Source organism: Rhizobium sp. LARHSG275 (genome assembly GCF_052871115.1).
Genome location: NZ_JBIXJN010000021.1, coordinates 1 through 114,488, shown reverse-complemented (window position 1 = coordinate 114,488; position 114,488 = coordinate 1). Strand labels below are relative to the sequence as shown.

General features: G+C 60.6%; 100 protein-coding genes and 2 pseudogenes (1 of these 102 running past the window's edge). 50 read left to right on the top strand and 52 right to left on the bottom strand.

Features of this window, described 5'->3' with window-relative positions; translation table 11 throughout:
- The 5 genes in view from ACIPSK_RS25910 to ACIPSK_RS25890 are tightly spaced (at most 5 nt apart) and all read right to left on the bottom strand, a layout consistent with a single transcriptional unit that may run on beyond the window.
- Positions 1-1,555: the 5' portion of a Na(+)/H(+) antiporter subunit D gene (locus tag ACIPSK_RS25910; protein ID WP_162117882.1), read on the bottom strand. The gene continues 206 nt to the left of window position 1, outside the view; 1,555 of the gene's 1,761 nt are visible here — the first part of the coding sequence; the start codon lies at positions 1,553-1,555; its stop codon lies beyond the left edge, outside the window.
- Positions 1,548-1,802: a hypothetical protein gene (locus ACIPSK_RS25905; RefSeq protein WP_062945019.1), complete on the bottom strand. Its 255-nt coding sequence runs from the start codon at positions 1,800-1,802 to the stop codon at positions 1,548-1,550. The genes ACIPSK_RS25910 and ACIPSK_RS25905 overlap by 8 nt, the downstream gene beginning before the upstream one ends.
- Positions 1,799-3,262 carry a monovalent cation/H+ antiporter subunit D family protein gene (locus ACIPSK_RS25900; protein WP_162117883.1) on the bottom strand — a complete coding sequence of 488 codons (1,464 nt, stop codon included), beginning with the start codon at positions 3,260-3,262 and terminating at the stop codon, positions 1,799-1,801. The genes ACIPSK_RS25905 and ACIPSK_RS25900 overlap by 4 nt, the downstream gene beginning before the upstream one ends.
- A 5-nt stretch (positions 3,263-3,267) precedes the next feature.
- Positions 3,268-3,570, bottom strand: coding sequence for an NADH-quinone oxidoreductase subunit NuoK (gene nuoK / locus ACIPSK_RS25895; RefSeq protein WP_162117957.1), 303 nt, complete (start codon positions 3,568-3,570; stop codon positions 3,268-3,270).
- Positions 3,570-4,070, bottom strand: coding sequence for an NADH-quinone oxidoreductase subunit J (locus ACIPSK_RS25890; protein ID WP_162117884.1), 501 nt, complete (start codon positions 4,068-4,070; stop codon positions 3,570-3,572). Before ACIPSK_RS25890 ends, nuoK begins: the two co-directional genes overlap by 1 nt.
- A gap of 523 nt (positions 4,071-4,593) precedes the next feature.
- Here ACIPSK_RS25890 and ACIPSK_RS25885 point away from each other — a divergent pair.
- Both ACIPSK_RS25885 and ACIPSK_RS25880 read left to right on the top strand, forming a co-directional pair.
- A complete protein-coding gene (locus tag ACIPSK_RS25885) occupies positions 4,594-5,397 on the top strand; it encodes an SDR family NAD(P)-dependent oxidoreductase (protein ID WP_162117885.1) in 804 nt (267 codons plus the stop codon).
- 17 nt (positions 5,398-5,414) lie between these two features.
- Positions 5,415-6,809, top strand: a complete 1,395-nt coding sequence (locus tag ACIPSK_RS25880; protein WP_162117886.1) for an FAD-dependent oxidoreductase — start codon at positions 5,415-5,417, stop codon at positions 6,807-6,809.
- A 41-nt stretch (positions 6,810-6,850) separates the two neighbouring features.
- Here ACIPSK_RS25880 and ACIPSK_RS25875 read toward each other — a convergent pair whose 3' ends face one another.
- The 3 genes from ACIPSK_RS25875 to ACIPSK_RS25865 are packed head-to-tail and all read right to left on the bottom strand — an operon-like array spanning position 6,851 to position 9,256.
- Complete coding sequence (locus tag ACIPSK_RS25875) at positions 6,851-7,186, bottom strand: hypothetical protein (protein WP_162117887.1); 336 nt, start codon at positions 7,184-7,186, stop codon at positions 6,851-6,853.
- A complete protein-coding gene (locus ACIPSK_RS25870) occupies positions 7,186-8,052 on the bottom strand; it encodes a DUF6772 family protein (protein WP_162117958.1) in 867 nt (288 codons plus the stop codon). The genes ACIPSK_RS25875 and ACIPSK_RS25870 overlap by 1 nt, the downstream gene beginning before the upstream one ends.
- A gap of 58 nt (positions 8,053-8,110) precedes the next feature.
- Positions 8,111-9,256 carry a mandelate racemase/muconate lactonizing enzyme family protein gene (locus ACIPSK_RS25865; RefSeq protein ID WP_446532979.1) on the bottom strand — a complete coding sequence of 382 codons (1,146 nt, stop codon included), beginning with the start codon at positions 9,254-9,256 and terminating at the stop codon, positions 8,111-8,113.
- Between the two features lie 161 nt (positions 9,257-9,417).
- Here ACIPSK_RS25865 and ACIPSK_RS25860 point away from each other — a divergent pair, with 161 nt between their 5' ends.
- The 6 genes from ACIPSK_RS25860 to ACIPSK_RS25835 all read left to right on the top strand — a co-directional run bounded on the left by ACIPSK_RS25860 (position 9,418) and on the right by ACIPSK_RS25835 (position 15,182).
- Positions 9,418-10,176 carry a FadR/GntR family transcriptional regulator gene (locus ACIPSK_RS25860; RefSeq protein ID WP_162117889.1) on the top strand — a complete coding sequence of 253 codons (759 nt, stop codon included), beginning with the start codon at positions 9,418-9,420 and terminating at the stop codon, positions 10,174-10,176.
- On the top strand, positions 10,173-10,964 hold the full coding sequence (locus tag ACIPSK_RS25855; protein WP_162117890.1) for an SDR family NAD(P)-dependent oxidoreductase: 792 nt from the start codon (positions 10,173-10,175) through the stop codon (positions 10,962-10,964). Before ACIPSK_RS25860 ends, ACIPSK_RS25855 begins: the two co-directional genes overlap by 4 nt.
- 133 nt (positions 10,965-11,097) lie before the next feature.
- Complete coding sequence (locus ACIPSK_RS25850) at positions 11,098-12,345, top strand: ABC transporter substrate-binding protein (protein ID WP_446532978.1); 1,248 nt, start codon at positions 11,098-11,100, stop codon at positions 12,343-12,345.
- Between the two features lie 11 nt (positions 12,346-12,356).
- Positions 12,357-13,280: a carbohydrate ABC transporter permease gene (locus ACIPSK_RS25845; RefSeq protein ID WP_162117892.1), complete on the top strand. Its 924-nt coding sequence runs from the start codon at positions 12,357-12,359 to the stop codon at positions 13,278-13,280.
- Positions 13,277-14,119 carry a carbohydrate ABC transporter permease gene (locus tag ACIPSK_RS25840; protein WP_017965927.1) on the top strand — a complete coding sequence of 281 codons (843 nt, stop codon included), beginning with the start codon at positions 13,277-13,279 and terminating at the stop codon, positions 14,117-14,119. The genes ACIPSK_RS25845 and ACIPSK_RS25840 overlap by 4 nt, the downstream gene beginning before the upstream one ends.
- 13 nt (positions 14,120-14,132) lie before the next feature.
- On the top strand, positions 14,133-15,182 hold the full coding sequence (locus ACIPSK_RS25835) for an ABC transporter ATP-binding protein (protein WP_162117893.1): 1,050 nt from the start codon (positions 14,133-14,135) through the stop codon (positions 15,180-15,182).
- A gap of 58 nt (positions 15,183-15,240) precedes the next feature.
- Here ACIPSK_RS25835 and ACIPSK_RS25830 read toward each other — a convergent pair whose 3' ends face one another.
- Positions 15,241-16,239 (bottom strand): ABC transporter permease, encoded by a 999-nt coding sequence (locus ACIPSK_RS25830; protein WP_017965925.1) that lies wholly within the window; start codon positions 16,237-16,239, stop codon positions 15,241-15,243.
- Positions 16,240-16,279: 40 nt separating this feature from the next.
- A complete protein-coding gene (locus ACIPSK_RS25825) occupies positions 16,280-17,020 on the bottom strand; it encodes an ATP-binding cassette domain-containing protein (protein ID WP_017965924.1) in 741 nt (246 codons plus the stop codon).
- 259 nt (positions 17,021-17,279) lie between these two features.
- Between ACIPSK_RS25825 and ACIPSK_RS25820 the strand changes: the two genes are divergently transcribed.
- The 3 genes from ACIPSK_RS25820 (at position 17,280) to ACIPSK_RS25810 (ending at position 20,271) form a co-directional block, all read left to right on the top strand.
- Positions 17,280-18,260 carry an NAD-dependent epimerase/dehydratase family protein gene (locus ACIPSK_RS25820; protein ID WP_170257915.1) on the top strand — a complete coding sequence of 327 codons (981 nt, stop codon included), beginning with the start codon at positions 17,280-17,282 and terminating at the stop codon, positions 18,258-18,260.
- 48 nt (positions 18,261-18,308) lie between these two features.
- Positions 18,309-19,295, top strand: coding sequence for a substrate-binding domain-containing protein (locus tag ACIPSK_RS25815; RefSeq protein ID WP_162117895.1), 987 nt, complete (start codon positions 18,309-18,311; stop codon positions 19,293-19,295).
- Between the two features lie 193 nt (positions 19,296-19,488).
- Entirely contained in the window at positions 19,489-20,271 is a 783-nt protein-coding gene (locus tag ACIPSK_RS25810) for a FadR/GntR family transcriptional regulator (RefSeq protein WP_162117896.1), read from the top strand.
- A 311-nt stretch (positions 20,272-20,582) separates the two neighbouring features.
- Here the strand turns inward: ACIPSK_RS25810 and ACIPSK_RS25805 are convergent, their stop codons facing one another.
- Positions 20,583-22,901 carry a membrane-bound PQQ-dependent dehydrogenase, glucose/quinate/shikimate family gene (locus ACIPSK_RS25805; protein WP_162117897.1) on the bottom strand — a complete coding sequence of 773 codons (2,319 nt, stop codon included), beginning with the start codon at positions 22,899-22,901 and terminating at the stop codon, positions 20,583-20,585.
- A gap of 253 nt (positions 22,902-23,154) precedes the next feature.
- Here ACIPSK_RS25805 and ACIPSK_RS25800 point away from each other — a divergent pair, with 253 nt between their 5' ends.
- The gene (locus ACIPSK_RS25800) at positions 23,155-24,264 is read left to right on the top strand and encodes an acyltransferase family protein (RefSeq protein ID WP_032985372.1); all 1,110 of its coding nucleotides are present in this window, start codon (positions 23,155-23,157) and stop codon (positions 24,262-24,264) included.
- A gap of 588 nt (positions 24,265-24,852) precedes the next feature.
- Positions 24,853-25,149 carry a hypothetical protein gene (locus tag ACIPSK_RS25795; RefSeq protein ID WP_162117898.1) on the top strand — a complete coding sequence of 99 codons (297 nt, stop codon included), beginning with the start codon at positions 24,853-24,855 and terminating at the stop codon, positions 25,147-25,149.
- A gap of 67 nt (positions 25,150-25,216) precedes the next feature.
- Here the strand turns inward: ACIPSK_RS25795 and ACIPSK_RS25790 are convergent, their stop codons facing one another.
- On the bottom strand, positions 25,217-25,873 hold the full coding sequence (locus ACIPSK_RS25790; protein WP_162117899.1) for a sugar transferase: 657 nt from the start codon (positions 25,871-25,873) through the stop codon (positions 25,217-25,219).
- Between the two features lie 451 nt (positions 25,874-26,324).
- On the opposite strand from ACIPSK_RS25790, the gene ACIPSK_RS25785 reads away from it, so the two are divergent.
- A complete protein-coding gene (locus tag ACIPSK_RS25785; RefSeq protein WP_170257917.1) occupies positions 26,325-27,077 on the top strand; it encodes a Crp/Fnr family transcriptional regulator in 753 nt (250 codons plus the stop codon).
- Between the two features lie 184 nt (positions 27,078-27,261).
- Here the strand turns inward: ACIPSK_RS25785 and ACIPSK_RS25780 are convergent, their stop codons facing one another.
- Both ACIPSK_RS25780 and ACIPSK_RS25775 read right to left on the bottom strand, forming a co-directional pair.
- Entirely contained in the window at positions 27,262-28,284 is a 1,023-nt protein-coding gene (locus ACIPSK_RS25780) for a glycosyltransferase family 2 protein (RefSeq protein WP_162117901.1), read from the bottom strand.
- A 132-nt stretch (positions 28,285-28,416) separates the two neighbouring features.
- A complete protein-coding gene (locus ACIPSK_RS25775) occupies positions 28,417-29,328 on the bottom strand; it encodes a glycosyltransferase family 8 protein (protein WP_162117902.1) in 912 nt (303 codons plus the stop codon).
- 307 nt (positions 29,329-29,635) lie between these two features.
- On the opposite strand from ACIPSK_RS25775, the gene ACIPSK_RS25770 reads away from it, so the two are divergent.
- On the top strand, positions 29,636-29,935 hold the full coding sequence (locus ACIPSK_RS25770; RefSeq protein WP_026154331.1) for a hypothetical protein: 300 nt from the start codon (positions 29,636-29,638) through the stop codon (positions 29,933-29,935).
- Positions 29,936-30,123: 188 nt separating this feature from the next.
- Here ACIPSK_RS25770 and ACIPSK_RS25765 read toward each other — a convergent pair whose 3' ends face one another.
- The 5 genes from ACIPSK_RS25765 to ACIPSK_RS25745 form a co-directional block, all read right to left on the bottom strand.
- The gene (locus ACIPSK_RS25765; protein ID WP_162117903.1) at positions 30,124-31,593 is read right to left on the bottom strand and encodes a hypothetical protein; all 1,470 of its coding nucleotides are present in this window, start codon (positions 31,591-31,593) and stop codon (positions 30,124-30,126) included.
- Between the two features lie 125 nt (positions 31,594-31,718).
- Positions 31,719-33,101, bottom strand: coding sequence for a polysaccharide biosynthesis/export family protein (locus ACIPSK_RS25760; RefSeq protein ID WP_162117904.1), 1,383 nt, complete (start codon positions 33,099-33,101; stop codon positions 31,719-31,721).
- Between the two features lie 5 nt (positions 33,102-33,106).
- Positions 33,107-34,129, bottom strand: a complete 1,023-nt coding sequence (locus tag ACIPSK_RS25755; RefSeq protein WP_210254200.1) for a glycosyltransferase family 2 protein — start codon at positions 34,127-34,129, stop codon at positions 33,107-33,109.
- Entirely contained in the window at positions 34,126-35,883 is a 1,758-nt protein-coding gene (locus ACIPSK_RS25750) for a polysaccharide biosynthesis tyrosine autokinase (RefSeq protein ID WP_162117906.1), read from the bottom strand. Before ACIPSK_RS25750 ends, ACIPSK_RS25755 begins: the two co-directional genes overlap by 4 nt.
- Positions 35,884-35,999: 116 nt before the next feature.
- Positions 36,000-36,701, bottom strand: a complete 702-nt coding sequence (locus ACIPSK_RS25745; protein WP_162117907.1) for a sugar transferase — start codon at positions 36,699-36,701, stop codon at positions 36,000-36,002.
- 473 nt (positions 36,702-37,174) lie between these two features.
- Here ACIPSK_RS25745 and ACIPSK_RS25740 point away from each other — a divergent pair, with 473 nt between their 5' ends.
- The 5 genes from ACIPSK_RS25740 to ACIPSK_RS25720 all read left to right on the top strand — a co-directional run bounded on the left by ACIPSK_RS25740 (position 37,175) and on the right by ACIPSK_RS25720 (position 42,937).
- Entirely contained in the window at positions 37,175-37,912 is a 738-nt protein-coding gene (locus tag ACIPSK_RS25740; protein WP_026154330.1) for a Crp/Fnr family transcriptional regulator, read from the top strand.
- On the top strand, positions 37,912-39,258 hold the full coding sequence (locus ACIPSK_RS25735; RefSeq protein ID WP_162117908.1) for a glycosyltransferase family 4 protein: 1,347 nt from the start codon (positions 37,912-37,914) through the stop codon (positions 39,256-39,258). Before ACIPSK_RS25740 ends, ACIPSK_RS25735 begins: the two co-directional genes overlap by 1 nt.
- Positions 39,255-40,499, top strand: a complete 1,245-nt coding sequence (locus ACIPSK_RS25730) for a glycosyltransferase family 4 protein (RefSeq protein WP_017965903.1) — start codon at positions 39,255-39,257, stop codon at positions 40,497-40,499. Before ACIPSK_RS25735 ends, ACIPSK_RS25730 begins: the two co-directional genes overlap by 4 nt.
- Before the next feature lie 78 nt (positions 40,500-40,577).
- Positions 40,578-42,059, top strand: coding sequence for a lipopolysaccharide biosynthesis protein (locus tag ACIPSK_RS25725; RefSeq protein WP_162117909.1), 1,482 nt, complete (start codon positions 40,578-40,580; stop codon positions 42,057-42,059).
- A gap of 50 nt (positions 42,060-42,109) precedes the next feature.
- Positions 42,110-42,937 (top strand): glycoside hydrolase family 16 protein, encoded by an 828-nt coding sequence (locus tag ACIPSK_RS25720; RefSeq protein WP_162117910.1) that lies wholly within the window; start codon positions 42,110-42,112, stop codon positions 42,935-42,937.
- Positions 42,938-42,964: 27 nt separating this feature from the next.
- Here ACIPSK_RS25720 and ACIPSK_RS25715 read toward each other — a convergent pair whose 3' ends face one another.
- The 6 genes from ACIPSK_RS25715 to ACIPSK_RS25690 all read right to left on the bottom strand — a co-directional run bounded on the left by ACIPSK_RS25715 (position 42,965) and on the right by ACIPSK_RS25690 (position 49,026).
- Positions 42,965-44,038 carry an ABC transporter ATP-binding protein gene (locus ACIPSK_RS25715; RefSeq protein ID WP_162117911.1) on the bottom strand — a complete coding sequence of 358 codons (1,074 nt, stop codon included), beginning with the start codon at positions 44,036-44,038 and terminating at the stop codon, positions 42,965-42,967.
- Positions 44,035-44,964, bottom strand: coding sequence for a PfkB family carbohydrate kinase (locus ACIPSK_RS25710; protein WP_162117912.1), 930 nt, complete (start codon positions 44,962-44,964; stop codon positions 44,035-44,037). The genes ACIPSK_RS25715 and ACIPSK_RS25710 overlap by 4 nt, the downstream gene beginning before the upstream one ends.
- A complete protein-coding gene (locus tag ACIPSK_RS25705) occupies positions 44,965-45,987 on the bottom strand; it encodes an SIS domain-containing protein (protein WP_162117913.1) in 1,023 nt (340 codons plus the stop codon).
- Complete coding sequence (locus ACIPSK_RS25700; RefSeq protein ID WP_162117914.1) at positions 45,984-46,829, bottom strand: carbohydrate ABC transporter permease; 846 nt, start codon at positions 46,827-46,829, stop codon at positions 45,984-45,986. Before ACIPSK_RS25700 ends, ACIPSK_RS25705 begins: the two co-directional genes overlap by 4 nt.
- A complete protein-coding gene (locus ACIPSK_RS25695) occupies positions 46,829-47,713 on the bottom strand; it encodes a carbohydrate ABC transporter permease (RefSeq protein WP_162117915.1) in 885 nt (294 codons plus the stop codon). The genes ACIPSK_RS25700 and ACIPSK_RS25695 overlap by 1 nt, the downstream gene beginning before the upstream one ends.
- Before the next feature lie 74 nt (positions 47,714-47,787).
- On the bottom strand, positions 47,788-49,026 hold the full coding sequence (locus ACIPSK_RS25690) for an extracellular solute-binding protein (RefSeq protein WP_162117916.1): 1,239 nt from the start codon (positions 49,024-49,026) through the stop codon (positions 47,788-47,790).
- Positions 49,027-49,249: 223 nt separating this feature from the next.
- Between ACIPSK_RS25690 and ACIPSK_RS25685 the strand changes: the two genes are divergently transcribed.
- From ACIPSK_RS25685 to ACIPSK_RS25665, 5 genes are all read left to right on the top strand, one after another.
- Positions 49,250-50,461 (top strand): ROK family transcriptional regulator, encoded by a 1,212-nt coding sequence (locus tag ACIPSK_RS25685; RefSeq protein ID WP_162117917.1) that lies wholly within the window; start codon positions 49,250-49,252, stop codon positions 50,459-50,461.
- Between the two features lie 356 nt (positions 50,462-50,817).
- Positions 50,818-52,173, top strand: coding sequence for an extracellular solute-binding protein (locus tag ACIPSK_RS25680; protein ID WP_162117918.1), 1,356 nt, complete (start codon positions 50,818-50,820; stop codon positions 52,171-52,173).
- Between the two features lie 217 nt (positions 52,174-52,390).
- Positions 52,391-53,275: a carbohydrate ABC transporter permease gene (locus ACIPSK_RS25675; protein WP_017965892.1), complete on the top strand. Its 885-nt coding sequence runs from the start codon at positions 52,391-52,393 to the stop codon at positions 53,273-53,275.
- A gap of 10 nt (positions 53,276-53,285) precedes the next feature.
- Positions 53,286-54,200, top strand: a complete 915-nt coding sequence (locus tag ACIPSK_RS25670; RefSeq protein ID WP_162117919.1) for an ABC transporter permease subunit — start codon at positions 53,286-53,288, stop codon at positions 54,198-54,200.
- A 12-nt stretch (positions 54,201-54,212) separates the two neighbouring features.
- Positions 54,213-55,322, top strand: coding sequence for a sn-glycerol-3-phosphate import ATP-binding protein UgpC (locus ACIPSK_RS25665; RefSeq protein WP_162117920.1), 1,110 nt, complete (start codon positions 54,213-54,215; stop codon positions 55,320-55,322).
- Between the two features lie 68 nt (positions 55,323-55,390).
- On the opposite strand, the gene ACIPSK_RS25660 is transcribed toward ACIPSK_RS25665, so the two are convergent.
- Complete coding sequence (locus tag ACIPSK_RS25660) at positions 55,391-55,864, bottom strand: cupin domain-containing protein (protein WP_017965889.1); 474 nt, start codon at positions 55,862-55,864, stop codon at positions 55,391-55,393.
- 131 nt (positions 55,865-55,995) lie between these two features.
- Between ACIPSK_RS25660 and ACIPSK_RS25655 the strand changes: the two genes are divergently transcribed.
- Positions 55,996-56,538, top strand: a complete 543-nt coding sequence (locus ACIPSK_RS25655) for a hypothetical protein (protein WP_017965888.1) — start codon at positions 55,996-55,998, stop codon at positions 56,536-56,538.
- A 4-nt stretch (positions 56,539-56,542) separates the two neighbouring features.
- Here ACIPSK_RS25655 and ACIPSK_RS25650 read toward each other — a convergent pair whose 3' ends face one another.
- From ACIPSK_RS25650 to ACIPSK_RS25615, 8 genes are all read right to left on the bottom strand, one after another.
- On the bottom strand, positions 56,543-58,645 hold the full coding sequence (locus ACIPSK_RS25650) for a beta-galactosidase (RefSeq protein WP_162117921.1): 2,103 nt from the start codon (positions 58,643-58,645) through the stop codon (positions 56,543-56,545).
- A 107-nt stretch (positions 58,646-58,752) separates the two neighbouring features.
- Positions 58,753-59,628: a 2-hydroxy-3-oxopropionate reductase gene (locus ACIPSK_RS25645; RefSeq protein ID WP_162117922.1), complete on the bottom strand. Its 876-nt coding sequence runs from the start codon at positions 59,626-59,628 to the stop codon at positions 58,753-58,755.
- Positions 59,625-60,419: a 2-oxo-tetronate isomerase gene (gene otnI, locus ACIPSK_RS25640; protein WP_162117923.1), complete on the bottom strand. Its 795-nt coding sequence runs from the start codon at positions 60,417-60,419 to the stop codon at positions 59,625-59,627. Before otnI ends, ACIPSK_RS25645 begins: the two co-directional genes overlap by 4 nt.
- 10 nt (positions 60,420-60,429) lie before the next feature.
- A complete protein-coding gene (locus ACIPSK_RS25635) occupies positions 60,430-62,157 on the bottom strand; it encodes an ABC transporter ATP-binding protein (protein ID WP_162117924.1) in 1,728 nt (575 codons plus the stop codon).
- 10 nt (positions 62,158-62,167) lie between these two features.
- Entirely contained in the window at positions 62,168-63,358 is a 1,191-nt protein-coding gene (locus tag ACIPSK_RS25630; RefSeq protein ID WP_003542448.1) for an ABC transporter permease, read from the bottom strand.
- 10 nt (positions 63,359-63,368) lie between these two features.
- A complete protein-coding gene (locus tag ACIPSK_RS25625; RefSeq protein ID WP_003542447.1) occupies positions 63,369-64,355 on the bottom strand; it encodes an ABC transporter permease in 987 nt (328 codons plus the stop codon).
- 104 nt (positions 64,356-64,459) lie between these two features.
- Positions 64,460-66,568, bottom strand: a complete 2,109-nt coding sequence (locus tag ACIPSK_RS25620) for a family 10 glycosylhydrolase (protein WP_162117925.1) — start codon at positions 66,566-66,568, stop codon at positions 64,460-64,462.
- Positions 66,569-66,655: 87 nt separating this feature from the next.
- A complete protein-coding gene (locus ACIPSK_RS25615; RefSeq protein ID WP_162117926.1) occupies positions 66,656-68,581 on the bottom strand; it encodes an ABC transporter substrate-binding protein in 1,926 nt (641 codons plus the stop codon).
- A 181-nt stretch (positions 68,582-68,762) separates the two neighbouring features.
- Between ACIPSK_RS25615 and ACIPSK_RS25610 the strand changes: the two genes are divergently transcribed.
- Positions 68,763-69,782 carry a substrate-binding domain-containing protein gene (locus tag ACIPSK_RS25610; RefSeq protein WP_162117927.1) on the top strand — a complete coding sequence of 340 codons (1,020 nt, stop codon included), beginning with the start codon at positions 68,763-68,765 and terminating at the stop codon, positions 69,780-69,782.
- On the opposite strand, the gene ACIPSK_RS25605 is transcribed toward ACIPSK_RS25610, so the two are convergent.
- Positions 69,779-70,549: a TIM barrel protein gene (locus ACIPSK_RS25605; RefSeq protein ID WP_162117928.1), complete on the bottom strand. Its 771-nt coding sequence runs from the start codon at positions 70,547-70,549 to the stop codon at positions 69,779-69,781. The two genes, ACIPSK_RS25610 and ACIPSK_RS25605, sit on opposite strands and share 4 nt — an antisense overlap.
- A 143-nt stretch (positions 70,550-70,692) precedes the next feature.
- Between ACIPSK_RS25605 and ACIPSK_RS25600 the strand changes: the two genes are divergently transcribed.
- Together ACIPSK_RS25600 and ACIPSK_RS25595 are read left to right on the top strand one after the other, a co-directional pair.
- Entirely contained in the window at positions 70,693-71,481 is a 789-nt protein-coding gene (locus ACIPSK_RS25600) for an SDR family NAD(P)-dependent oxidoreductase (RefSeq protein ID WP_003542436.1), read from the top strand.
- A gap of 176 nt (positions 71,482-71,657) precedes the next feature.
- Entirely contained in the window at positions 71,658-72,122 is a 465-nt protein-coding gene (locus ACIPSK_RS25595; RefSeq protein ID WP_003542434.1) for an RrF2 family transcriptional regulator, read from the top strand.
- 1 nt (position 72,123) lies between these two features.
- Here ACIPSK_RS25595 and ACIPSK_RS25590 read toward each other — a convergent pair whose 3' ends face one another.
- On the bottom strand, positions 72,124-73,251 hold the full coding sequence (locus tag ACIPSK_RS25590; RefSeq protein ID WP_162117929.1) for a monooxygenase: 1,128 nt from the start codon (positions 73,249-73,251) through the stop codon (positions 72,124-72,126).
- Positions 73,252-73,409: 158 nt separating this feature from the next.
- Here ACIPSK_RS25590 and ACIPSK_RS25585 point away from each other — a divergent pair, with 158 nt between their 5' ends.
- The gene (locus ACIPSK_RS25585; protein WP_170257943.1) at positions 73,410-74,186 is read left to right on the top strand and encodes a metallophosphoesterase family protein; all 777 of its coding nucleotides are present in this window, start codon (positions 73,410-73,412) and stop codon (positions 74,184-74,186) included.
- 29 nt (positions 74,187-74,215) lie between these two features.
- Here the strand turns inward: ACIPSK_RS25585 and ACIPSK_RS25580 are convergent, their stop codons facing one another.
- Positions 74,216-77,404, bottom strand: a complete 3,189-nt coding sequence (locus ACIPSK_RS25580) for an efflux RND transporter permease subunit (protein ID WP_162117930.1) — start codon at positions 77,402-77,404, stop codon at positions 74,216-74,218.
- Entirely contained in the window at positions 77,401-78,576 is a 1,176-nt protein-coding gene (locus ACIPSK_RS25575; RefSeq protein ID WP_017965872.1) for an efflux RND transporter periplasmic adaptor subunit, read from the bottom strand. The genes ACIPSK_RS25580 and ACIPSK_RS25575 overlap by 4 nt, the downstream gene beginning before the upstream one ends.
- 546 nt (positions 78,577-79,122) lie before the next feature.
- On the opposite strand from ACIPSK_RS25575, the gene ACIPSK_RS25570 reads away from it, so the two are divergent.
- The 3 genes from ACIPSK_RS25570 to ACIPSK_RS25560 are packed head-to-tail and all read left to right on the top strand — an operon-like array spanning position 79,123 to position 82,343.
- The gene (locus ACIPSK_RS25570) at positions 79,123-79,587 is read left to right on the top strand and encodes a MarR family winged helix-turn-helix transcriptional regulator (protein ID WP_003562008.1); all 465 of its coding nucleotides are present in this window, start codon (positions 79,123-79,125) and stop codon (positions 79,585-79,587) included.
- Entirely contained in the window at positions 79,580-80,809 is a 1,230-nt protein-coding gene (locus tag ACIPSK_RS25565) for an HlyD family secretion protein (protein WP_162117931.1), read from the top strand. The genes ACIPSK_RS25570 and ACIPSK_RS25565 overlap by 8 nt, the downstream gene beginning before the upstream one ends.
- Positions 80,802-82,343 carry a DHA2 family efflux MFS transporter permease subunit gene (locus ACIPSK_RS25560; RefSeq protein ID WP_017965870.1) on the top strand — a complete coding sequence of 514 codons (1,542 nt, stop codon included), beginning with the start codon at positions 80,802-80,804 and terminating at the stop codon, positions 82,341-82,343. Before ACIPSK_RS25565 ends, ACIPSK_RS25560 begins: the two co-directional genes overlap by 8 nt.
- 3 nt (positions 82,344-82,346) lie before the next feature.
- On the opposite strand, the gene ACIPSK_RS25555 is transcribed toward ACIPSK_RS25560, so the two are convergent.
- The 3 genes from ACIPSK_RS25555 to ACIPSK_RS25545 are packed head-to-tail and all read right to left on the bottom strand — an operon-like array spanning position 82,347 to position 84,278.
- Complete coding sequence (locus ACIPSK_RS25555; RefSeq protein ID WP_162117932.1) at positions 82,347-82,964, bottom strand: DNA-3-methyladenine glycosylase; 618 nt, start codon at positions 82,962-82,964, stop codon at positions 82,347-82,349.
- Between the two features lie 53 nt (positions 82,965-83,017).
- Positions 83,018-83,332 carry a hypothetical protein gene (locus tag ACIPSK_RS25550; protein WP_026154326.1) on the bottom strand — a complete coding sequence of 105 codons (315 nt, stop codon included), beginning with the start codon at positions 83,330-83,332 and terminating at the stop codon, positions 83,018-83,020.
- Between the two features lie 37 nt (positions 83,333-83,369).
- Positions 83,370-84,278: a LysR family transcriptional regulator gene (locus ACIPSK_RS25545; RefSeq protein ID WP_162117933.1), complete on the bottom strand. Its 909-nt coding sequence runs from the start codon at positions 84,276-84,278 to the stop codon at positions 83,370-83,372.
- Positions 84,279-84,399: 121 nt separating this feature from the next.
- Between ACIPSK_RS25545 and ACIPSK_RS25540 the strand changes: the two genes are divergently transcribed.
- Positions 84,400-85,140: an SDR family oxidoreductase gene (locus tag ACIPSK_RS25540; RefSeq protein ID WP_162117934.1), complete on the top strand. Its 741-nt coding sequence runs from the start codon at positions 84,400-84,402 to the stop codon at positions 85,138-85,140.
- A 337-nt stretch (positions 85,141-85,477) separates the two neighbouring features.
- On the opposite strand, the gene ACIPSK_RS25535 is transcribed toward ACIPSK_RS25540, so the two are convergent.
- Positions 85,478-86,389: a LysR family transcriptional regulator gene (locus ACIPSK_RS25535; protein ID WP_017965865.1), complete on the bottom strand. Its 912-nt coding sequence runs from the start codon at positions 86,387-86,389 to the stop codon at positions 85,478-85,480.
- A gap of 164 nt (positions 86,390-86,553) precedes the next feature.
- On the opposite strand from ACIPSK_RS25535, the gene ACIPSK_RS25530 reads away from it, so the two are divergent.
- From ACIPSK_RS25530 to ACIPSK_RS25505, 6 genes are all read left to right on the top strand, one after another.
- Complete coding sequence (locus tag ACIPSK_RS25530; RefSeq protein ID WP_162117935.1) at positions 86,554-87,366, top strand: alpha/beta hydrolase fold domain-containing protein; 813 nt, start codon at positions 86,554-86,556, stop codon at positions 87,364-87,366.
- Between the two features lie 46 nt (positions 87,367-87,412).
- Positions 87,413-88,603 carry an efflux RND transporter periplasmic adaptor subunit gene (locus tag ACIPSK_RS25525; protein ID WP_018495560.1) on the top strand — a complete coding sequence of 397 codons (1,191 nt, stop codon included), beginning with the start codon at positions 87,413-87,415 and terminating at the stop codon, positions 88,601-88,603.
- A gap of 120 nt (positions 88,604-88,723) precedes the next feature.
- Positions 88,724-91,924 (top strand): efflux RND transporter permease subunit, encoded by a 3,201-nt coding sequence (locus ACIPSK_RS25520; RefSeq protein ID WP_162117936.1) that lies wholly within the window; start codon positions 88,724-88,726, stop codon positions 91,922-91,924.
- A 214-nt stretch (positions 91,925-92,138) separates the two neighbouring features.
- Positions 92,139-93,050: an NAD(P)-dependent oxidoreductase gene (locus ACIPSK_RS25515; protein WP_162117937.1), complete on the top strand. Its 912-nt coding sequence runs from the start codon at positions 92,139-92,141 to the stop codon at positions 93,048-93,050.
- Positions 93,047-94,831, top strand: a complete 1,785-nt coding sequence (locus ACIPSK_RS25510) for a dihydroxy-acid dehydratase (protein WP_162117938.1) — start codon at positions 93,047-93,049, stop codon at positions 94,829-94,831. Before ACIPSK_RS25515 ends, ACIPSK_RS25510 begins: the two co-directional genes overlap by 4 nt.
- 131 nt (positions 94,832-94,962) lie before the next feature.
- The gene (locus ACIPSK_RS25505) at positions 94,963-96,780 is read left to right on the top strand and encodes a putative bifunctional diguanylate cyclase/phosphodiesterase (protein WP_162117939.1); all 1,818 of its coding nucleotides are present in this window, start codon (positions 94,963-94,965) and stop codon (positions 96,778-96,780) included.
- On the opposite strand, the gene ACIPSK_RS25500 is transcribed toward ACIPSK_RS25505, so the two are convergent.
- Positions 96,693-97,013 (bottom strand): hypothetical protein, encoded by a 321-nt coding sequence (locus ACIPSK_RS25500; protein WP_162117940.1) that lies wholly within the window; start codon positions 97,011-97,013, stop codon positions 96,693-96,695. The two genes, ACIPSK_RS25505 and ACIPSK_RS25500, sit on opposite strands and share 88 nt — an antisense overlap.
- A 144-nt stretch (positions 97,014-97,157) precedes the next feature.
- Here ACIPSK_RS25500 and ACIPSK_RS25495 point away from each other — a divergent pair, with 144 nt between their 5' ends.
- Positions 97,158-98,006 (top strand): GNAT family N-acetyltransferase, encoded by an 849-nt coding sequence (locus tag ACIPSK_RS25495; protein WP_162117941.1) that lies wholly within the window; start codon positions 97,158-97,160, stop codon positions 98,004-98,006.
- A gap of 3 nt (positions 98,007-98,009) precedes the next feature.
- Here ACIPSK_RS25495 and ACIPSK_RS25490 read toward each other — a convergent pair whose 3' ends face one another.
- Positions 98,010-98,927, bottom strand: coding sequence for a DMT family transporter (locus tag ACIPSK_RS25490; protein WP_017965856.1), 918 nt, complete (start codon positions 98,925-98,927; stop codon positions 98,010-98,012).
- A gap of 191 nt (positions 98,928-99,118) precedes the next feature.
- On the opposite strand from ACIPSK_RS25490, the gene ACIPSK_RS25485 reads away from it, so the two are divergent.
- Positions 99,119-100,417 carry an adenylosuccinate synthase gene (locus ACIPSK_RS25485; protein WP_162117942.1) on the top strand — a complete coding sequence of 433 codons (1,299 nt, stop codon included), beginning with the start codon at positions 99,119-99,121 and terminating at the stop codon, positions 100,415-100,417.
- Between the two features lie 60 nt (positions 100,418-100,477).
- A complete protein-coding gene (locus ACIPSK_RS25480) occupies positions 100,478-103,027 on the top strand; it encodes a hypothetical protein (RefSeq protein WP_162117943.1) in 2,550 nt (849 codons plus the stop codon).
- A gap of 79 nt (positions 103,028-103,106) precedes the next feature.
- On the opposite strand, the gene rpoH is transcribed toward ACIPSK_RS25480, so the two are convergent.
- Positions 103,107-104,015 carry an RNA polymerase sigma factor RpoH gene (gene rpoH / locus ACIPSK_RS25475; protein ID WP_017961766.1) on the bottom strand — a complete coding sequence of 303 codons (909 nt, stop codon included), beginning with the start codon at positions 104,013-104,015 and terminating at the stop codon, positions 103,107-103,109.
- A gap of 189 nt (positions 104,016-104,204) precedes the next feature.
- Complete coding sequence (locus ACIPSK_RS25470) at positions 104,205-105,230, bottom strand: RluA family pseudouridine synthase (protein ID WP_162117944.1); 1,026 nt, start codon at positions 105,228-105,230, stop codon at positions 104,205-104,207.
- Between the two features lie 41 nt (positions 105,231-105,271).
- Between ACIPSK_RS25470 and ACIPSK_RS25465 the strand changes: the two genes are divergently transcribed.
- The gene (locus tag ACIPSK_RS25465; RefSeq protein ID WP_162117945.1) at positions 105,272-105,658 is read left to right on the top strand and encodes a hypothetical protein; all 387 of its coding nucleotides are present in this window, start codon (positions 105,272-105,274) and stop codon (positions 105,656-105,658) included.
- A gap of 7 nt (positions 105,659-105,665) precedes the next feature.
- A complete protein-coding gene (locus tag ACIPSK_RS25460) occupies positions 105,666-106,490 on the top strand; it encodes a TrmH family RNA methyltransferase (RefSeq protein WP_162117946.1) in 825 nt (274 codons plus the stop codon).
- Positions 106,491-106,596: 106 nt separating this feature from the next.
- On the opposite strand, the gene ACIPSK_RS25455 is transcribed toward ACIPSK_RS25460, so the two are convergent.
- Together ACIPSK_RS25455 and ACIPSK_RS25450 are read right to left on the bottom strand one after the other, a co-directional pair.
- Positions 106,597-107,757, bottom strand: coding sequence for a hypothetical protein (locus ACIPSK_RS25455; RefSeq protein WP_162117947.1), 1,161 nt, complete (start codon positions 107,755-107,757; stop codon positions 106,597-106,599).
- A gap of 116 nt (positions 107,758-107,873) precedes the next feature.
- Complete coding sequence (locus ACIPSK_RS25450; RefSeq protein ID WP_017965850.1) at positions 107,874-108,461, bottom strand: DUF1134 domain-containing protein; 588 nt, start codon at positions 108,459-108,461, stop codon at positions 107,874-107,876.
- A gap of 194 nt (positions 108,462-108,655) precedes the next feature.
- Here ACIPSK_RS25450 and chpT point away from each other — a divergent pair, with 194 nt between their 5' ends.
- On the top strand, positions 108,656-109,303 hold the full coding sequence (gene chpT / locus ACIPSK_RS25445) for a histidine phosphotransferase ChpT (protein ID WP_026154325.1): 648 nt from the start codon (positions 108,656-108,658) through the stop codon (positions 109,301-109,303).
- A gap of 120 nt (positions 109,304-109,423) precedes the next feature.
- Complete coding sequence (locus ACIPSK_RS25440; RefSeq protein ID WP_003542364.1) at positions 109,424-109,786, top strand: response regulator; 363 nt, start codon at positions 109,424-109,426, stop codon at positions 109,784-109,786.
- Between the two features lie 234 nt (positions 109,787-110,020).
- On the opposite strand, the gene ctrA is transcribed toward ACIPSK_RS25440, so the two are convergent.
- Entirely contained in the window at positions 110,021-110,722 is a 702-nt protein-coding gene (gene ctrA, locus ACIPSK_RS25435; protein WP_003542362.1) for a response regulator transcription factor CtrA, read from the bottom strand.
- Positions 110,723-111,158: 436 nt separating this feature from the next.
- Here ctrA and ACIPSK_RS25430 point away from each other — a divergent pair, with 436 nt between their 5' ends.
- The gene (locus tag ACIPSK_RS25430) at positions 111,159-111,509 is read left to right on the top strand and encodes a flagellar export protein FliJ (RefSeq protein WP_162117948.1); all 351 of its coding nucleotides are present in this window, start codon (positions 111,159-111,161) and stop codon (positions 111,507-111,509) included.
- Between the two features lie 417 nt (positions 111,510-111,926).
- Here ACIPSK_RS25430 and ACIPSK_RS25425 read toward each other — a convergent pair whose 3' ends face one another.
- A complete protein-coding gene (locus tag ACIPSK_RS25425) occupies positions 111,927-112,205 on the bottom strand; it encodes a GNAT family N-acetyltransferase (protein ID WP_017965846.1) in 279 nt (92 codons plus the stop codon).
- A 54-nt stretch (positions 112,206-112,259) separates the two neighbouring features.
- Here ACIPSK_RS25425 and ACIPSK_RS25420 point away from each other — a divergent pair, with 54 nt between their 5' ends.
- Entirely contained in the window at positions 112,260-112,826 is a 567-nt protein-coding gene (locus ACIPSK_RS25420; RefSeq protein WP_210254201.1) for a paraquat-inducible protein A, read from the top strand.
- A gap of 23 nt (positions 112,827-112,849) precedes the next feature.
- On the opposite strand, the gene sciP is transcribed toward ACIPSK_RS25420, so the two are convergent.
- Positions 112,850-113,125 (bottom strand): CtrA inhibitor SciP, encoded by a 276-nt coding sequence (gene sciP / locus ACIPSK_RS25415; RefSeq protein WP_007533628.1) that lies wholly within the window; start codon positions 113,123-113,125, stop codon positions 112,850-112,852.
- A 399-nt stretch (positions 113,126-113,524) separates the two neighbouring features.
- Between sciP and ACIPSK_RS25410 the strand changes: the two are divergent.
- Positions 113,525-114,365 (top strand): annotated as a pseudogene (locus ACIPSK_RS25410) (response regulator transcription factor).
- Between the two features lie 6 nt (positions 114,366-114,371).
- On the opposite strand, the pseudogene ACIPSK_RS25405 reads toward ACIPSK_RS25410, so the two are convergent.
- Positions 114,372-114,488 (bottom strand): annotated as a pseudogene (locus ACIPSK_RS25405) (IS630 family transposase); the annotation flags it as partial.

Genomic DNA, 114,488 nt, shown 5'->3' with positions numbered 1-114,488 from the left:
GAACCGCGGTCTCGGACACGTCACTCACCGTCTTCTCGTAGCGCGCCAACGGTTTTCCGGCGATCCACATGAAGACCCGCGCGCCCTTGCGGTAGAACCAGTCGGTGTCGATGCTGATCGTGTTCTCGGGGTCGAGCGCCCTGAGGAATATGACAAAACCCAAGGCGGTGAACATCAGCACGCCAAGGCTCTCGGTGACATGGACGCCGGTGTAGGGCTCGAAGTCGACCGGATAGGGTAGAAGTGCGTAAAGCGGCTGAGGGACGACGCCGATTGCGATGCAGAGCACCGCCGCCATGCCCATCGCAACCAGCATGTTGCGGGGCGGCTCCCGCGCCTCCAGCTTCCGGTCCGCGCCGAAGAACATGTAATAGGGGAGCTTGAGACCGGTGTGGAGGAATGTCCCCGCCGACGCCATCGTCAGTGCCAACACCACCAGCGCGCGGTGATCCTGTCCGGCGGCGGCCACCACCATCGACTTGGTGACGAAGCCCGAGAAGAATGGAAATGCCGAAATCGCGAAAGCGCCAACCATGTAGAGCGCCACGGTCACCGGCATGGTCTTGTAGAGCCCACCAAGCTCGGTGAGCTTGCGCCGGCCGGTGACGTAAATCACCGCCCCGGTACCCATGAACAAGAGCGCCTTGTAGAGGATATGTGCGAAGGCATGACTAGTGGCCCCGTTCACCGCCATCTCGGTGCCGATGCCGACGCCTGCCACCATATAGCCCACCTGGCTAACGATGTGATAGGCCAGTAGCCGCCGGCAGTCGTTTTCCAGCACCGCGTAGACGACGCCGTAGAGGGCCATCGCGGTGCCGAGCCAAACGAGAAGTTCGGTTCCCGGAAACGCCCGCGCCAGCACATAGACGGCGGTCTTGGTGGTAAAGGCGCTCATGAACACCGCGCCGGTGACAGTCGCCTCCGGGTAAGCGTCAGTCAGCCAGGCGTTGAGCGGCGGCACAGCGGCGTTGAGCATGAACCCGGCAAGGATCAGGTAAGCGCCGACGCCCATCTCGCCTGCGATCGGGCCGAAGAGCAGCGAGCCAGTCGAGAGCCCGTGGAGAATGACGCCGCCAAGTAGGACAACGCCGCCAGTCATATGGACCATGAGATACCGGAACCCGGCGGCGATCGCCTGTCGGCCGCCTTGGGCGAAGACCAGGTAGGCAGAGGCAAACGCCATGCCTTCCCAGAACAGGTAGAGCGTCAGGTAGTCGCCTGCGAACACGACGCCGAGGGCGCTGCCGACGTAAACAAATGCAGCGACATGCTGGCCGGGGCGAGGCAAGTGCAGCGCATAGACCGTTCCGATCAGCGCCATGATGGTGAAAACGGTGGCGAAGACGATGCTCAGCTTGTCGACCTTGGCGATGAGGATTTCCTGCCCGATGAACTGCATCGCGCCGTAGCTTCCCGGTTGTATCGTCAGCACGGCGAGGATCGCCAGCGCCGGGATCAGCAGCAGATAGGCTTTGCGGATCGATCCGTTCAGGAAAGGGATCGGCAGGGCGCCGAGAATGAACAGCAGGGCGGGATGGACGAAGTCAGTCATAATAGTCCTCGCGCCGCATGAGCCCAGCCCGATGGCCGAGGAACTTGGAAACGAAAATCAGCAGCACACAGGATAAGAAGCCGTAGACGGCCGACCAGCCCGGCAGGCGGTCCCAGAGGTATTCGGCGTGTTCGCGGTGGACCAGAAAGTCGGCGATAACGGTCAGAACGAGCACCAGATAGAACAGCCGGCGGCGCTGGTTCGCATGTTCCTCGTCACCAAAGAAATCGACGACACGCTTGATCATCTGACAACTCCTTCCGCCAGGGCGAGGAAATAGCCGGGAAAGATGCCCATCGACACCGACAAGATGGCAGTCGCAACCAGCGGGATCGTCATCATCGGAATTTCACGGACCGTCGCCGGGCTCTCCTGCGCTTCCGTCCCGAAAAAGGCGGCATAGCTGACAGGCAGGAAATAAGCTGCGTTCAGGACTGAGCTCGCAAGAAGCACGACCAGGAACGTAATTTCGCCCGCCTCCACCGAGCCCCGCGCCAGATACCATTTGCTGACGAAACCCGCGGTCGGCGGCACCCCGATCATGCTCAGCGAGGCGACGAAAAAAGCACCCATCGTCCAAGGCAGCCTGCGGCCGATGCCGGCCATGTCGCTGATATTCCGCTTTCCCGACGCGCAAAAGATCGAGCCGGCGCAGAAGAAGAGGGTGATCTTCGAGAACGCATGAGCCGCAATATGGATGATGCCGCCGACCATCGCGACCGGCGACAACAGAACCGCGCCCAAAACGATATAGGAGAGTTGGCTGACCGTCGAATAGGCGAGCCTCGCCTTCAAGTCGTCCCGCGTCAGAGCACAGACGGACGCCATCAGGATCGTGAAGGAGACCAGATAGGCCGTGGCGATGCCCAGCCCCAGCCCGCTCACCAGCCCCGTGCCGAAAACGTGAAACACCACCCGCAGCACGCAGAACACGCCCATCTTGACCACGGCCACTGCATGCAGGAGCGCGCTGACCGGTGTCGGCGCCACCATCGCGGCAGGCAGCCAGGCGTGCATCGGCATTACCGCAGCCTTGGCGAAGCCGAAAAGGTAGCAGAAATAGACGACCGTCAGCAACGCGGCAGAAGCATCGCTCCCTGCCAGCAGTCCCCCCGATACAAAATCGAACGACCTCGCAATGTGGTAGGTCAGCGCCAGCGCGGCGAGAAGCAGGCTTTTCGACGCGCCCATCAAATAGACGAGGTACTTGCGGCTGCCCGCCCATCCCTGTTCATCCTCGTGGTGGTAAACAAGCGGATAGGTCACGAGGCTCAGCATCTCGTAGAAGATCACCAGCGTGAACAGATTGGCGGAAAAGGCGCCCCCGACGGCCGCCGCGAGGCTGGTGGCGAAGCAAGCGAAGAACCTCGTCTGCGCATGCTCGTTCAAGTGGCGCATGTAGCCGATGGAATAGATCGCCGCCACGATCCACAGGAGCGACGAGACGGTAGCGAATACCATGCCGAGCGCATCCACCCGGAAAGCGAAGTCTATCCCCGGCAAAATCTCGAACAGGCGCAAATCGACCGTCCCGCCCGCCAACACCGTGGGCGCCATCGAGGCGACAATCGCGAACATGCCGATTGCAGCGAGCGGCGAGACGATATCGCGGAGCTTCTCGCGGTTGTGCAGAAGGAGAACGGCAAGGGCCGCCAGGCCTGCTATGGCGACGGCAAGCAGCGGCCGGATCGATATCACCGGGTCCAAAGCCGCTATCCTTTCATCATGGTCACTTCGTCGACCTTGAGGGTGGATTTGTTCCTCACGAGGGCGACCAGGATACCGAGGGCGACGGCAACTTCCGCCGCAGTGATTGCGATGACGAAGATCGCGAAGATCTGCCCGCGGAAATCGCCGTGGTAACGCCCGAAAGCGATGAAATTGATGTTGACCGAGTTGAGCAGCAGCTCCAGCGACATCAGCACGACCAGGATATTGCGCCTGACCAGCACGCCCGCTGCTCCGATCACGAACAGGACCACTCCGAATAGAATGTACCACGAGAGCGGAATCATCATCCCTGCTCCTTCCGCGCCAGCACGATGGCGCCGACCAGGGCGGCCAGAAGGATGACGGACGCAGCTTCAAACGGCAGGAGATAGTCGGCGAAAAGTGTCGTGCTGAGCTGCCTGGTCTGATCGCCGCCGCTGATGGCAGCGGGCTCCGTGATCGAAAAGCGGTCGGTCCAGAGCACCAGCACAAGCATCTCGATCCCAAGCAGGATGAGCAGCACCATGGCTGGCAGGTTGCCGCCCGGCAAGAACCGCTGCAACACCGCTTCGCGTACATCGATCATCATGATCACGAACAGGAACAGGACCATGATCGCGCCGACATAGACGAAGATCTGGATGACTGCGAGCAACGGCGCCTCGAGCATAACGAAGATTGCCGAGATGTTGAGAAAACACGCCATCAGCGCCAATGCGCTGTGCACCGGATTTCGGGCCAAGACCACCGTCAGGGCCGTGATCACGGACACCGTAGCGAACAGAAGAAAGAACCCCTGATCCATCGACGCCGACCCTCCGACGCGAACTGCTACCCGGCGCGAGACGGCCGGATTTGAGATTGCGCCGCAAATTCCGATGCGTTCACAAACTGTGCCCTAATATCGGATTTTTCACAAGATTATTGTCATTGGCGGAGCAAACCAGGCCGGTCCGGATGTGGCGAAGGTCGCTTGCGAAACGCGCGCTTTCGATAGCGCCATACCGATTTATTGTTCCATGGGCAAATGGCTTGAGCCGGTCGGTACAGAGGTTTTGTGACGGCGTAGTGGTGGCGTGTACGACAAGAGAGATTTGACGTTAGAAATCGCTGCAGCGAGGCATTGGTTTCGCCATGACGGCATTGATCGCACCGATCAATGCCGCGCGATCAACGAGTTATTTCTCCGTCCTGCGTGTGGCCATGCGAAACTCCGCTTCCAGACAGCGTATCGCCCCCCACATTGCGCTTTACAACTATATTACATAGTTGCTACGTTGCTAGCGAGGGGAAGGCGAGCCTGCTGACTGGTTGTTGCGCTGCCCTTAATGAAGGAGGCTGCGACGATGTCTGGGACCTATGCCACTTTTTCCGACGATAGTTTTGCAGGCCGAAGCGTGCTTATCACGGGCGCAGCGAGCGGAATGGGTCTAGAAACTGCAAGGGCCTTCGCCAGCAAGGGCGCGGAAGTCGTCATGGCCGATCGTGATGAGGCGGGGCTGAAGCGCTATGGTGCGGAGCTGCGCAATGGCGGCGCGGCTGTTCACACCGTGACGGTGGATGTCAGCGATCAGGAGAGCATCGACAAGGCCTTCGCTTATTGCGACGCCAATCTCGTGCGTCTCGATAACGTCGTGACGTGTGCGGCGATCATCACAGCCAAGCGTATATTCGAGCAGGATCGGGCGCACTGGCACCGCGTGCTCGATGTCAATCTGCTCGGCACCTTCTTCGTCGTGCAGGGCGCGGTCAAGCGCATGCTCGACAACCCCGATGGCGGCAACATCGTCTGTATCGCCTCGGATGCCGGTGTGCATGGCGGCGGCGGGCTGATTGCCGATACCGCCTATGCGGCATCGAAGGCCGGGACCTTGTCGATGGTCAAGTCGGTGGCGCGGGAACTTGCGGGCAAGAAGATCCGCATCAACGCGCTGAACCCCGGGCCGACGGATTCCCCGATGCACTCCCATATCGACCAGTCGCTGAAGGACCGTATCGCCGGCAATCTGCCGATGCGGCGCATGGGGCGGCCGGAGGACATGGCGGCGGCAATCATGTTCCTGTGCTCGGATGCAGCCAGCTTTACCTACGGCGCCGCGCTCGATGTCGATGGCGGATCGATGTTCCGCTAGACCGGGGGGATACAGGCATGCAGCTGACAGCCCGCCGTTACGCCTATTCGGCTGATATTCCCGAACTCGATGATGTCGATGTGCTCGTCATCGGGGGCGGACCATCGGGATTATCGGCCGCGGTCGCGGCGGCACGTCTTGGCGTGCGGGTACGCCTTGTGGAGCGCTACGGCTTCCTCGGCGGCAACCTCACGGCGGGCCTCGTCGGCCCCTGCATGACCTCCTATTCGCTCGACGGCAGCCAGCAACTGATCCGCGGCATCTACGAAGAATTCGTTCAGCGGATGATGGCGCTCGGTGGCGCGCTGCATCCGAGTACGATCCCGGCAGGTTCGGCCTATTGCGGCTTCATCGTCTATGGCCACGACAAGGTGACGCCTTTCGAGCCTGAGGCGGCAAAGGTCGCGGCGCAGCGCATGTGCATCGAGGCGGGAGTGGAATTGTTGCTGCACACCATGGTCGTCGATGCCATCGTCGATGACCATGATGCGGACAATCCCCGGGTGGTCGGCGTTGTTTGCGCCGGCAAGGGCGGGTTGAGGAGCGCTCGTGCCAAGGTCGTCGTCGATTGCTCGGCCGACGGCGATGTCGCCCATTATGCCGGCGTCCATACCCGCCAGGGGCGGGAAAGCGACGGCCTTTCCCAGCCGCAGACACTGTTCTTCCGCGTGCAGAACGTCGATGACCGGGTGGTGAAGGATTACATCCGCGCACATCCGCAGGATTTTCGGCCATTCGCCTCGATCGTCGCCAAGGCGACGGCGGAGGGCCGCTTTCCCGCGCCTCGCCGCGGCATCGGTCTCTACAAGACCATGGAACCCGGCGTCTGGCGCATCAATACCGGCCGCGTGTTGCGCCGCAATGGGGCTGACGCCCTTGAGCTCTCGCTTGCCGAGGTCGAAGGCCGGGAGCAGACCGTGGCGTTGCTCGATTTCTTCCGCAACAACCTGCCCGGCTTCGAGCAGGTAGAACTGCGGGACACGGCAACCCAGATCGGCGTGCGGGAAACGCGACGGATCGATGGCGCCTACGAACTGACACTGCAAGATTTGCATTCCGGCCGCGCCTTCGAAGATGTCGTGGCGTTGTGCGGCTATCCGCTCGATATTCACGACCCCACAGGCTCGGGCGGGGGTACCGGTGGCGCAGGGCTTGATGCGGCGAATATCTACCAGATACCTTATCGGGTCATGCTGCCGCGCGTTCACGAGGGCCTGTTGGTGTCCGGCCGCGCGGTTTCGGCGACGCATGAGGCGCTCAGCGCCATTCGCGTCATGCCGCCCTGTTTTGCGCTCGGTCAGGCAGCCGGTGTTGCCGCGGCACTTTCGGTCGGTAACAGGGCCAGCCCGCGGCATGTCGACTACGCGGATTTGCGCAGGGAACTGCTGGCCCAGGGCGCCTATCTTGGCTGACGGAAGGAGAAAGCGGGAAGTTATACCCGCGTTTTCTCAAATCAAGCCTTCAGATGAAGGGTCACCAGCACGGTGCATTCAGCGCCATCGGCAAAGCGGGCCGCAACGCGCAGCCAATTGCCGAAGGCGTTGAGCCGGGCCACGGCAATGCCGTCCTGTTCGCCCGGCATGGCGAATTCCGTTCCTTCTCGAACCCAGTGCATGCCGTCAGGCGAGATCTCCACCCAACCCTTGGGTGCAGTGCCGACAGGAGGCTTCAATGCCCGAATAAAGAACACCGCTTGATGCGCCCAGCCGGCCTCATAGGGTTCGCTCGCGGCGTCACCGTTCCAGCGCTCATTGCGGGTTATCACCGCCGTGATGTTTTCGGGAAGCATCAAAAATCCCCTGAAATGCAGATGGAATCGACGTAGAGAAAGGCACGCTTGGCGACATCCGTCTCGGCGAACAGGCAGAAGTTCAGCATGCACCAGAGATTTTTCATCGCCGGAATCCGGATCGACTCGAAGCCGGAGACATCGAAATTCCGGTCGTTGCATTGCAAGCCGGTCGCCTTCATGGAGGCGAGGTCGAAATCGAAGCGCATATAGCTCCAGTTCACCTTCGTCGGGATCTCGTTGTAGCAGAGCCGTTGTTCACCATCCGGCAGGTCCAGCCAACCTTCGGGCGCAAGGTGATAGTGGCTTACGGTCTTGTCTTCCCGGCCGATGGCGGTGAAGGACGTGGTCTCACGTTTGTACTGCCATTTCTGCAGGTGCTTGCCATCGAGTGCATTGAGAAAGCGCAGATGCGGCATAACCCGCTCGCCGTCTCCGTCCCGATCGCCGCATTGCAGGTCGAACAGGAAGCCGATCGATCGCACGTCGGTTTCCGATAGCTTCAGTTCCGTCGCCTCCGGCTTGAACGTGAAGAAAATCTCGAAGCGGATCGACCCGCGCTTGCGGAAGGTATGGCGCTTGATCGCAACGTTCTGGGCACCGGGTTTTGCCTTTGTGGCGATCTTGAGCGCATAGGACGAATCCATGCCGCCGTGGGATCCTGCATCCCAATGCCCGAGAGTTGAGAGCATGGCGCTTGAGTGCTGGGCAAAGCCGGGCAGCATGACGTCGAGGCTGTCCTCGTAATTGCCGACCAACTGTGACCAGCCGCAATGCCCGCGCGAAAAATCGTCATAGGACAGGATGCGCGGCAGAGGATCGAAACGGCTGAGCGCCGGATCTGCGCGAAGCATGGCGAGCCTCATGGCTTCCATCATGTCGGCTGTGGAAGAGGGGGCTGATGTCGTCATTCTAGCGTTGACCTCACTGTATGCGGAGCCGTTTGACGGCGTCCCAATCGATTTCGATGCCGAGACCCGGCCGTGTCGGCACGTCGAGCTGGCCATTCTTCTGGCGCAGGCTGCCGGGCGCCAGATCGGCCAAGTCGCACTTGAAGGGGCTAAGATCGCACTCGCACTCTATCACCCGGAAATTCGGAAGGGCGGCCGCCAGATGCGTGCTGGCCGTCTCGCAGATAATGCCGGACATGCCGATATGCGGGGCGTAGCCCACATCGTGGAGGGCGGCATAGTCGGCCATGCGCCGTGTTTCGGATATGCCGCCGGCACGCGCGACGTCCGGCTGCAGGATTGAAAGAGTGCGGTTGGCGACGAGACGCTGCGCCTGATCGGCGGTAAAGTTGCTCTCTCCGGCTGCAAGCGGCACGTCGCAGCGTTTGCGAAGTTCTTCGTAGCCTTGCTCGTTTTCCGGCGCCAGCGGCTCCTCGAACCAGAAGTAGCCGTTGGCTGAAAGTGCCCTGCCGACCTCGATCGCCTGGTCCAGATCATAGGCCCAGTTGGCGTCGACACAGAGTTCGATATCGTCGCCGGCGCGTTTGCGCAGCCGTTCGATGCGCCGGCAGGCTTCCTTGACGGGATTGGCCATCTTGACTTTGATGCGCGGGAATCCCTCGCCGACATAGCGCTCCAGTTCCCGATCCGCCTCGGCATCGTCGACCCAGTTTACGGCGGCGGCATAGACCTCGATCGTTTCCCGGCCGATTCCGCCAAGCAGCTTGGCGATCGGCATGCCCGCGGCCTTGCCCATGATGTCCCACAGCGCAATGTCAACGCCTGCGATCGCCTCGATCAGCATACCGCCGGCGCGGCCTGACAGCGAGCGCCGCATGGATTGCCACAGCGCGCCGATATTGCATGCGTCCTGTCCGATCAGCCGTGGCTTTAAAGAGGTTACGATCAGTTCCGCATAGGCCTTGGGCGAAAACCGGGCCAGAACCTCACCGACGCCGACGATGCCGGCATCTGTGCGCACCTCGACGAGAACCATCGAGACGTCGTGATAGGTGCCCCAGGACGTGACGGTTGGTTTGGGCAGCGTCTGGCTGAGCGGATGGGCGATGACATCTGAAATGAGGATCGCCTGTCCGGTCGAACGTTGCACAGAATCCATCGGTTCTTTCGTTCCCAATGTTTTTGCTCGCTGCTCTTGGTTTTGCTCGCTGCTTTGGGGCGTGTCTGCTATTCCTAGCTAGATGTTGGCGACTTGGCAACTGATAAACCTAGTTGCTAAGTTGGAAACTGCGTGTTAGCTATATGAATATGAGGACCGAGATGACTGAGATTCCCGAAAGGAAGCCCGTTTTCACCGCCAAGCCGCCGAACCCTTCTCGGTTGGCGGACGGGGTGTCCGATGCGATTGCCGCCGCACTCTTTGACGGGCGCATTTCGCCTGGCGAGCCGTTGCCGCCCGAAGGGGAGATCGCCAGGGAGTTCGGCGTCTCGAAGCCTATCGCCCGCGAGGCGCTTCGCCAGCTCACGGCAGCCGGGCTGATCTTCACCCAGCAAGGCAAGGTCGCCCGCGCCAAGGCGCTGAGCGGCGACTCGATGGATAAAATCTACGGCTACGCGGTCCGCTCCAGTCTCAAGCGGCTGCGCGAAGCCAATGAGATGCGCCGCGTTGTCGAGACGGGAATTGCCCGGCTCGCCGCCGAGCGCCGCGATCCGGAAGGTCTGGGTATCATGCGGCAGGGCTTGACGGGCATGCTGGCTTCCGTGCAGGAGCCCTCCGGCTTTACTGCCGCCGACATCCTGTTTCACCTTGGCCTTGCCGTGACAACGGGTAATTACATGATCCGGGTGCACATGGAGAGCATGCGTTCCGTGCAGCGCGAGGTGTCGGAATTGTTTTCACGTCGCGCCAATCGCAGCGATGCTGACTGGCGGGCAACGATTGACCGGCATCAGGCGATCTATGACGCAATTGCAGCTGGCGATGCCGACCTCGCCGAGCAAAAAATCCGGGAGCATTTCGAAGCTGCCGACATTGCCTCGCTCGAGGTGGCCGACAAGCTGAAAGATGCCGAGCGATGAGCGCCGCGCGCTTCTCATTGAAAGGCCGGCGGGTGCTGGTAACCGGTGCCAGTTCCGGCATTGGCCGGGCTGTTGCGCTTGGCCTTGCGGAGCATGGAGCGGAACTGATCCTGCATCATTTCGGTAATGAAACGGGCGCGCGTGAGGTGGCCCGGGCGACCGGAGGGACGGCGCCGGTACTGGAAGCAGACTTCACCGACGGGCGTGCGACGCAGGCTTTTGCCGATGAAGTGCTCGGAACATACGGCCCGATCGACATCCTCATTGCCAATGCCGCCATCGAACATCGGCGGCCCTGGCAGGAGTTGGATGAGGCGCATGTCAGCGCCCATGTGGCATCGAATTTCTCGGCACTGCTGACGCTGACGGCAAAGCTGGTTCCGCCGATGGCCGAGCGGGGCTGGGGCAGGGTCGTCGCCACAGGCAGTATCATGGCGGTGCGACCGCGGGCGGAAACGGTTGTTTATGCATCGCTCAAGGCGGCGCAGTTGACTGCGATCAGGTCGATTGCGCGCGAAACCGGCCATCGCGGCGTCACGCTGAATGTGGTTTCGCCGGGTGCGATCGAGATCGAAGCCAATGCTGAGCGCTACGGCGACCCGGCGTTCCGCAAAGCGGTTACCGCCAAGATCCCTGTGGGCAGGCCGGGCCAGCCGCAGGACGTGGTGGGGGCGTTTGTTTTTTTGTGCAGCGATGCTGCCAGCTACATTACGGGCGCAAATATTCCGGTCGACGGAGGATGGTCGATCGGAGACGCGCCCGGGAGCCTTCCGCACGCTGACGGGTGAGCGTGCCTGCGGCAAGGTTTTCGAGATCATGCGGCGGAGCCATCCGCCGCAGCTTGCAGCCGAATTCCAGGCGAATGCCGTTTGCATTCAGTCGGTGAAGGCTGATTGCCGACGACCAAAAAGGGAGGAAACCATGAAGGCCGCATTAGCAGGTATCGCAGCATCCGCGTTGACATTGTGCATATCGACGTCCGCCGTCTTCGCGACCGATCTCCGCATGACGGTGTGGACCGGGAGCGAGGCTCATCTGAAGATGCTGAATGGCATTGCGGAGAGCTTCAAAGCCACGCATCCCGACGTGAACGTGAAGTTCGAGACCGTGCCGGTCAACGACTACACGCAGAAACTGACCTTCCAGATCGCCGGCGGCAATGCTCCCGACATAGCCTGGATGATGGAAGATGCCGCTCCGGCTTTCGAAAATGCCAATCTTCTGATGGACCTCGGCCCGACGCTCAAGGCGGCGGAAGGCTATGATTTCGACGATTTCTCGAAGCCGGCCATGGGCCTCTGGCAGAAGGACGAAACGGTCTACGGCATTCCGTTCTCCACCTCGCCTTTCATGATCTACTACAACAAGGACATGTTCGACAAAGCCGGGCTCGAAGATCCGCTGACGCTCGCCGCCAAGGGCGAATGGAACATGGACAAGTTCCAGGAAGTCTCCAAGAAGCTCGCGGAAGCCAATCCCGGCAAATGGGGCTTCGAGTTCAAGGATGGCGAAGGCTATGCCTCTCGTATGACCCATGCCCTTCTGCCGCCAATCCGCGCCTATGGCGGCGATATCTGGTCGAACAAGGAATGCGGCTTCGACAAGCCCGAAGCCGTCAAAGCGGTCAAGCAGCTGCATGACATGGTCTTCAAGGACAAGTCCATCGTTCCGCCAGGCGAACAGGGCGATTACTTCTCCGGCAATTCGGCGATGACGGTCAACCAGATTTCCCGTGCTTCGAAGATGGCGGAAGCCGGCTTCAAGTGGGGCATCGCACCGTTGCCCACCGGCCCAGGTGGCGAGTCACCCGTTATCGGCCAGGCCGGTCTTGTTGTGTTCGCCCAAGGCAAGAATACCGAAATCGCCGCGGAATTCGTGGCGCATATGACCAACAAGAAGAACGTCGCCACCATGGCGCAGTTCTTCCCGCCGGCCCGCAAGAGCGTTCTGCAGGCCGATGCATTCATCAACAGCAACAAGCTCGTGCCGCCCGAGATGATGAAGAATGTGGCTGCCGCGATAGAAAAGGGCCGGGTGGTCTCGGCTAACGAAAAAGCGCCCCAGATCCTTGCCGCCATGGCGCCTCGCGTCGATGCCCTGTGGAAGCCGGATGCCGATGTCGATGCCGCCATCAAGGGCATCTGCGCGGCAATCCAGCCGCTGCTTTGATCAGAACGAAGATGGCCGATACCGTTCACAACTCCATTCGAACCGGCCAAAAGACCTGGCTGACGTTGAAGATGAGAGAGATGACGGAGGCGTGGCTGTTCGTCAGCCCCACCTTCATCGGGTTCCTCATCTTCTTCCTCGGTCCGCTGTGCGCAGTGGTTTATTATTCAATGACCGAATGGAACCTGCTCAGCCAGCAGGCCACCTTCGTAGGCCTTGCCAATTTTCGGAATGCGCTCGTCGAAAACCCTGACTTTTGGCTTGTGGTACGCAATTCGGTTATTTTCGCAATCGGTCTCGTGCCGCTCAACATGGCGCTCGCGCTCGCTTTGGCGCTCGCCCTCTCCCGGCCGTTCTTCGGGGTCGTGTTCTTTCGCACGGTGTTTTTCGCTCCCGTCATCACCTCGGCCATCGCCTGGGCGATCGTCTGGAAATTTCTGCTGCAAGGAGAAGGCGGTTTCATCAACCAGGTGCTGGCGCTGGTCGGGATCACTGGTCCAAACTGGTTGCGTGAACCGAACTGGGCCATGGCGGCGGTCATCGTCACCCGCGTCATCAAGATGGTCGGCCTCAACATGATCCTCTACATTGCGGCGCTGCAGGCGATCCCGCGGGATTACGAAGAGGCAGCGCGCCTGGAGGGCGCCTCACGCCGGCAGATCTTCAGCATGATCACCTGGCCGTTGCTGGCGCCGACCACGCTCGTCATCATGGTCATCACGACGATCGGCTCTTTCAAGGTCTTCGATCACATATACCAGATGACCGGTGGCGGCCCGGAAAACGGCACACTGGTGCTTGCCTTCTATATCTACCAGCAGGGCTTCAAGTTCTTCAATGTCGGCTATGCCTCGGCGCTCGCGATGATCATGTTCGTGATGATCATGGCGCTGACCCTGGTGCAGGTGATGCTGCGGAGAAAGGGATCGGAGTGACCCAGCGCCAAATCCAGATCCTCTACCGCGCCTGCTGGACGATCGCGCTCCTGATCGCCGCCATACCTTTTGTTTTCCCATTCGTTTGGATGGTGTCTGCCGGCTTCAAGAGCGTGACCGAGATATTCGGCGCGCCGACGCTTGTTCCGCGCGTCTGGCGCTGGCAGAATTTCGTCGAAGTGTTCACATACCAGCCGTTCGCGCGGCAATATTTCAACTCGCTTTACATCGCGATCGTGGTGACGGCGCTCACCCTCGTCATCTCGTCCCTGGCCGGCTATGCGCTGGCGCGCATGCGGTTTGCCGGTGCGGGGCTGCTGATGCTCTTTCTGATCTCGGCGCTCATGGTGCCGGAGGAAGTGACGATCATTCCGAACTTCTTCCTGATGCGTTGGTTTGGTTTGGTGGATACTCACTGGCCGCTGATCCTGCTGCCCACCTTCGGCCCTCATGGGGTGATGGCAACGTTCCTGATGCGCCAATATTTCCTGGCCCTGCCCAAGGAGTTGGAAGAAGCCGGCAAGATGGACGGCCTCTCACGCTTCGGCGTTTGGTGGAAGATAGCGCTGCCGATGGCGCGTCCGGCCCTGGCTGCGGTTTCCATCATCACCTTTCTGTTCTCGTGGAACCTGTTCCTGGAGCCGCTGATCTTTCTGAGTTCGCTCGACATGTTCACGCTGCCTTTGGCCTTGTCGAACTTCAACGACAGCTACGGCTTGCCGCTGTGGAACCTGCAGCTTGCCGCTACCAGCCTTGCCGTGGTGCCGATCCTGATCGTCTATCTGATCGCCCAGCGGCAGATCATCGAAAGTTTTGCGCTATCAGGCGTGAAGGGATGAGGATTTTTCGTTCATGAGCAGTGTATCGCTTAAAGGCATCGAAAAACGCTTCGGCGCCGTCGAGGTCATCCGCGGCGTCGATCTCAGGATCAATCCGGGCGAGTTCGTCGTATTCGTCGGTCCGTCAGGCTGCGGTAAGTCCACCTTGCTGCGGCTGATTTCGGGGCTGGAATATCTCAGCGGCGGTGAACTTGCGATTGGCGGCCGGGTGGTCAACGAAGTGCCGGCTTCGAAACGCGGTGTTGCCATGGTCTTCCAATCCTATGCCCTCTATCCGCACCTGACCGTCCGGGACAATATGGGTTTCGGGCTGAAGGTCCGCAAAGTTCCGGCACAGGAGCGTCAGAAGCGTGTCGATGAAGCTAGCGCCACGCTGAAGCTCGAAGCATTGCTCGATCGCTACCCCCGCGAGCTTTCCGGCGGTCAGCGGCAGCGCGTTGCGATCGGCCGCGCCATCGTCGGAAATCCTGATGTCTTCCTGTTCGACGAACCGTTGTCGAACCTCGATGCTGAGTTGCGCGTGCACATGCGCTCTGAAATCGCCGCACTGCACAAGCGGCTCTCCACGACGATGATCTATGTAACGCACGATCAGATCGAAGCGATGACGCTCGCCGACAAGATCGTGGTTTTGCGCGACGGCCGCGTCGAGCAGGTCGGCTCCCCCCGGGACCTATACGAGCGGCCGGCAAATACCTTCGTGGCGCAATTCATCGGAAGCCCAAAAATGAATCTGCTCCCTGCAGATATCGCGCCTTTGCTGACAGGCGCAACGGCAATGGATGCCGCAGCCGAGACCATCGGGGTAAGGCCGGAGCATCTGAGCGTCGTGGAGCCTCGAGACGGGACGCTGCGCGGAACCGTCGGGCTTTGTGAATATACCGGGGCGGTAACGCTGCTCCACGTCAAACTGCCGGATGGGCACGATTGCCTCGTCCTGCACGACGGTCATGACATGAAGGCGGGAATCCAAATAGGACTCACCGCCGATGTCTCGAAGGTGCACTTTTTCAAGGGCAACGGGCAGACAACAAAGCGGGCTGAACAAGGCCGGACTGCTTGAACGTGCGGCCGCTCTTGGCGGGCGCGAACCGCAAAAGTCTATCAAGGACCGGATTCGCCTACTCGCCCTGTCGCAAGTTGCGAAGTCGGTCGAAAAGGACGGCGAGCACGATTGCCCCACCGATAAAGCATCCTTGCCAGAATGCGTTGATGCCGAGCAGGCCAAGACTGTTACGAATGACCTCGATGAGTGCGGCGCCGACCAAGGCTCCAAAAGCAGTGCCGACGCCGCCAGCCAGGTTGGCGCCGCCGATAACCGCGGCGGCAATGACCTGAAGCTCCATTCCGGCGCCGATGTTTGTGGTGACGGCGCCGAGCCAGCCGGTTTGAATGATGCCGGCAACCCCCGCCGAAAGGGCAGAAATCATATAGACGATGACCTTGATCCTCGGCACGGGAACACCTGTCAGTGTCGCGGCATGCTCATTGCCGCCGATGGCAAAGACATAGCGACCGAACTTGGTCCAGCGCAGCACGAAACCGGTAATGAGTGCCAGCACGATCATATAAAGCACTGGATTGGCGATGCCGAAAACCCAGGCGCCGCCACCCAGCGCCAGGAGCTTGTCGTGATCTGGCCCGAACTCAAAAACCACAGTGTTGTTGGATGCAACCATCGCAAGGCTGCGCGCAATCGACAACATGCCGAGCGTGACGACGAAAGGGGGGAAACCGAGATAGGCAATCAAGACGCCGTTGAAAGCTCCGACCAACAGAGCCGTACCGATTGAGGCGGCGATGCCGACTTCAATGCTGTATCCCGCATGCATGACGACCGCCAGCACCATGCTGCACAGGCAAAGCACGGAGCCAACGGACAAATCGATGCCGCCGGTGATGATGACCAGGGTCATGCCCAGCGCGATAATGGCGACGAAGGTGACGTTGCGGGTGATGTTGTAGATGTTCTTCGCCGTCGCAAAGGAGTCCGTTGCCATCGACAGAAAAATGCAGGCGAGAATGACGGCAATCAGCACCCAGAATGTCTGGCCGCTCATGATCGTCGCAAGCCAGCTCCGTTGCTTCTGTCCGATCGTTTGGTCAAGTGTAATCGCCATCGTCGACCTTCTTCCTTCTCGTTGCAACGGATAGCATCGATCACACCTGTTCGATGGCGCCGGTGATCAGTCCCGTCACTTCCTCCGGCGAACTTGCCGCAATCTGCTTATCGGCTACTTTTCTGCCTCGCCGCATCACGATCACGCGGTCGGCGACCGAAAAGACGTCGGGCATGCGGTGGCTGATCAGGACAACGACAATGCCCCGGTCCCGCAACTGGCGGATCAGATTCAGAACCTCAGCCACCTGGCGCACGGAAATGGCTGCTGTCGGCTCGTCCATCAATACGATTTTCGCTTCAGACAGCATCGTGCGGCCGATCGCTACCGCTTGCCGCTGGCCACCTGACATTTGCTTGACGAGGTCGCGCGCCCGCGTCTCGGATTTGAGTTCGCGAAATATCTCGCCGGCGCGCTTGTACATGCTCTTGTGGTCGAGGATGCGAAGAGGCCAAAGGCCGCGGCGCAGTTCTCGTCCGAGGAACACGTTCGCTGCCGCCGTCAGATTGTTGCAGAGCGCCAAATCCTGGTGAACGATCTCAATGCCATGCTGGCGTGCTTCCTTCGGCCGATGAAGCACGAGATCGGCGCCGTCCAGCCGCATGGTTCCATGGCTCGGCCGAAAGTTGCCGGCAATCATCTTCACCAGTGTGGACTTGCCAGCGCCGTTATCGCCCATGAGGCCGACCACTTGCCCCGCTTCGAGTGAAAACGAAACATCATTGACTGCCTGGATGGCGCCGAAATGTTTGGAAATATTGCTGAGTTCAAGAACCGCCACCAGCCTCCTCGCCTCCCAAAACCTGCGGGCCATCCATCGCTCCGAACCCTGCCTGTCTCCGACGCAAGGCTCAAGCGTGTCCGCTTCTCCAAAGTCCTCCCAGGAAAAGCGAATGGGAGCATTTACGCAAAACCCTGCGACAGCGTCAACTCATTGTCCCGGCCGTTGCCCCTATTGTCGCAAAAATCTGTTTTGTCAGACAAATATCATTTGACGAGAGTGGTGCCCGGATATTAGCTACTCATGGGGGAGAATGAGCATGCTGATCCTTGTTACCGGTGCGACGGGCAAGGTCGGGCGGCGCTTCATTGCTGGGCTGCTTGACGATCCGAGATTTTCCAAAGCCCGTATTCGTGCGCTTTGTCATAATCGTTTGTACGAGGCGACCGACCGTGTCGATGTCTTCCAAGGCTCGATCGCCGATCGCGATGTCGTGGTAGCGGCGCTGGATGACGTTACCCATGTCGTGCATCTCGCCACATGTAAGGAAACGCCTGAAGACATCATGGATGTCACGGTCAAAGGTCTCTTTTGGCTGCTCGAGGAGTTCCGTACGAGCGTCACCGCACGCCAGTTCATCCTGATTGGTGGTGATGCGGGTGTGGGACATTTCCACTATCGCCACGACGGCCCGATCACCGAGAACACCCGCCATTGTGCCTATCCGGGAAGCTATGCGCTCTCCAAAGTCCTGGAAGAGGTCATGCTGGAGCAGTTTGGCATTCAGTACGGCCTTAATGGCTGTTGTCTGCGCGCGCCCTGGATCATGGAAAAGGACGACTTCAAGTATTCGCTGTCTTTTGGAGACGACGTCTTTGGCGGTCCGGACTGGAAGACGCTCGTCCCTGAAGACGCGGCACGGCGCTATGCGGCGATGGGTACGGTGCCGCTGCTGCTCGATGCTGACAGTCGTCCGCTGAAACGCAACTTCGTGCATGTCGATGACCTTGTATCGGCAATACTGGCAGCGATCGATAACCCCCGGGCGGAGCGGCAACTCTTCAATATCTGCATGGATCGACCGGTCGACTATGCTGAAGTCGCCGCCTACCTCCTGCGTACCCGCAATCTCGGCTCAATCGACATACCAAGCCGCTTCCATTCCAATTGGATGGACAACAGCAAGGCGAAATACCTGCTGGATTGGCGGCCAGACTACGATCTCGAAATGCTTATCGACTCGGCATGGCAATACGAGCGCTCAAAGGAGGAGCCTCGCATCGTCTGGTATCCGGGTTGATTTCGTGTGGCGGGCACGCGGTGTCCGTCTGTTTCAAGGGAGGAAACTATGAGGAAGGCATTACTACTTACAGCCGCAGTTTTAGCACTGACCGCCGGGCAGGCCTTGGCCAAGAAGCAACTCGTCATTGTCGTCAAAGGCCTCGACAATCCGTTCTTCGAAGCAATCAATCAAGGTTGCCAGAAATGGAACAAGGAGAACCCCACGGCCGAATACGAATGCTTCTACACTGGTCCGGCATCGACATCCGATGAAGCCGGCGAAGCGCAGATCGTTCAGGATATGTTGGGCAAGGCAGACACGGCTGCAATCGCAATCTCGCCGTCAAATGCAAAGCTCATCGCCCAGACCCTGAAGACCGCCAATCCAACGGTTCCGGTGATGACGCTCGATGCCGATCTTGCCGCCGAGGATGCAGCCTTGCGCAAGACCTATCTTGGCACCGACAACTATCTGATGGGCGCCCGCATCGGCGAGTACATCAAGAAGGCCAAGCCGAAGGGCGGCAAGATCTGCACGATCGAAGGCAATCCGGGCGCAGACAATATTCTACGCCGCGCACAAGGGATGCGCGACACGCTCACTGGTCAGAAAGGATTGCCCGCGCTGAAAGGTGAGGGTGGCTGGACTGAGGTCGCGGGCTGCCCGGTGTTCACCAATGACGACGGTGCCAAGGGTGTTCAGGCAATGACCGATATTCTCGCGGCCAATCCCGGCATGGACGCGTTCGGCATTATGGGTGGCTGGCCGTTGTTCGGCGCACCGCAACCCTATCGCGACCTGTTCAAGCCAATGGCCGAGAAGATCGCCAGCAACGATTTCGTCATTGGTGCGGCCGACACGATCGGCGACGAGGTTGCCATTGCGAAGGAAGGCCTAGTGACTGCGCTCGTCGGCCAGCGGCCATTCGAGATGGGCTACAAAGCACCTTCGGTGATGATGGATCTGATTGCCGGCAAGCCGGTTAAAGATCCGGTCTTCACCGGGCTCGATGAGTGCACAAAGGATACAGTCGACACCTGCATTCAAAAGTAGGTTCACGGTTTGGCGCACCCGGTTGAAGGGTGCGCCGACTGTCCTCACGAGACGGATCGAGAGATCCGCAGGGTTGACGCGCCTTGAATTCCGCGCTTTGTGCCGGCGTCAATCGCAGGCGACTTCCTCGTTATTACGATTGTTTTGATCATACGTGCAGACAGTCGAAAGAATGCTGAGGCAGTAGAAATAAATGCCTGACAAAAAATCAGGAAGGCCAACGGCTGCGGTCGAGGTGGTGACGGTTGACCGCTCGATAACCACAAGGCGCCCAAATTCTCCTCGCATGACTGGGGCGAGCGTTCATGTGTCATTGGCCGGCGAGATCGGTCTGCGAATCGTGCGCGGGGACTATCCGCCGGGCACGATCCTGCCAAATGAGGCAAGATGGTCGGAAGTCTTTGACGTCAGCCGCTCGGCGGTGCGCGAAGCGATCAAGATGTTGATGGCCAAGGGCCTGCTTTCTTCCCGCCCGAAAATCGGCAGCTGGGTCGAACCTAGGGAACGTTGGAACCTGCTGGATCGAGATGTCTTGGGCTGGTATGCCGCATCTCCCGATCGCGAATCCTTTCTGAGAGCCGTGCAAGAACTCAGGCATATGATCGAGCCGGAAGCGACTGCGCTTGCTGCGGAGCGACGAACTGAGGAGCAGATGAACGCGATCAGTCAGGCCTTGCATGACATGGACCAGGCGACATCGCTCCAGCAGCGAACAGAATCCGATGCGCGATTTCACATCGCGATCTTGCGCGCCTCCGGAAATGATCTGTTGGTACCGCTCGGCGTATTGATCGAATCGGCGCTGAATCACCTCTTCGCCCATGTCACGCGGGAGGAAGACAACTTGCGATATGCGCTGAAACTTCACGAAAATATTGAGAAAAGCATTCGACTGCAGCGGCCGAACTTGGCGCGCAACGCAGTCCGCAAGGCGCTGGCAAATACCGACGACATCATAGCCCGGTGGTCACGATAGACGTTCGCATTCTGTCCGGTTGAGGAAGCGGTTGCCAGTCCCGCGTGCATATGCCGTCATAGCATGGGGTAGTCCGTGATATCGGTTCGACGGCTGTTGCCCTCAGTATTGAGCAAGATCTGGTATAGTAAATCATTACTTACGGGTTCCTTTCACGCAGCCGTTGAAGTCCTCGGGGTTTCGAATGGAAGGACGCGTCGGCGTCGTTCTATGGAAAAATCAGGATTGACCCGGAGCCCCCTAGCCAATCGACTCTGGTCGCCAGGCGTGAGATTCAGCCTGAGCGCAGCCGGTTCACTGGACTTGAGGGGTTAATCTCCGTTCTTTAGACAAAACGCCAGCACATAGTCGCCAACATCTTTCGAGTATGGCGCTCCACCAACCGATATCAGGACATATTGCTTGCCTGTTTTCGGCGAGACATAGGTCATAGGCGTCGCGCTCGAACCGACCGGGAGAGGATATTTCCAGAGTTCGGTACCGTTCTCGGCATCATAACCGCGGATATAATAGTCCTGGAAGCCAGCGAAGAAGACGATTCCACCGGCGGTCGCCGACGTGCCGGCGTAGCTCGGCAGGCCCATCTGCATGGGCAGCTTGGTTTTGATCTTGAACGGCCCGAGTTCTTCGGCTGTGCCGGCCGGAACCTGCCATGCGATCTTGCGCGTCTTCAGATCCACTGCGGTGACGGTGCCGAAGGGCGGTTGCGTGCAGGGAACGCGAAGCCTCGATGTCCACATCTCGGTGGCCATGGCGTAAGGCGTACCACGCTGGGGAGCGGAGGGGCCGTGCGCGGTTGTGGTCAGGGCAAAGTCGACGTATTCGGCGCGCGGAATGAGTGCAAAGAGACTGGGCACGCGAATGTCGTTCATGAAGACCCTGTTGTTCGGCAGGTCGACCGATACGCTTCCCCAATTGAGGCCGCCGAGATTTCCCGGCTGCTGGATCGCATACTGCGTGCCGATCGGGGTGAAATCGCCGTCGTAGCGCATCTTGCGGAATGCGATGCGGCATGCCAGCTGATCGAACATCGTCAGGCCCCAGGCGGTCTGCTCGGTCACGCGCTCCGCACCGATTGTCGGCATGCCGACGGAGTAGGGCTGCGTCGGGGACAGTTTCTCTTCCGGCGCGCCGCCTTGCTGCGGCACCGGTTTCTCCTGAACTTCGGCAAGCGGTGTGCCGGTTTGACGGTCGAGGAGAAAAAGCTGCCCGCGTTTGGTGGTCTGCAGCAGAGCGGGCACGGTGGCGCCATTGCCGTCGGGCAGATCGATCAGGAGGGGTTGGGCCGGCAGATCATAGTCCCAGATATCGTGATGCACGGTCTGGAATTTCCATTTCTCCCGACCCGTCGTTACATCGAGCGCCACCAATGTCGCGTTGTATTGATCGGCGAAACCAGGGCGATTGACGCCGTAATAATCCGGCGTGGTATTGCCGAGCGGTGCATAGATGAGGCCAAGCTTGTCGTCGAAAGCGGCCATCGTCCACATGTTGGGCGTGGCCCGCGTATAGGTCTGGCCGTCCGGCGGGAGCTTGGTGATCTCGGGGTTGCCGAGATCCCATGCCCATTCGAGCTCGCCGGTGACCACGTTGAACGCGCGGATAACGCCGGAGGGTTCGCCGACCTCCTGGTTGTCCGTGACCCAACCCCCGACGACGATCAGATTGCGGGCAATCAGCGGCGCCGATGTCTGGAAATAATAGCCTGACTTGACTTCGCCCATGCCCTGGGAAAGCTGGACGGTGCCATTGTCTCCGAAGTCCTTGCAGAGGGTGCCGGTCTTGCTATCGATTTCCAGGAGACGGGCATCGATCGTCGTCTGCACCAAACGCTCGTTACAGAGACCATCGGCTGACTGGGTCGCCTTTGGCATCTTGTAGTAACCGAGGCCGCGGCAGCGTTGCCAGTAAGGCGCCATCGCCTTGGGGTCAAAGGTCCAGCGGGGTTTGCCGGTATCTGCATCGAGCGCTGCGATCACGTCTGTCGGCGTGCAGGTGTAGACCGTATCGCCGATCTGCAGCGGGGTGTTCTGATCGGCGCCATCGCTTTTTCCGGTGCGATATGTCCAGGCAAGATCGAGCTTGGACACATTGCCGCGGTTGATCTGATCGAATGGCGAATAACGATCTCCTGCGGTGGTGCGGCCATAGGATGTCCAATCGGAGGGAGCGTTGTCGCCCTTGGCGGTCTTGTAGGCGGTGATGTCGGCGGAGGGGCGGATAATGCCGTGCGGCACAAAGCTCAGGCCGAAACCCGCGACGAACAGGATCGCCGTAACCGAGGCACCGCCATATAAGAGCTTCCGGTTGGCGGTCAGGGAAAGCGACGGAGCAAAGAGAAGCGCAAAGCTTGCCAGCGCGATGGGGGACATCAAGCGGGCAAAAAGCGCCCAAAAATTAAGACCCGACTCCCATAACGCCCAGGGAAGGGTGAGAATGGCGACAAGCAGGACGATGAGGCTGCCTGATATCTTCCGGCGCCACAGCAGAAATGCGCCAACCAGATAGGCAAGTCCGGTGATCGCGTAATAGGGCGAACCGCCGAGGAGCAGCAGCCAGGCGCCGCCTGCGATCAGCCCCAATCCGATAGAGGCGAGAACAAGACAAAACAGGGTGGCCAGAAATTTCATAGTCTCCTCATCCAATCCGCTGCCCGATCACCTGGATACCAACTCCGACCATCGCAGGGCACCTCGGGAGCACAGGGCCATGGGTTGATGGTCAGAGACGCGTCTTCGGGAGAGGGCTGCTCTCTCGTTCAATTTTTAACTGATGTACCTGTGGTCACTGACACGCGGCCCCGACCCGGCAATGATGCCGGCGCCGCTCTGCGGCAACGGCTTGCCATTCCAAATCGAGTCAATACTTCTGAAAGGGGCACAGATGTTTCTCGGCGAAAAGCTTGATCAAGCGAACGGGCGACCGACAGGATTCGATTATATGCGATTACTGTTAGCCTTTTCAGTGCTTTGGATACATACGGCCCGCGTCACGTACGGCGATGACCTCTTTCTCTGGGAGTCATCCTTCCGCCCTGTTATCAAGTCTGTGCTGCCCATGTTCTTTGTCCTGAGCGGGTTCCTGGTGGCTGGCAGTCTCGAACGATCGAAGACATTGATTTCCTTTCTCGGTAACCGATTTATCCGGATCTACCCTGCTCTTGCGGTAGAGGTATTGTTGGCTGCCTTTATACTCGGTGCGATCTATACAGAGTATGACCTGCGTGACTATTTCACCGATCCTCAGTTCTTTACATATCTGATGAATGTCACAGGGCACATTCACTTCAATCTTCCCGGGGTATTCCTGGATAATCCTGATGCCGCGATGGTGAACGGGCAGCTCTGGACTGTGCCCTTCGAGCTTGAGTGCTATGGGGTGATTGCCGTCCTCTTCTTGCTCGGCGTCGTCAGGCGGCGGGTGATTGCCCTTATCGCAACGCCGGCCTTGATCATAAGCTTCGGTATCGCAAGATATTGGAAACATGAAAGTGATTGGGCGAATATGCCGACGACTGCGTCGGGCAATCTGCTCATTTGTGCTTTTCTTGTGGGGGTGACCTTCTATCTCTACAAGGACAAGGTTCTTTGGGATATCCGCATTTTCCTCGCCTCGGTGGCGTTCATCCTATGGGCCTATTGGTTCACCTCCTTTGGGGACTTTGTTGCCATTCCGGCCATGGGATATGTCACGGTCTTCCTTGGCCTCACCTCGCCCCGCAAGCTCGGCGTCCTGCGTGGAGCTGATTACTCCTACGGCGTCTTCCTCTATGGCTATCCGATCCAACAGGCGTTCGTAGCGCTCGGACCTTGGGCGCATAACTGGTGGCTGAACGGCATTGTCTGCAGCATCATTGCCGCTTGCTTTGCCGCCTTCTCGTGGAGGTTCATCGAAAAGCCGGCGTTGAAATTGAGGAAACAAGTCACCTGGCTGGAAAACCTCAGTCTCCAACGCGTCGCAAAACGGCAATTGGCCGGCGCTGTCTCGAAATAGGCTTGCCGATACGGCCTCGATGCCGGCAATTCCATCGCAGGTGTTCAACCGGCAAGGACATCAGCAGAGCTCGCCATGGCGGCGGGCTCTGTTTTCGTTGTTGCGCGCCCGATCACCTCAGATGAACAATCCGGGTCCATCGCAGGAGCCGAGTCTTGCGTAGGCTGTTGCGCAACACTGAGGCCGTCGCGCTTGCCGGACGAGCGTAAGCCCGATCGTTGCCAGCGCACATACGCTCGAGCGTAAGCCTATTGCCAAATTCATCTTTTCAGGAAAAACACGTGAACGTTCAGTTCGGCGAGAGGAGGCCGGAGTTGCATTGCCGGCTGCTGTATAAGCCTTCGATGCCTAAAATCTTTCTGACTGCAATATCCAAGGATTTCTTGGGTTTAACGGGTAGAACAGGCCTTCTGGATGAATAGTCGAGTATTATCCGATGGGGTTCAACGACTTGCTGGGCGGATGTTAGCAATATTTTAACCGTGATAGATAAAATACTTTGATCGAACTTCGTTTCGACTTTGGGTTTTGTCATGTCGTCGTGGGCTGGCGGTGGCTTGAAGGAGGTGTGAAGAGAGGATCAGAATAATGCTGAAGAGCACGCTCGTCGTGGTTGCCGTCTCCATCGCTGCCGGAGCCACCATCCGCGCCTCGGCCTTTGCAATATTTGCATTTCTAGTCGTCATGGCCTTGGGCGGCGTGATCCTGCTGAAAGGTACCTCCTTGACGGAGGCGGTCGTTTCTTGTTTCGAAGTGCTTGTATTGATGGAGATATGCTATCTGGTGGGCCTGTTTGCCTTCTCCTTGTGGCATATTCAAAAGCGCCGGAAAAAGAACGCCATCACTGAGCGCTCCCATGTCACAGGCAAACGCCCTCATGGGTAATGACATGACCGAGGCCGGCCGGATGGTCGGCTAAGCTGGGCGCGAAGCTGAAAGATTGCGACGCGCTTCAGGAATCCACCCTGGGCAGTAAGGCGTGCCGGGAAAGCAGGGCGGAGAGCGTCTTTGCCACGATCACGAAATCCAACGCCAGCGTCCATTTGGACAAATACTCGACGTCGAGGGAAATCCTATTCCGGTAGCTGACGTCGTTGCGCCCGCTGGTCTGCCAATGGCCAGTCAGGCCGGGACGGACGGCCATGTAGGCGTAAGCATGTTCACCGTAATGTGACAGCTCTTCTTTGGTAATGGGGCGGGGCCCGACGAGGCTCATTTGACCCAGCAACACGTTGATCAATTGCGGAAGCTTGTCGAGGCTCGATCGTTTCAAAATATCGCCGACGACTGTGACAGGCGCGTTGGCCGTTGCATCGACTGTTATCGTACGAAACTTGAGGCAACCAAACTCTTTTCCCTTATAACCGATCCGGCGATGGGAATCGAAAATTGGCCCCCAATCACTTAGCGTTGTGATGGCTGCTACCGATACAAGGAGCGGCGACAGAAGGACTAAGAGCCCTGCTGCAATGATGAGGTCCAACGCGCGCTTCAGAATTCTGCTGATCGTATGGGATTGTAACGAATTGAATGGACGCCTTTCCCGTCGCGCCCTGGCGAAATCCCGCCAAGGTTTGATCGGGTTTATGCCCTGATTTTTTCCCGCCATCCGCGTCTCCGTTAGACAAACCCCAGAAATCACAGCCAAAGCTTGTTTTATTGCAAGTTCTATGTCTGTGACCGAGGTCATAATCGTGAATAAATTCTTTATTCTCTGAAGAAATTCCCGTGAATATATTAAATATTACCTTCGCTTTTGGCGATGTAGCAAAAATATTATTTATCTTTATTTTAATAAATGACATTATTATTATAATTGTTAACATATTCTGCGGATTGGCAATTGTCATAAATCGTATAAAAATTGTCGTACAGCTTCAAAGCGTTGCTTAAGACAGAATTCAACATGAATTTTATGATATATAAATGTGAGGATCCGTCATTATTATGTATAGTTTCAACACGATATTTTTATTTTATTACTGTTTGACTTTCTAATTCAACTTATTACGAATGTCTCTCGAGCTAGTAAGCCAATTAGTCTGCGTGGAGTTGCACTTATGGATGGGGTGATTAGCATCAGAGACGACAGAACTAGAGGAAACGCGGCGCGAATAGGCGAAGCGATTACTTTCGGGACTGCAGGTATTGTTTACGGCGATCGGGGGGGTTTGGATCACGAGTTCCCGTTTTGCCGCTCGAGTGTTCGCAAGTTTCGTCGCGGTGAGCTTATTGCCAGCGCCGGTGTCCTCATCGACATGTTCGCCCGTGTGCAGCGCGGAATGGTGAGTGCAAGCACCCCGCTTGCCGATGGACGAGAGTTCATCGTCGAAATCATTCCTAAAGGTGGCTTGATCGGCGAATTGGAAGTGCTGCGCAAGCAGTCTCTCAACCTGGAATATCGGGCCTCCTCGGACTGCGAACTCCATTACTTCGACGGTCGATTACTGCGGGACTTGTGTGCGAACGATCCGCAATTTCAGGTGAAGATCCTGTCAAAGGCGCTGGCGCGTGTTTCCGAACTCGAACTGCGGATCATTGCCAATGCCGGATCGAGTCTAAGGCAGAGAGTGGCCCGGACGCTGCTGCGTCTTTCCGCCCTGTACAGAATGGATGCGGAGAATAGTGGCGATGAGCTGATCATCTCCCAAAATGACCTAGCCGCAACGCTGCCGGCGTCGCGTGAGAAGGTCAACCAATGCCTGCGGCGTTTGCGCGAGAACAAAGTGGTCGATGGGACACAGGGCAAAATCCGCATTCTCAATCGCAAGGCGCTTGAGGCTTATGCCGAGGGTGTGACGTCTCTCGTTTGAGGCGGCGCCTCGATAAAATAAAACGGAACGGCAGAAGCCTCAACAGAACCCGCCGCCGGCGGGCTTTGTGTTTGATGGGGAGTTGATAGTCAGATGATGCAGGCTGAAAGCTCGGGTTGACGTGTTGGCTCTTGTCTTCATGCGCGTCGTCCCAAAACCGCTGCTCATTTTTGGACGACTTGCATTAGACTTCGGTCTCGGAGGCATTCCTCCAGTATTTCCAGCCTTCACCCTGTATGAGCCCGTGATCGGACAGGTCCTTCCAACTTCTGTAGGTCCCCGTATCGTCATGGACGAAGTCATCCATGTCCTTGCCTGAGGAGTATACGGTGTATTCTTCCGTATGTTGGGACCGGTGTGCAGCATCGGCAACTTTGTGCACGAAGGTCGACAGAAACTTGAAATGCAGAAGGGCGCCGGATACGCCGAGCGCTCCGCGCATGTCGCCCAAATTCAGCGAGAGCGGCCAGACCTGGTGCGATGATTTGAGAAACAGACGTTCACCGGCCACATAGACGAGAGGTATCTTGTTGAGCGCGGGGCCGTCCCACAGCCGGTCGTGGAAGTAGACCCGCCCGCGAACGCCACCCTTGATCCATATTGTCCGGTTGCGTTTGTCGAAATGCGCGATATAGCCGGATCGGTCGAAGAGATTGCAGACCTCGAGCGGGTTGCGACCGGGTTCGCAGATGTTCTCGAGAACGGGATGCGGGCTATACATGTCGATCATGACCGAGCGGAGCGAGTGGCCGCCCATGGATTCGATATAGGCGGTCAATTGATCGATCGGCCGAGTGTCGCAATGGGGATAGACCAGAAATTCATCTGCATCAACGTACAGGACCCACTTCTCCCGGCAGTGCCGGTTGATAACTTCGTTGATCCAGTCGTTTCCGAATCTCGCCGCCTTGTAGGACCCATGAGCGGAAAGAAGGGAGACGTCGTCGAAGCTGGACAGCAACTCGGCTGTGCCGTCGGTCGAGCCGTTGTCGATGCAGATGAAGTGCTCGAAGCCGAGATCACGATAATACTGCAGGAAGAAGGCCAGCCGGTGCCCTTCGTCGCGGATGACGCAGATGACGACGTGGCGCGCCTGCTCGAGCCCGCTGCGCAGCAGGTCATAGCGAACCTGCCGAGCCTTGAGCGACTGGCGCAGGCGGGCTTTCAGATAATGCGAGATACTGGCGGCGGAAGCGCTATAACTCATATTCTGTCCTGAACATTATCCATTCCTGGAATGAATGGATGAATACTTGCGCTTCCGTCTGCAAGTCCACGGCTCGACCGGCGACGCTGAGTTCAGTTTCGCGAACATTCAGGTGGGACCAACAATACACCATCATACGGCATAATCGCCAACCAGCAGGCTCTGAACCCGAGGATTGAATTCGTTTTTCTCAATCGCGTGTTCGATGCGCGCCCGTATCGATCGATATTTATACAGCATCTTACGGTCGAAGCTTATTCCGCGATACAGAGAGTTGTAAATCGGATGTGCTTTGCGCAAGTCGACGTACACTTGGCTTTCTTTATCGGTCCATGGAAAGAAGGTTCCGTGCCATGGCTTCGGATGCGCCATATAATGGACGATCGACAAGGAGGACATGGTCACCAGATGAAGGAACTGTTTGGGAAAGTTCCACCGGTTCGATACGAGGATGAGCGATGAACCGCAGACATAATTCAATGCGCCCTGATCATGTTTGCCCTCGCAGGCCTCGGGATTTTTAGCAAAAAGCTCAAGCGCCTCCTGTCCGATCCAGCCGTTGCGATGGAATTTCAGGACCCCTGCATTGAAATAGTGGCTGTCCTTTCCCGTGTCGAGGAAGTCATGGATCGCCGTGTAATCGCGTGCCGCGAAAAACCTGCCTTCAGGCACAACGGCACTTTCGAAAGCACCCAGATCGCTGACGATCTGGGTATCCCCATCGAGGTAGATGATCTGGGTATAATGGGCAGGCAGGATCTCGCAAAGGACCAGCTTGGCCATCGTGCTGACGCTGATGCGCCCCTGGAAATGCGAACTGTCGAGCTTGCCGAGCGAGTCCTGCAGCGCCTCAGTCGCATCGATCAATATGACCCTGCTCGTTGCGAGCAGGGCTTTCAACTCTTCGAAATTGTCGAGATGTTCCGACATGAGGACGCAGACATCGGTCACGGGGCTTGCGAATTTGCGAGCCTGAAGCGCCGAGAGAATGGTCGGAAATGAATATTCGACATCCGTGACGTAGACGACGCACTGATTATTCATGTCATCACCCTTCCGATTGTGCGCAATACGATTGAATCGGCATTGTCTTTGCGAGGCGAGGGAACAGTTGTGAATTGAGCCGACAGGTCTGTCATATGAAGGCCCTGTTCAGTATATATTGCCGACATCCAGTCCAATGGTGCTGAATCGGTATCTGGCTGACGGCGGCTTTTGCGTGTTTCATTGTTGAGGTATTCATTATGAGGAATGCCTTGTCTGTCATAAGGCTGTGTTTCGACATATCGTTTCGCGGTACGACGATTGGTGCCGGGACGTTTGGTGGAATGCGGAGGGGAGGGGGATTGTCATGTTGATCACCATACTTGTGGCAGCCGTCATTTCGATCGCTGCCGGGGCTTCCATCCGCGCCTGGGCTTTCGCAATTTTTGCATTTCTCGTCGCAATCGGCTTCGGCAGTGTGGCTTTCGTCGACGGGTCTTCGGTGATTGCGGCAATCCTCTTCGGTGTCGCCATTCTCTCGCTCATGGAAATCGGCTATCTGGCGGGCGTGTTCCTCTCGGGGTTTTTGCGACGCAGTGCCAGGCTGCGGGAAAACAATTCCGCTGCAGATAGCGTCGCGACCACCCGTGAGCGCCCGCAAGGCTAATATCGACATGGAATCCGCCACATAGCCTTCTGCGGATGGCCTTGCAGGACGGCGTTCGTTCGCCAGTTTGTTTCTACAGGAGATTCTTGAAAGATGCGGCGTGGCCGGCTGGCTTCGGCCCCGTGCCGGCACGCCAACGGCTTGATGAGATTGCCATGCTACGCCATGGCGGAGCTCCACAGCGGGCGTCATCGTGTTGAAAACATCGGCGCTCTCATCAGAGATGTCGATGTCCCCAGTGGAGTCCGGTTGGCAAGCGATCGGGTCGCGCGGCGTGGCGAGGTATTGGTTGCCGCCAGGCAGCCGGCCGCCAGGCCGGCCGTGGTGCTGAACAGCAAACCGAGATCGGTGCCGCTTCCCGATATCGCCGCCGAGGCGACCTGGGCGATGGATGCCATCACCGCCGCGTTTCCGATCGCGTGCATCTCCCGATCGCCTGACCTATGCCGGCCGGAGGCTCTTACGAGGCTGTACAGGAAGGCGGCGAAGAGAAGAGTGCCGGTCAATCCGACATTGGAAAGCAATGCAGCGATGAAGCTCGAGGCTCGAACCGTGCCGAGCCCGGCGCCGAAGGTGGCAGTATCGACGAATGCGATCAATGCCAGCGTGTTCCAGGCAGTGCGCTCTTCGCCGGATTGCGATTGAAGCTTGTCCGACAAGGTGGTGTTCACCAGGCCGGCAATGGAATCCCACGCATCGGGGACAAGGCTGAGCGCGACGGTGGCGCAGGGAATCAAGAACAGGGTGATCACCAGGAGTGCCACGTGCGGAGTCGTGGCCGGGCCGCCGATCAGTCGTTTCAAGCTATAGAGCACGAACATGCAGACAACGAAGATGCCGGCGATATAGGCGGTTGTTGAGGTGCAAAGGACGATCGTCGGGCCGATAAAAAGCGTTGCAAGTCCCGCCATGCGGCTTTGGACGCGCTCCAGCCAAAGCATGAGCGTGAAGGAAAAATAGGTCAATGCGACCGCGCCATAAGTGCTTGCTTCGGGAAACGGACCGACGATGCGTTTGAAGCCGCTGATGGTCTCGGCCGTATGCATCGTATAATTCGCATTTCTGATGACATCGAGCAGGTAGGACTGGTCGGTCAGGAACGTTCCGATATCGACCAACGCCAGGGCAAAACATGCGAGCGAGGCCACGATCAACTGCAGTGCGATGAAACGGGCATATCCGAGCCTGGTAAGCCCCGAGATGGCAGCAAAGCAGGCCAGATCGCCGAGCAGATAGACGGACTGGCTGAGATTGGACGAACCCGGCGACAAGGGAGCGGCCACCGTCGACATCATGCCTGTGGCGTCTCGTGCAGAGGAGTAGACCAGGGTCGCGCCCGCAAAGATGCGGGGCAAGAAGAAAGAGGATGCTACGGAAAACAGGATGTAGCAGGCAAACCAGAAACCAGGACCCGGATAGGCGAGACTGGTCAGCATGGCCTGTGTTTGAGCCGGGCGTAGCAGGGCGGCGGCCACGAGAAAAAGTACCAGCAGATGGCTTGGCTGGATGCTGCTGCCGCCGAGCGCGGGCAATTGGAGAGCCGCTGCGGCCCCCAGCAGCGTCGACAGGCAAAGGGTCGCCACCGCAAAACGCGCGCCGTTGACCATGCCGAGCAGGCCAAGAAGCAGAACGATGAAACCGATCGGTTCTATCGACATGCTTCAGACCCCGATCCGGACGGCAAGCGGCAGAGGCATCGGTTTTGCCGAAGACCGGCATCCGCCTTTCGGCGCGATGCTTGAGGCGGAAGCCGCCAGCTGTCGTCGATGCTCACAACCGCCCCCTAATTCGATCCCGTCTGGGATATCCAGCCGGCAGCCGCTTGATTATCGCCTGCCACATTCGACAGCGGGACGGTCGAGCTTTGCTGCGGTGCGGACTGCAGCTGCAGCGGAGGCGACGGCGTCTGAAGGTCGGTGTCGATGCCGATTTCGACGACATCATGCGGCCGCAAGGTGGTCGTCTCGTCCGCCTCGATATTGCGATAAGTCCCGTCTTCGTTGCGACGCACGATCCTGTAGTTCTTCTGCGCTCTGCCAAGACCCGGCGTTTCCGTATTCATCTGGGCGAGTTGCGCGCTGTAGCCAGCCTGCTCGCCCAGAAGCTGGGCCACCTGGATATCGATCGCCGCCCTGCCGATCGCCAGATTGACCTGGTTCAGCAGTTCCTGGTTTTCGCTGTTCTGCCGATTGACGATATTGATCTTCGAGCGGTCGGCTTCGCTGAGCCCCTGGCGAGCCGTGGTCAGGGCGACTTCGAGATCGATCAGCGTGCCTTGCGCATCCGCGACCCCGCGGTCGACCGAGACCTGACGGGAATTGCTGACCAAGCCCTTGCTCACCAGGCTGTTGACATTGTCCAGTTCCTTCTGCGCGAGGTCGATCTGCCGTTTTTGCGAATTGATCTTGGCCTCGAGAGACTGGACCTGCTGGCCGTAGAGACGGCTGAGGTCGCTTGCCGCTTCGATCTGGCTTTCGATATCGACGCGTCGCAGCCGCATCAGGTTCAATTCCTGCGCCTTCAGCTTGTCCACATCGGGCGTTCCGGCGAGCTCGGCAGGGATCTCGAAACTCTGTTCGCCGGCAATCTCGGCGCGCAACCGCGCCTGGCGCATCAGAAGATCGCGCCGGTTGAGAATGGCGGTTCGATAGGCGCCGGCGGCCTGGATCCGGTCGCGCTCGAAGACGGTATTTTCCTCGCGCTCCCGAAGGAAGCCGCCGGCGATGCTGACGGCCTTCATGACCGTCATATCGGCCTCAAAAGCATAGCGCCCAGGGGTCTGCACGGTTCCGGTTACGAAGATCGGTGCATGTTGAGCGATCTCCACCGCGATGAACGGTTTTCCCGGTAGTTCGGCCTTTTCGGAGAGCGCAGTGGCGATCGCATCGGAAACCTGTTCCGTCGTCTTGCCGATCGCCTGCACCTGGCCAGCGATCGGGATCGCCAGATTGCCGGTATCATCGACCGTATATGTCCCGCCGAGTGCCTCCCAGCTCGCATACCGGGCATCCGAAGATCGCCATTCGACGACACGCAGTCGCACCTGATCTTCCGGCACGAGCGTATAGTTTTCCGCATGAGCGACGCTCCAGCCGGTTACGCAGGAAGATACCAGCAAGGCAAGGGCGGCGGAGATGAGGCGATCGGACAAGGATGTGCGCTGCATGTCTGCTATCTCCTTTTCGTTGCGATCGGCGGCGAAGGCAGCTCGCGCGGCGAGGGATTGCCGAATTCGAGAATGCGGGACGGAGAGGCGCGGCCGATAAGAAGATCGGACAGGGCCAGCAAATTGCCGTTCAAACGTCCCCAACGGTCGACCAAGCGATCATTGAACAACAGGCCCCGCGTATTCGCCAGGATGTTACGGCTGATCTGTGCAACGGCACGGCCCTTCGACATCGTGCCCTTCCGGGTCAGGTAGACAGGATTGGCAACCTGCGAATAGCCGAGTCTTCGGCCGGGCTGGCGCCCGGATCTGACGCCGAGGTGCACCCCGCGGGCACCTTCGACACGGACGGACCTGCCATAGCGGGCGATGGACCGACTGAAATCGACATCCTCGAGCCAGCCGTAGAGCGGCAATTGTTCATCGAAGGCCAGCGCGTGCTCGAGAATGGGTGAAAGGCGAACCGCCATATTGCATCCGTAGGCGTTATAGACATCCGTCACCTGCACGGCTCCTTCGGCCGCAGTTTCAAGAACCTGCAGAGCGTTTGACACGCTGAGGCCGCCGTCGAGGATGCCATCGGCCAGAACTTCGCCGGTGGCGATCGCCACGTCGGGGTTTGCCGCAAAGACGGCCGCCATCCGCGACAGGAAGGTCGCGGCGGGAATGAAGTCGTCATCCAGGAAGATCAGAACATCCGTATCGGCAGCGGCCGCCTGGATGATCCTGTTGCGCTGAGAGGTCAGGCCGCGGCTGCCGACGATGACTTCCACGTCGCGCCGGTCGGCGAGCCCGGCTGCGTCGTCGATCACGGGCACGCAGACGATCAGCCGCTCGGCCTGATCCTGCAGGGTCGTGAGATAATCCACCGTCTCCCGCAGTATCGATGGGCGGCCGGCCGAAGCGATCCCCACGGCCATTCGCAATGGGCGGCTCGCGTGCCCCGCCATGGCTTCAGCGCCGCAAGGAACAGGCGCCGGTCCGATCCTGCTGTGCTGCCTGGTTGCTTCTGCCGAAGGTGAGGTCATGACTCTATTCTTTTCGGTGCATGATTGATGATCGCGCCGAGGATCTCCGCGCCGACATTCCGCAGGGTGTCGATGACGCGCATGGTGTCGTCGATCGAGGTGCGCCCGTGCGAGGTGACCACGAGGACACCGTCCAGTTCCGGCGCGATCGCATTGGCATCCGGCGACGCGGAGAATGCGGAAATGTCGACGAATATGGCGTCGAACTCCTTTTTCAGTTCGGCGAAACTCAACTGCGTGCGGCGGGAACTGAGGCGTATGGCTGGCGTCACCGCTTCGACTTTGCCGAGGGGAAGAAATTTCAGCGTCGGGGTGAGGGCCAATGCCGCCGTCTGGATCAGTTCGCCATTTTCGAGAACGTCGACGAGACCTGTGGAACTATGCGGGGCGATCGATTTGCTGAGCGACGATTTCTGTGCGGCTGCATCGATCAGTAGCGTGTGAGCGCCTGATATGGAGGACAGCACCGCAAGTTCGCATGCTATGGTCGACGCCCCGCCGCCGGGATTGACGGCGACGATTCCAATGACGACCCGGCGTTTGCGCCGAAGACCGACGACTGTCGCGCTCAGTTCCGCCATGCCCGGTATGACAGGATAGGCGGCTGTGCTGCTGCCGGTACCGGCAGCAAGGAAACGTGCAGGATGACTATTGCGGATCCGCCTCGATGTCGCTAGCAAAGTGACAAAGGGCAGTCCGCCGGATTCCGCAATCTGATGGGGACGGATGATCCGGCGATCGCCGGCGTGCCTGATCATGGCGAGTGCCAGCCCGACGCCAAGACCAACCGCCGACGCAAAGGCGATAATGAGCGCGCTGCGTGGTCTGGCCTTCGAAAGCGGCAGTGTGGCCTGCGAGACGATCGTGGCATCGGATACCGGGTAGGTGATGCGCTGCCGGGCTTCCGTCAACTGGTTCAAGGTATTTTCGTAGAGGGTGCGGCGGGCGTCCGTTGCACTCTGCAGCTCCGCAAGCTTGAACTGATCGCGCGGATTGCTCGTGAAGCTGGCCAGGGCGCTGGCAGCTTCGGCCAGTCCACGCTGCTGTTCGCTTACAAATCTTGCCAGCCATTCGCTGTATTGGCGGGAAGCATTGGCCTTCATCGCGATATTCTTCTGGATATATTGCCTGGCGAGCATATCGGCGATGTCGACGGCCCTCTGAGGGGTCGACGCAGCAGCCGAGATCTCGATGATCGTCGAGCTCCCGACCCGGCGTATTCCTATCATGTTCAGCAGAGTAGCGATGGCCCGATCCTGGATCCGATCGTCCTCCGCCTGCGGCTGTGCCTGGCGCGCCCCTGTGCCTACTGCCTCCTGCGATTCCGGATCTGATTCAGAGGAAATCCCCATCAACCAGTTCTTTGCTCTATCCTGCAGCGAAGGCGCCTGATCGACAAAGCCAGGATCGGTATCGAGACCAAGTGCCCTTACCGTTTCGCCGATGACATCGCTGGATCTGGCGATCTCCAGCTGTCCCTCTATGAATGCGTCTTCGGCGAAAGACCTTTGTGCTTCGGTGCCGCTCACCTGAGGGAAGATCACAAGTTGCGTGCTGGCGACGAAAGTCGGCTCGGCGCTCAGCACATAGATCCCCGCCATTGCGAGGAAAACGAGCGTCGTCGCCACAATCCATCGCCAGCGCATCCTGAGAAAGAAGAGCATATCTCGCAAGGTCAGCGGCGAATTCCCGCCAGTGGCTGCGGCAGGCAGAGATATCGGAGAAACACCGCTGAAGATCGTGCTTGAGGTCATGTCGTCCTAATCCAAAATGGCGAGATCACGGAGTAACCAGGGAGTGGCAGCTTGGAGGGGGACGGGGGCAGCGTGTCTTCCGATTTCACGCATGGTTGGCAGCTTCCCTTGAATGCTCAGTAAGAGCCGCGCTGCGAAAACAGAGCGGGAATGGTCTTGGCAATGATGACGAAGTCCCGGCCGAGCGACCAGTTGGCGAGATAGTGAACGTCGAGGGAAACCCGGTACTCATAACTGACATCGTTGCGCCCGCTGGTCTGCCAGTGACCGGTCAGGCCCGGGCGGACGGCCATGTAGGCCCAAATATGCTCGCCGTAGCGCGGCAATTCCTCGGCCGTGATCGGCCGGGGGCCGACAAGGCTCATGTCGCCACGCACGATATTGATCAGCTGGGGGAGTTCGTCGATGCTCGACCGCCTCAGGATCTCGCCGACGGCTGTAACCCTCGGATCGTCCTTCAGCTTGCGTGTCTCTTCCCATTCGCTTCGCGCAGCCGGGTTGTTTTGCAGCAATTCGGCAAGCTGAGCACTCGCATCGGTCTTCATCGTGCGAAACTTGAGGCACCCGAACGGCGCTCCGCCGACGCCGATACGCGTATGGGAGTAGAAGACCGGGCCGCGGTCGCTCATCTTCACGATTATTGCGACGATCAACAGAAGCGGGGAAAGGAGGATCAGCGCCGTGATTGCGATGAAAAGGTCTATCGCGCGCTTCGACGATCTGCCTGCGGCACGAGGCCGGGACGAATGGAGATCGCCGTCTTTCGCGGACCGTCCGACACGCGACCAGGCCTCGAAACTATCTGCTTCCCATGTCATCGATGGTCTCCAAAACATTCCGATTAAGAACCGTTCAAAGTTTGCTGCGCCGCACTCTGGTTGTCTGTTACCAAGGTCATAATCCTTAATAAATTGTTTATGCTACTAACGGGCAATGGAGAGTTTGGATTACACCCTGATGGCCTTCTTTTCGTTTCAAACGACAATCTAAGCTAATTCGAGACGATTATCTTCTGATACTTGTTTATCAGTTTTGATATCACCATTTCGATTATTGCTGTTTTTAATTCAGTAAGCCATTTTAATAGGCAGTCATATTCGATCAAACGGCGGTTTTTTAGCTCCACTGAGATTTTGAATTCAGTTCGTGATGTATATTTTGTTTTGAATCTAAATAGATGCTTTATCTTTACGTCAAATTTCGCTGATGTTATTTGACTCTCATATTAAGGCAATATAAATGATGCAGTGCAGCATTTTCTATGGTTATTCGAGTATTCGGAGTTATGCGCATGGATGGGGCGACACACACATCAGATCGCAGGGCCGGCATCGGCAAGCCGGCGATATCGGCTAACGGCAGCATTCATCTCAACAGCCGCATCGTCATCGACGACGAATTTCTTTCCTGCCGGTCGAGCGTCCGGCGGTTCCGGCGCGGCGAAGTCATCGCCGGGGCCGGCGTCCTCGTCGATACCTTCGCGCGCGTCCATTCGGGGGTGGTCAGCGCCAGTACGATGCTGCCCGACGGCAGGGAATTCATCGTCGAGATTATTCCGAAATCCGGCCTCATCGGCGAACTCGAGGTCCTGCGTAGGCAGACGTTGAGTCTCGAATACCGCGCCGGTTCCAACTGCGAACTGCATTTCTTCGAAGGCCGGCTGCTGCGCGATATGTACGCCAGCGATCCAAGCTTTCGCGAAAAGGTTTTCTCCAGGGCGCTGGCGCGTATTTCAGAGCTTGAACTCCGGATCATTGCCAATGCGGCGTCGAGCCTGCAGTCGAGGCTGGCCAGCACGCTGCTGCGGCTCTCCGCTGTTTATGGAAAAGATGCGGCAAATAGCGGCGACGAACTAATCATCTCGCAAAATGACCTGGCCGCGACGCTGCCGGCGTCCCGCGAGAAGGTCAATCAATGCTTGCGGCGCCTGCGGGAAAACAAGATCATCGACGGCGGGCAGGGCAAGATCCGCATTCTCAACCGCAAGGCGCTGGAGGCCTGTGCCAACGGCGCGGTTTCGGTGAAGTGATGCGCCCATCGCTTCCCGAGGCTCTCCGATCCGCAGCAAGCGTCGGCCGTTTTCCCGGCCCAGGCACGACAAAGATCGATCGCGTGGTCATCGTCGACGACTATTCGGTGGCCAGAGGCGGCGCGACGGCGCTGGCGGTGCTGTCCGCCAAGCTTTTTCGGGGGCTCGACATCCCCGTGACCTATATTTGCGGGGATGACGCCGCCAATGTGGAGCTTGTCGCGCTCGGGGTTTCGATGGTCGGTCTGAACAGCCGCGACCTGCTCAGCGCCGAGCGTGCGAAGGCTTTCGTGACCGGCATTCACAACGGCGCCGCCATCCGTATGGTGGCGAACTGGATTGCCGCAAACGACACCGCCAATACCGTCTACCATGTCCATGGCTGGCACCAGATCCTGTCTCCGGCGATTTTCAGAGCACTGGCGCCGGTCGCCGGACGATGCGTGGTTCACGCGCATGATTTCTTTACCGCCTGCCCCAACGGCGCCTTCTTCGACTATCAGGCACAGGAAATCTGCCTTCGACGCCCGCTCGGCGGAAGCTGCATTGCGACGGCTTGCGACAAGAGAAGTTATTCCCACAAATTGTGGCGGGTCGCCCGCGGCTCCAATATCCTACGGCTGCTGAAGGATCAGGCCGATTTCGGCCGAATCATCCTGCTGCACGAGAAGATGGCTGGTTTTCTCGTCGGCGCCGGATATCGGCCCGAACGCCTGACGACGATCCGCAATCCCGTTGCTCCGCTATCCATCAATCGCATCGAGGCGGAGGCCAACGACGAATTCGTGTTCATCGGGAGGCTGGATGAGGAGAAGGGCATAGAGGACGCCGTGGCCGCCACGCGCAAAGCCGGCGTCCGGCTCTGCGTGATCGGGGACGGGCCGCTGATGCCGCTGGTCGCAGCTTCAGGAAATCACGTCAGGGCCGTCGGCTGGCAGTCGCATGCGGAGATCGGCCCGATCATCCGCAAGGCGCGCGCACTGTTGATGCCGTCGCGCTATCCCGAGCCGTTCGGTCTCGTCGCTATCGAAGCGGCGAGGAGCGGTCTGCCGGTCATCATGTCGCGCAGCGCCTTTCTCGCCGAGGAAATGCAAAGAGCCGGCATGGCGCTTGCCTGCGATACGGCTGACGAAATCGCCTTTGCCGATACTTTGACGAGATTCAGCCAAATGCCGAGACATGAGGTCCGCGCCATGAGCGAGCGGGCTTTCCGGCTGTCGCCGGATCTCGCCTCGACACACGAGGAATGGCGCGACGCGCTTCTTGCCGAATACCAGAGCCTGATTTCGGCGAATGCGGTTCCCGAGCTGACAGACGGTGTGGTGATACAAGGAGTATTGAGTTGACTCTTAAAGCAACAACCTCTCTTCCCGACGCGAGGGCATTTCTCGGCGATGCCCCTGTCATGGCGAAAAGACGTGTCACTGATGCCGGAGGCGCGAGCGACACAAAGCAGCTTCGTGTCGCCATCGTGCATTATTGGCTCGTTTCGATGCGCGGCGGCGAGAAAGTCGTCGAAGAGCTGTGCCGCATGTTTCCGCAGGCCGATATCTTCACCCTCGTCTGCAACCGGGATCGCATCAGCGATTTCCTGAAGACGCGGAACATCCGCACGTCCTTCCTGCAGAAGATCCCCGGCGCGCAACGGCATTATACCAAGATGCTGCCGCTGATGCCCTTCGCGCTCGAGCAGTTCGATCTGCAGGACTACGATCTCGTGCTGTCGAGTGAATCCGGACCCGCCAAGGGCATCATCACGCGCGCCGACGCGCTGCATGTCTGCTACTGCCACTCGCCGATGCGCTACATCTGGGATCAGTTCCATGTCTACCGTCATGGCCTGCCCTGGGTTGGGCGCGCTTTGATGTCGATCACCGCGCCCATGCTGCGCGCCTGGGACGTGACGACGTCCTCGCGAGTCGATGTGTTCGTCGCCAATTCCGATTATGTCGCAAGCCGCATCCGCCGCTTCTACGACCGGGAATCCATCGTCATCCATCCGCCCGTTGCGACGGACGATTTTGCGGTGGGGAAGGGAAAAGGCGAATTCTATCTCTATGCGGGTCAGCTGACCACCTATAAGCGGCCGGATATCGCCGTTCGCGCCTGCACCGAGGCCGGGCGGAAGCTGGTCGTGATCGGCGAGGGAGAACAATTGGCTTATCTGAAGTCGATCGCCGGACCGACCGTTGAGTTTCTCGGCCACCAGCCCTTCAACATTCTGCGCGACCACCTGTCGCGATGCCGCGCGCTGTTGTTTCCGGGCACGGAGGATTTCGGCATCCTTCCGGTGGAAGCCATGGCATCCGGGCGGCCGGTCCTGGCTTTCGACGCCGGCGGTGCCAGAGAAACCGTTTCCTCGCCGCAGGTCGGTTTTCGCTTTGCGCAGCAGACCACGGAAGCTCTGTTGGAAACGATGGCGGCGTTCGAAGAGGTGGAGGACGATATCGATCCGCATGCCATCCGCGCGCACTCGCTGAAATTCTCTTCCACCGTGTTCCGCGACCGTCTGTCCAACCTGATCGAACAACAACTGTCCACCCATGGCGACCGATCCGCCGAGGTCTTCAGAAGACGGCCGGGCTGACGGAAAAGGACGGAGCTGCCTGTTTGCCGCTGCCACCGAAACCGTCTCAATCCGTCGACGAGGAATAGAAGATAGATCATGTCAAGCGTATCTCAGAAGACGGCGACGGCGAGTATCTGGACAATCGGCGGAAAATTCCTGGCGCGACTGCTCGATTTCGTCAGCCTCCTGGTCCTCGCAAGGCTTTTGAGCCCAGCGGATTTTGGACTTGTCGCTATCGCGACCTCGGTTCTGGTCATCGTCGAGACAATCCTGGACCTGCCGCTGACGCAGGCCCTGATGCGCCAGCCGTCGCCTTCTGACGATATGTTTGCCACGGCCCTTACCCTCAGCCTGCTTCGAGGCGTGGCCATCAGCATACTGATGATGATCATTTCCTGGCCAATGGCTCTGATCTACGACGATTCCCGGCTTTTCTCGCTTGTCGCCGTGCTCTCCATCGCGCCTGCGATGCGCAGTGTGATCAGCCCACGCATGGTTCTGTTCATGCAACGGTTCGATTTCAAACGCGAGTTCGCACTCGATCTCATCACCAAGGGTTCGACACTGTTGTTCGGTGTCGGGGTGGCGGTCGCGACCGGCAGCTATTGGGGACTGGCGATCGGCGCGGTTGCAGGCCCGACCGCCGCGGCGATCACCTCCTATGTCTTTGCGCCGATGCGACCGAGGTTCAGCCTTTCCGAGTGGAAGCACTTTCAGGACATGATCAGCTGGAACACCGTGTCGCAGGTGCTGAGTTCGATCAACTGGCAACTGGACCGGCTGCTTTTGCCACGCTTTACCGGCTTGTCGACGTTCGGCGCCTTCAGCGTCGCCGACAATATTGCCGGTATTCCATACCAGACCTTTGTTGGGCCATTGTTGCGCCCGCTGATGGCGGCATTCTCGACCGTCGATGACCGTCGTAATCTGATCACTGCCTATCTGAAGGCGACGAACGCGATCACCTTCGTGGCCGCGCCCATCCTCATCACGCTGGCGCTTCTTGCCGAGCCGGCCGTACGGATCATCGTTGGCGAGAAATGGGCATCCGCCGCGCCGATTCTGCAATGGCTGTGCATCGTCAGTCTGCTCGGTCTTCCGACGAATATGATGCCGCCATTGGCCATGGTCCTGAATAAGACCCGTTATCTCGCTCTCCGGATGTTTGCCGAGTTCGCCGTCAGGGTTCCGGTCACCGTCCTGGGCATCGTCTATTTTCAGGTGGCAGGAGCATTGGGCGCGCGGATCGTGGCGGTGCTTGTCGCCTATGCCGCATCGCTCATCATCACGCGGCGGCTGATCGGCGCGACGTTTGCCGCTCAGTTGAACGCTTTTTTGCGGCCTCTGTCCGCGAGCTTGCCGATGATCGCTTTCCTGCTGTGGATTGAGCCGATGCTCGCCGCCATGCCTGTCGGCCTAAACCTTGTCGTCGGCCTGGCGCTTTGCGGCGGGGCAGCAGTCGCGATCTTCTGGGCCTTCGCGCTGTTGCTGTGGCAGGTTGTCGGAAGGCCAGACGGCATCGAGACCATCGTCGTCCAAAGGCTCATGCCGCGACGAAACGGGGTTCTCACCTTTTGATCGAGACAAGTGTAGTCCAACGATTGGTTTGGCGTTTTCGGAGGAGCAGGATGCGTTACGGGATATCTTCTAAGGCTCTGGGTTTGCTCATTGTTCTCGGCCTGGGGGCGTTGCCCGGGCAGCCCAGCGTGGCTCAGCAACCACTCAATATCAATGCGTACCAGCTAACGTTCGAGGAAAGTTTCGACAGTCTGGACGTCTCGGCCTGGGGGGAGAGAAGCTCCCGCTGGATCGCCCATACGCCCTGGAACGGCGATTTCGGTGACGCCAGGTTCACAGACCCGGCGCCGGGCTTTCCGTTTACCACCGATCAGGGAATTCTGAAGATCGAAGCGCGCAAGGAGGCCGATGGAACTTGGCGCTCGGGCCTGTTGTCGTCGGTGAACCCGAAAGGCGAAGGCTTCTCGCAGCAATTTGGTTATTTCGAAGCACGGATGAAGCTGCCGCCGGGCAAGGGTGTCTGGCCGGCCTTCTGGCTCATCGGGCTTGACCGGTCGAAATACACCTCCGAGATCGACGTCCTGGAATATTATGGACGCGCGCCCTACGAATTCAGCATGGGCTTTCATATCTGGCGTCAGAGCCAGGGCGGCCAGAACACGACCGGCGGCCATTGGCAAACCGTTCAGGACGGAATTTTAAACAGCGAATACCACACTTACGGCGTCGATATCCAAGCTGACAAGACGAGCTTCTACTTTGACCGTCAGTTCATCTGGAGCTTCGATACGCCGAAGGAGTTCCACATGCCGTTCTATCCGCTGGTGAATCTGGCGCTCGGCTCGGGTTGGCCGATCGATGAAACGCCGAACCCTTCCATCCTGCTCGTTGACTATATTCACGTCTACCAGCGGAAGCCCACTGAGGCAGCGAATTGAACAATTGAGGGGAAAACCGTTCTGTCGCTAACGGCCGCAGCTGAGGCCGGTTACCGGGTCGAAGAGATGCATCGCCTCCTCATCGAAGAAGAGAGTAATTTTGTCATTGTCGCGGATCGGCGTGCGTGGCGGCAGGCAGGCCACCAGGCGCTGATTTCCGGCAAGGGCGGTGACGACGAGTTCCGGGCCGGTCAGCTCTGCGACCTCAAGGGTTGCCTCGATCGATGGGCCGGTGCCGTCCGTGCGAAGCGCCTCGGGACGGATGCCGAGGATAAGCTCGCGGCCATTGCCGGCCGCTTCTCGGAAACGAGCGTGCAGGGGCAGGATCGCATCGGAGCCTGAAAGCGCCAGGCGACCGTCACGCGCCGTCACCTTCAGCAGGTTCATCGGCGGCGCGCCGACGAAGGTGGCGACATAGAGCGTCGCCGGATGGTTGTAGATCTCCTCCGGCGTGCCCAGCTGCTCGATGCGGCCGTCGCGCATGACGGCGATGCGGCTTGCAAGGGTCATTGCCTCGATCTGGTCATGGGTGACATAGACGACCGTGGTTTTCAGCATCTGATGCAGCCGCTTGATTTCGGTGCGCATCTCCATGCGCAGCTTGGCGTCGAGGTTGGAGAGAGGTTCGTCGAAAAGGAATACCTCCGGCTTGCGCACCAGCGCGCGGCCGATCGCGACGCGCTGGCGCTGGCCGCCGGAAAGCTGGCTCGGCTTGCGGTCGAGGAGGTTTTCGATTTGCAGGAGCTTTGCGGCATCGTGCACGGCCCTGTCGCGCTCCGGCGTCGGCACCTTGCGCATTTCCAGGCCGAAGCCGATGTTCCGGTGCACCGTCAGATTGGGATAGAGCGCGTAGGATTGAAAGACCATGGCAATATCGCGGTCCTTCGGATGTACGCTAAGCACCGAGCGGCCGCCGATCCTGACATCGCCGCTCGTCGCCTCGGCAAGGCCGGCGATGATGTTCAGCAGCGTGGACTTGCCGCAGCCGGAGGAGCCGAGCAGCACCAAGAACTCGCCGCTTTCCAATGAGATGTCGATGCCTTTCAGCGTCTCGACGTCGCCGTAGGTCTTGCGGATGTTCTGAATTTCGAGCGCGCTCATCGCACGGGCTCCTCAGGAGATGACGGGCCGCCATAATTGCGGGGAAGGGTGGAGATGGCGCGCGAGGCGACTGCGGTTCCCGCCTCCAGGCAGGACATCATCGGCTCATCGCTTGCGAGCGCGGCGAGGAAGGCGGCGTTGAAGACATCGCCGGCGCCGATCGTATCGACGACCTCGACAGCGGGTGCCGCCACCGAAACCAACAGGCCGTCCGGCCCGATCGCGAGAGCGCCGTCCGGGCCGCGCTTGACGACGATGATCGCGCCCTCCGGCATATGCGACCTGATGTGACGGGCCGCCTCGATCGGATCGTCAATGCCGGCAAGCGTCGTCGATTCGACCTCATTCAGCAGCGCAATACCGCTGCGGGAGAGCCAGGCACGTGTCGCCGCGCAATTCTCGTTTGTCCAGCCGTCGAGCGGCCAGCCGGTATCGAGCGCGACGGTGATGCCATGGCTGTCGGCCCAGTCGAAGAAGGCGTCATAATCCGCTGTCAGGTCGTCGGTCAGGAACGAGCCGCAGAGAAGGGCGTAACCGCCGCTGAGGCGAGTGCCGTCGAGGGCCGCAAAGACGTCTGCCAGACTGAAGCGCGGCAGATGGCCCCTCGTCGTGAAGAAGGTGCGCTCGCCGTCCGGATGGGTAATGCCGACGGAGAGCGTCGTTTTCTCAGGACGGACCTGCCACTTGTCGGAACGGTGGCCGAAGGCTTCGCTCAGCCAGCGGCCGAACTGGTCGCTGCCGATATTGGCGGCGATCCCGAATTCGACGCCAAGCGCTTGCCAGGCGAGCGCGCTGTTGCCGGCGGCTCCGCCGACCCGCAATTCGTCATGATCGACGATGATTTCCGTCCCGGCCTTCGGCCAGGGGGCGGCCGGTCCAAGGATCAGGTCGATGTTGACGTTGCCGATGACTGCAAGCGGCCGCATTCATTCGCTCCGGGTGATCTTCGTGGAGCGGACTGGCGTTCCGGCATTCTCCAGGCGGGCATCTGCAAAGGCGATCATCAGCCGCTGGGCGACCGGCAGCATGGCGAAGATCGCGGCAAGACCGGTTGCAGGCGCAAAGCGGATCGTCACCGCGCCGGCGACCGGCGCTTCGCCCGAGGCGTCGAACAAGATGATCGGGGCGCCGGTCTTGACAGCGGATGCCGCCATTGCGGTGACCAGGCCGGCCGTTTCGTCCATGCCGCGGAAGAGCACGACACCGATGTCCGATCCCAGCATCTCCATCGGTCCGTGGCGCAGCTGGCCGCCTTCGAGCGAAAAGCAGGGACGGCGTGACAGCTCCGTCAATCCGAGCGCCAGCGCCTCGGCGACACCCTGCAGCCGGCGTCCCGACGTGACGATCGTCACGACGTTTTCGAGTGCCGAGAGGGCGGCGGTGATGTCATGGTCTTCAGGCGCCTTGAGGACGGCAAGTGCGGCGTCGGGATTTTCGCCGAGGGCGGCGAGGATAGCCAGATGCAGAGCGAAGGTCACCGTCAGGCTGCGGGTGGCAGCGAAGGCTAGCTCGGTGCCGCCGCTGCCTACCAGCGACGGGGCGGTTCTTGCGAGGAAGGAGCCGCCTTCGAGTGTCAGGCCGAAAGTCTCTTCCGTGCCGCCGGTCTCGTCGAACCAGCGCAGGACTTCGGCGCTTTCGCCGGATTGCGAGGTGACGAAGATCGTCCTGCCGGCGATCGGCAGCGGCTGGCCAAGCTGCTCGGACAGCGGCAGGGCCACGGCATCGATGCCGTAGGCCCGATAGAGCGGCTCGACGGCGCGGTTGACGGCATGTGAGCCGCCCATGCCGATGAGCAGCAGCCTGCCGGTCTTTTTCAGCGAGGCGGCGGCCCTTGCCGCCATCGGCTGGGCGGCTTCATAGGAGGCGATCGCATCGGCATGCTGGCGCGCCATTTCGCGATCGATCGCGGCAAGTCCGGCCGGCCGGGTTCTTTCTGCTGTCATGTTCATCCCTTGACGCCGCCGCTGGTGAGCCCCGAAATCAGGGCGCGTTGCATGACAAGACCGATCAGCACCGGGGGCAGGGCGGCGAGCACGCCTGCCGTCGCAATCAGTCCGTAATCGGAAACGCGGCCGCCGGCGAGATCGGCAATGGCGACAGTCAGCGTCTTGGCGCGCTGGTCCGAGGTGAAGAGCAGCGCATAGAAGAATTCATCCCAGGCAAGCAGGAAGGCAAAGAGGCTTGACGTCGCGATCACGGGGGCCGCCAGCGGCAGCGTGATGATCCGCAGCGTCTGGAACAGGCCGGCGCCGTCGATCATCGCGGCGGATTCGATCTCGCGCGGGATGGAATCGAAACCCGATTTCATCAGCCAAGTGGTGAAAGGCGCAAGGATGGTGAGATAGACGAGAGCGAGGCCGAAGACGTTGTTCAGCAATCCGAGATGGGACAGGCCCATATAGAGCGGCACGGCGAGCGCCACCGGCGGCAACATATAGGTGGCGATCACCATCGACAGCGACCAGCCGACCGAAGGCGTACGCGACACAGCCCAGCCGGCCGGAATGGCGAGTGCGATGGCGGCGATCGTCGCCATGCCCGCCACTTCGATGCTGTTTCGCAGCGACGAGGTGAAGGCGGCGCCGGCGCTGTTTTCGAGCGTCGAGAGCAGCACGCCGTAGCGAGAGAAATCCGCTGTCTGCGGCCACCAGCGCAGCGGCTTTGCTGCAAGGTCGGCGGCCGGCGAGATGCTCATGATGAACAACCACAGGATCGGCGCCAGAATGACGGCGGCAAGCAGCAATGCACAGAGGTAAATGAAGGCGGAAAAGAGCGGGCTCTGGCGTTCCATCAGGCCGCACTCCCCGCCGTCCTGCGCACCAGAGCGGCGTAGCCGGCAGCAAGCAGCGTCACCAGCAGCGTGACGATCAATGCCAGCGAGGCGCCGGAGCCTGCCCGCTGGAAGGAGAAGGCTTCCTGATAGACGAGGATCGACAGCGTGCGCGTGCTGTTGGCCGGGCCGCCGCGGGTCATGACCCAGATGATGTCGAACACTTTGAAGGCCTCGATCGTGCGCAGCACCAGGGCCACCATCAAGGGCCCGGCGAGATAGGGCAGAACGACGAAGCGGAAGCGGGCGAAAGCGCCGGCGCCGTCGACCAGCGAGGCGGCAGTGATGTCGCGCGGCACGGCCTGGAGTGCGGCCAGCGCGATCAGCGCCACCAGCGGAAAATTCTTCCAGCAGTCGGCGACGATGAGGGCTGCCAGCGCCGTGCCCGGTTCGCCGAGCCAGGAGCGGTAGGCCTCCAGCAGGCCGAGTTGGGTCAGCGCGGCGTTCAGTGCGCCGTATTCCGGATTGTAGATCAGCCGCCAGAGCGTGGCGTTGACGACGGTCGGCAGCGCCCAGGGCAGGATCATCAGGGCGCGAAGTGCGGTGCGGCCGCGAAACTGCTGGTTCAGCAGCAAGGCTGCCAGAACGCCGATTACCATTTCGGCGGCGACCGAAACGATCGCGAACCATGCTGTCGTGATGAGCGTGCGCTGGAAATTCGAGCCGGAGATCATCTTCACGTAGTTGTCGATGCCGACGAAGTTTCCTTCCGTGCCGACGAGCTTGGCATCGGTGAAGGAGAGGCCGACGGTATCGATCAGAGGCCAGCCAATGACTGATATCATGACCACGAGAAGCGGCAGCACCAAAAGCCATGCGCGGGTTGTCAGCCAAGTGCCCGACATCAAGGCGACCCTTCTTCATTACAGGTTTTGGAGACCGGGCGACGGCCGGCGCCGCCCGGGTTTTCATGGCTTGATCAGAGGCCGCTATTGTCTGCGGCCGACTTCAGCGCGTCCTCGGGAGAGGACTGGCCGAGCAGCGATTCCTGGATCGCCTGCTGCAGCGCGGTCGAGAGCTCCTGATATTTCGGTGTCGTTGGACGCGGATACATCGCGGCTAGGCCGATCTTGGCGGCGGAGATCAGCTCTTCCTGGCCCTTGGTGACGGCTGGATCCTCGTAAGACGACGCCCAGATCGGCAGGCTGAGCTTGGCATAGGCATTCTGCGTCGCCTGCGACGTCATGAAGGTGATGTATTTCCAGGCTTCATCCGGATGCTTGCTGGCCGAGGTGATGCCGAGGCCCATCGAGCCGTTGACGGCTGAAGCCTCGCTCTTGCCGGCAATACCCGGCGCCGGCACGACGCCGACCTTGCCTGCGACCTTGCTGTCCTTCGGATCGTTGGCCATGTTGTACATGTAGGTCCAATTCAGCGCGAAGGCGGCATCGCCGTTTTCGAAGACCTTGCGGACGTCCTCTTCCAGGAATTCCTTGGAATTCGGATTGGTCAGGCCGGAGGAATAGCTGGAGACCATGTACTTCAGGGCATCGAGGCCGCCGCCGGTCTGGAAGGCCGGCTTGCCGTCCTTGAGGAAGTCGCCGCCATAGGCGCTGACGAGCGTGGTGTAGTCGCAGATCGCGGCTTCGGCCTGCGACCAGCTCCAGGCGATCGGCGTGGCAAGCAAGCCCTTGTCCTTGATCGTCTTCGCCTGTTCGGTCAGCTCGTCCCAGGTCTTAGGCGGAGCCTTGATGCCGGCCTTTTCGAGGATTTCCTTGTTGTAGAACAGGTATTTGGTGTCGAGGATCCACGGCATGCCGTAATATTTGCCGTCATATTGCACGGTGGTCCAGGCACCCGGCAGCACGCCTTTCTTCATCTCGTCGGTGACGCGAGAGGAGACGTCGACCAGCACCTTGTTGGTGGCGTATTCAGCCGGCCAGATGACGTCGAAGAGGACGACGTCGTAGCCGCCGCCGGAACCTTGCGCCAGCACCGTCTTGTCGTGCAGGCCTTCATAGGGAACGAATTCGAGATTGACCTTGATATCGGGGTTCGCCTTGGCGAAGGCGTCGGTCATGGCGCGCACATCGGCCTCGCTATAGGCGGCCTGCGCCATGAAGAGCGCGTTCAGCGTCGTTTCGGCGAATGCATGCGGAGCGAGGGATGCGCCGATCAAGGCCGCACCCAGAAGCGTCTTGTTAAAGGATTTCAGCATTGCAGCCTCCAGTTTTTGACATTTACGCATTACCGAGGGCGGTCCTCCGCCATCGGTGTTCGAGAAGGCACGCGCGGAATGCGTGCCGGTTCGTCGTCTCGGAGCGTCGTCGGAGCCCTTGCCGGCCTCCTGCGTTCCCTGGAACTCTCCGGTCCCTTATTAAGTCAAGTGTCTTGACTTATTACTTCTTCAACATTCTATTGGAGTCAAGAGGGAATTGCACATGAATGACAGCCGCCCGATCCGGGCCAAGAGCGGCACCAATCACGAAGGCACCAGCGCGCATAACCGGCGCGTGATGATCGATGCCCTCAGGATCAACGGTGCGCTTTCACGGGCCGATCTGGCGCGGGCGACGCGGCTGACCAAGCAGACGGTGTCGAATATCATCGAGGAACTCGAGCGCGACGGTCTCGTCAGTTCGCAGGAGACGGTGAGGAGGGGCAGAGGCCAGCCGTCAACACCCTACGGCCTGGTTCCCGAGGGCGCCTTTGCGATCGGCCTGCAGATCGACCGGCATGTGACGCGGGCGGTCGCGGTCGATCTCGTCGGCAGCGTTCTCGTGCGGGACGAGGCCGGCCTCCCACCTGGAGGTCCGTCGAACGGGACGAAGGTCATCCTCGACCTCGTCGCAGGCATACGGTCAAAGCTTGCCGGGATCGTCCAGCAGTCGGAAAAGCGGCTGGTTGGTCTCGGCGCCGCCATGCCCGGGCCTTTCGGGGTTGCTGGCAGCGGCGATGATCCTTGGATGATGGAGGCCTGGCAGAAATTTCCGTTGTTGGAAACGCTGACCGCCGGCACCGGGCTCGATGTCGGCCTGCAGAACGATGCGGCGGCGGCGGCGACTGCCGAACGCATGGTGGGAGCTGCCCATGGCCTCGACCACGCCGTCTGCCTCTTTGTCGGCTATGGCATCGGCGCCGGCCTCATTCTGAACGGCGAACTCTACCGCGGCACCAACGGCAATGCCGGCGAGATCGGCATGGCGCTGCTGTTTGCCGACGGCAAATCGACGCCGCTCGAACATCGCGCCTCGCTCGCCTCGCTCTATCAGCATCTATCGGTCGATCCCGCCGATCCTCATCTGCACGCACGTATCAACGATCTTGCCTTGATAGGCGATCAAAGCATCCACACCTGGGTCGAAGCAGCGGCAGCGGACCTGCGCTGGAGCATCCATCTCATCGAGACGCTGTTCGATCCGCAGACGGTGATCCTCTGCGGCAGCGCGCCGGAAGCGCTGGTGAACAGGTTGATTGCGGCAATCGGCCCGTTGCTCCCCTCGATCGCCGAACGTCGTGGCCGGACGCTGCCGCGCCTGCAGCCCGGCATGGCCGATCCCTGGTCGGTGGCGCTTGGCGCTGCCGCCGGACCGATCAGCCGTGCATTCGATCCGCGTTTTGCGGCGATCCTGAAGGATTCCCTTCAATCCTGAGGCCTAAATCCTGAGGTTGCACACCAGTGCAATGGCGAAAATTCCCGCGTTTTTGCAAGCTTCGTTGCGGCGGAGTAGCCGAATAAAGGCACTCTTTCAGTATAAATAAATATTAAATATCCCCTAAAATTCCATTGTTTTGAATATAGCTGTAATCTATTGGCAATATTCTGAAGAAAGCTTTGAAATTTCTCTAAATATTTCCCTAGGATTTGCGAACAACGGTTGTATGAAGGTTTTATGACAACTGTATTTAGATAATTTCATGTCATGTAATATTCATTGGCCGCGGCAATTTGAACCAGCTAATAGGGCGTGCGCTGAAAGTGCGCGTCCCTTTTACGTTCGAGGTTCTCATGCAAGCCAAGCTTCTCGGCGCCGTTGGCGCCCTTCTCGCTACAGCGTTTCTTGCTGGTCCCGCTGCCGCCGCCGATAAGACCAAGATTGACTTCTGGATCGGCAATTCCGGTGACATCGCAAAGCGTGTCCAGGAGCAGTGCGATCGCTTCAACCAGTCGCAGGCCGACTACGAAGTCGTCTGCACCAGCCAGGGCAGCTACGACGCGTCCCTGCAGAACACCATTGCTGCGTTCCGCGCCGGCAAGCAGCCGACCATCGCCCAGGTCTCCGACGCCGGCACCCTCGACATCATGCTCTCCGGCGCCTACTACCCGGCCAACAAGCTGATGACCGACATGGGCTATACCGTCGACTGGAAGGACTACTTCTCCGGTATCTCCGGCTACTACGCGACATCGAAGGGCGAGATGTACTCCTTCCCCTTCAACTCCTCGACCGCTCTTCTCTACTGGAACAAGGACGCCTTCGCCAAGATCGGCAAGGACCATGCTCCGGCGACCTGGAAGGAAGCAGGCGAGGACCTCAAGGCTCTGAAGGATGCAGGCTATGCTTGCCCGCTCGGCTTTGACATCTCCAACAACGAAGTCTGGCAGTACATCGAGCAGTTCGAAGCGGTCAACGGCGAAGCGATCGCCACGAAGAAGAACGGTTTTGAAGGTCTCGACGCCGAGCTGGTGTTCAACAAGAACCCGCTTCTCGTCAGCTACGTCAAGGACCTCAAGTCCTGGTACGACAACAAGCTTGCCGTCATCAAGAACAAGGCTGTCGGCCAGACCTTCGTCGAAGCCTTTGCCGCTGGCGATTGCCAGGTCATCCTGACCTCGGTCGGCGACCACGGCAATGTCGGCCGCACCGCCAAACAGGGCATGAACTGGGGCGTTGCCATGCTCCCGACCTACGGCGACGCAACCCGCCACAGCTCTTTCGTCGGCGGCGCTTCGCTCTGGGTTCTGAAGGGTCACTCGGACGCCGAATATAAGGCTGCCGCGGCATTCTTCAACTTCATCGCAAAGCCGGAAGAAGCTCTTACCTGGTCGACCGTTACCGGTTACATCCCGGTTCGTAACTCCGGCTTCGAATATCTGAAGAAGCAGGGCTTCTACGACAAGGCTCCTTATGCCGGCCGCGAACTCGCCATTCAGAGCCTGACCGCCTCGCCGGCTGGTGACGCGGCTCCGCACGGCATCCGCCTCGGTGGCCTGCTGCAGGTCCGCACCGAAATCGCCAATGGTCTGCAGGCAATCTTCGTCAACAATGCCGATGTCCAGGCTTCGCTCGATAGCGCTGCCGAACGCGGCAACACGCTGCTGCGTCGCTTCCAGCAGACCTACAAGAACGTTCAGCTCCCCTGATCGTTTAATATGAGCCGCACCCGGTCCGCGTTTCGCGCGCCGGGTGCGTACTCGGCCGCGGATGCGAACTCGCCGCCCGCGCCTAAAGCGCGCCGCAATCTTTCAGATTCGCTCCTCGCGCTTTAGACCTTTATTTTGACGCATGTCGTTACCGCAAAATCGCTGCACATTTTTGCGCGACATGTTTTAAATCGAACCAGGACGAAAACGACCTCTCATGGAAAAGCGCGTCACTTTCTCCTCAACGACGATCGGGCTGCTCTTCGCATTTCCGATGCTGCTGCTGATCTTCGTCTTCTTCTATTGGCCGAGCGCGCAGGCGCTCTATTGGGCGTTCACGCTCGAGCAGCCATGGGGCGGCGGTAATGCCTGGGTCGGTTTCGACAATTTCAAACAGCTGCTCACCGACCCGATCTATTGGGACTCGATCACTCGCAGCATGATTTTCGGCTTCAGCTCGACGGCCATTGCCATGGGACTGGCGCTGATCCTGGCGCTTTTGACGGATCGTGAACTGCGCGGCCACAAAGTCTACCGGTCGGTCTTCATCTGGCCTTACGCGATTGCCGCTCCCGCTCTCGGCCTCGCCTTCCGGTTCATCCTGGCGCCGGAGGCCGGCCTTCTGTCAGTCATCAACCACGTCTGGCCCGGCCTCTGGAATCCCGCGCTCGACGGCAAGGATGCTATGATCGCCGTCATCGTCGCCTTCTCCTGGAAGTATATCGGCTACAACTTCATCTTCTTCCTCTCGGCGTTGCAAGGCATTCCGCGCTCGCTGATCGAGGCCGCCGCGATGGATGGTTCGGGGCCGATGCGCCGGATCTGGGATATCCAGCTGCCCCTGCTGACGCCGACGCTGTTCTTCCTGCTCGTCATCAACATCACCGAGAGTTTCCAGGATTCCTTCGGTATCGTCGACGTCATGACGCAGGGCGGCCCGGCGCGCGCCACCGAACTCATGGTCTACAAGATCTATTTCGACGGATTCAGGGGTCTCGACTATTCGGGCGCTGCAGCGCAGTCCATCATCCTGATGGTGCTCGTTGTTCTTCTCACCATCTTCCAGTTCCGCTTCATCGAGCGGCGCGTGCACTACAAGTGAGGTCGCGGACATGATCGAACGCACGCCGATATTCAACTTCATCTGCTATACGCTTCTCGCGCTCGGCATGGTGATCGCGCTTCTGCCTTTCGCCATCGTCATCATCGCCTCGACGCTTGATCTGGAGACGGTCAATCGCGTGCCGCTGCCGCTGATGCCGGGCTCGCATTTCTGGGAAAACGCTGAGACCGCCTGGGTTCGCGCCGATCTCGGCAACAAGCTGTTCCACAGCATCATCTTCGCCGCAACCGTTGGCGCCGGCAAGGTCCTGCTGTCTTCCATGGCAGCCTTCTCGATCGTCTACTTCCGCTTCCGCGGCCGGTATGTGATTTTCTGGATCATTTTCATCACGCTGATGCTGCCGCTGGAAGTCCGCATCGTGCCGACCTATTCGATTGCGGCCAACGCGCTGCAGCCTTTCCAGACGATCCTCGACATCACCGGCATAAGCTGGCTCGTTGCGCAGATCACCGGCGTCCAGATCAAGCTGGAATGGGGTCTTTTGAATTCCTATCCCGGTCTCGTTCTGCCGCTGGTCGCGACCGCGACCGGCACCTTCCTCTACCGGCAGTTCTACCTGACGGTTCCGGACGAGTTGGCCGAGGCTTCGAAGATGGACGGATCGGGTCCGGTCCGGTTCTTCTGGGATATTCTGCTGCCGCTTTCGCGGCCGAATATGATCGCGCTGTTCACCATCATGTTCGTCTGGGCCTGGAACCAGTATCTCTGGCCGCTGCTGATCACCACCGATCCGAATTTCGGCATCGCCGTAACGCAGCTCAAGACCCTCATCCCGTCCGAATTCGGCCTGCCCGACTGGAACGTGGCCATGGCCGGAACCCTGATCATCATGTCGCCGCCATTGATCCTCGTCATTCTGATGCAGCGCTGGTTCGTACGCGGCCTTATCTCCACCGAGAAGTGAAGGAGTACTCCCTTGGCACCGATCTCCATTCGTGGCGTGAAGAAAAACTACGGCAAGACCCCCGTCGTTCACGGCGTCGATCTCGACATCCAGTCGGGTGAGTTCATCGTCATCCTCGGCCCGTCCGGCTGCGGCAAGTCCACGCTGCTGCGGATGATCGCCGGCCTCGAGGAAATCAGCGGTGGTGAAATCGCCATTGACGGCCGCGTCGTCAACCAGCTGGAGCCGCGCGAGCGTGGCTGCGCCATGGTGTTCCAGAACTATGCGCTTTATCCGCATATGAGCGTTGCCGAGAATATCGGCTACGCATTAAAGGTGGCCGGCGTCTCGAAGGCGGAGCGTCAGCGACGCATCGGCGAGGTCGCCAAGGCGCTCAGCCTCGAACCTTTCCTCGGACGCCGGCCCGCCGCTCTTTCCGGCGGCCAGCGCCAGCGCGTCGCCATGGGGCGGGCGATGATCCGCGAACCGAAGGTATTCCTCTTCGACGAGCCGTTGTCGAACCTCGATGCCAAGCTGCGTATCGCCATGCGCGCCGAAATCCGCCGCCTGCACCGCCGCCTTGGCGCCACGTCGATCTTCGTCACGCATGACCAGACCGAGGCGATGACGCTGGCCGACCGGCTGGTGGTGATGAATGGCGGCAGGGTGGAGCAGGTCGGCACGCCGGAAGAGGTCTATCATCATCCGGTCTCGCGCTTCGTCGCGGGTTTCGTCGGCACGCCGGCGATGAACCTGCTCGAGGGCACGATCAATGACGATGGCGTCTTCGTCTACGATCAAAGCCGCAAGGTCGTGCTGCCGCGCGAGCGCGCCGCACCGCTGAAAGGCAAACGCGTCGTGCTCGGCATGCGCGCCGAGGCCGCCCGGCTGGTCGCCCCGGATGCTCCCGGCGCCCTCACCGCAACGGCCGATTTCATCGAAGAGCTCGGCGCAAGCCGCGTCGTCCACGCCGATTTCGACGGGCTGCCCTTTGCCGTGGCGCTGACTGAGGCCGTGAAGGTGAGGTCGGGCGATCCGATCGGCATCGCGATCGATTACAACCAGATCCACCTCTATGCCGCCGATACCGGCCGGATTATCGAGAACCCTGTTATGAACGGCGCAGACGCCGTCAACGCTTGAAGGCGTCTGCGATGATGCTTGCAGAGCGTTTGGCGGCGTAAGGGTCTGCGCACATTGCGGAAATTACTCTAACGGTGGATCGGATCGATCCACGCAACGTCTTCCGGCTTTTCGACCGGTTCGATGTCGAGGTTAACGACGACCGGTTCCTGGCCTGAGCGGACGAGAACGCATTCCAGCGTCTCGTCGCGGCTGGCGTTGATCTCCTGATGCGGCACATAGGGCGGAACGTAGATGAAGTCGCCGGGGCCGGCCTCGGCGGTATATTCCAGATGCTCGCCCCAGCGCATGCGGGCCTTGCCCTTGACCACGTAGATGATGCTTTCGAGATCGCCATGGTGATGAGCGCCGGTCTTGGCGTTGGCATGGATCGTCACCGTGCCGGCCCAGATTTTCTCGGCCCCGGCGCGCGCGTTGTTGATCGCAGTCGCGCGGTTCATGCCCGGCGTCTGCGCGGTGTTCGGATCGAGCGAATTGCCGGGAATGACCTTGACGCCATGTTCACGCCAATCGACATGATGCTGCTCGTGGTCGTCGCTCATGCCTTGCCTCCAGCTTCGATTTGGTCAGTCTAGGCGTGAGGCAGGCAGCGGCCAAGCAGATTTGCCGCTGTACAGCCCACAATATCTCGGCGCCGCGATAGCTTCTCCGCACAAACGAAAGAACGGACCCGATGAGCCACCTCCCGCAAATCGACTACGACACCGCTTCGGAAGAGGTTCGTGCGGCGCATGACGAGGAAGTCAGGCGGCGCGGCCGGATGACCAATATGAAGCGTACGCTGCTGCATTCGCCGGCCGCCCACCGCATTTATGCCGAATGGTTCACGCTGCGCGCCGAACTCGATCCCGCGATCAACGACCGGGCGATCTGGATATTCTCGCATGCGATCTCGAAGGCAGCCAGATCGAAGATCGCTATCACCTTCTTCCGCCGGGCGCTGATCAACAAGGGTTTCGATCCCGACGCACTGGAGCTTTCCGACGAGGAAGCGCTGCTCGACGCTTTCGGCAAGGCGATCGTCGCCGATTCCAACGCCGTTCCCGTCGAACACTGGGCAAAGCTGAAACAGCGCTATGAGACCAAGGTGCTCGTCGACCTCGTCGCTTTCGCCGGCATCATGCTGGCCACCGCCGTCTTCAACAATGTCGTCGAGGTTGATTTCGATCCCGAGCTTGAAGGCTTTGCCGAAGGCGCCAGTTCATCCGCATCCTGAAATTTCAGCTATTGAGCGGCAGGATCAGCACGTCGCGCGGCGGCACCTCGATGCCACTATTGCCGATATGGCCGATCGGCCAGACGGCCTGACTTTGGGCAAGCGTCCCTTGGGCGAGCGTTACCTCAGTCTTCTGCGCCGTTCGCGTCGGATTGACTAGCCAGAGGAAGCTGCCCTTTTCTCCCTCGTGGATACGGGCGAAGAGTGCGGCATTCGACAGCGTCACATGGCGCTTCGTCCCGCTCCATCTCAATAGCTCAGCGAAGAAAGCGCCGTTCGCCTTCCCCTGCGTGCGGTAATAGGCCACGGAAGGATTGGTGCCGATCAACAGCGTGCGGCCCTTGCCATAGGCGTTTTCGACGACGGCAAGACGGCCGTCGGTGAAGTGGCCGCGTCCTGTTCCGCCGGTCAGCCGATAAGACTGTAGGAAGCCGCCGCCGTCGACGGCTGCGCCGTCCAGATCGAAATGGATGCGGTCGCCGATATCGGGCATGAACTCGACCTCTTCCTCTCGCGCGCCGAATACCTCGTCGAGGCCCATATTCGGCTGAACGGTGCCGACATGGCCGCGATCGCCGAAATAGCCGGGGCATGCTTCGGCAATCAGCGTGCCGCCGTTTTCGACCCAGGCTTTCAGGCGGTTCGCCTGTTCTGATGTGAACATGATCGGATAGGGGAAATAGAGGAAATCATAGGCCGCGATATCGTCGATATGCACCCAGTCCGGCTGCACGCCATTTTCAAGGAAGGCGCGATAGGCGCCCCACATGGCCTCGGGATAGGGTTTCTCCTTGCGGTCATGGTTCAGGAGGTAATCAAACTCTTGCGTTTCGCGAACGACAAGGATGCCGACCTCGCCGCGAACGGGCTTTGCCTCCCAGAGGGGAGCCTGCGCCCGGTCGTTTGCCCATTTCGCCATGGCGCTTGCCATATCGGAGCGCGGCGTGCGCGAGCCGTCCATGCCGTAGGAGCCGAACGCGCCGAAGAGCGGGCCATCGAGCAGCGGGCGCCAGCGCAGATTGATCACGCCGCGGGCGCCGCCGGCAAGCGAGGTCATGCTCCAGAGGCGGATATCCTCGGGCTCGGCGACGCGGCCATCCTCCTTGTCGCGGCCGATCACCTGCGGCTGCAGCCAGAGCGGCCCGCCCTGGCGCTCGGCATGCCAGAAGGGCTTGCCGCGGGCGGCGGCGCGGTTGATATCGACGCCATACCAGTTCTTCCAGGCTTCCGAGCCCTTGCGCGCCTGGATCCAGGTGAAGCCGTAAACCTCGACCTTGGAGGCGGCGAGCCAGTCGTCGCAGCCGTTGGCCGCCATGTTGGGAATTGCGCCGGATATGCCATGAGCAGCGATGGTATTCTTCTGGTCGACGGCGCGGATCGTATCGATGCGCCACTGCATCTGGTCGTAGAAATTGTCGCGCTTGAACTGCAGCCAGTCGATGCATTCCGGATAGGGCGCCATGTGCACCGGCGGCTCGATATCCTCCCATTCGGCATAGCTGTAGCGGTACCAGGCTTTCGCCAGGACCTTCAGGCTGCCGTACTTCTTCTCCAGCCATTTGCGAAAGGCTGATTTGGCAAAGGGGCTGTAATCGACATAGGCGGAATAGTTGCACTCGTTCCAGACGTCATAGCCATAGATCGCCGGATGATCCTTGTAGCGGGTAGCGAGTGCGGTCAGGAACTTGCCGGCGGCTTCCTTCACTTCGGCGCAGTTCAGCGTCAGGGCGCCGGCACCGCCGCCATTGTTGGAGAAGCCACCGGTTGCCGACGAGACGCCCATGTAGGAACCGAGTTTGGTGCCGTCGGCATTGACCTGCAAAGCATGAGCATATTTGCGCACTGCCCAGTCCGGCACGGCATGAATCAACTCGGCGATAACGGTCTTGATGCCGTTTGCGGCGGCAAGGTCCATCTGGCGGTCGTATTCTTCCCAGTCGTAGACGCCGGGGGCGGTTTCGATCGCGCTCCACATGAACCAGTGGCGGAAGATGTTGAGGCCGTCTTGCCCAGCGGTGGCGTAGTCGCGTTCCCAATCCACGCGGGGCGGATTCGACTTGCGGAAATAGACGGCGCCGTAGGGCAGCTGGATATCTTTGTTGAGCATTTCTGGTCCTTTTCTATTAATGTCCGGACATGGCTCCGCCGCCCGGAGAGGAGGTTCCGGCAATCGGCAATCGAAGACGTCGTGCGATTGTTCTAAAAAGAGTGGATCTAGCGCGGCCCTCCGGCGAGGAGTTCCAGGGTGCGGATGAGGGCGGAATGGTCGCGTTCGCCGTCGCCATTGGCGATCGCGGCATTCATCAGCTGCTGCGTGGCGGCCGTGTTCGGCAGCGACAGATCGAGTGCGCGGGCGGCATCGACGGCAAGCGTCATGTCCTTGCGGTGCAGGCGGATGCGGAATCCGGGCTCGAAGGTCTCCTTGACCATGCGCTCGCCATGCACTTCGAGGATGCGCGAAGCGGCAAACCCGCCCATCAGCGCGGAGCGGACCTTTTCCGGATCGGCCCCGGCACGCTTGGCAAACAGCAGCGCTTCGCCAACCGCCTCGATCGTCAGGCCGACGATGATCTGGTTGGCGACCTTCGCCGTCTGGCCGTCGCCGCTACCGCCGACATGGGTGATGTTCTTGCCCATATTTTCGAAAAGCGGTTTGGCGCGTTCGAAAGCTTGCTCCTTGCCGCCGACCATGATCGTCAGCGAGGCGGCCTTGGCGCCGACCTCCCCGCCGGAAACCGGGGCATCGAGGTAATCGCAGCCGAGCGCCTCGATGCGTTTGCCGAAAGTCTTGGTGGCGACCGGCGAGATCGAGCTCATGTCGATGACCAGCTTGCCCTGGGAAAGGCCGGCGGCGACGCCGTCTTCGCCGAACAGAACCGCCTCGACATCTGGTGTATCCGGCAGCATCAGGATGACGATGTCGGAAGCGTGCGCCACCGCCCCGGCGCTTGCGGCGGCTTTGCCGCCCTTGTCGACAAGATGCTGCGAGATTTCCTTCACCCGGCTCAGATGCAGCGTGTGGCCGGCGTCGATCAGGTGTTCCGCCATCGGGCGGCCCATGACGCCCAGTCCGATAAATCCGATGTTCATGCTGTCCTCGCTGACTTCAGATAGGGTTTCATCCAGCCGAGGCCTTCGCTGGTGCCGGATTTCGGCTTGTACTCGCAGCCCACCCAGCCGTCGTAGCGGAGGCGGTCGAGTTCGGAGAGGATGAAGCCGTAATTGATCTCGCCGGTCCCGGGTTCGCCCCGGCCGGGATTGTCGGCGATCTGCACATGGGCGATCTTCTCCTTCAGCCTTGTGAAGGTCGGGATCAGGTCGCCCTGCATGATCTGCATGTGGTAGAAATCATACTGGATATAGAGGTTGTCGGAGCCGACCCGGTCGAGGATGCGTTCGGCATGGGCGGTCGTCGACAGGAGGAAGCCTGGAATATCGCGCAGGTTGATCGGTTCGATCAGCAGCCGGACGCCGGCGTCGGCACAACGCTTTGCAGCATATTTCAGATTGTCGACCAGCACCGTTTCCAGCGTTTGAAGGTCCGCACCCCTAGGCACCAGACCGGAGATGACATTCACCTGCCGGCAATCGAGCGCTGCGGCATAATCGAGCGCCAGTGCCACTCCGTTGCGGAACTCGTCTACGCGCTTCGGTAAGCAGGCGATGCCGCGCTCGCCGCCGGCCCAGTCGCCTGATGGCACGTTGAAGAGCGCCTGTTTCAGGCCGCTCGCCATCAGCGCATCGGCGACCTTCTCCTTCGGCTCGGCATAGGGGCCGAGATATTCGAGGGCGCCGAAGCCGTCCTTTGCGGCTGCCGTGAAGCGGTCGAGAAAGGGCAGGTCCTGGTAGAGGAAGGAAAGGTTGGCGGAAAATTTCGGCACGGGATCGTCCTTAGATATTGGCGGGCGCGACGAAACGATGCCGGTGCAGCATGCGCTTGTCGCGGGGGTCGGGATTGGGAACGGCGGATATGAGGCTCTTGGTATAGGCCTCCTCGGGAGCGGTGCAGATCTGTTCGGCCTCGCCGAGTTCGACGATTTTGCCGCGATGCATGACGGCGACGCGATCGCAGAAATAACGCACCACCGAAATATCGTGCGAAATGAAGATGAAGCTCAGGTTCAGCCGCTGACGGATATCGAGCAGCAGGTCGAGGATCTGGCTGCGGATCGAGACGTCGAGTGCCGACGTTGCCTCGTCGGCGATGATGATGCGCGGATCGAGTGCAAGGGCGCGGGCGATGCCGATGCGCTGGCGCTGGCCGCCGGAGAAGGCATGCGGATAACGCTCCATGCCCATCGGATCGAGGCCGACCAGGCGCATCAGTTCGGCGACGCGGTCCTCCAGCGCCTTGCCCTTGGCCAGACCGTTGACAACAAGCGGATCGCCGATCACTTCCTTGACGGTCATGCGCGGATTGAGCGAGGCGAAAGGATCCTGGAAGACCAGGCGGACTTCGCGGTGGAAGGTGCGGAGTTCGCGCTTGGTGAGTTTCGTGACGTCGATCTCGCTACCGTCCTTGCCGCGATAGCTGATGCTGCCCGATGTCGGCTCGACGGTGCGCAGGATCAGCCGGCCGAGCGTCGTCTTGCCGGAGCCGCTTTCGCCGACGATGCCGAGGTTTTCGCCGGGATAAAGATCGAAGCTGGCGTCGTCGACGGCGCGCAGCGTATTGGCCTTGCCGTGCCAACCGTAGATCTTGCCGAGATTGCGGACGGACAGGATCGGCTGCGGTGCCTCCGGCGACAGCGCCACGGCGGGCAGCCTGCCTTCGACATGGTGCGTGAGCTTGACCGTCGAGGCCAGCAATTGGCGGGTATAGGGATGCTCGGCGGCGTGGTAGATCGCATCGACCGGTCCGCGCTCGACGATGCGGCCGAAGCGCATGACGGCAACATCATCGGCCACTTCGGCGACGATCCCCATGTCATGGGTGATGAGCAGCATGGCCATGCCGCGTTCGACCTGCAGCCGCTTGATCAGGTCGAGGATTTCGGCCTGCGTGGTGACGTCGAGCGCCGTCGTCGGCTCGTCGGCGATGAGAATATCGGGATTGCCGGCAAGCGCCATGGCGATCATGGCGCGCTGGCGCATGCCGCCGGAGAATTCGAAGGTGTAGCGGTCGGCCATCTTGTCCGGGTTCGGGATCTCGACCTGGCGCAGCAGTTCGACGGTCCTTTCGCGGGCGGCGCGATGATCGAGATTGCTGTGCAGGCGCACCGCCTCGATGATCTGCGAACCGATGGTGTGAACCGGCGACAGCGAGCTCATCGGCTCCTGGAAGATCAGGCCGATGCGGCGGCCGCGGATGGCGCGCATCGCCCGGTCGGACGGCTTCAAGGCGGCAATGTCGATGACCCCGTTACCTCCGGTGATCCCGTCGCCGTTGTTGAGCAGGATGCGGCCGGAAACGATGCTGCCGGGGCTGTCGACAATCTGCAGCAGCGAGCGGGCGGTGACGCTTTTGCCGGAGCCGCTTTCGCCGACGAGGCAGAACGTCTGACCACGCTTCAGCTCGAAGGTGACATTTTCGACGGCGTGCAGGATGTGGGTGCGCAGCCTGAAATCGATCGAGAGGTTTTCGACGGAGAGAACGACGTCGTCTGAAAGATCGGTCATGGTTTCCTCCTCAATTGTCGTAGGGGTCGGCGGCATCGCGCAGGCCGTCGCCGAAGAAATTGAAGGACAGGACGGCGACGACGACGGCGAGCGACGGCCAGATCAGGAGCCACGGCGCGGTGGCGACGGTGCGGATGTTCTGGGCGTCTTGCAGCAGCACGCCCCAGCTGACGACCGGCGGCTTGAGGCCGATGCCGAGGAAGGAAAGCGAGGTCTCGGCGACGATCATGGTCGGCACGGCCAGTGTCACGACCGCAAGGATGTGGCTCGTCAGCGACGGCAGGATATGGCGGAAGATCAGCCGCGCTTCGGTCGATCCGTCGAGCCGCGCGGCGACGACGAAATCCTCACTACGAAGTGCCAGGAACCGCCCGCGCACCTCACGCGCCAGGCTGGTCCAGCCGAGCAGCGAAACAATGATCGTTATGACGAAATAGACATTGACCGGCGACCATGTCAGCGGGATCGCCGCCGCCAGGCCGAGCCACAGCGGGATGGTCGGCATGGCACTGACGACCTCGATGACACGCTGGATCAGCGTATCCACCCAGCCGCCGTAGAAGCCGGAGATCGAGCCGAGCACGACACCCAGGATCAGAGACATGGCGACGCCGACGAGGCCGATCGACATGGATACGCGGGTTCCGTAGACGAGCCGCGAGAAGACGTCGCGGCCGAGCCGGTCGGCGCCGAGCAGATACATCGGGTCGTTCTGGTTAAGGGGGCCGATCAGGTGACGGTTCATCGGGATCAGGCCCCAGAGATCGTAGGCCGCGCCTTTGACGAAGAAGCCGATCGGGACGACCTTGGTTTCGTCGACGACGAAGGTGCGGCGCAGCGCCACCTTGTCGATCTCGACCTTGTAGCCCTTCACGTGGAAATTGAACTCCGAGCTGCCGTCCGGTTTTTCGACGAAGAAGCTGAAGCCCTGCGGCGGGGCATAGGTATATTGCGGCCGTGAGGTCATCGGCAAAGCCGGCGCCAGGAATTCGGCGAAGAGGCCGACCAGATAGAGGAAGAGGATGATGGCGCCGGCCACCATCGCCACCTTCTGACGGACCAGCTTGCCGGCGACCAGCCGCCAGGGGCCGATCGCGGCGGTCGACACGGTCTTGCCCTGTTTCAGCGGGCTGATCGAAGGACCATCGGCAACAGCGTGAAGCGGACCAGCATGGGCTCCGAAGGTTTCGTGCGTGCTCATCGCATTCCCCTCAATTGAACCGGATGCGCGGATCGAGCAGCGCCAGCAGCAGATCCGACAGCAGCATGCCGACGAGGGTGAGCGCGCTCAAAAGCAGGATGAAACTGCCGGCGAGATACATGTCCTGCGAGATCAGCGCGCGGAAAAGCAGCGGGCCGGCCGTCGGCAGGTTCAGCACGATAGCGGTGATGGTGACGCCGGAGACAAGATGCGGCAGCACCCAGCCGATCGCCGAGACGAAGGGATTGAGCGCGATTCTGACCGGATATTTGAGGATCACCTTGTATTCCGGCAGTCCCTTGGCGCGGGCGGTGACGACATAGGGCTTGTGCAGTTCGTCGGTCAGGTTGGCGCGCAGGATGCGGATCATCGCTGCCGTTCCGGATGCGCCGATGATGATGATCGGGATCCAGAGATGGGCGAGGAAATCGCCGACCTTGGCGACGCTCCAGGGCGCCTCGGCATATTCCGGCGAGATCAGCCCGCCGACGCTCTGGCCGAGATATTTATAGGCGACGTACATCAGCGTCAGCGCCAGAATGAAGTTCGGTACGGCAAGGCCGATGAAGCCGAGGAAGGTGAAGACATGGTCGCCGATGGAGTGGCGGCGGACAGCGGAATAGATGCCGATCGGCAAAGCCACGATCCAGACGAAGAGCAGGCTCAAGAGCGAGATCACCAGCGTCGAGCCCATGCGCGCCCAGATCAGCCCGGAGACGGGCTGGCCCCACTCGAAGGAGTAGCCGAAGTCGCCGCGGCTGACGATGCCCCAGATCCATTTCAGATATTGGACATAGAAGGGGTCGTCGAAGCCGTAGATTTCCTTCAGCCGCTCGATCTGCGCGGGATCGACGGTCTGGCCGCTGTCGCTCATGGTGGCGATCATCGACGTCAGATAGTCACCCGGCGGCAGCTGGATGATCAGGAACGAGATCAGCGACATGCCGAACAAGGTCGGGATCATGTAGAGCACGCGCTTGAAGATATAGCCAAGCATCGAAACGTTTCTCCTCCCTTCGGGAACGCTGTGACGCGCTTCCCCCGGATCTTCACCCGCCTTCGGCCCTCCAGGCCGAAAGCGCTCCTTCGTCGCGTGTCACCTCATTTCCAGGTGAGATGCAGGACCTCCAGCCGATTGATACCAGGCACCTCCACCTCGGCGCGGCCATTCCCGAAGCTGAAGCTTGCGGCGCGGTCGGCAACGACGAGCCACGCCTTCGCCACCGATCGGCCCTCCGGAATCTCCACCGAAACGGTCTGCGCTGCCAGAGGGTAATTTTCGCGGATCGGGCCTTTCATCATCATCGGGTTGGTGAGGTTGAAGAGGCTGAGCGCCAGGCCCTCACCGTTTTCGCGCAGTGCCAGATCGACGACGCCCTTACCCTTGACGGTGACGCGCGGCGTCTTGCCGAGTGCCCAATGGACGGCGTTGGTGATGAGCCGCGCATGATCGACGGCAAAGACCTCCCAGAAGATCTCGCCGATATTCCAGGGGATATAGACCGTGCGTCCGCCCTTGCCGGTCTCGCGGGCGATGACGGCAGCGCCTTTCGGGGCCTCGCGCGGATAGACCTCTTCCATCGGCAGATCGGGAAAATCGGGGATATAGAGGAAGGGCGTCTTCGCATCGGCCGACGGTTCGGCGTGGATCAGGCGGGTGCCGCCCATGATGCGTTCGGCGCCGTCGAAACCCCGATTGATCGGGTGATCGCCGGAAAGGGCGACATAGGTGTTCTTGACGATGCCGCGCGGGCCGGAGACGTATCTGGCGCCGAGCACGTCGGCCAGACCGAATTCGTCACGCTTCTTGCCGAATTCGTCACGCAGCGACGTCTCGTAAGAGGCAATGACGCTGCCGCCGCGATCGACATAGGCGCGGATCGCCGCGTTCTGCGCATCCGAAAGGCAGGAGGCGTTGGCGAGAATGATCAGCTTGAAGCGGTCGAGGTTTTCCGCGGTCAGCACCTGGTCCGAGAGCAGCTCGAAGGGCAGGCGGGCTTCGACGAGGGCATGGTAAAGACCGAGATCGTGCTTTTCGGCGGAATGCCGCTCTTCCGGCGCCCAGTGGCGCAGCGTCGTCGAGGGATCCATGACGGCGATTTCGGCGGTCGGCTTCATGCTTTCCAGCACCGGCTCGACGGCTGCCTGCAGGCCGAAGGCGTCGGCCACCGGCTCGACCCAGCGTTTGTCGGGCACGACACCGTTGAACTTGGTGAACCAGGCATAGAGCCCGTGGGCGGTGCCGTCATTGATCCAGAGCTGCATCTCCTCACCCGAGGTGACGGCATCCTTCCAGCGATATTCCTCCTCCGGGCCGATCGAGGTGATCAGCACGACCGGGCGGTCAGGGAAGGTGGCGCGGATGCGCTTGCCGTTGCGGCCAGCCGACCAGCCGAGCTCGAGGCCCTTGCGGCCCTGATGGTCGACGACGAGGAAGGGGCAGTGCCTGGCGATGACCGAGAGGTCGAATTCCATCAGCGACGCGCCACCCATGTTCGGAATGAAGCTCGCATGCGGGCGGATCGCTTTGACGGCATCGTCCCATTGCGCGATCATGTCGGTGAGCACGCGGCGGCGCCATTGCACCCAGGCCTGCCAGGCGGGATCCTCGGCATCGGGTTTTACAGGCAGGGCGTGGCCGGACATGTCCTTGAAGCGGCGGGCGCTGTCTTCGCTATAATCGACGCCGTGGCCCTGCCAGCGATTGGCGAAGACCGCATCGATATCGTATTTGCGGACGATCTCCTTGACCACCTCAGGCATGAAGATGCTGTTGTAGTCGCCATAGGCATTGGTCACCCAGACATCGGGATAGGCCCAGTGGCGGCGCGGCGTGCCGTCGGCATTGATCATCACCCATTCCGGATGGGCTTTGGCCGCATCGTCATGGATCGCATGCGGGTCGACGCGGGCCATGACATGCATGTCGAGCTTGCGGGCGGCATCGACGAGCGCGCCGAAGATATCCTTGTCGCCGAGATACTTGCTCACATAATGGTAAGGCACTTCGCTCGGATAATAGGCGATATAGCCGCCGGCGCTGAGGCAGACCGCGTTCGATTTCGTGCGTTTGAAGACATCGATCCAGAAGGCCGGGTCGTATTTCTCCGGGTCGTCTTCCACGAAGGTCAGCTGGGTCCAGCGGGTCGCGGTCTTGAACCACTCCGGCGTCCTCAGCGTGTGGGTATTCTGTTTCCTGGCATCGAGCATCGTCTTCATCCAATCATTGGCAAATAAGGTATCTGGGCGCCGACCAGCGGGGCCGGCGCCTGACTGGGCTCCTGGGATAAAAGGTCTTCAGACCTTGTAGAATTGCTCCGGCATCGTCGGAGCGGGCGTCGGCCAGCCGAAGGAGTTCGGCATGATCTTGGTGATGTTCTTCATGTTGTTCTTGACGATGCCGTATCCATCAGGCGGCAGCGAGATGCCGAAGACATAGAAATTGTCGGCGGCGCCTTGAAGGATCTGCTTCATGACCTCGCGCTGGCCTGATGCGTCGGACGTCGCCTTCAGCTTGTCGTAGAGCGCAAGCTGGCTCTTCGTGCTTTCCGGCGGTTCCTCGGCATTGGCATTGGCGCGGTCGCGATACCAGAGTTGCCAGGCCGGGGCATACATGGCGTTGGCATCGGTCGGCACGTAATAGCGCGGGTCGAGCATGGCGGCGACGCCGCCATTGGCGCCGAACTGGTGGGCGGTCGCATCGAAATCGCGGCCCTGGCGGACGCGCGTCTCCCAGAGCGAACGGTCCATCGAGCGCATCTGCGCATCGATGCCGACCGCCTGGAACATCGGGATCACCAGCTGGAAGAGATCGAGGAAGACGGCGCGCGCCTGGTCGATCTCGAAGATGATCGTCAGGCGGCGGCCCTTTTCGTCGAGGCGGAAGTTCTGGTCGTCGCGCTTCGGCACGAGCTGGTCGAGCATGGCATTCGCCTTGTCGACGTCATAGGCCGTGAACTGCGTGGCGAGCTGCTCGTTGTAGAGCGGGTCCTCCTTCTTGATCGACGGCTGGGCAGCCGCGCCCTGGCCGACGAGCACCGCATCGATCAGTGACTGCCGGTCGAGTGCTGTCGAGAGTGCCGCACGGAAATCCTTATTCCGGAAGAGCTTCCGCTTGGTCTCGTCATTGTGGTTCAGGTTGAAGATGAAATTCATCACATTGGCTTCGGTCGAAGTCAGCGTGTAGAAATCATAGCCGCCCTGCTCACGCGCATCGTAGAGAACCGACTTGTTGTTCGGCGTGGCGATATACTGGTCCATCAGGTCGACTTCACCTTGCATGGCCTTCAGTAGCAGAACCTGCGGGTCGGCGACCATCTGGTAGACGATGCGGTCCATATAGGGCAGCTGGTTGCCCTCGGTATCGACCTTCCAATAGTAGGGATTGCGTTCGGCGACGGCGCGTTCGGTGTTTTCGCCGGGTGCTATGGTGAACATCCAGGCATGCAAGCAGGGCTTCTTCGAGGAGTTCAAGAAGAAGGCGTTGTCGTCCTGGAAACCGGCGGCCGCCTGGAAGGAGGCGATCCAGCTTTCGAAGCCGCGTTGCTTGGCGAGTTCATCGGCCTTCGGATTGAAGTCGATGTGGAACTGCTCGAGATAATGTTTCGGCGTGCGCGTCGTCTGGTCGTTGTTTGCCCAGGCGACCTGCAGTGGGAACAGGCCGTTCGGCTTGTCGAAGGTGACCTTGAAGGTCTGCTCGTCGACGATCTCCAGCATGGCCGGCTTGCCGCCGGACTTCCAATGATCCTGACCGACGAAGGCGACGCGCTTGTCGGTGAAAACGGTGTCGTACCAGAACTTGATGTCGGCGGTGGTGTAGGGGTGGCCGTCCGACCATTTCATGCCCTTGCGCAGGCGGATCGTATAGACCTTGGAGTCTGCGTCGCCCTCAAAGGACTCGGCGACATTCAGCGTCACGCCAGACCAGTCGGGCGTATAGCGCAACAGCGGCTCGTAGGCCTGGTAGCGGAACAGCATCGACAGCGACCCGCCGCCGACCAGCGCCATGTTCCAGTCGCCGCCGTATTTACCGACGCTTTCGACCGGTTTGACGACGAGCGGATTTTCAGGAAGTCGCTCCTTCAGACCCGGCAGAGCACCACTCGACACCTTCGTTTTCAGAACATCCGCTTCCTTGAAGTCAGCAGCGAAAACCGGCAGGGCCGGCAATATCAGGGCGGCCGACGTCCCGGCCAGAAACGCACGTCGTTTCAGCTTGATCATAGGGGATCTCCTCCAAAAAATCCGTGCCCTTATCATTATTTTTGCTGTCGGGCGGGGATGAGCGAAAGATTACATTTGGATATTGTTAGGTAAAGCGTTATGTTTCCGTTAGTGCGATAATTTGCCTTACCGGCGCGGTTGATATAGCCAGCGTCGCATCAATCGAACGGCGAGGTGCCACGTGGGAAGCAGGGGCCGGGTTACATTGCAGACGATCGCGCGGGAGGTCGGCCTGTCAAAATACGCCGTGTCGCGGTCGCTTGCCGGCAAGAGCGGTGTCAGCGAAGAAACGCGCGCGCTGATCCGCGAGACGGCGCAACGCCTCGGATATATCAAGCCCGCCGGGCAGGGTGCTGCCGGCGAGGTCGCGGTCGTCTTTCACGATCTCGATGCCGTCAACAGTGAGCTCTATATGCAGGTGCAGAACGGTGTGCAGCGCGAGGCTCATCGGCTTGGCATGACGCTGCGCGTACGCTGGACCCATGATTCCGGCCAGTTGGAAGAGCTGGCGCGCAGCTGCGACGGGCTGATGCTCGTCGGTCCGCATGCCCGTGAGGCCGTAGCGGCGGTGAGTGCCACCGGCGTTCCAATCGTGCGTTTCGGCTGGGTCGATGCGCTCGAACAGATCGACCATGTCGGTGGCACCGACCATGAGGCAGGACAGGCGGTGGTGGAGTATCTGGTCGGGCTCGGCCATCGGTCCATTGTTTACGTCTATGGCATGCCAGGCCTGCGGGGGCGCCAAGAGCGGCACTACGGCGCCCGCGAAATCGCCGAACGTTATCCTGACGTTGCGCTTCATGTTATGCAGTTCGACGAAGAGAATGGCTTCAGCGCGGCCTTCCGAGCGCTCGTGGAAAAAGGCATCCGGCCGACGGCTTTTTTCTGCGCCCATGACGGGCTGGCGCTGACCGTGGTTTCCGAATTGCTCGGTCAGGGATACCGCATTCCCGACGATATTTCGGTCGTCGGGTTCGGCGACTACTCGCCGGCAACGCAGATCTCGCCGGCGCTGACGACGGTGAGGATGGAGGGGCAGGAATGTGGGGCAGTCGGGCTGCGGCTCTTGCTCGAGCGCATAGAGAATCCGCGCCTGCCGGGCATGCCGGCGCGGCGCATCATGATTGCCTCGCGCATTATCGAGCGCCGCTCGGCCGGACCCTGCAAGGCGGCGGCGAGCGTCGATGCCGCCGAGGTTTAACCGCCGAGCGAAGCAATCGCAGCCTTGACTGCGTCCGCGCCGGGCTTGGTCGGCCGGTATTCCAGACCGACTGCGCCGTCGTAACCGTTAGCAAAGATCCAGCCGAGGCGTCGGGCAAGGTCGATGCCGCCGGAGCCCGGTTCGTTGCGGCCAGGGTGATCGGCGACATGGACGTGGATGATACGGTCGAGACGGCCGTTCAGCACCTCCTCGGTGCGCTCGTCCATCACGGCGGAATGGTAGATGTCGTAGACGACACCGATCTCGGGGCGAGCGACGTCATCGATGATGTCGAGACCTTCGCGGGTCGAATCGAGGAAATAGCCGACATGGTCGATGCGGATGTTGAGCGGCTCGACGCCGAGGCGGACACCGCTGCCTTTGAGGACGTCGGCGCCGGCTCTCAGCGTTTCGGTAAGCGCCCGGCGCTGTTCTTGGCGGGTCGAGCCTGGGAGATCGTCGCCTGCCTGGGCAATCAGCACCGGCGCGCCGAGACGCTTCGCGACAGTGACGGATTCGGCAAGGCCTTTCAGCCAGGCCTGCCGGTTGGCGGCGTCGGTCAGCGCGATCATCGGTTCGGCGACGAGGCTGGAGACGGCAAGGCGGGTTTCTTTCAGCGCCGCCTCGATCGCATCCAGATCCTTGCCGGTCCAGCGCCAGAATTCGATCGCCGTCAGGCCGGCCGTATGGGCGCGACGGATACGATCGGGAAAGCTGTCGCCCTCTTCGGCAAACAGCCACTCTATGCAGGCTGAATAACGTCGCATGAGAAACTCCTCCCATCTGTTGATGCAGGCATGCGACAGATCGGCGCCTGCCGCAAGAGGTGTTCGGGCGCTTGACGCCCGGGTTCATTGGCGGAACACTCAGCACATCAGGCCGGGATCTCCGGCCGTTTGCGGAGGAAGACATGGATCTCGGATTGAAGGGCAAGACTGCCGTTATAACCGGTGCGTCGGTTGGCATCGGGCTGGCGATCGCCGAGGGGCTGGCGGCTGAGGGCGCCGACCTCGTGCTGGCAGCGCGCGGCGGTGAACGGCTCGAGGCGGAAGCCGCCCGTATCGCCGAGAAGTACGGCGTCAGCGCCGCCGCTGTCGCGGCCGATGTGGCGACGGTTGCGGGAACCGAGGCGATCATCGCGGCGGCGGCCGAAAAAGGTGGCGCCGATATCCTCATCAACAATGCCGGCACCGGATCGAACGAGACGGTGATGGAGGCGCCCGACGAGAAGTGGCAGGACTATTGGGACCTGCATGTGATGGCCGCCGTGCGGCTGGCGCGCGGCATCGCGCCGCAGATGAAGCAACGCGGCGGCGGGGTGATCCTGCACAATGCCTCGATCTGCGCCGTCCAACCGCTCTGGTACGAGCCGATCTACAATGTCAGCAAGTCGGCGCTGATGATGTTTTCGAAGACGCTTTCGACCGAGCTCATCAAGGACAATATCCGCGTCAACTGCGTCAATGCCGGCCTGATCCTGACGCCCGACTGGATCAAGACCGCCAAGCAATTGACGGCGGAAACCGGCGGCAACTGGGAAGGCTACCTGCAGAGCGTCGCCAACGAGCACGCCGCCTCCAAACGCTTCGGCATGCCCGAGGAGCTAGCCAACGTCTTCGTCTTCCTGAGTTCGGAGCGTGCGAGCTATTGCATCGGCTCGACCTATTTCGTCGATGGCGGCATGCTGAAGACGATCTAATTGAGCCAGCTGCCAAGATGCGCGGCGGCCGGTCCTTCTTAAGGCTGCCGCGCGAGCCTGTGGACGTTGCCGATACAAGCTATAAATAATAGCTATTTTGTTGTATGTTCACGCTTTTGACGCTATTTGCCTGCTATTAGCAGGATAAATACTGCGATTTCTACAAGGCGACGACGATGCTGACGAAAAAGGGAAAATACGGGCTGAAGGCGCTGGTCGACCTGGCGCGGCTGGCGCCGGGTGAGACCGCCTTCATCAACGACATCGCGGCCCGCAACAATATCCCGAAGAAGTTTCTCGACACGATCCTGCTCGAATTGCGCAATGTCGGCATCCTGCGCTCGAAGAAGGGACCGGGCGGCGGTTATTCCCTGTCGCGGCCGGCAACCGAAATCCGCATCGGCCATGTCATCCGCACGCTCGACGGGCCCTTGGCGCCGATCCGCTGCGCCAGCCGTACGGCTTACGAGGCCTGCGACGACTGTGCCGATCCGGAAACCTGTCAGGTGCGGCGCTCGATGACCGATGTTCGGGACGCGATCGCCGCCATTCTCGATAATATGACCCTCGAGCAGTTCGTCGCCGACGGCGGTCGCATCGACGGCGCCAAGGAACAATTCCCGATCTCCGCCGCCAGCTGAATTAGGCTCTCCCAGGCTCCGACATATATTCGCCTGCGGTGCGCATTAGCTTATCCCGCGGCAACGACAGCGCGTGAATGCGGATGTTGCGCCAATGGCGATCGAGATTGAGCCCGATGCCGGCCGATGTTTCCCCTGCAAGTTCGAACAGCGCGTTTGCGGTGTCGAGCGCCGTTTCCCCGGCAAGGATTGCGGCGGCCGAGGCGGAAAAATGCGCGTCCGCCATCGCTGCCTCAACAGGATTGACCTGGGCAATGTCGAGTTTGCGCCCAGCCCGTTCCAAGGCTGCCGCTGTCGCTTCGATACGGATGGCGCGGCCGCCGATTCGCGGGAGGACGGTCGCGCTGCGATCGCCAATCGCGGTCATCAGGTCGCTCCATGCGGCCCGCGCGATGCCCAGGCTGACGCCGGCCTTGAGCAGCAGGCCGAGCGAGATGCCGGTTGAATATCCGGACGAGGGGGCAGGGGCAATCGCATCGGCATTGACATGAAGTGTGGCGACGATCACCGTCGCTGATCCGTTGGTGCGCTGGCCGAAGCCGTCCCAATCGTCGACCACCTGCACGCCTTCGTCAGCCCGTGCAAGGTAGAGCGTCACCGGGCGGCTGGGCGGGGCGGTGGCGGCAGCGGCGATCCAGTCGGCGAATAGAATACCGGGCGCCTGTCGCGTGCGCCCACTCAGGCGGTAGCCCGGGCCTTCGGCCGCAAGCGCAGCTCCGTCGGTGAAGGCGGCGCCCGAAAAGCGGTCGCCGAGCAGCACGCGGGCAAACAGCGATGCCTTCAAATCTTCGGCAGCCTGGGTGCGGAGGGTTTCCAGCATGCAAAAATGATTTTCCAGCGCCTCGCCGATCGAAGGATCGCCCTCGGCGATGATTGCAACGATTTCGGCGAGCAAGGCGTTCGACACGTCGAGCCCTTGGTGGTCGGGCGGTACCGCGATTGCAGTCAGCCCCGATACCGACAGCGCATCAAGCTCGGCAAAGGGTAGGATGCGGTTGATATCGCGCTCGCTCGCGTGATGCCGGAATGCGGCGGCGAGGTCGCGGGCCGTGGATATCGCCTCCTCTTCGCTTTCGATGCGATGCGCGGGAGCTCTCAGGCTCTGATGAAATTGCGATACCGTTCCCATCGGTCACTCTTTTCTCGACGGATATAGGAGTGAGGGATTGCCCCTCGAATGATAAGGCCGGTTTTTCTACAAAACCCGAAAGCTTTGAATTTTCTTACCAGCTTGATTGCGTTGTCCTTCACTCTACTTACGGTGAACCAGGGCTATCGAGAAATATGATGAGCGACTCTCGTGCTCGCAACAGCGAGGTTTCGAAAATGGCACGCCAGCCGAGACCGCGTCTGACGCTGGATATTGCCGCTATCCCAACCTATGCGATCGGCGACATTCACGGTCGGTATGATCTGCTTGTGAAGGCCGAGGAGGCGATCCTGCGTGATGGCGCGCAGTTGCCCGGGCGCAAGCTGATCGTCACGCTCGGGGACTATATCGACCGCGGCCCGGAATCGTCCCAGGTCATTGACCACCTGATGGAGCCGCCGCCTGATGGATTCGATCGCATCTGCCTTGCCGGCAATCACGAAGTCGCCATGCTCGACTATATCGACGGCTGGACCTCCTATGACGATTGGATGCAGATGGGGTCGGCGGAGTCGCTCAAATCCTATGGCCTCGATCCGGAGCACCTGCCGTTGGTCTTTCCCTCCGGCGCGAAGCTTGATGCCTTCATCCGCCAGTCGCTGCCGCGCACGCATATCGATTTCATGCGGGCGATGCCCGTCCTGCTGGAGACCCCGAACGTGATTTTCGTGCATGCGGGCATCAATCCGAAGCTGCCGCTCAGCGAGCAGACGGACGAGGATCTGGTCCTCATCCGCCAGCGGTTTCTCGAAAGCCGGGTGCCGTTGCCGAAACTCGTCGTTCACGGTCACACGCCGAACGATGAACCCGACATACGGCCGAGGCGGCTCAATCTCGATACGCGCGCCTATCGCAGCGGCAAGCTCACCGTCGCCCGCCTGTGGCAAGGCCAAGTGCATCTGTTTTCGACCTGACTTCCGTTTCTCCTGCCGGTGGGGTCGTGTCAGACGACCCCTTGCTCAACCGGCTCCGTCTTCGCTGGCTCTACAGTGGCCGGCCGCTTGCGGCGCCAACCGCGCAGCACGACGTAAAAGACCGGCGTCAGAAACAGGCCGAAGATCGTCACGCCGAGCATGCCCGAGAAGACGGCGGTGCCGAGCGACTGGCGCATTTCTGCGCCGGGGCCGGTGGCGATCGCAAGCGGCAGAACACCGAAGATGAAGGCGAATGCCGTCATCAGGATCGGGCGCAGGCGAAGATGGCTGGCCTCGATGGCCGCCTCTACCGGCGATTTGCCCTCGTCTTCCGCCTGCCTGGCGAACTCGACAATCAGAATGGCGTTCTTGGCGGCAAGGCCGATCAGGACGATCAGGCCGATCTGGGTCAGGACATTGTTGTCCATTCCCCTCAGCGAGACCCCGATCAGCGCCGCAAGCACCGCCAGCGGGACGATGAGAATGATCGCGAGCGGCAGAACCCAGCTTTCATATTGTGCCGCTAGCGCCAGGAAGACGAAGATGACAGACAGGGCGAAGATGTAGATGGCCGTGTTGCCGGTGTGGGTCTCCTGATAGGCGAGTTCCGTCCATTCGAAGGTCGTTCCCTGCGGCAGGATCTTGGCTGCTAAGGCCTCCATCTTGGCGATGGCATCGCCCGTCGACGTGCCCGGCGTCGGATTGCCCTGAAGCGGCACCGAGACATACATGTTGTAGCGCTGGACAAGGGCCGGGCCGCTGGCATCCTGGATGTCCATCAAGGTTCCAAGCGGAACCAGCGCGCCGGTCGCCGATCGGACTTTGAGGGCGAGGATGTCTTCCCGGTCCATGCGATATTGCCGGTCGGCCTGGGCGCGAACCTGGTAGACGCGGCCGAACGCATTGAAATCGTTCACATAAGCGACGCCGAGATTGATGGAAAGGGCATTGAAGATATTGGGAATCGGCACATTCAGGAAACGCGCCTTGTCACGGTCGATCGCCAGGAAATATTGCGGGCTTGCATCGGAGAATGTCGTAAAGACACCGGTTAGCCCCTCGGTCGTTGCCGCCGCACCCATCATCTGTCGGGCCAGGCCGAGCACGCGCGTCATGTCGGCGTTTTCGAGATCGGAAATCTGCATCTTGAAGCCGCCGGAATTGCCGACGCCACGCACGGATGGCGGCGGGATGGCAATGATGAAGGCTTCCTGGATGCTTTGCAGCTTGCCGTAGAGCTCGCCGATGATCTTGTTGGCGGTCTCGCCGCCCTCTTCTCGCTCGGCAAAGGATTTGAACGGGACGAAGACGACGCCGGCATTCGAGGCATTGGTGAAGGTCGCCCCGCTGAAGCCGGCAAATTGCACCGCATTGCCGACACCGGGCACGGTGCGGGCGATATCGCCGACCTGTTTGACGACGGCGTCGGTACGTGCAAGTGAGGCGCCGTCCGGAAGCTGGATGACGATGATCGCGTAACCCTGGTCCATGGTCGGGATAAAGCCCGCGGGAACTTTCGTGCCCATGTACCAGGTCGCTCCGAGCAGGCAAACGAAGGTGACCATTGCCGCTGTCAATCCAACCCAGCTGCTGACCAGATGGCGAACGGTCCATGAATAGCCGGAACTCAGCCGATCGAATCCATGATTGAAGCCGTTTGCAAGCCCTCTTCCGAGGCGCGAGGCGACATTGGTGCGCTTGGTTTCGTGGTCATGGGCTTTCAGCAATATGCCTGCGAGGGCGGGCGACAGCGTGAGCGAATTCAACGCGGAAATTGCAGTGGTGACAGCGATCGTAACCGCGAACTGTCTGTAGAACTGTCCTGAGATGCCTGGAATGAAGGCCGTCGGGACGAACACGGCGATCAGCACCAGCGAGATAGCGACGACGGCGGTTCCGACTTCGTCCATCGTGACATGGGACGCCTGCTTCGGCGTCATGCCGCGCGCCAGATTGCGCTCGACGTTTTCCACCACCACGATCGCGTCGTCGACAACGATACCGATCGCCAGCACGAGACCGAACAGGGTGAGCATGTTGAGCGAGAAGCCGAAGGCGAGCAGGACGGCGAAGGTACCGATCAGCGATACCGGGATGGCAATGATGGGGATGATCGTGGTTCGCCAGGATTGCAGGAAGACAAGAACGACGATTGCTACCAGGATGGCCGCTTCGGCGATGGTCTTGTAGACCTCGGTGATCGAATCCGAGATGAATTCGGTCGTGTCGTAGACGATACGATATTCCAGACCCGGCGGGAAATTCTGGGATAAGTCCTTCATGAGCGTCTGGACTTGATGGGCGGTGTCCAGGGCGTTGGTTCCCGGCCGGGCGAAAATGCCGAGAGCAACTGCGGGATCGTTGTTGAGATAGCTGTTGGTGACGTAATCCTGTGCGCCGAGTTCTATCCGGGCGACATCCTGTAACTGCACGAGCCGGCCCGATGTCGTCGATTTCACAATGACATATCGGAACTCGCGCACGTCGGAGAAACGGCCATCCGTTCGCACCGTATATTCGAATGCATTTTTGCCGGTGACGGGTGGGGCACCGATCTTGCCGCCTGATACCTGAACGTTCTGGTCTCTCAACGCGGAGACGACGTCGTCGGATGTCATCCCGTAAGCGGAGAGCTTTTCCGGATCCAGCCAGATTCGCATCGAATACTGGCGCTCGCCGAAGATCTGCACGTCGCCGACGCCGTCAAGGCGCACGAGAACGTCGCGTATGCGGTTGCGGGCGTAATTCGAGACGTAAAGCTGGTCATAGCGGTGCGACGGCGACAGCAGGTGCACGACCATCATCAGATCCGGCGAGCTTTTGTCGGTGGTCACCCCAAGCCGCTGGACTTCTTCGGGAAGACGGGGAAGGGCGATGGAAACGCGGTTTTGGACGAGCACCTGGACCTTGTCGAGATCAGTGCCGAGCTTGAAGGTGATCGTCAGTGACATGGCGCCGTCGGCGCTGGAGTAAGAAGACATATAAAGCATGTCTTCGACGCCGTTGATCTGTTGTTCAAGCGGCGTTGAAACGGTATCGGCGATCGTCTGCGGGTCGGCACCCGGATAAGAGGTGCGCACGACGATGGTCGGCGGCGCTATCTCCGGATACTGCGATACCGGCAATTGCGTATAGGCAATGCCACCGACGACGAGAAGCAGGATCGAGATGACGGCCGCAAAGATCGGTCGGTCCACGAAAAAATGAGCAAATCTCATTGTCCGCTCTCCGCGCCGGCGGTTTCGGGCGCAGTGTCCTGCCGCTCCTGCGGCAGTTCGGTCATGTGAGGCGTAATCTTTGCACCCGGTCGGGCGCGCATCAGGCCGTTGACAATGATCGTCTCGGTGCCATCGAGGCCCTCGCGTATGATGCGGTAGCCGTAGAGCCTCGGCCCAGGCCTTACGGGCTTGGTCGACACCGTGCCGTCTTCGGCGACGACATAAACGACGCGCTCATTCTGGTCCGAGCCGATCGCCTCGTCGGGCACGAGAATGGCCTGGTAGGTGTTCGAGGCTTCGACCTGTATGCGACCGAAGAGGCCGGGCTGAAGGACGAGATCGGGGTTGGGGAAGCGGGCACGCAGACGAATGGTGCCGCTCTCATTGTCGACCCGATTTTCGGCGAAATCGAGCTTTCCTTTGAATGGCTTGGCATTGGGATCGGAGATCGTGACGGATACATCCAGTCCGCCACCGCCCTGCTGGAGATCCTTGCCCAGCTTGCGGGCCGTGTCGGCAAAATTCAGCAGGCGGCGCTCATCGACGTCGAAATAGAAATCGATCGGGTCGAGAGAAACGATCGTCGTGAGAATGGTCTGGTCGGTTTGCACGAGGTTGCCGGCGGAGATCAGGCGGCGGTCGATGCGGCCGCTGAGCGGCGCTTTGATTTCGGTATATTCCATGTCGAGAGATGCGCGATCGGCGGCAGCCTGGGCGCCGCGGACATTGGCCTCAGCCGAATCGAATTCGCGGCGGCGATCGTCCAGCGTCTGCGCCGATTGGCTGCCGCTCGAAGCAAGCGATTGCGCGCGCTTATACTGCGCATCGGCAAAGACCAGGGCGGATTGCGAGGCTTCGAGTGCCGCCTTTGCCTGATTAAGCGCGGTGACGAACGGCCGCTGGTCGATGACGAAGAGCAGATCGCCCTGCTTGACCAGGGCGCCGTCCTGGAAATGGATTTCCTCCAGGTAACCACCGACGCGCGAACGGACGGAGACTTCGTCGACGGGCTCGAAACGGCCGATGAACTCGTCGCTGTCGACGACATCGCGCACGACAGGCTTGGCGACGGTGACCGGCGGGGGCGGCGGAGCGCTCTGGGCCAGCGCGGGGAGAGGCATGAATGCGGCAATACAGCCAAGCACCACCATCTGTCGAAGCGCGTAAGTCATACCGGTCCTCCAATCTCGACGGCCGATTCACTGCCGCCAACCTCAAGATGAAGTGATGCTGTTCATGTCTTGCTGCTTTGAATGAGGGCCTTTGCCCCCGTGATTCCCCCGGCATTCAATCCCTTGGAAAAGGAAGGCCGGCACGCAATGCACATCGGAAAAATCGTAACCCTATGGAATTGGACTATAAACGGCAGCGACGAAAAATTGCAAATGCCAATTGGTAACGATTCCGGAATCCATCAAAACGTCACGGGAGGGCATCCGCTCTCGACGATCTCGTCTCTCCCTGGGTAGCAGGGCGCGAGTTCGGCCCCAGTCGAACTCCTGTTCCAGCATGTGAGGGGCATCATCGTCGATATCGTCGAGGGCGGCGCGCCGCGCCTCCTCCGGAGGCTGTACCTACCGCAGAAATAGGGACGGAGCTGGTCTGCGGCATTTTGGCCGCTTCCGTTGAATCTGCCATCCATGCCCTTGTGCAGCGTACATGCTCAATATATCTACCGATATTATAAGTATGCTTATAAATAACGGTCACAGGTTTTCATGAACGCCACTCCGACCCTCGGTTTCCTTCTCCACGACGTCGCGCGGCTGCTGCGCAAGCGGTTCGAGCAGCGCGCGAAGTGCCTTGGGCTGACCCGGTCGCAATGGCAGACGCTTGCCTATCTCTCGAATAACGAGGGTATCCATCAGGGCGGCCTTGCCGAAATCCTCGAAGTCGAGCCGATCACGCTGGTGCGCATTCTCGACAAGCTCGCCGAGCGCGGGCTGATTGAGCGCCGCCAGCACCCGACCGACCGGCGCATCTGGCTGCTCTACATGCGCGACGAGGCGCACCCGTTGCTCGCCGAAATGCGCGAGCTCGGCGACACCACCCGCGCAGAAGCGTTGCAAGGCGTTTCGCCAGAACAGCGCGAGCTGCTTTTCCACATCCTATCCGTAATGAAGACGAACCTGGTTCAGGCATGCCGGAGCCCGGTTGACGAGAATGAGACGAACGATGGCTGATCAATCCCCCCTCCGCGTCGTTGCCGACGCCAATGCCAAGACCAAGACTCCTGTCGAAGAAAACGAAGCGAAACAGCAGGAAACGGTAGCCGAAGCGCCTTCATCCAATTCAGCGCCGGCTGCCGCCGTGGCTGCGCCTGGCGGCAACAAGGTCCGCCGCCGGCGCAGTCTCACGCGGCCGATCCTGTTTGCATTGCTGCCGGTGGCGCTCGTCGTCGGTGGTTATTATTACGTCAATGGCGGTCAGGTGATGTCGACCGACAACGCCTATATCCAGGCCGATATGGTCGGGCTTACCACCGATGTCTCAGGCATCGTCGACCAGATCAACGTGCATGAGAACGAGGCGGTCAAGGCGGGGCAAGTGCTCTTCAGCCTCAGGGCCGATTCCTTCAAGATCGCGCTTGCCGGCGCCGAGGCCCAGCTGGGCGTCCAGCGCAACCAGATCATGAACCTCAAGGCAAGCTATCAGCAGTCGCTGGCCGAGATCACCCAGGCCGAGGCCGATATTCCCTATTACCAGGAGGAATTCGACCGTCAGCAGAACCTGGTGACCAGCGGCGGCGCGACCCGCTCGGCCTATGACGAGGCCAAGCACAATCTCGAAGCCGCTGAGCAGAAGGTGACCGTCGCCAAGGCGGAAGCCGCAACCACGCTTGCCCAGCTCGGCGGCTCCGCCGATCAGCCGCTCGAGGAGAACCCGCTCTACCTGCAGGCCAAGTCGAATGTCGACAATGCCCAGCGCGAACTCGACCACAGCGTCGTCAAGGCGCCGTTCGACGGCATCGTCACCAATGTCAACGCGCTGCAGGTCGGCTCCTATCTGCAGGCTTCGCAGCAGGCGTTTTCGCTTGTTGCCACCGACCACCTGTGGATCGCCGCCAGCCCGAAGGAAACCGAGCTCACCTACGTCAAACCCGGCCAGACGGCCGATATCTATATCGACACCTATCCCGGCGTCACATGGAAGGGCAAAGTCGAGAGCATCAGCCCGGCCTCCGGCTCCAGCTTCTCGCTGCTGCCGGCGCAGAATACCACGGGCAATTGGGTGAAGGTCGTCCAGCGCATTCCGATGCGAGTCAGTATCGATGAGACCCACGGCAAGCCGCCGCTGCGCGTCGGCATGAGCACGGTGGTCGATGTCGAGACCGGCCATGCCCGCGGCCTGCCTGATTTCGTCAACAAGCTTCTGGGTCGGCCTCAGGGCAAGGATCATGAGTAACACTTCCGCTTCTCCGGCGACGCCGATTGCCAATCGCGGTGCGATCACGGCCTGCGTCATTCTCGCCGTCATCATGCAGGCGCTGGACACGACGATCGCCAACGTGGCGCTGCCCTATATCCAGGGCAGCGTGTCGGCCTCCGCCGACCAGATCAACTGGGTCCTGACCTCCTATATCGTCGCGGCGGCAATCATGACGCCGCCGTCGGGCTTTCTTGCCGCCAAGTTCGGTCGCAAACGCGTGCTGCTCGTCGCCATCGTCGGTTTCGTGGTTGCTTCCGTGCTCTGCGGCCTGGCGCAATCACTAAACCAGATCGTCGCCTTCCGCCTGCTGCAGGGCCTGTTCGGCGCATCGCTGGTGCCACTTTCCCAGGGCATCCTTCTCGATATCTATACCGTCGAGGAGCGCGGCTCGGCCATGGCCCTTTTCGGCGTCTCGGTAATGGTCGGGCCGGTGCTTGGGCCTGTCATCGGTGGCTGGCTGACCGACAATATCAGCTGGCGCTGGGTGTTTTATATCAACGTGCCGATCGGCGCGCTGGCCTTCATGGGCATCGTCGTCTTCGTCACCGAGACCAAGAGGGATCTGCTTGCCAAGCTGGACTGGTTCGGCTTCGGGATGATGAGCCTCGGCATTGCCGCGCTGCAGCTCTTTCTCGACCGCGGCGAGCAGCTCGACTGGTTCTCCTCGGGCGAGATCGTCATCGAGGCGCTGATCTGCGCTGCCGCCTTCTATCTGCTGATCGTGCACACGCTGACGGCAGAGAAATCCTTCGTGAACCCGAAGCTGTTTCTCGACCAGAATTTCTCGATCAGCATGATCTTCATCTTCGTGATCGGCATCACCTATCTCGCCTCGCTGGCGCTGATGACGCCCTATCTGCAAACGCTGATGGGCTATCCCGTGATCACCGCCGGCATCGTGATGGGGCCGCGCGGGCTTGGCACCATGCTCTGCATGTTCATCGTCGGACGGCTGATCGGCAAGGTCGATACGCGCTTGCTGCTGGTGCTCGGTCTCGGTCTTACCGCCTGGGCGATGTACGACATGACCGGCTGGACGCCCGATGTCTCACAATGGACGATCGTCTCCGTCGGTTTCATCCAGGGCGCCGGCCTCGGCTTCCTGTTCGTGCCGCTGACGACGATCGCCTTTGCCACGCTGCCCGCCCATATGCGCGGCGACGGCACCGGCCTCTATAACCTGTCGCGAAACATCGGCTCGTCGGTCGGCATCTCGATCGTCTCGGCGCTGATCGTCGAAAACACACAGAGCAATCACGAATCGATCGCAGCCTATGTGACGCCGTTCAATCACGCCTTCAACGCAGTCGCGGCACAGGGGCTAAGCCCGCTGACGGCTGCCGGCCGCGCTTCGCTCAACGAAATCATCACGCTGCAGTCGACGATCATCGCCTATATGGACGATTTCAAGCTGCTGATGCTGATGTCGCTTGCGGTCATTCCGCTGGTTCTGCTGCTGCGCAAGCCGAAGGCAGCACCCGCCGTCGACCACAGCGCGGTGATGGAGTAGTGATTAGCGGAACGGCTTGCTGAGATAACGCGATCCCTGAATGCCGAAGCGCCATGGTGCTTCGGCGTTTTTCGTGATGCCGATGCGCTTTCCCGAGATGATCGGCACGGGTGCTGACGGCGCAATCGCATAGGGCGAGCGATCGAGCAGCCTGTCGTTGATCGCGATATCGATGCCGAGCGCCTGGCAGAGCTTGCCGGGCCCGCTGCAGAGCGCCGTCAGCATATCGGTGCCGCGCCGCTCCATCATCTGAGGGATTCCCGTTTCCGGCTCCAGGGCGCGGATGAGGGCAGCCGAGCCCGGATGACAGACGAAATTCAGGCACCAGTACATGCCGTAGATGCGGTAGATATAGACGTTGCCCGGCTTGCCGTACATGGCGCCGTTGCGCTTGGTCGGGCCGCGGAAGCTGTGCGAGGCCTCGTCATCGGGAAAATAGGCTTCGGTCTCGGTGATGCGTCCGCCGACGCCATCCACGGTCAGATGGCAGCCGAGCAGGTCGCGAGAGACGGTGATCGCATCGCGCTCGAAAAATTTTCTGAGGCTTTCGCCGGCAAGTGCGCCGACGCCGATCGCGCCTGATATCGTTCCACAATCGGTCATATCAGATGCAAATAACATTCAGCGCGCTTGGCGTCATCCCAAAACCGTTTCATACGTTTGCGCGACAGGGATCAGCGGCCGGCATTCGGATCGCGCATCGGGATCGAGGAGGATGTGACCGAGACCGGGTCGCTCGCCGGGAAGGTATCCTCCAGACCCTCCTCCAGCTCTTCCTCGAGCAAAGCGGGGTCCTTGCTGCGCCTGCCGTCGCCACGGGCAGGTTCGATTGCTGCGGCAAGTAAGGCCTTGGCCCGCAAGACGGCGTTTTCCGGCGTCAGTTCAGGCGTGCTGAGCAGCGTCACGGCAATTCTGTCTTCGCCTTCGCCGCCGAATTCGACAACGAAGCCGTCCTCCGTTTGGTAGACGGTGATATCGTTGAGTGCCATGGCGTTCTCCGAGGCGTTCATATTAGCAAAGCGCATTTTAGTGAAGCGCGTTTTCAGAATTTTGTCGAGCGAAGACCTTCACCAGCCAGTCGATGAAGACGCGCACGCGCGGCGAAAGCTGGCGGTTACGGGGATAGAGCAGGGACACCGGTGTTTGCGTCGGCGGAAAATCCGGCAGCACTTGGACCAGCGTGCCTTCGGCCAGATCTTTTTCAGCGTGATAGCGCGGGATCTGGATCATGCCGAGGCCCATCCTCGCCGCTGAAATATAGCTTTCGGCGGCATTGACCGCGACGGTCGCCGGGATGCCGATGTGGGCTACTGCGCCGTCGACGATGAATTCGAGCGGCAGCAGACTGCCGGTGCCGCTGGAGCGGAAGCCGACCATGCGATGGCCGGCAAGCTGGTCCGGATGCTGCGGCTGGCCGTGACGGGCGATATAGGCGGGGGAGGCAAGGGTCACCTCATCGAGCATGGCCACGCACCGGGCGACCATGTCGCTGTCCTGAGGCGTGCCGACGCGCAGCACGCAGTCAATGCCCTCGCGCACGAGGTCGACCAGCCGGTCGCCCTCGCTCATGTAGAATTCAATGTCAGGATAGGTCTCCAGGAAGGACGGCAGGCTCGGCAGCACGAAATGGCGGGCAAGCGTGCCGTGCACGTCGACGCGCAGCATGCCCTTCGGTTTGGCGCCGGCAAAGGCGCCTTCGGCTTCCTCGATATCGGCGAGGATCGACAGGCAGCGCTGGTAATAGGCTTGGCCGTCGAGCGTCGGGCTGACATGACGCGTCGTACGCTGGAGCAGGCGCACGCCGAGACGGGCTTCGAGCTGCTTTACTGCATCGGTGACGGTCGAGCGCGGCAGGCCGGTATCTTCGGCCGCAAGAGTAAAGCTGCGCCGTTCCACAACGCGGGAGAAGACCCGCATGGCATCGAATCTGTCCATCTTGTTTGTTCGTTATTCCCGGATAGTGATGCTGGATGATGCCCGATTATCCGCGCATAGAAAAGCGGCATCTTCTCCTCATCGAAAACGCGCTGCGGCGCATTCCTGAAGGAGAACGAAAATGGCCAGCAACGAAAACAAGGTCGCACTGGTGACCGGCGCTTCCCGCGGCATTGGCGCGGCAGTCGCCCGACGCCTCGCCAAGGACGGTTTCACCGTCGTCATCAACTATTCCGGCAATGCCGCTCCAGCCGAGGAACTGGCCCAGGAGATCGAGCAGGCCGGCGGCAAGGCACTGACGGCGAAAGCCGATGTCGGCGATGCCGAAGCCGTCCGCCACATGTTCGAAGCCGCGGAAACGGCCTTCGGCGGCGTCGATGTGCTCGTCAACAATGCCGGGATCATGATGCTGTCTTCTCTTGCCGAGGCCGACGACGTTAATTTCGATCGCCAGATCAACGTCAACCTCAAAGGCACCTTCAATACGCTCAGGGAAGCCGCCAAGCGTCTGCATGACGGCGGCCGGGTCATCAACTTTTCGACATCCGTCGTCGGCCTGAAGCTCGAAACCTACGGCGTCTACGCCGCTACCAAGGCTGCCGTGGAAACACTGACGGCGATTATGGCCAAGGAGATGCGCGGCAGAAACATCACGGTCAATGCGATCGCGCCCGGTCCTGTCGCCACCGACCTTTTCCTCAACGGCAAGTCGGACGAACTCATCGCCCGCACGGCGAAAATGAACCCGATGGAACGTCTCGGCACGCCGGAAGACATCGCCGCTGCGGTTGCCTTTCTTGCCGGCCCGGACGGCGGCTGGGTCAACGGCCAGACGCTACGCGCCAATGGCGGCGCGGTCTGACGAAACCGGCGGCGTCCGGCCGCCGCTCATCGGCCTTGAGGACTTGCTGAAGCCAGCCATCGGGAATTGACACCCGGTCCGCCACCGCGTGCGGGAATATCGGCGCAGAGCCGTCATCGCAATTATGTGAACGCGATTGCGGAATTTTTCCTTACAATCCAGCGGGGAGTGCGTATATCTGTTTTATCGCGAGAGAGTGGAATTCCCTGCCACTCTCTCCCGAACCTCCAGAGCCTGCCGCGTCCTTGCTACGGTGCGACAGGCTTGATGTTCAAAGTTGTACATTGCGGCCCGTCGAAGGCTTCCACTGCCTTCCGGGCCGTATTTGTCTTGGCGCTCAGACGTCGTTCAGTCTCGCCTCGACCAGAAGCTTCACCAGCCAGTCGACGAAGACGCGCACCTTGTTGCTGAGGTGGCGGTTCGGCGGATAAACGACATAGAGCGGTAGCGGATCGCGACGCCAATCGGGCAGCACGCGGACGAGCTCGCCCCTTGCCATCGGCTCGCGCGCCATGAAGATCGGCACCTGCGCGATGCCGAGACCCGTCAGCGCAGCCGTCAGATAGGTGCGGCTATCGTTGACCGAGGCGATGTAACGCGGACTGGTCTCGATCACTTCGTTGTGTCGGCGGAATTCGAAAGGCAGGGTCCGGTTATTCTGTGCGCGGAAATAGTTGACGGTGTAGTGATCCGCCTCCAGATCCTCCGGCCGCTCGGGCATGCCGAATTTCTGGACGTAGCCCGGTGAAGCGCAGGTGATCATCTCGACTTCGGACACGCGCCGCGCAATCAGCGACTGGTCGGCCGGCGTGCCGGCCCGCAGCGCGCAATCGACATTTTCCGCAAGATAATCGACCGTGCGGTCGCCGACACCGAGATCGATACGGATATCGGGATAACGCTGATAGAAATCGCAAAGTGCCGGAACGACGATCCAATCGGCAAAGGCGCCGGCCATCTCGACACGCAGCCGCCCGCTCGGCAGACTCTGGGAATTGGAGAGGCTGCCATCGAGTTCTTCCAGCTCGGAAATGATCTGGGCGGCGCGTTCGTAATAAAGTGCGCCGTCCGTGGTCACCATGACCCGGCGCGTGGTACGATTCAAAAGCTTGGTGCGCAGATGCGCTTCCAGGCCCTGGATGAGATTGGTCACTGTCGCCTTGGGCATGGCGAGCATGTCGGCGGCGCGGGTGAAATTGCCCGTCTCCACGACGCGAATGAAGACGCGCATTGCCGAGAGCTGATCCATCGGGTTCAAATCCGCAGTTTGCGTTGCACCATTGTTCGAGATCTGGAACAGAGTTATCGCGATATAGCTTCTTATTCCTTGGTTGGAATAACAATATCTTTTTCGTATAAAATGCAAGCGGCAGGTGTTGTCTGCTTGTGGCCGACGCAAAAGAGACCGGAAGCATGACGGTGGAATGGAAAGATATGATGCTGGATAAGGTGGCCGTCGGCCCCGTTTCCGCGCGCATCTACCAGGGCGCCGATTACGGCAAGGGTCCGCCGATCGTGCTTTACTTGCATGGCGGCGCGTTTCTGGACAACGACAGACACGTCGACCGGCCGGTGGCGATGAGCCTCGCCAAGGCCGGCGCCATCGTCGTTGCTGCCGATTATAGCAGTCTTTCCGGCAACATATTCCCGCAAGCGCTGGAAGTCTCCTTCTCCGTTTTCACCTATCTCGCCAACAAACGCGCCGGTCTCGGCGATCGGAAGTCGTTGCTCTTCGTCGCTGGCGAAGAAGCAGGCGGCAATGTCGCTGCCGGTGTGGCGCTGAAGGCGCGCGACCAGATGCCGGACGCGCTCGACGGCCAGATCCTGATTTCGCCGCTGCTCGATCCCTTCATGGGCACGTCGTCAATCCGCAAGGCCGAAGCCATCGGCATGCGCCAACGCTGGACGGAGGGCTGGAGCCACTATCTGAGCGGCGGCGGTTGCCACCCTTACGCGGCGCCTTGCCTCTGTTCTCGTATTTCGGGCGTCGCGCCGGCGCTGATATTCACCGCGGAGGACGATCCTCTGCATGATGAAACGATTGGTTACGGTGCCCGCCTGAAACAGGCCGGTGTCGGTGTGCGCCAGCATGTCCTTCCCGCCGGGACGGGCTGGCCCTCGATTTATGGTGGGAAATCCGAGGGAGTGCCCGACTGGCAGGAAAACGTCAGCCGCCATTTCGGAAGCTTCCTTCGGGACGTAAGCGTTCAACCGCAATTGCATTGAAGAAGACCTGATATTTCGGCGGCCTTGAGCCGTAAGGAGAGTACCGATGACGTCCAGAAAGAAGCGCTGGGCCCTGGTGGGCGCCGGCATTGGCCTTGTTGCGTCCGTTTCCGGCGCCGCATTGTTTTTCGAATTGCCGATGAGCACGACCGCCACGGCCGCTTCCGCCCCTGCACAGGCTCCCGCTGTGCCGGTGACGGTGGCCGTCGTCGCGGCGCACGATGTGACGGCCTGGGAGAATTTCTCCGGCCGTCTGGAAGCCGTCGACCGTGTGCAGGTGCGTTCCCGTGTTGCCGGTGCCATCCTGTCGGTGGCCTTCCGTGAAGGGGCGCTGGTCAAGCAGGGCGACCTGCTCTTCACCATCGACCCGGCCCCCTACCAGGCAAGCGTGGCGCAGGCGCAAGGCCAGGTCGCTTCGGCCGAAGCCAAGGTCAGCCTGGCGCAGACTGAACTCGACCGCGGCCGCAGGCTTTCCGACAACCGCACCATCTCCCAGAGTGATCTCGATCAACGTCAGAGTTCGCTGGCCGAGGCTCAGGCGGGGCTGCGTTCGGCGCAGGCCGCACTGCAGTCGGCCCAGCTCGATCTCGATTATACGCAGGTGCGAGCTCCGGTTTCCGGCCGCATCGGCAAGATCGAGGTGACTGCCGGTAACCTCGTCGCGGCCGGTTCGACCTCGCCGGCGCTGACGACGCTCGTTTCCGTCGATCCGATCTATGCGAGCTTCAATGCCAGTGAAGAGATGGTGACGCGCGCGCTTGCCCAGCTTCCGCAGACGGATAGCGCCCTGCCTGCCGTCGAGCAGATCCCGGTCGAGGTCGGCACGCTGACCGACAGCGGCACGCCGATCAAGGGCAAGCTGCAACTGATCGACAACGAGGTCGATGCATCAAGCGGCACGATCGGCGTACGCGCCGTCTTCGACAATCCGGGCGGGCGTCTCATCCCCGGCCAGTTCGTGCGGGTGCGCATGGGCCAGCCGAAGGCCGAGAACAAGATCGTCATCAGCGACCGTGCCGTCGGTACGGACCAGGACAAGAAGTTCGTCTTTGTCGTCGATGGCGAGAACAAGGTCGCCTATCGACAGGTCCAGCTCGGCACGCTGGCTGACGGCCAGCGGGTTGTCGAAAGCGGCCTGAACGTCGGTGAGAAGATCGTCGTCAACGGTCTGCAGCGCATCCGTCCTGGTGCAGTCGTCGCACCTCAGATGGAAGAGAAGGTCGCGACCGCGCAGTAAAGACTTCGCCTTCCCCTCCCTGGGGAAGGCCGATACGCGAAATGATATGACCCGCCGGCGGGCTGCCAAACCGCCGGAGAGGGACTTTGCATCCATGTTCACCCCGGAGAGGGCTTTGATATGAACATCTCCAGATTCTTTGTAGACCGCCCGGTCTTTGCCGGTGTTCTTTCGGTCCTCATTCTGGTTGCCGGCCTGATCGGCCTGCGCGCGCTGCCGATTTCCGAATATCCGGAGGTCGTGCCGCCGTCGATCGTCGTGCGCGCCACCTATCCCGGCGCCAACCCGTCCGTCATCGCCGAAACGGTGGCAACGCCGCTCGAAGAGCAGATCAACGGCGTCGAAGGCATGCTCTACATGGCCAGCCAGGCGACATCGGACGGCGTGCTCAACGTCACCGTCACCTTCAAGCTCGGCACCGACCCCGACAAAGCGCAGCAGCTCGTGCAGAACCGCGTTTCGCAGGCCGAACCGCGCCTGCCGGCGGAAGTCCGTTCGCTCGGCATCACCACAGTCAAGAGCTCGCCCAACTTCATCATGGTCGTCAACCTCGTCTCTGACGGGGGCGATCACGACATCACCTATCTTCGCAACTACGCGACCCTGAACATCAAGGATCGGCTCGCCCGCATCGCAGGCGTCGGTCAGGTGCAGGTCTTCGGCGCCGGCGACTATTCCATGCGTGTCTGGATCGACCCTCAGAAGGCCGCCGAGCACAATCTGGCCGCCAGCGACATCAGCAGCGCGATCAGCTCCCAGAACATCCAGGCCGCCGCCGGTATCATCGGCGCGTCGCCGAGCCAGCCCGGTGTGGATCTGCAGCTCAACGTCAATGCCCAGGGCCGCCTGCGCACGCCTGAGGAATTCGGCAACATCATCGTCAAGACGGGCGCCAGTGGCGAGATCACCCGCCTTCGCGATGTCGCCCGCATCGAACTCGGTGCTGCGGACTATACGCTGCGTTCGCTGCTCGACGGCAAGCCGGCCGTCGCCGTCGCTGTCCTGCAGGCGCCGGGTTCGAACGCGATCGAAATTGCGGACAATGTCAACGCGACCATGGATCAGTTGCAGCTCGCCATGCCTGCCGGCGTCAAATACGAGATCGTCTACGATACGACGAAATTCGTGCGCGCCTCGATCGAGAAGGTCATCGACACGCTGCTCGAAGCCATTGCTCTCGTCGTCCTCGTCGTCATCCTGTTCCTGCAGACGTGGCGTGCCTCGATCATCCCGCTGATCGCGGTACCGGTATCGATTATCGGCACCTTCGCGGTCATGTATGTCTTCGGCTTCTCGATCAACGCGCTCAGTCTGTTCGGCTTGGTGCTTGCGATCGGTATCGTCGTCGACGACGCGATCGTCGTTGTCGAAAACGTCGAGCGCAATATCGAACAAGGCTTGTCGCCGCGGGCTGCCACCTACAAGGCGATGAAGGAAGTCTCCGGTCCGATCGTCGCGATCGCGCTGGTGCTCGTCGCGGTCTTCGTGCCGCTTGCTTTCATCTCCGGCCTGTCAGGTCAGTTTTATCGCCAGTTCGCACTGACGATCGCAATCTCGACCGTCATCTCGGCCTTCAACTCGCTCACCCTGTCTCCGGCGCTGGCAGCCCTTCTCCTGAAGGGCCATGATCAGCCGAAGGACTGGCTGACGCGGTTCATGGACGCCATCTTCGGCTGGTTCTTCCGCGGCTTCAACCGTGTCTTCGGCGCGGGCTCGAATGCCTACGGCAAGGGCGTGGGTGGGCTGTTGTCGCGCAAGAGCATCGTCATGGTGATCTATCTGGCACTGGTCGGTGCGACCTACAGTCTGTTCAGCACGGTTCCCGGCGGCTTCGTGCCGTCGCAGGACAAGCAGTATCTGATCGGCTTCGCCCAGCTGCCGGATGCCGCAAGCCTCGACCGCACGGAGGACGTCATCAAGCGCATGACCGACATCGCGCTGGCGCAGCCGGGGGTTGCGAATGCGATCGCCTTCCCAGGCCTGTCGATCAACGGCTTCACCAACTCCTCGAATGCCGGCATCGTCTTTGTGACGCTGAAGGACTTCGAGGAGCGCAAGACGCCTGATCTCTCGGGCGGCGCAATCGCCATGGCGCTGAACCAGAAGTTCGGCGTCATCCAGGATGCCTTTATCGCGATGTTCCCGCCGCCGCCGGTCAATGGTCTCGGCACGACAGGCGGTTTCAAGCTGCAGATTGAGGATCGTGCGGGCCTCGGCAACCAGGCGCTCGACGAGGCGACCAAGGCAGTGCTTGCAAAGGCCTATCAGACGCCTGAACTCGCCGGGCTGTTTTCCAGCTTCCAGATCAACGTGCCGCAGCTCTACGCCGATCTCGACCGTGCCAAGGCCGAGCAGCTCGGAGTTTCCGTCACCGACGTCTTCCAAACGCTGCAGATCTATCTCGGCTCGCTCTATGTGAACGACTTCAACGCCTTCGGCCGGACCTACAGCGTCCGTGTTCAGGCCGATGCGAAATTCCGCGCCCAGCCGGAGGATATCGGCCAGTTGAAGGTCCGGTCGGCATCGGGTGAGATGATCCCGCTTTCGGCCCTCTTGAAGGTGGAACCGAGCACCGGTCCGGAACGCGCGAACCGCTACAACGGCTTCCTGGCCGCCGATATCAACGGCGGTCCGGCACCGGGCTTCTCGTCGGGTCAGGCGCAGGCGGCAATCGAGAAGATCCTTCACGAAACGCTGCCTGCGGGCATCGACTTCGAATGGACGGATCTGACCTATCAGCAGATCCTTGCCGGTAACTCCAGTGTCGTTGTCTTCCCGCTGGCTCTACTGCTCGTCTTCCTGGTGTTGGCTGCCCAGTATGAGAGCCTGACGCTGCCGCTTGCCATCATCATGATTGTGCCGATGGGCGTGCTGGCCGCGCTGACCGGCGTCTGGCTCACCGGTGGAGACAACAACATCTTCACTCAGATCGGTCTGGTGGTGCTTGTCGGCCTATCCGCGAAGAACGCTATCCTTATCGTGGAATTCGCCCGCGAACTGGAGTTCGAGGGAAGGACACCGCGGGAGGCCGCGATCGAGGCCAGCCGCCTTCGCCTTCGCCCGATCCTCATGACCTCGCTCGCCTTCATCATGGGCGTCGTGCCGCTCGTCGTCTCCACTGGCGCCGGTTCGGAAATGCGCGCGGCCATGGGTGTCGCGGTCTTCTCGGGCATGATCGGCGTGACCTTCTTCGGCATCTTCATGACGCCTGTCTTCTACGTGCTGCTGCGGCGGTTGACGGGCAACCGTCCGCTCGTCCAGCACAAGCCGGACGAACACAAGGAAGAAGAGGCGGAGGTCATCCGGCTCGCGGCGGAATAAACGGAATTCAACCTTCCTTTGTCGGGTAAATCGGGCGGGAACTTCGGTTCTCGCCCGTATCGTTTTCAGGGCATGAAGCCGACAAGTACGCGCGGTTTTCGGACACACCACCCACATCCAAGGACACACCACAAAAATGCGTTACGTCCGTCAAAACGGTTTGCAACGGTGGGCGAGCGGACTATCAAAGACGGACAACAGTTGGGAGGACTGAATGACAGGTTCGGGGAAAGCTCATGACGGCAGGCGGATCGCCTTTCTCGGCACCGGCCTGATGGGGGCGCCGATGGCTCGCCGGCTGCTTGGCGGGGGCTTTTCCGTCACCGTCTGGAATCGCGATCCCGGCAAAGCCGAAGCGCTTGCGGGAGACGGCGCGGTCTGCACGGAAACACCGGCGGATGCCGTTTCAGGCGCCGATGTCGTCATCACCATGCTGACCAACGCCGAGGCGGTGAAGGACGTGTTGTTCGACCGCGGCGCGGCCGATGCGATGACGCCTGGTGCTACCGTCATCGACATGAGTTCGATTGCCCCGCATTTCGCCCGTGACCATTCGGCGAGGCTTGCCGAGCGCGGCGTCGATCACGTCGATGCGCCGGTATCCGGCGGCGTCGTCGGGGCTGAAGCCGGTACGCTCGCCATCATGGCGGGTGGCGACGAGGACGTCATCGACCGGCTTGCGGATATCTTTGCGCCGATGGGGCGGGTGACCCGCGTCGGCCCGAGCGGTGCGGGCCAGCTCGCCAAGCTCGCCAACCAGCAGATCGTTGCGGTGACGATCGGAGCCGTCGCCGAAGCGATGATGCTGATCGAAGCTGGCGGCGGCTCGCCGGCCGCCTTCCGAGATGCCATTCGCGGCGGCTTTGCCGAGAGCCGTATCCTCGAACTCCACGGCAAGCGCATGGTCGAACGGCAATTTACCCCAGGCGGTTCGTCCAGCAACCAGCTGAAGGATCTGAACGCCGCCATGGAAGCGGCCAAGACCCTGTCGCTGACGCTCCCGCTGACGGCGGCGGTGCATGCCGAATTCAGCGAATTCGTCGCCAATGGCAATGGCGAAAAGGATCACAGTGGCTTGCTCCTCCATCTTGAAAAGAAGAATGCCAGGCCGGGAGAAAAACAGTGACGAACAGCCATTCGCCGAAGCGGCGCCTGCGTTCGCAGGACTGGTTTGACAATCCCGATCATATCGACATGGCAGCGCTCTATCTTGAGCGCTTCATGAATTACGGCATCACGCCGGAAGAGCTGCGCTCCGGCAAGCCGGTCATCGGGATTGCCCAGAGCGGCAGCGATCTCACGCCTTGCAACAGAGTGCATGTCGAGCTTGCCAAGCGGGTGCGCGACGGCATCCGCGATGCCGGCGGCGTTCCGATCGAGTTTCCGACGCATCCGATCTTCGAGAACTGCAAGCGTCCGACGGCCGCACTCGACCGCAATCTCGCCTATCTCGGCCTCGTCGAGATCCTCTATGGCTATCCGCTGGACGGTGTCGTGCTGACCACCGGCTGCGACAAGACCACGCCTTCGGCGATCATGGCGGCTTCGACGGTCGATATTCCGGCGATCGTGCTCTCCGGAGGGCCGATGCTCGACGGCTGGCACGAGGGGGAACTGGCGGGCTCCGGGACGGTGATCTGGCGGATGCGGCGGAAATATGCGGCAGGCGAGATCGATCGGGAAGAGTTTCTTCAAGCGGCACTCGATTCTGCGCCTTCCGTCGGCCACTGCAATACGATGGGCACCGCTTCGACGATGAATGCGCTGGCCGAGGCGCTCGGCCTTTCGCTGACCGGCTGTGGCGCCATTCCCGCCGCTTACCGCGAGCGCGGCCAGATGGCCTACCGCACCGGCCGGCGTGCTGTCGAGATCGTGTTCGAGGATCTGAAGCCGTCGGATATCCTGACGCGCGAGGCTTTCCTGAATGCCATCCGCACCAATTCGGCGATCGGCGGCTCGACCAACGCGCAGCCGCATCTGGCTGCGATGGCGAAGCACGCCGGCGTCGAACTCCATCCCGACGACTGGCAGGTGCATGGTTTCGACATTCCGCTGCTGGCCAACGTCCAGCCGGCGGGCGCCTATCTCGGCGAGCGCTTCCATCGCGCCGGCGGCACGCCGGCGATCATGTGGGAGCTGCTACAGGCCGGAAAGCTCGACGGCAACTGTCGCACGGTGACGGGCAGGACGATGGCCGAGAACCTGGAAGGCAAGGAAGCACGCGACCGCGAGGTCATCAAGCCGTTCGCCGAGCCGCTGAAGGAACGAGCGGGCTTCCTCGTTCTCAAAGGCAATCTCTTCGATTTTGCGATCATGAAGATGAGTGTGGTCTCGGAGGATTTCCGCCGGCGCTACCTTGACGAACCAGGGCGCGAAGGCGTTTTCGAGGGAAGGGCGGTAGTCTTCGACGGTTCGGAGGACTATCACAAGCGCATCAACGATCCCCAACTCGGCATCGACGAAAATACCATCCTCGTCATCCGCGGCGCCGGGCCGATCGGCTGGCCGGGTTCGGCTGAGGTCGTCAACATGCAGCCTCCGGATCATCTCCTGAAGCGCGGCATCCGCAGCCTGCCGACGATCGGCGATGGCCGCCAATCGGGCACGGCGGACAGTCCCTCGATCCTCAATGCCTCGCCGGAAAGCGCCGCCGGCGGCGGCCTCGCCTGGCTTCGTACCGGCGATATGATCCGCATCGACTTCAACCACGGACGCTGCGACATGCTGGTCGATGTCACCGAGATCGAACGGCGTAAGGGCGATGGCATCCCGCCGGTGCCGGCGGATGCGACGCCGTGGCAGCAGATCTACCGCCGCTCGGTTACGCAATTGTCGGACGGCGCGGTGCTGGAGGGAGCGGCGGAATTCCGCCAGATCGCAAAAAATCCGCCGCGGCACAACCACTGATCTTGAAGCTGCCGCAGACTGCAAGCCCTTTGATCCAAAAAAGGAAAGTCGTAACCAACAGTTCACCTAGTCATTAGTTCGGGGGTCAAGACAAGGCTTCATTAATGGCCGCCTGAGACCATATTGCCGTTATGCAAGCTTCCAAGGTTGGGACCGCGTTGCCAGAGAACAAAGCCACACGATCCGAACACGAATTTCAGGATCTTCTGCGTCGGCTCGAACTCGCTCTCGATGCATCCCGGATCGGTGTCTGGGAGCATAGCATCGAGCAGGGCGGGATCTTGTGGGATGCGCAGATGCATCGTCTCTACGAGACCGGCGAGACCTGCCGGTTGGTGCCGGCATCGCTTTGGTCGAATGCCATTCATCCCGATGATCTCGAGCGGGCCGAACGCGACTTCGAGCAGGCGATCGCGACGCGCGGCGCCTATGACTCACAATTCCGGATCGTATTGCCCAGCGGCGAAATCCGCCATTTGTGTTCGCGCGCCCATTTCTATGTCGATGCGGAAGGTCTGCCATCCTTCATCGGCGCCGAATGGGATGTGACGGCCGACGTACTGCTCAACGGGGAACTGGCGCGGCAGAAGGTGGTGGCCGAGGCGAGGGCGCTGGCGCTCGAGGAAAGCAATGCGCGCATCGAGCATGTCGCCGATCACGACTATCTCACCGGCCTGCCGAACCGGCGCCTTCTCGACAAGCGGCTGGCGGAACTGCCGGCCGACAAGAGCATCACCGCGCTTGCGGTCCTGCATCTCGACCTCGACCAGTTCAAGCAGATCAACGACAGCCACGGTCATGCGGCAGGCGATGTTGTTCTCAGGGCGGCAGCCCTTCGCATCACCGCTGCCATTCCTGTAAATGGCATGGTTGCCCGCGTTGGCGGCGATGAGTTCGTCATCGTGCTGGTCAATTTCACCGATCTCACCGAGCTGAAGCTGATCACCGAGGATCTCCAGCGCCGGCTGCGGAAGAAGATCCGCTTCGGCCAAGAGATGCTGCAATCCGGTGCCTCGATCGGCGTTTCCTGGAGCGGCGATCGGCGGGCGCACAACCTGCTTGCCGAATCCGATCTGGCGCTCTACCAGGCCAAGAAGCTCGGGCGGAACCGCGTCGAATTCTTCACGCGGCAACTGCAGGAGGATCTGCGATCCAAGCGTCGTCTCGCCGAAGAGCTGAAGCTTGGGCTGGAGCGCGGCGAGATCATTCCCTATTATCAGCTGCAGCTCGACGCCCGGACGCGAGAAGTCATCGGCTTCGAGGCGCTGGCGCGCTGGAAACATCCCGAGAAGGGCGTGCTCGCCCCGGGGGTATTCCTGAAGATCGCCGATGAGCACGGACTTGCGGCCGAGATCGATGCGGCGATCCTGAAAAGCGTTCTCGAAGACCGGCTGTTCTGGCAGTTGCGCGGCGTTGCGGTACCGCGCATCGCCGTCAATATCTCGGCGTCGCGCCTTGCCGATCCGACGCTGCTGGACAAGCTGAGGAGACTCGCCATTCCGCCCGGTGCGATCGTCTTCGAACTGGTCGAGACGATATTCCTCGACGACAGCGACGAAAAACTGCTCGATCAGATCGGCGATATCAAACAGATGGGCATCGATATCGAGATCGACGACTTCGGATCGGGCCATGCCTCGCTCATCGGTCTCGTCAAGCTGCGGCCAAAGCGGCTGAAGATCGACCGGCAGCTCGTCACCGAAGTTGTCAGCTCTGCCGAGCAGCGGCGCGTCGTGGGTTCGATCGTGGAAATCGCCAAGGCACTCGATGTCGAGGTGATCGCCGAGGGCATCGAGACCGAGGCGCATGCCGTCGTGCTGGCGCAACTCGGTTGCGACGGCCTGCAGGGTTACGCGTTCGGTTATCCAGCACCGGCGGCCGAGACAGGCCGTCTTTTCTCATCGACGACGAGCGGGATTGAAAAGCAGAAGACCGCGATGGTCAGCTGAACCGGCCGATTTGTCGCCGGGTGGCCGTCGTCACGCCCAGTTTCAACAACGTCCTTGCCGGGGCGCGGAGGTGTTTTTGCCGAAATGCTTTCCTCGCCGTTCAAATCGGCAGGCGATATTTTTTCGGCGCGGCGTTTTATTCGCATCGGCAGGAAGATAATGGCGCGCAAGTAATCTTCTTGAGCTTGCAACAGCATTGTTTCATGGTAATGCGGAAACGAAGCTTTCTGCATTGCATCGAAAAATGATTATACGCGTCGTCAAGTCCATGAGCGCGGCTCTCCATCATTCGCAGGTGCAATCGGGGAGCTGGGACCTGACAATTGCTTTGCCATTGCCGGGATGGACTTGCGGGACATTCAATCTGGGAAAGTTGCATGAATTCGGAATTTGCCGTTCGTTTGATGCGGCCCGGCGAACTGGAACTCGTGCTCGAATGGGCGCGTCAGGAGGGTTGGAACCCGGGCCTCGACGATTCGCTTGCATTCATCGAGGCCGATCCGTCAGGATTTTTCGTCGGCGCTATCGGCGAAGTCCCCGTCGGGTCGATTTCGGTCGTCAAATATGGCGAGAGTTTCGCCTTCCTGGGCCTCTACATCGTCCATCCCGATTTCCGCGGCAAAGGTTACGGCAAGGCGATCTGGCAGGCGGGCATTGCCAGCGCGGGAGATCGCACGATCGGTCTCGACGGCGTCGCCGCACAGCAGGACAACTACCGCAACGCCGGCTTCGAACCCGCCTACGCCACCATTCGCTACGGCGGGGTCGCCAACTCCTTGCCTGTCTCGACGCTTGTCGCGCAGCCGGTGCTGGATTCACGCCTCGAAGGCCTGCAGCGATATGATTCGGCGATCTTTCCGCAGCCGCGGGATGCCTTTCTCGCTGCCTGGTGCACCGCCCGCAAGGGCCGTCGTTCGGCGGTGGTGCGCAAGAGCCACAAGATCCGCGGTTACGGCACCATCCGCCGCTGCTACGACGGCTACAAGATCGGCCCACTCTTTGCCAACGATGCCGATAGCGCTGCCGCGCTACTTGCCGAATTGATCCCCGAGGCGAAGGGGGCCGCGGTCTTCATCGATATTCCCACGGCGAACCACGAGGCAGTCGCGCTTGCCGAAGGGCTCGGTCTTCAACCGGTGTTCGAGACGACACGCATGTATCGCGGGCCGGCGCCGGCTATCCCGCTGAAGCACGTCTTCGGCGTGACGACGCTGGAACTCGGTTAGGCTCTAGTCCACGGGTGAGGCGGGCACGGTTTGTGCCGAAGCTTTCGGCCGGCCCTTTTCGGCGATCGCGATGCCGCCTAACGTCAGCACCAGCGCGATCACATGGAACGACTGCAGCTGCTCGCCGATCAGCGCGACGGAGAGCAGCGTTCCGAACACCGGCACGAGATTGATGAACAGGCCGGCCCGGTTGGCACCGATTGCCACCACGCCCTTGATATAAAGGATCTGCGCCACTAGTGACGGGAAGATCGCCGTGTAGAGAGTGATGACCCAGCCGGCCTGGTCCGGCCACTGCGCCGCGCCACGGCCGGCCTCCCAAAGGAGCAGCGGCAGCGAGGTGAGCATGGCGCCGAGCGCTGGGACCGCCATCAGCGTGCGCCAGTCCAGCGGCGGCTTCCAGCGCAGGAAGATCGTGTAGACCGAATAGGCGGCAATGGCGATCAGCATCAGCCCGTCGCCGCGGTTGAGGCCTAGTTGCAGCAGCGTTGAGAGGTCACCATGTGCGGCGGTCAAAGCGACGCCGATCAGCGTCATGCCGAAGCCGAGACATTGCGCCAGCGAAATGCCGGTACGGAAGAACATGAAATTCAGCAGGAAAATCAGCATCGGGATGCCGGCCTGCTCGATGGCGACGTTGATCGCCGTCGTATATTGCACGGCCGAGTAAAGCATGGCGTTGAAAAGGGTGTAGCCGATGACGCCGTAGAAGAGGAGCAGCGGAAGGTTCTTCCTGACCACCGGCCAGTCCTTGCGCAGTTGCGGTACTGAAATCACGGCGATCACCGCCACAGCGAGGAACCAGCGCAGGAAGGTCAGCATCATCGGGCTGATATGCCCGAGCGCGAGTTTGCCGGCGACGGAGTTGCCACCCCAGCAGAGGGTGGCGATAACGAGGCAGATATAGGCCGTGGCTTGCAAGAGCGTTCTTCCCGTCTTTCCGCGATCGCCGTGCGGCGTTTTGTGACGGGAAATAGCCTGTCGGCTGCTGATTTGTCACGTAAAAAGCCCAATCTGCTGTGACAACAGGGTCGCTTTCCAAAAAACAAAGCTTTATAGATGCGCGGGTTTGAGCAGGTGCGCGGTTCCGCGCCGGTAACAGGAAGAGTTGGATGACGAACGTAGTCGTGGTCGGTTCGCAATGGGGTGACGAAGGCAAGGGCAAGATTGTCGACTGGCTTTCGGAGCGTGCGGATATTGTCGTGCGCTATCAGGGCGGACACAATGCCGGCCATACGCTGGTTATCGACGGCACCAGCTATAAGCTCTCGCTCTTGCCGTCCGGCGTCGTGCGCCCGGGCAAGATGGCCGTCATTGGCAACGGTGTCGTCGTCGATCCGCATGCGCTGATCGCCGAGATTGGCCGGCTGGAGGCGCAGGGCGTGACGGTTACGCCTGACAATCTGCGCATTGCAGACAATGCGACGCTCATTCTTTCGCTGCACCGCGAGCTCGACGCGATGCGCGAGGATGCTGCGTCGAACAGCGGCACGAAAATCGGCACGACGCGCCGCGGCATCGGCCCGGCCTATGAAGACAAGGTCGGCCGCCGCGCCATCCGCGTCATGGATCTTGCCGATCTCGAAAGCCTTTCCGGCAAGGTCGACCGTATTCTGACGCATCACAACGCACTTCGCCGCGGCCTCGGTGTCGCCGAGGTCAGCCACCAGGCGATCATGGATGAACTGACCTCGATCGCCGACCGGGTACTGCCTTTCCGTGATACGGTCTGGCTTTTCCTCGACAAGGAGCGCCGCAAGGGTGCCCGCATCCTCTTCGAAGGCGCGCAGGGCAGCCTGCTCGACATCGATCACGGCACCTATCCCTTCGTCACATCCTCGAACACGGTGGCCGGCCAGGCGGCAGCCGGTTCCGGCATGGGACCCGGCTCGCTCGGTTATATCCTCGGCATCACCAAGGCCTATACGACGCGCGTCGGCGAAGGCCCGTTCCCGACCGAGCTCACCGACGAAATTGGCCAGTTCCTGGGCGAGAAGGGGCATGAGTTCGGTACTGTGACGGGGCGTAAGCGGCGCTGCGGCTGGTTCGACGCCGCACTGGTGCGCCAGTCGGTTGCCACCAACGGCATCACGGGCATCGCGCTCACCAAGCTCGACGTGCTCGACGGTCTCGAGGAATTGAAGATCTGCGTCGGCTATACGCTCGACGGCGAACAGATTGATCATCTTCCGGCAAGCCAGGGAGCGCAAGCTAGGGTCGAACCGATCTACGTCACGCTGGAGGGATGGAAGGAATCGACCGTCGGCGCCCGCAGTTGGGCGGATCTGCCGGCACAGGCGATCAAATATGTTCGCCAGGTCGAAGAGCTGATCGGGGCGCCTGTCGCGCTCCTGTCCACCAGCCCGGAGCGGGATGACACCATACTTGTGACCGATCCGTTTGAGGATTAAGCTCACGGGTCACTGTGGAGGATGGTTCGGTAGAGTGCCGGACTTCTTGAGAAAGTACTAATGGCGGATTTTATTGCAGTCATTCGGCGGGCCGTCGACGGCCTGGCTGAAAATACCCCTGAGATGCGGGTGAAAGTCTACGAACGTGCCCGCGGCGCAGTGCAGCGGCAGCTCGAGAACATGAAGCCGCGTCCGCCGGAAGCCATGCTGCAACGCCAGCTCGAAAAGCTCGAGGCCGCCATCCGCGAAGTGGAAGGCGAACATTCCGAGGCTTTGCCGCTCGATGCGCCGCTTGCGGACGTCACCGCGCCGGAATCCTTCGAAGAACAAGCGGTTCACGACGAAAACGAACCGGCGTCGACGCTGGAGACGGCTGTCGAGGAACCGGTCTACGAAGCCTATGCGGAACCGCAGGCGGCCGAGGCCGCCGACGAGCCGGATCACGTGGAAGCCGCCGCGCCAGAGGAAGCTGACGAAGAGGTCGCTGCCGAGGAGCCGCTTTCCGCGGAAGAACCTGTTCCCGCCGAAATCCCTGTTGCCGCCGAGACAGCGATTTTGCCGGAGACATCCGGTGCCGCCGAGACATACTGGCACCCCTCGCATGAGGAGGAAGCGCCGGCCGAGGAATGGCATGCCAGTGAGGCGCGCGACGTCGCTGACGAAGATGTGCCCGCCGGATATGACGGCTGGGAGGCGCCTGCCGAACATCGCAGCGAGCAAGCCGACGAAGACCGTGCTGATGAGCATCATCCCGTGGAAGCCGAAGAGATCGCGGCCGGACCGCTGGCGGCGGAAAGCGGGGGACCGGAGGCCGAGGAGGCTTACGAGCCCGTTGAGCCGTTGCAGCCGATCACCCGCGGCATAGACCACGCATCCAACCGGCTGGTGGAGCCGGTCGCCGATTTCGATCGTCCGCAGGAATTTGTCGAGCACAGCCGCGAGGAGCCGTTGCAGGCCGCCGCGGCGGCGCATTTCGACCCCGTCTGGACCGAACCCGTTGCCGAAAAGCCGGCCCCGGCGCCCAAGGATGCGGAGACCGAATGGGCCGAAGAGGAACTCAGGCAATATTCGGAGACGGCGCCGGCACCGATTACGGCCGATGCCTCGGCACGCGCTTTCGAGGAGGTGATATCGAGCCTCGAAAAAGTGGCACCCGCGGCCGTCATGCCGGCCGCCAAGGAAAGTTTTTCCTGGGAGACGGCTGCGTTCGACGATCTGCCGCCGATTGAGGCAGGCAGCAATAAGAAGACGCCGGTCGCCTCGCATTTCGACGATGTTGATATCTTCGCGGAAGTGCACAACGGCAAGCCGGCGCCTGCCAGCAGCGCGCCGAGCGAGGCCTGGCGAGAGGCGAAGGCGCTGCGCGGCTACGACCGCCGCGGATCGGTCGCCGCTGATGACGATGACGCCGATCCGTCGATGGATATCGATCAGATTGTTGCCTCCAAGCTGCAGGGCAAGAGCTTTCGTATCGAGCCGAAGCGCCGCCGCTTCGGCATCGGCACCGTGATCACGCTCATCTTCGCACTCATCCTGATCGGTGGCGGCGGCTATGCCGGCTGGACGAACAGGGAGGCGCTGGTGGCGATGGTCGACGGGCTCGTCAGCTCGGCACCGTCGCAGGCGACCAGGAACGAGGCGGCAACGCCGCCGGATCGCTCGGCGACGCCTGCTCAGCCAGGCGCGGTAACGCCAGCCCAGCCAGGCGCGGTGACGCCAGCCCAGCCGACCACACCAGGAGCGCAGAATACCCCAGCGACGCCGGCGCAGCCGAACCCAAACCCAAACCCGCAGGTAGCGTCAATGAATAACGACGGCACTGCGGCCAATTCGAAATTCACCCAACGGCTGCTGACCGATGGGACCGAGGTCGACAGCGGACCGGCAACTGTGCCGGGAACACCGACCGCGGAAGGAAAATCGGTCGCCGAACAGAACGTCGCGGCAGCAGATACGCCGCCTGCCAGCGCGCAGGGCGATGCGGCACCCGCCGAAACGCGGACACCGAACGGCCCGGTGGCATCGCCGCAGCAGACCGCACCCGTCGGTTCGTCGCAAAAGATGTTTCTCTATGAGGAGCGCATCGGCCAAAGCTCGCCGACGGCGATCGAGGGATCGGTCGTCTGGAGCGTGCAGCACGAGGCCGGCCAGGACGGCCGGCAGGAGGCGACAGTGCAGGGCAACGTTACCGTTCCCGAGCGCAATCTCTCGGCGCTCGTCACCTTCAAACGCAATTCCGATCCGTCGCTCCCGGCAAGCCATCTGGTCGAGATCGTCTTCTCGGTGCCGCCGAATTTCGAAGGCGGCAGCATCGAAAGCGTCCAGCGCATCTCGATGAAGCGCACGGAACAGGATCGCGGCGATGCGCTGATTGCGGTTCCGGCCAAGATCACCGACGATTTCCACATGATCGCGCTCAACGACTACCCCGATGCGCGCAAGGCCAATCTCGACCTAATGTCGACCCGCAATTGGATCGATATTCCGATTACCTACCGCAACGGCCGCCGCGCGCTGCTGACGATGGAGAAGGGCGGTACGGGGACGGACGCCTTCAATACCGCGATCAAGGAATGGACCGCACTCGGGGATGTCTCGACGAGCCAGTGATGGCTTTTCCCGGGTGCAGCAGAGATCAATGAAAAGGCGGGCTGCAAGGCCCGCCTTCAATTCTATCATGCGGCAGGTTTTATGCCGTGGCTTCGACGACGCGGACGGCCTTGGCGCGTTCCAGGGCTTCCTTGCGCACGGCGTCCTGCACCTTTTCGAAGGCGCGAACCTCGATCTGTCGGACGCGTTCGCGGCTGATGTCGAACTCGGTCGAAAGGTCTTCCAGGGTCACCGGATCCTCGGCGAGGCGGCGAGCCTCGAAGATGCGGCGTTCACGCTCGTTCAGCACGCTCATCGCTTTCGCCAGCATGCGCCGGCGAGTTTCGAGTTCGTCCTGTTCGATCAGCACGTCTTCCTGGCTGTCATGGTCGTCCACCAGCCAATCCTGCCACTGGCCGCCATCACCTTCGGCTGCCTTGATCGGCGCGTTCAGCGAGGCGTCGCCGGAGAGGCGGCGGTTCATCGAAATGACCTCTTCCTCCGAGACGTTTAGCTTAGTGGCAATTTCCGAGACGTGCTCCGGCTTCAGATCGCCGTCATCAATTGCCTGGATGCGTCCCTTCAGCCGGCGCAGATTGAAGAACAGACGCTTCTGGTTGGCAGTCGTGCCCATCTTCACCAGCGACCACGAGCGCAGGATATATTCCTGGATCGAGGCCTTGATCCACCACATGGCATAGGTGGCGAGGCGGAAGCCGCGCTCGGCATCAAACTTCTTGACGGCCTGCATCAGGCCGACATTACCCTCGGAGACGACTTCGCCGATCGGCAGGCCATAGCCGCGATAACCCATCGCAATCTTCGCGACGAGGCGAAGATGGCTGGTGACCAGCTTGTGGGCAGCGTCGCGGTCGCCATGCTCGGCATAACGCTTTGCGAGCATGTATTCTTGCTGCGGCTCCAGCATCGGGAACTTGCGGATTTCGTCGAGGTAACGGTTGAGACCGGCTTCGCCGGCGGTGATGGACGGCAAGGTATTTCGGGCCATAGTGCACCCTCCTAAAGTGAATTCCGGTTCCCGATGGAAACGCATCCTCGCGTTAAAAAAGGCAAACCGGGGCGTGCGGCTCTCTTCGAGCCCGCACTAAGTCAATATATAGATAAGTGTGGCGAAACAGCGGTTCAAGATGCCGCTCATGCAGGTGTGAGGCGGGCAGGCGACATTTCAGAGCCGCCTTTATTGGCGTAGCGCCTCGATCAGTTCGACCATATCATCCGGCAGCGGCACTTCGAAATGCATGAGTTCGCCGGTGCGGGGATGCTCGAACTGCAGCATGAAGGCATGCAACGCCTGGCGGCCAAAACCGTTGACGATCTTGCGGATCTCTTCCGGCAGGAGATTAGCCTTGGTCTTGAAGCCGGCGCCGTAAACCGTGTCGCCGAGCAGCGGATGGCCGATATGGGCCATGTGGACACGGATCTGGTGGGTGCGGCCGGTTTCGAGGCGGCACTCGACCAGCGAGGCGAACGCGGTCGCATCCGGCTTCTCATGGAAGCGCTCGATCACCTGGTAGTGCGTGATCGCCTCGTCGGCGTCCTGACTGTCAGGGCGCTTGACGGCGCGGCGCGTGCGATCGCCGGTGGCGCGGCCAAGTGGCGCGTCGACCGTGCCCGACAGCGTGCGGGGCCGGCCCCAGACGATTGCCTGATAGGCCCGCTCCAGTGGCATGGTGCGGCCATGGTCGGCAAATTGCAGCGACAGGTGACGATGAGCGATGTCGTTCTTGGCGACGACCATCACGCCTGTCGTGTCCTTGTCAAGACGGTGGACGATGCCGGGGCGGCGCACGCCGCCGATGCCGGAGAGCGTATCGCTGCAATGGTGGATCAGCGCGTTGACCAGTGTCCCCGTCCAGTTGCCGGCGCCGGGATGGACGACGAGACCGGAAGGCTTGGAGATGACGATGACATCGTCGTCCTCATGGAGGATATCGAGCGGGATGTCCTCGCCCTGCGGCGTCGGGTCTTCCGGCTCGGGCAGCGTGAGTTCGAAATTGTCGCCGGTGCGCACCTTGCGCTGCGGGTCGGTAACGGGTTCGCCGCGCAGAAAAACCTGGCCGTCCTTGATCAACGCCTTGATGCGGCTGCGCGAAAATTCCTCGCCGACTTGCGCCGTCAGCCAGGCGTCCAACCGGCCTTCGGCAGTTTCATCGGCGGTCAGGACTTTTCTATTGCCGGCTGTTTGTTTAAAGGGGTCGCTCAAGACGCTTCTTCTCCGACGTATTTTTAGAACGGGATGCACAGATGACAGCAATCGAGCCAGACGACCAGGAAGAGAAGCCCCTTGATCCGGCGATGGAAAGTGTCCGGCGCAAGATGGTCCGCCTGCAGATCGTTTCCGGCGCCATCATGTTCGTGAGCCTTATGGCGGTCTTCGGCGCGGTTGTCTACAAGGTGATGCACAGCGAACCGAAGGAGACGGCGTCCGCTGTTGCCGCCACCGGCGTACCCTCGGATGCGCCGCTTGCGGCGACCGTTTCCCTGCCGCTCGGCTTCAAGGTGCAGTCCACCTCGTTTTCATCAGGGCAGATCCTGTTCTACGGCGAAACGGCCGAGGGCAAGAGCAAGGCGCTGGTTTACGATCTCAGGACCGGCCGGACGGTTGCCGACGTCACTGTCGCGGGCAATTGAAACCGGCATGGCCGCCGTTCCGATCGACATCAACAGCGCCGACGATCCACGCGTCGCTGAATTCCGCGCGATCCGCGAGCGCGACCTGACGGGCCGAGAGAACCGCTTCATCGCCGAGGGCACCGTCGTGCTGCGCATGCTCGCCGAGGCGCATGCGGCAGGCCGCGGCTTTTTCGCCGAGAAGATCCTGCTGCTGCGCAATCGTGTCGAGGGCGTCCTGCCCGTCCTGGAGCGGTTTCCGGCCGACGTGCCGGTCTATGTCGCCGGGTCTGATGTACTCGACGGCGTCGTCGGTTTCCACCTGCACCGCGGCGTTCTCGCGCTCGGCCGGCGGGAGGATCGCGGCGAGGCGGCACTTCTCGACGCGCTGCCGGAACGGGCGCTGGTGCTTGTCGGTTGCGGCATTTCCAATCACGACAATGCCGGCTCGATGTTCCGCAATGCGGCCGCCTTCCGAGCGGACGCGGTGCTGCTCGACGAAACCTCCTGTGATCCACTCTACCGCAAGGCGCTGCGTGTCTCGGTCGGTTCGGTGCTGAGTGTTCCGCATCGGCGTGGCGGCAAGGCCTTGGATGTGCTCCTGGCGCTTGCCGAACGGGGCTTTGCCATCTGGACGCTTTCGCCGCACGGCAAGACCGATATCCGCGCCATTCCGGCCTCGACGCGGATGGCGCTCGTCGTCGGCACCGAGGGCGAGGGGTTGCCGGAGGCGCTGCTTGCGCGGTTCCGGAGCGCGCGCATTCCACAGTCTGAGGAACTCGACAGTCTCAATGCCGCGACGGCGACGGGGATCGCGCTGTTTTCCATGGCCTCCGCGATGGGGCGGATTTAGCGGATTTAGCCTATACGCCCGAAAATCGGAATCGATTTTTGGGATTATGCCAATTCAAAATGATGGCGCGCCGCTCGTCCTATCCGCCGCGCGCCGCGCTAAGGCGTCAGCGCGGGGGATCGGCGATGATCGCCGCCGCTCTGTCGGCAAGGCTGACGCGATCGTTGGGGTTCTTTTCCGCGGCATCTGCGAGCAGCGTGCGGATCGGCGAGGAAGGCCCCTCGTTGAGTGCGGTCAGCGCCACCATATTGGCGGCGATCGAGGCGATCTCCTCGCGGATCGCGCCATCGCGCCCGGTTACGGCCTTTGCCTTTTGCAGGCGCTCGGCAAGGGCGGCGCTGCGCTTGCGGACATCCTCGCCCATCTCGGCCGTCATGGCGGCGGTGTTGAGCGCGGATGCGGTCGTGTCTTCGGCCATCATTTCCGCCGGCAGCTCCGCGACCATGCCGGCAAGGCCGGCGTCGCGCAATACCCGGTTGACCTTGCGGATCTCTGCGTTAGCGGCCTTCAACTGCTCCTTCAATTTGGCGATCTCCTGCTGGCGGCGAACGACCAGAGTTTCCTTTTCGGTGGCGGAAGCGCTCTCGCGCGCGGCCTTATCCTCCAGGCGGATCACCATATGCTGCTGTTGCATCAGTTTCTGTTCGGCATCCTTGGCGCGCTTCTGCAGCAAGTTGACATCCTGACGCAGGGTATCGCGTTCATCACGCAGCGCGTTGACGCGGAATTTCAGGCTCTCTGCCTCGGTTTCGCGCGCAGCCAGGTCGATCCTCAGCCCATCGACCTGTTCACCGAGTTTGCTCAGCCGCGTCCGCATCGTCGCCAGTTCGCTCTCCTTGCTGGCAGCGGACTGCTCGGCAATATGCAGGTTGGTCTTCAACTGGCTGATATAGTTCTCGTCCTTGCGCAGATGCGAGCGCTGGTCGGCGGCCTCGACATGCATCTCGCCGATCTGGGTCTGCAATTCGCCGATCTCGGCGGCAAGCCTGCCGGCATCGACGGCGAGTGCGTCATGACGAAGCTGGAGCGACAGGGATTTCTCGCGCTCACGCAGAAGATCCTGGGCCGTGCGGGCATTTTCGGCGGCATAGAGCGCACGCACCATATCCTTCTGGGCGCGAACCTCCTGAGGGCTCAGCGGCATCGTCGCTTTCAGCCGGTTCTCGGTATACCAGACAATGCGGCGGTGAACGGCGGGCGAGACCAAAAAGACAAGGAAGGCCGCGGTCAGGAAGCCCAATCCGAACAAAAGAGCATATTCGATCACGGCGCGGCCATCGGTAAGAAGGTTGATACGGCGTCAGCCGCGATAATTAAGCACGCATGACACGCATGGCAAGGCCGCCGGTGTGAGCGGCGGCAGATTCCGGTGGCTTTGCGGCCTCAGAAAGGGTTCCAGGTCGGCGCCTGGGTGATCTTGAGATAGCCGACATTGATGCCCAGGCGGGCGCCGACGCCGGTGCGGATCGGCACGACCAGCACGTCGTTGTTCTTGAGCAAGGTCATACCGAAGCCGGCGATCACATAGGCCGAGCCGCTGACGCCGCCGAAGCGCGCATAGATGCCGTTGACGGAGGGCAGGTCGTAGACCAGCATCATCACGCGCGAGCCCTGGCCACCGTAATCGAGACCGAGCGAAGGTCCCTGCCAGTAGAGATTATGTTCGCCGGCGTTCTTGGTGTTCAGCTGGCCTTCGCCATAGGTAAGACCGGCGATGAAGGCGCCGCCGCCTTCCTGTCCGAGGATATAGCCGTTTGGCAGGCCGTATTTCTGGAACGCACTCTCGACGACCTTGGCAAGTCCGCCGCTGGCGGAACCGAAGAAGGAGTGGCCGGCGTCGACGATTTCCTGAATCGTGTACTGGCCGTTGTCCTGGGCGGTGGCCGGCCCGGCAACCATCAGCGAGGAGAAGACGAGGGCCGAAAACAACCTGAAGAAGCCGATGAATCGGTGCGGAAATCGAAGGCGCATGGTGTCATCCGTTCGTCGTTTGGCTTGGAGCGGGCAACCGCTCGCGGCGATTGGTGCATTTTGCCCCGATGATCTTAACAATCGGTTTACCAAATATGGTGTCATTATGGCACCGAGTACGATCGCAAACTTCGCGCAATTTTGATGAAGCATATTCCGGGCGCGATGAAATTGCCGCCCCTCAGGAGACGATGATGTCCAAGAACCCAAATCTTACTCTGTCTGGCCCGGATCTGGCCGCGCTTCTTTGCAGCCGCGTTTGCCACGATGTTATCTCGCCCGTCGGCGCAATCAACAACGGCCTGGAACTCCTGGATGAAGGCGGCGCCGATTCCGATGCGATGGACCTGATCCGCACCAGCGCGCTCAACGCTTCCGTCCGCTTGAAGTTTGCACGCCTGGCCTTCGGCGCATCGGGTTCCGTCGGCGCCTCGATCGACACCGGCGAAGCCGAACGCGCTGCCAAGGATTTCGCCGTCGCCGAGAAGAAGACCGAAGTGATCTGGAACGGACCGCGCGCCATCGTCGCCAAGAACCGTGTCAAGCTGCTGCTCAACCTCTTCCTCGTTGCCTATTCCGCCATTCCGCGCGGCGGCGTGCTCGAGGTAACGCTCGAAAATCCCGAGTTCGATGCCAGGTTCAGGCTCACGGCCAAAGGTAAACTGATGCGCTTGCCGCCGAAATTCGTCGAGATATCGACCGGCACCATCGAGGAGGCGATCGACGCCCATTCGATCCAGCCCTATTACACCGTGCTTCTGGCGCAGGAGTGCGGGATGACGCTTGAGCACAGCGCCAGTGCCGACGAACTGGTGTTCACGGCGGTGGCCGCGGCAGCCTGATTTCGGAGCGCGGACGCGTGCCTGGGCTCGTCCGGTAACGATTCCTTAGCCTGATGGACCTATTCTCCAGGGTTGTAAGAGGCCTCTTGCTACGACGAATGCGGGGGCAAAGGAGCGGCCATGCAAAGGTTCATGATCACCGATAATTCGGACATCGTCCGCAAGGTCGGCAAGCGCATTCTCTCCGAACTCGACTTTCTCGTCAGCGAAGCTTCCAACGCCGGCGAGGCGCTGCAGCGCTGCCAGGCGGAGCTGCCGGAATATCTGATCGTCGATTCCGGCATGGAAGGTGCGCTTGATCTCATCGCCGCCATCCGCGCCATGGAGGGCGGCAAAGAGGTCAAGATCTATTACTGCGTCGTCGAGGCGGATCTGAAGAAGCTGATGGCAGGCAAACGGGCCGGTGCCACCGACTTTCTGCTGAAGCCGTTCGATCGCAAGATCCTGACCGCCGTTTTCGGAAACCGCGCGATCGCCGCCTGACCGGCGCGGCCTCTTTCCCCGCCGATGTCGGCGTCCCTGGAGCATGACGCCGAAAGTGCAAGCACGTTCGACGGCTGCCACGTTCTATTTTCTTCATCGAGATACAGGGCACTTCAGGCTGATCCAGCCTAAGATCCTCTACATCAGGTGAGTCTCGCCCATCGTAAGCAGAAACGAAAAATCCCGCCGAAAAGGCGGGATCTTCGTTTGTCCGATAAGGGGATCGGAAAAATATCAGGCGGTTTCGGCGTATTCGGCACCATCCGGCTCGCGAAGAACGTAACCGCGGCCCCAGACGGTCTCGATGTAGTTGGCACCGCCGGCAGCATTGGCGAGCTTTTTGCGGAGCTTGCAGATGAAGACGTCGATGATCTTCAGTTCCGGCTCGTCCATGCCGCCGTAGAGGTGGTTCAAGAACATTTCCTTGGTGAGGGTGGTGCCCTTGCGGAGCGAAAGCAGCTCCAGCATCTGATATTCCTTGCCCGTCAGATGGACGCGCTGGCCGCCGACTTCCACAGTCTTGGCATCGAGGTTGACGATCAACTCGCCGGTCATGATGACCGACTGGGCATGGCCCTTGGAGCGGCGGACGATGGCGTGGATACGGGCGACGAGCTCGTCCTTGTGGAACGGCTTGGTCATGTAGTCGTCGGCGCCGAAGCCGAGGCCACGAACCTTGTCTTCGATGCCGGCCATGCCCGACAGAATGAGGATCGGTGTCTTGACCTTGGACAGTCGGAGAGTGCGAAGCACCTCATATCCGGACATGTCGGGCAGGTTCAGATCGAGAAGGATGATGTCATAATCATACAGCTTGCCCAGATCGACGCCTTCTTCACCGAGATCGGTGGTATAAACATTGAAACTCTCTGATTTCAGCATCAACTCGATGCTCTGCGCCGTCGCGCTGTCATCCTCGATTAGAAGTACCCGCATAATTATCCCCTTTACCGCCGCCGAAAGGTGGTCTGGCCCCCTACACGATACCGAACACGCTACGTGATTTGAAAGCTGCCACGAAATGGTTAACAAATTCTAATTCACTCTGGCAAGGAGTATCGAATTTATTAAACAATTTTTCCATTTCTCTGTTTTCCAATAGGAATCTCAAAAGGGCGTCCCTCTACTTTAACATTAGGAAACAGCGCTAAGTGATTCATCCGACTCGCCAATGAAAAGGTTCGAATTTCATGCCGCGGCATTTACCGACCCTTAAATCATCGGGCCTATCATTAACGATGCCCGTAAACGAAAGGTTACCAGCGGTAGGTATTTGTTAATATCGCAGGAAATTTTTTAGCAAACCGTGTCAAAGCGGCGCGCAGGGCGGTTTCAAGTTGAGCCGGGGTCTCGCATCACGGGAGTAATGCGTATGAAGTCGCGAGAAAGTCTCGTTCGCCTGAAGGAATTTCAGGTGAATGAAAAACGACGTCAGTTGCAGCAGTTGCAGATGATGATGTCCGAATTCGAACGGATGACGAAGGATCTGGAGAGCCAGATCGTCGTCGAGGAAAAGAAGTCCGGTATATCAGACCCGAATCACTTTGCTTATCCGACCTTCGCCAAGGCCGCGCGTCAGCGGGCTGACAACCTGCAGGTTTCGATCAAGGAACTGAAGACGCAGGAAGAGACGCTGGAAATGGCGCTCGAGGAGATGCAGGCGGAATATGCAAGGGCCACAGCGCTGGAAGAGCGTGACGGCGCCGCCCGCGCAAGGGCGTAAGAGAAACGGCGGGCGCCGGCTTCGGCGCTCTGGCATCGCCACTGAGAAGCCATGTATGATGGGCGCGCTGTCCGTCATACATGGCTTTTGGTGTTTGCGCCTTGGGCGGCTCTCGCCGAAATCGAGGTTGTCACGCCGCGAGCGATGGAAGACGCTAGGTCCAAAGCGGGTCACATCGAGCGTGATTCACACGACGCGATTGCATTTTTTGCGCGTGTCCCAAAACCGCTGCGTGTCTTTGAGCCCGCGCATTAGAGCGCCGCGGGCCCTTCCGGACACGCAAAAGGACGCTCTAACTCTTTCAATCTCGCATCGTGCTTTTCCGAAAATCGATACCGATTTTCGGGCCAATGGACTAAAGCGCGTTGCGATCTTTCAGAGTCGCTCCTTGCGCTTTAGGTCCTTGTTTTTACGCATCTAGTTCACGACGTCTTTCCATTCCGGATGGCGTTGCGCCTGCGCCTTGAAGAAGGGGCAAAGCGGGATGATCTTCCAGCCACCGGTGCGGGCTGCTTCCACAGCATGGAGCGCCAACGCCTGGCCGACACCCTTGCCGCGCAGCGCATCGGGAACGCCCGTGTGATCGATGATGACGAGCTTCGGCGATGTGCGTGAATAGGTCATCTCCGCCTCGTGTCCTTCGACCTCGGCCGCATAACGGCCGCCGGAGGCGCCTTCCTCGTTTCGAATGTCCATTGTCTTTCCTCGTAACGGATTTGTCTTGGCGGACCGTGACATGGCGGCGCGGTCATGCCAAGCCGTGGAGGCAATAGAGGCAGGAGACGGAGTGTTCATGCAAAATATAGGGTCGATACGAGGTTCGCGGCAATGAAGGCGCTTTCGATGTTTCGCCCCGTGCTTCTCGTGGCCGCGCCGTTCTTCCTGGCGCTCGGCCTCGTCTTACCGCTGGTCCGTTTCGAGACTCTATATTTCTTCGACGACACGCCGTCGCTCATCGAAATCATCGTCTCGCTTTGGCAAGGCGGGGATGGGCTGCTGGCGGCGATCGTCGCGTTGGTTTCGATCCTGCTCCCGCTTCTGAAGATGATCGGCATCACAGCTGAGGCGATGGGGATCGCCGCAGAAGCGCCGGCCGCCGGCAGCGGGGTCGGCAGCCTGTTCTATCGTCGCGTCGTACCGCATCTGTCCAAGTGGTCGATGATGGACGTGCTGCTGGTTGCGATCGTCATTGCGGCGGCGAAGACGACTGGGCTGGCCGACGCCTTCACGCAGCCCGGCCTCTGGTGCTACGCGGCCTCGTCAATGATTTCGGGCCTTCTTCATTCCCTCATGGGAGATGCGTCCGGCCCGAAATAGATGTCGTCGATGCTGGCGCGTGATCAGTGACGATATTGCTGAATGCGCGTGGTGCGCAGGCCGGCGAGACCGTGACTGTTGATCGACGACTGCCAGGAGAGGAATTCTTCGACCGTGAGCGTATAACGCTCGCAGGCCTCTTCCAAGCTCAACAAGCCACCGCGAACAGCCGCGACAACCTCTGCCTTCCGGCGAATCACCCAGCGCCGCGTATTGGGCGGCGGAAGATCCGCAATCGTCAGGGGGCTGCCATCGGGGCCGATGACATATTTCACTCGGGGACGTATCATTTCGGTCATTGGACTCTCTACACAACGCAAGACCACGAGCCCCACTCTAGCCTGCCACATTTAAAAATTGCCTAAACCCATCGTAAGACTTTGATAACAAATTTAGACGCCCGGCCCTGGCCGGCGATTTGGAGCGGCCGCTTGCCGCTACGGGAATTTGTGGCGCCTGCATGGGAGCCATGTGGATAAATATTAGCTGTTTTCCCGGGATGATCTTATCAGCGCTGCAACATAAGAATGAGCGCAAGACTTCGTCTCCGTTCTTCCCGCTGTATCAGTCCAGTCGCTTTTTGATGCTTCGTGTCCTCGGGATGCGAGGCAGAAGCCATCTTTGCTGATGCTCCGGCGCGACCTTCTCGCCGCCGGCAGTGAGGCCGAGCCGAAGCTGGCTATATGAGGATTACGAAGATGAAAAGACCTGAGCGCGCAGTCGACTGCGCTGAGGATGCTGTATTTTCGCCTTCGCAGGCCGATGGCGCCGGGGTTTCGTTCAATGATGGCAACGATCGGCTCGGCGAGATGGCGAAGCTTGCGGGCTTCGATTTCTATCTGCTCTCGGCTTTCCCGCGGGCGACGGTACCGCTTTCACCGAAAACCGGCTGATCAGCAAATGGCCGCAAAGCCTTGTCGGCTTTTACGAGGCCGCCGATCTCTTCTATTGCGGCAGACTGGTGACTGCGATGAAGCGCGATCGTGCCGATCTTCTGCGAGGAGGGGGCGTTTGCGGGCAGCGCCGCCAATCAGGAAAACCGCAAACTCAACACGCTCTTTCAGATGCAAGGGCTGAAGAATTCCTCCGCCTTCGCGCTACACGACGCTGACCTGAAATAATACATCTTCGTCTTCTCAGGCGGCCGTCCTATGCTCACACGGGAGCAGGCTATGGCGCTGCTCTACGGCTGCATGGAGCTTCTGGACAAAGTTTCGCGCAATGGCAGCGGGGAAGACGGTCCGTCGGAGGCGCTTACCCGGCCCGCGAAATCGAATGCTTGCGACGCTGGCTGATTCCTTTAATGGGAATCGATTTAAGGAATCAGCCAGCAATTCAAAGTGTACAGCGTCCTTTGCGCGTCTAAAAAGACGCGCGGCGCTGTAGTCGGCGGCCGGCAAGAGCAGCGACGAGATCGCGATCGTTCTCGATCTCTCGTCGCATACGGCGGCAGGTTATCTGAAGAGCGCGATGCGCAAGCACGATTCGGTCAATCGCATGCAGGCGGTCGCCAGAGCATTCCGGTACCGGCTGCTCTAGAGCGGTTCATGTTTTGACTGAAGCGTATCCTGCATTGCGGAAGTAGTTTTCGCATTCGTCTGGTTTGATGGTTTCGACGAGGTGCCCGAGATGGCGCCATGTATCCTCGCTGGTTCGCTTTTG

Coding starts and splice junctions, on each gene's coding strand:
- ACIPSK_RS25905 (WP_062945019.1), bottom strand. CDS start 1,802: ATGATCAAGCGTGTCGTCGATTTCTTTGGTGACGAGGAACATGCGAAC.
- nuoK (WP_162117957.1), bottom strand. CDS start 3,570: ATGATTCCGCTCTCGTGGTACATTCTATTCGGAGTGGTCCTGTTCGTG.
- ACIPSK_RS25890 (WP_162117884.1), bottom strand. CDS start 4,070: ATGGATCAGGGGTTCTTTCTTCTGTTCGCTACGGTGTCCGTGATCACG.
- ACIPSK_RS25885 (WP_162117885.1), top strand. CDS start 4,594: ATGAAGGAGGCTGCGACGATGTCTGGGACCTATGCCACTTTTTCCGAC.
- ACIPSK_RS25880 (WP_162117886.1), top strand. CDS start 5,415: ATGCAGCTGACAGCCCGCCGTTACGCCTATTCGGCTGATATTCCCGAA.
- ACIPSK_RS25875 (WP_162117887.1), bottom strand. CDS start 7,186: ATGCTTCCCGAAAACATCACGGCGGTGATAACCCGCAATGAGCGCTGG.
- ACIPSK_RS25870 (WP_162117958.1), bottom strand. CDS start 8,052: ATGAGGCTCGCCATGCTTCGCGCAGATCCGGCGCTCAGCCGTTTCGAT.
- ACIPSK_RS25865 (WP_446532979.1), bottom strand. CDS start 9,256: ATGGATTCTGTGCAACGTTCGACCGGACAGGCGATCCTCATTTCAGAT.
- ACIPSK_RS25860 (WP_162117889.1), top strand. CDS start 9,418: ATGACTGAGATTCCCGAAAGGAAGCCCGTTTTCACCGCCAAGCCGCCG.
- ACIPSK_RS25855 (WP_162117890.1), top strand. CDS start 10,173: ATGAGCGCCGCGCGCTTCTCATTGAAAGGCCGGCGGGTGCTGGTAACC.
- ACIPSK_RS25850 (WP_446532978.1), top strand. CDS start 11,098: ATGAAGGCCGCATTAGCAGGTATCGCAGCATCCGCGTTGACATTGTGC.
- ACIPSK_RS25845 (WP_162117892.1), top strand. CDS start 12,357: ATGGCCGATACCGTTCACAACTCCATTCGAACCGGCCAAAAGACCTGG.
- ACIPSK_RS25835 (WP_162117893.1), top strand. CDS start 14,133: ATGAGCAGTGTATCGCTTAAAGGCATCGAAAAACGCTTCGGCGCCGTC.
- ACIPSK_RS25830 (WP_017965925.1), bottom strand. CDS start 16,239: ATGGCGATTACACTTGACCAAACGATCGGACAGAAGCAACGGAGCTGG.
- ACIPSK_RS25820 (WP_170257915.1), top strand. CDS start 17,280: ATGCTGATCCTTGTTACCGGTGCGACGGGCAAGGTCGGGCGGCGCTTC.
- ACIPSK_RS25815 (WP_162117895.1), top strand. CDS start 18,309: ATGAGGAAGGCATTACTACTTACAGCCGCAGTTTTAGCACTGACCGCC.
- ACIPSK_RS25810 (WP_162117896.1), top strand. CDS start 19,489: ATGCCTGACAAAAAATCAGGAAGGCCAACGGCTGCGGTCGAGGTGGTG.
- ACIPSK_RS25805 (WP_162117897.1), bottom strand. CDS start 22,901: ATGAAATTTCTGGCCACCCTGTTTTGTCTTGTTCTCGCCTCTATCGGA.
- ACIPSK_RS25800 (WP_032985372.1), top strand. CDS start 23,155: ATGTTTCTCGGCGAAAAGCTTGATCAAGCGAACGGGCGACCGACAGGA.
- ACIPSK_RS25795 (WP_162117898.1), top strand. CDS start 24,853: ATGCTGAAGAGCACGCTCGTCGTGGTTGCCGTCTCCATCGCTGCCGGA.
- ACIPSK_RS25790 (WP_162117899.1), bottom strand. CDS start 25,873: ATGGCGGGAAAAAATCAGGGCATAAACCCGATCAAACCTTGGCGGGAT.
- ACIPSK_RS25785 (WP_170257917.1), top strand. CDS start 26,325: ATGGATGGGGTGATTAGCATCAGAGACGACAGAACTAGAGGAAACGCG.
- ACIPSK_RS25780 (WP_162117901.1), bottom strand. CDS start 28,284: ATGAGTTATAGCGCTTCCGCCGCCAGTATCTCGCATTATCTGAAAGCC.
- ACIPSK_RS25775 (WP_162117902.1), bottom strand. CDS start 29,328: ATGAATAATCAGTGCGTCGTCTACGTCACGGATGTCGAATATTCATTT.
- ACIPSK_RS25770 (WP_026154331.1), top strand. CDS start 29,636: ATGTTGATCACCATACTTGTGGCAGCCGTCATTTCGATCGCTGCCGGG.
- ACIPSK_RS25765 (WP_162117903.1), bottom strand. CDS start 31,593: ATGTCGATAGAACCGATCGGTTTCATCGTTCTGCTTCTTGGCCTGCTC.
- ACIPSK_RS25760 (WP_162117904.1), bottom strand. CDS start 33,101: ATGCAGCGCACATCCTTGTCCGATCGCCTCATCTCCGCCGCCCTTGCC.
- ACIPSK_RS25755 (WP_210254200.1), bottom strand. CDS start 34,129: ATGACCTCACCTTCGGCAGAAGCAACCAGGCAGCACAGCAGGATCGGA.
- ACIPSK_RS25750 (WP_162117906.1), bottom strand. CDS start 35,883: ATGACCTCAAGCACGATCTTCAGCGGTGTTTCTCCGATATCTCTGCCT.
- ACIPSK_RS25745 (WP_162117907.1), bottom strand. CDS start 36,701: ATGACATGGGAAGCAGATAGTTTCGAGGCCTGGTCGCGTGTCGGACGG.
- ACIPSK_RS25740 (WP_026154330.1), top strand. CDS start 37,175: ATGGATGGGGCGACACACACATCAGATCGCAGGGCCGGCATCGGCAAG.
- ACIPSK_RS25735 (WP_162117908.1), top strand. CDS start 37,912: ATGCGCCCATCGCTTCCCGAGGCTCTCCGATCCGCAGCAAGCGTCGGC.
- ACIPSK_RS25725 (WP_162117909.1), top strand. CDS start 40,578: ATGTCAAGCGTATCTCAGAAGACGGCGACGGCGAGTATCTGGACAATC.
- ACIPSK_RS25720 (WP_162117910.1), top strand. CDS start 42,110: ATGCGTTACGGGATATCTTCTAAGGCTCTGGGTTTGCTCATTGTTCTC.
- ACIPSK_RS25715 (WP_162117911.1), bottom strand. CDS start 44,038: ATGAGCGCGCTCGAAATTCAGAACATCCGCAAGACCTACGGCGACGTC.
- ACIPSK_RS25710 (WP_162117912.1), bottom strand. CDS start 44,964: ATGCGGCCGCTTGCAGTCATCGGCAACGTCAACATCGACCTGATCCTT.
- ACIPSK_RS25705 (WP_162117913.1), bottom strand. CDS start 45,987: ATGAACATGACAGCAGAAAGAACCCGGCCGGCCGGACTTGCCGCGATC.
- ACIPSK_RS25700 (WP_162117914.1), bottom strand. CDS start 46,829: ATGGAACGCCAGAGCCCGCTCTTTTCCGCCTTCATTTACCTCTGTGCA.
- ACIPSK_RS25695 (WP_162117915.1), bottom strand. CDS start 47,713: ATGTCGGGCACTTGGCTGACAACCCGCGCATGGCTTTTGGTGCTGCCG.
- ACIPSK_RS25690 (WP_162117916.1), bottom strand. CDS start 49,026: ATGCTGAAATCCTTTAACAAGACGCTTCTGGGTGCGGCCTTGATCGGC.
- ACIPSK_RS25685 (WP_162117917.1), top strand. CDS start 49,250: ATGAATGACAGCCGCCCGATCCGGGCCAAGAGCGGCACCAATCACGAA.
- ACIPSK_RS25680 (WP_162117918.1), top strand. CDS start 50,818: ATGCAAGCCAAGCTTCTCGGCGCCGTTGGCGCCCTTCTCGCTACAGCG.
- ACIPSK_RS25675 (WP_017965892.1), top strand. CDS start 52,391: ATGGAAAAGCGCGTCACTTTCTCCTCAACGACGATCGGGCTGCTCTTC.
- ACIPSK_RS25670 (WP_162117919.1), top strand. CDS start 53,286: ATGATCGAACGCACGCCGATATTCAACTTCATCTGCTATACGCTTCTC.
- ACIPSK_RS25660 (WP_017965889.1), bottom strand. CDS start 55,864: ATGAGCGACGACCACGAGCAGCATCATGTCGATTGGCGTGAACATGGC.
- ACIPSK_RS25655 (WP_017965888.1), top strand. CDS start 55,996: ATGAGCCACCTCCCGCAAATCGACTACGACACCGCTTCGGAAGAGGTT.
- ACIPSK_RS25650 (WP_162117921.1), bottom strand. CDS start 58,645: ATGCTCAACAAAGATATCCAGCTGCCCTACGGCGCCGTCTATTTCCGC.
- ACIPSK_RS25645 (WP_162117922.1), bottom strand. CDS start 59,628: ATGAACATCGGATTTATCGGACTGGGCGTCATGGGCCGCCCGATGGCG.
- ACIPSK_RS25635 (WP_162117924.1), bottom strand. CDS start 62,157: ATGACCGATCTTTCAGACGACGTCGTTCTCTCCGTCGAAAACCTCTCG.
- ACIPSK_RS25630 (WP_003542448.1), bottom strand. CDS start 63,358: ATGAGCACGCACGAAACCTTCGGAGCCCATGCTGGTCCGCTTCACGCT.
- ACIPSK_RS25625 (WP_003542447.1), bottom strand. CDS start 64,355: ATGCTTGGCTATATCTTCAAGCGCGTGCTCTACATGATCCCGACCTTG.
- ACIPSK_RS25620 (WP_162117925.1), bottom strand. CDS start 66,568: ATGCTCGATGCCAGGAAACAGAATACCCACACGCTGAGGACGCCGGAG.
- ACIPSK_RS25615 (WP_162117926.1), bottom strand. CDS start 68,581: ATGATCAAGCTGAAACGACGTGCGTTTCTGGCCGGGACGTCGGCCGCC.
- ACIPSK_RS25605 (WP_162117928.1), bottom strand. CDS start 70,549: ATGCGACGTTATTCAGCCTGCATAGAGTGGCTGTTTGCCGAAGAGGGC.
- ACIPSK_RS25600 (WP_003542436.1), top strand. CDS start 70,693: ATGGATCTCGGATTGAAGGGCAAGACTGCCGTTATAACCGGTGCGTCG.
- ACIPSK_RS25595 (WP_003542434.1), top strand. CDS start 71,658: ATGCTGACGAAAAAGGGAAAATACGGGCTGAAGGCGCTGGTCGACCTG.
- ACIPSK_RS25590 (WP_162117929.1), bottom strand. CDS start 73,251: ATGGGAACGGTATCGCAATTTCATCAGAGCCTGAGAGCTCCCGCGCAT.
- ACIPSK_RS25585 (WP_170257943.1), top strand. CDS start 73,410: ATGAGCGACTCTCGTGCTCGCAACAGCGAGGTTTCGAAAATGGCACGC.
- ACIPSK_RS25580 (WP_162117930.1), bottom strand. CDS start 77,404: ATGAGATTTGCTCATTTTTTCGTGGACCGACCGATCTTTGCGGCCGTC.
- ACIPSK_RS25575 (WP_017965872.1), bottom strand. CDS start 78,576: ATGACTTACGCGCTTCGACAGATGGTGGTGCTTGGCTGTATTGCCGCA.
- ACIPSK_RS25570 (WP_003562008.1), top strand. CDS start 79,123: ATGAACGCCACTCCGACCCTCGGTTTCCTTCTCCACGACGTCGCGCGG.
- ACIPSK_RS25565 (WP_162117931.1), top strand. CDS start 79,580: ATGGCTGATCAATCCCCCCTCCGCGTCGTTGCCGACGCCAATGCCAAG.
- ACIPSK_RS25560 (WP_017965870.1), top strand. CDS start 80,802: ATGAGTAACACTTCCGCTTCTCCGGCGACGCCGATTGCCAATCGCGGT.
- ACIPSK_RS25555 (WP_162117932.1), bottom strand. CDS start 82,964: ATGTTATTTGCATCTGATATGACCGATTGTGGAACGATATCAGGCGCG.
- ACIPSK_RS25550 (WP_026154326.1), bottom strand. CDS start 83,332: ATGGCACTCAACGATATCACCGTCTACCAAACGGAGGACGGCTTCGTT.
- ACIPSK_RS25545 (WP_162117933.1), bottom strand. CDS start 84,278: ATGGACAGATTCGATGCCATGCGGGTCTTCTCCCGCGTTGTGGAACGG.
- ACIPSK_RS25540 (WP_162117934.1), top strand. CDS start 84,400: ATGGCCAGCAACGAAAACAAGGTCGCACTGGTGACCGGCGCTTCCCGC.
- ACIPSK_RS25535 (WP_017965865.1), bottom strand. CDS start 86,389: ATGGATCAGCTCTCGGCAATGCGCGTCTTCATTCGCGTCGTGGAGACG.
- ACIPSK_RS25530 (WP_162117935.1), top strand. CDS start 86,554: ATGACGGTGGAATGGAAAGATATGATGCTGGATAAGGTGGCCGTCGGC.
- ACIPSK_RS25525 (WP_018495560.1), top strand. CDS start 87,413: ATGACGTCCAGAAAGAAGCGCTGGGCCCTGGTGGGCGCCGGCATTGGC.
- ACIPSK_RS25520 (WP_162117936.1), top strand. CDS start 88,724: ATGAACATCTCCAGATTCTTTGTAGACCGCCCGGTCTTTGCCGGTGTT.
- ACIPSK_RS25515 (WP_162117937.1), top strand. CDS start 92,139: ATGACAGGTTCGGGGAAAGCTCATGACGGCAGGCGGATCGCCTTTCTC.
- ACIPSK_RS25505 (WP_162117939.1), top strand. CDS start 94,963: ATGCAAGCTTCCAAGGTTGGGACCGCGTTGCCAGAGAACAAAGCCACA.
- ACIPSK_RS25500 (WP_162117940.1), bottom strand. CDS start 97,013: ATGCAGAAAGCTTCGTTTCCGCATTACCATGAAACAATGCTGTTGCAA.
- ACIPSK_RS25495 (WP_162117941.1), top strand. CDS start 97,158: ATGAATTCGGAATTTGCCGTTCGTTTGATGCGGCCCGGCGAACTGGAA.
- ACIPSK_RS25485 (WP_162117942.1), top strand. CDS start 99,119: ATGACGAACGTAGTCGTGGTCGGTTCGCAATGGGGTGACGAAGGCAAG.
- ACIPSK_RS25480 (WP_162117943.1), top strand. CDS start 100,478: ATGGCGGATTTTATTGCAGTCATTCGGCGGGCCGTCGACGGCCTGGCT.
- rpoH (WP_017961766.1), bottom strand. CDS start 104,015: ATGGCCCGAAATACCTTGCCGTCCATCACCGCCGGCGAAGCCGGTCTC.
- ACIPSK_RS25465 (WP_162117945.1), top strand. CDS start 105,272: ATGACAGCAATCGAGCCAGACGACCAGGAAGAGAAGCCCCTTGATCCG.
- ACIPSK_RS25460 (WP_162117946.1), top strand. CDS start 105,666: ATGGCCGCCGTTCCGATCGACATCAACAGCGCCGACGATCCACGCGTC.
- ACIPSK_RS25450 (WP_017965850.1), bottom strand. CDS start 108,461: ATGCGCCTTCGATTTCCGCACCGATTCATCGGCTTCTTCAGGTTGTTT.
- chpT (WP_026154325.1), top strand. CDS start 108,656: ATGTCCAAGAACCCAAATCTTACTCTGTCTGGCCCGGATCTGGCCGCG.
- ACIPSK_RS25440 (WP_003542364.1), top strand. CDS start 109,424: ATGCAAAGGTTCATGATCACCGATAATTCGGACATCGTCCGCAAGGTC.
- ctrA (WP_003542362.1), bottom strand. CDS start 110,722: ATGCGGGTACTTCTAATCGAGGATGACAGCGCGACGGCGCAGAGCATC.
- ACIPSK_RS25430 (WP_162117948.1), top strand. CDS start 111,159: ATGAAGTCGCGAGAAAGTCTCGTTCGCCTGAAGGAATTTCAGGTGAAT.
- ACIPSK_RS25425 (WP_017965846.1), bottom strand. CDS start 112,205: ATGGACATTCGAAACGAGGAAGGCGCCTCCGGCGGCCGTTATGCGGCC.
- ACIPSK_RS25420 (WP_210254201.1), top strand. CDS start 112,260: ATGCCAAGCCGTGGAGGCAATAGAGGCAGGAGACGGAGTGTTCATGCA.
- sciP (WP_007533628.1), bottom strand. CDS start 113,125: ATGACCGAAATGATACGTCCCCGAGTGAAATATGTCATCGGCCCCGAT.